This window comes from Rubrobacter calidifluminis (assembly GCF_028617075.1).
Taxonomy (GTDB): domain Bacteria; phylum Actinomycetota; class Rubrobacteria; order Rubrobacterales; family Rubrobacteraceae; genus Rubrobacter_E; species Rubrobacter_E calidifluminis.
This window is the reverse complement of sequence record NZ_JAQKGV010000005.1, coordinates 110,126-194,268: the sequence shown is the minus strand read 5'-3', so window position 1 is coordinate 194,268 and position 84,143 is coordinate 110,126. Positions and strand designations below refer to the sequence as shown.

At 66.2% G+C, this 84,143-nt stretch carries 80 protein-coding genes and 1 pseudogene (1 of these 81 cut by a window edge); 48 read left to right on the top strand and 33 right to left on the bottom strand.

Annotation, left to right across the window (positions count from 1 at the left end; all coding sequences use genetic code 11):
• The 3 genes from PJB24_RS06135 to PJB24_RS06125 all read left to right on the top strand — a co-directional run.
• Positions 1–802, top strand: an 802-nt coding sequence (locus PJB24_RS06135) for an ROK family protein (protein WP_273843801.1), incomplete at its 5' end; no start/stop codon positions are given.
• 2 nt (positions 803–804) lie between these two features.
• A complete protein-coding gene (locus tag PJB24_RS06130; protein WP_273843798.1) occupies positions 805–1,719 on the top strand; it encodes an ROK family protein in 915 nt (304 codons plus the stop codon).
• 130 nt (positions 1,720–1,849) lie between these two features.
• Entirely contained in the window at positions 1,850–3,106 is a 1,257-nt protein-coding gene (locus tag PJB24_RS06125; RefSeq protein ID WP_273843795.1) for a beta-ketoacyl-[acyl-carrier-protein] synthase family protein, read from the top strand.
• On the opposite strand, the gene PJB24_RS06120 is transcribed toward PJB24_RS06125, so the two are convergent.
• On the bottom strand, positions 3,103–3,666 hold the full coding sequence (locus PJB24_RS06120; RefSeq protein ID WP_273843792.1) for an NUDIX hydrolase: 564 nt from the start codon (positions 3,664–3,666) through the stop codon (positions 3,103–3,105). The two genes, PJB24_RS06125 and PJB24_RS06120, sit on opposite strands and share 4 nt — an antisense overlap.
• The gene (locus PJB24_RS06115; protein ID WP_273843790.1) at positions 3,656–4,024 is read right to left on the bottom strand and encodes a PleD family two-component system response regulator; all 369 of its coding nucleotides are present in this window, start codon (positions 4,022–4,024) and stop codon (positions 3,656–3,658) included. The genes PJB24_RS06120 and PJB24_RS06115 overlap by 11 nt, the downstream gene beginning before the upstream one ends.
• Before the next feature lie 74 nt (positions 4,025–4,098).
• Between PJB24_RS06115 and PJB24_RS06110 the strand changes: the two genes are divergently transcribed.
• Entirely contained in the window at positions 4,099–5,916 is a 1,818-nt protein-coding gene (locus PJB24_RS06110; RefSeq protein ID WP_273843788.1) for an ABC transporter ATP-binding protein, read from the top strand.
• Between the two features lie 109 nt (positions 5,917–6,025).
• Here the strand turns inward: PJB24_RS06110 and PJB24_RS06105 are convergent, their stop codons facing one another.
• Both PJB24_RS06105 and PJB24_RS06100 read right to left on the bottom strand, forming a co-directional pair.
• Positions 6,026–7,315, bottom strand: coding sequence for a hemolysin family protein (locus PJB24_RS06105; protein ID WP_273843820.1), 1,290 nt, complete (start codon positions 7,313–7,315; stop codon positions 6,026–6,028).
• A gap of 175 nt (positions 7,316–7,490) precedes the next feature.
• Positions 7,491–8,531, bottom strand: coding sequence for a D-2-hydroxyacid dehydrogenase (locus tag PJB24_RS06100; RefSeq protein WP_273843785.1), 1,041 nt, complete (start codon positions 8,529–8,531; stop codon positions 7,491–7,493).
• Between the two features lie 38 nt (positions 8,532–8,569).
• Between PJB24_RS06100 and PJB24_RS06095 the strand changes: the two genes are divergently transcribed.
• On the top strand, positions 8,570–9,220 hold the full coding sequence (locus tag PJB24_RS06095; RefSeq protein WP_273843783.1) for an NUDIX hydrolase: 651 nt from the start codon (positions 8,570–8,572) through the stop codon (positions 9,218–9,220).
• Here the strand turns inward: PJB24_RS06095 and PJB24_RS06090 are convergent.
• Positions 9,175–9,648: a hypothetical protein gene (locus PJB24_RS06090; RefSeq protein WP_273843781.1), complete on the bottom strand. Its 474-nt coding sequence runs from the start codon at positions 9,646–9,648 to the stop codon at positions 9,175–9,177. The two genes, PJB24_RS06095 and PJB24_RS06090, sit on opposite strands and share 46 nt — an antisense overlap.
• Positions 9,649–9,711: 63 nt before the next feature.
• Between PJB24_RS06090 and PJB24_RS06085 the strand changes: the two genes are divergently transcribed.
• Positions 9,712–11,439 (top strand): NAD+ synthase, encoded by a 1,728-nt coding sequence (locus PJB24_RS06085; protein WP_273843779.1) that lies wholly within the window; start codon positions 9,712–9,714, stop codon positions 11,437–11,439.
• Here the strand turns inward: PJB24_RS06085 and PJB24_RS06080 are convergent.
• The 5 genes from PJB24_RS06080 to PJB24_RS06060 form a co-directional block, all read right to left on the bottom strand.
• Positions 11,434–13,047 carry a putative ABC transporter permease subunit gene (locus tag PJB24_RS06080; protein ID WP_273843777.1) on the bottom strand — a complete coding sequence of 538 codons (1,614 nt, stop codon included), beginning with the start codon at positions 13,045–13,047 and terminating at the stop codon, positions 11,434–11,436. The two genes, PJB24_RS06085 and PJB24_RS06080, sit on opposite strands and share 6 nt — an antisense overlap.
• A gap of 5 nt (positions 13,048–13,052) precedes the next feature.
• Positions 13,053–13,814, bottom strand: a complete 762-nt coding sequence (locus PJB24_RS06075) for an ABC transporter ATP-binding protein (protein WP_273843776.1) — start codon at positions 13,812–13,814, stop codon at positions 13,053–13,055.
• A 40-nt stretch (positions 13,815–13,854) separates the two neighbouring features.
• On the bottom strand, positions 13,855–14,148 hold the full coding sequence (locus PJB24_RS06070) for a hypothetical protein (protein WP_273843774.1): 294 nt from the start codon (positions 14,146–14,148) through the stop codon (positions 13,855–13,857).
• Positions 14,149–15,577: 1,429 nt separating this feature from the next.
• Positions 15,578–16,186 carry a response regulator gene (locus PJB24_RS06065; RefSeq protein WP_273843770.1) on the bottom strand — a complete coding sequence of 203 codons (609 nt, stop codon included), beginning with the start codon at positions 16,184–16,186 and terminating at the stop codon, positions 15,578–15,580.
• Complete coding sequence (locus PJB24_RS06060) at positions 16,183–17,766, bottom strand: sensor histidine kinase (RefSeq protein ID WP_273843767.1); 1,584 nt, start codon at positions 17,764–17,766, stop codon at positions 16,183–16,185. The genes PJB24_RS06065 and PJB24_RS06060 overlap by 4 nt, the downstream gene beginning before the upstream one ends.
• Positions 17,767–18,015: 249 nt before the next feature.
• Here PJB24_RS06060 and PJB24_RS06055 point away from each other — a divergent pair, with 249 nt between their 5' ends.
• The 8 genes from PJB24_RS06055 to PJB24_RS06020 all read left to right on the top strand — a co-directional run bounded on the left by PJB24_RS06055 (position 18,016) and on the right by PJB24_RS06020 (position 27,459).
• Positions 18,016–18,747 carry a (Fe-S)-binding protein gene (locus tag PJB24_RS06055; protein ID WP_273843818.1) on the top strand — a complete coding sequence of 244 codons (732 nt, stop codon included), beginning with the start codon at positions 18,016–18,018 and terminating at the stop codon, positions 18,745–18,747.
• Positions 18,748–18,749: 2 nt separating this feature from the next.
• Positions 18,750–20,222, top strand: coding sequence for a LutB/LldF family L-lactate oxidation iron-sulfur protein (locus PJB24_RS06050; protein ID WP_273843764.1), 1,473 nt, complete (start codon positions 18,750–18,752; stop codon positions 20,220–20,222).
• Positions 20,198–20,857 (top strand): LutC/YkgG family protein, encoded by a 660-nt coding sequence (locus PJB24_RS06045; RefSeq protein WP_273843762.1) that lies wholly within the window; start codon positions 20,198–20,200, stop codon positions 20,855–20,857. The genes PJB24_RS06050 and PJB24_RS06045 overlap by 25 nt, the downstream gene beginning before the upstream one ends.
• A gap of 27 nt (positions 20,858–20,884) precedes the next feature.
• On the top strand, positions 20,885–22,132 hold the full coding sequence (locus tag PJB24_RS06040; RefSeq protein ID WP_273843760.1) for a molybdopterin molybdotransferase MoeA: 1,248 nt from the start codon (positions 20,885–20,887) through the stop codon (positions 22,130–22,132).
• A 5-nt stretch (positions 22,133–22,137) separates the two neighbouring features.
• A complete protein-coding gene (locus PJB24_RS06035) occupies positions 22,138–23,157 on the top strand; it encodes a helix-hairpin-helix domain-containing protein (protein WP_273843758.1) in 1,020 nt (339 codons plus the stop codon).
• A complete protein-coding gene (locus tag PJB24_RS06030) occupies positions 23,147–24,919 on the top strand; it encodes a DEDD exonuclease domain-containing protein (protein WP_273843756.1) in 1,773 nt (590 codons plus the stop codon). Before PJB24_RS06035 ends, PJB24_RS06030 begins: the two co-directional genes overlap by 11 nt.
• A gap of 88 nt (positions 24,920–25,007) precedes the next feature.
• Entirely contained in the window at positions 25,008–25,706 is a 699-nt protein-coding gene (locus PJB24_RS06025) for a response regulator transcription factor (RefSeq protein ID WP_273843755.1), read from the top strand.
• Positions 25,693–27,459, top strand: coding sequence for a sensor histidine kinase (locus tag PJB24_RS06020; RefSeq protein WP_273843753.1), 1,767 nt, complete (start codon positions 25,693–25,695; stop codon positions 27,457–27,459). The genes PJB24_RS06025 and PJB24_RS06020 overlap by 14 nt, the downstream gene beginning before the upstream one ends.
• A gap of 130 nt (positions 27,460–27,589) precedes the next feature.
• On the opposite strand, the gene PJB24_RS06015 is transcribed toward PJB24_RS06020, so the two are convergent.
• Together PJB24_RS06015 and PJB24_RS06010 are read right to left on the bottom strand one after the other, a co-directional pair.
• Positions 27,590–28,225: a site-2 protease family protein gene (locus PJB24_RS06015; protein ID WP_273843751.1), complete on the bottom strand. Its 636-nt coding sequence runs from the start codon at positions 28,223–28,225 to the stop codon at positions 27,590–27,592.
• A gap of 85 nt (positions 28,226–28,310) precedes the next feature.
• Positions 28,311–29,060, bottom strand: a complete 750-nt coding sequence (locus tag PJB24_RS06010; protein WP_273843750.1) for a hypothetical protein — start codon at positions 29,058–29,060, stop codon at positions 28,311–28,313.
• Positions 29,061–29,241: 181 nt separating this feature from the next.
• Here PJB24_RS06010 and PJB24_RS06005 point away from each other — a divergent pair, with 181 nt between their 5' ends.
• The 7 genes from PJB24_RS06005 to PJB24_RS05975 all read left to right on the top strand — a co-directional run bounded on the left by PJB24_RS06005 (position 29,242) and on the right by PJB24_RS05975 (position 37,064).
• The gene (locus tag PJB24_RS06005; protein ID WP_273843747.1) at positions 29,242–30,366 is read left to right on the top strand and encodes an AI-2E family transporter; all 1,125 of its coding nucleotides are present in this window, start codon (positions 29,242–29,244) and stop codon (positions 30,364–30,366) included.
• A gap of 7 nt (positions 30,367–30,373) precedes the next feature.
• The gene (locus tag PJB24_RS06000) at positions 30,374–31,000 is read left to right on the top strand and encodes a CDP-alcohol phosphatidyltransferase family protein (RefSeq protein ID WP_273843745.1); all 627 of its coding nucleotides are present in this window, start codon (positions 30,374–30,376) and stop codon (positions 30,998–31,000) included.
• Positions 31,001–31,118: 118 nt separating this feature from the next.
• On the top strand, positions 31,119–31,490 hold the full coding sequence (locus PJB24_RS05995; protein WP_273843743.1) for a hypothetical protein: 372 nt from the start codon (positions 31,119–31,121) through the stop codon (positions 31,488–31,490).
• 259 nt (positions 31,491–31,749) lie between these two features.
• A complete protein-coding gene (locus PJB24_RS05990; protein ID WP_273843741.1) occupies positions 31,750–33,549 on the top strand; it encodes a C40 family peptidase in 1,800 nt (599 codons plus the stop codon).
• A gap of 215 nt (positions 33,550–33,764) precedes the next feature.
• The gene (locus PJB24_RS05985) at positions 33,765–34,217 is read left to right on the top strand and encodes an ATP-binding protein (protein ID WP_273843739.1); all 453 of its coding nucleotides are present in this window, start codon (positions 33,765–33,767) and stop codon (positions 34,215–34,217) included.
• An 88-nt stretch (positions 34,218–34,305) separates the two neighbouring features.
• Positions 34,306–35,556: a glycosyltransferase gene (locus PJB24_RS05980; RefSeq protein WP_273843736.1), complete on the top strand. Its 1,251-nt coding sequence runs from the start codon at positions 34,306–34,308 to the stop codon at positions 35,554–35,556.
• Between the two features lie 38 nt (positions 35,557–35,594).
• Entirely contained in the window at positions 35,595–37,064 is a 1,470-nt protein-coding gene (locus PJB24_RS05975) for an alpha,alpha-trehalose-phosphate synthase (UDP-forming) (protein ID WP_273843734.1), read from the top strand.
• Here the strand turns inward: PJB24_RS05975 and PJB24_RS05970 are convergent.
• On the bottom strand, positions 37,061–37,525 hold the full coding sequence (locus tag PJB24_RS05970; protein WP_273843732.1) for an Asp23/Gls24 family envelope stress response protein: 465 nt from the start codon (positions 37,523–37,525) through the stop codon (positions 37,061–37,063). The two genes, PJB24_RS05975 and PJB24_RS05970, sit on opposite strands and share 4 nt — an antisense overlap.
• Before the next feature lie 150 nt (positions 37,526–37,675).
• A complete protein-coding gene (locus PJB24_RS05965) occupies positions 37,676–38,380 on the bottom strand; it encodes a hypothetical protein (protein ID WP_273843728.1) in 705 nt (234 codons plus the stop codon).
• 180 nt (positions 38,381–38,560) lie between these two features.
• Between PJB24_RS05965 and PJB24_RS05960 the strand changes: the two genes are divergently transcribed.
• The 8 genes from PJB24_RS05960 to PJB24_RS05925 all read left to right on the top strand — a co-directional run bounded on the left by PJB24_RS05960 (position 38,561) and on the right by PJB24_RS05925 (position 44,929).
• Positions 38,561–39,199: a hypothetical protein gene (locus PJB24_RS05960; RefSeq protein WP_273843726.1), complete on the top strand. Its 639-nt coding sequence runs from the start codon at positions 38,561–38,563 to the stop codon at positions 39,197–39,199.
• 18 nt (positions 39,200–39,217) lie between these two features.
• Positions 39,218–40,570 (top strand): cytochrome ubiquinol oxidase subunit I, encoded by a 1,353-nt coding sequence (locus PJB24_RS05955; protein WP_273843724.1) that lies wholly within the window; start codon positions 39,218–39,220, stop codon positions 40,568–40,570.
• Between the two features lie 47 nt (positions 40,571–40,617).
• The gene (locus PJB24_RS05950) at positions 40,618–41,328 is read left to right on the top strand and encodes a QcrA and Rieske domain-containing protein (protein WP_273843722.1); all 711 of its coding nucleotides are present in this window, start codon (positions 40,618–40,620) and stop codon (positions 41,326–41,328) included.
• A 22-nt stretch (positions 41,329–41,350) separates the two neighbouring features.
• Positions 41,351–42,118, top strand: a complete 768-nt coding sequence (locus PJB24_RS05945) for a cytochrome b (protein WP_273843720.1) — start codon at positions 41,351–41,353, stop codon at positions 42,116–42,118.
• A gap of 83 nt (positions 42,119–42,201) precedes the next feature.
• Positions 42,202–42,687: a cytochrome b family protein gene (locus tag PJB24_RS05940; RefSeq protein WP_273843718.1), complete on the top strand. Its 486-nt coding sequence runs from the start codon at positions 42,202–42,204 to the stop codon at positions 42,685–42,687.
• A 3-nt stretch (positions 42,688–42,690) separates the two neighbouring features.
• On the top strand, positions 42,691–44,058 hold the full coding sequence (locus tag PJB24_RS05935) for a cytochrome ubiquinol oxidase subunit I (protein WP_273843714.1): 1,368 nt from the start codon (positions 42,691–42,693) through the stop codon (positions 44,056–44,058).
• Complete coding sequence (locus tag PJB24_RS05930; RefSeq protein WP_273843711.1) at positions 44,021–44,173, top strand: hypothetical protein; 153 nt, start codon at positions 44,021–44,023, stop codon at positions 44,171–44,173. Before PJB24_RS05935 ends, PJB24_RS05930 begins: the two co-directional genes overlap by 38 nt.
• A 108-nt stretch (positions 44,174–44,281) precedes the next feature.
• The gene (locus PJB24_RS05925; protein ID WP_273843709.1) at positions 44,282–44,929 is read left to right on the top strand and encodes an LON peptidase substrate-binding domain-containing protein; all 648 of its coding nucleotides are present in this window, start codon (positions 44,282–44,284) and stop codon (positions 44,927–44,929) included.
• A gap of 12 nt (positions 44,930–44,941) precedes the next feature.
• Here PJB24_RS05925 and PJB24_RS05920 read toward each other — a convergent pair whose 3' ends face one another.
• The 6 genes from PJB24_RS05920 to PJB24_RS05895 form a co-directional block, all read right to left on the bottom strand.
• Positions 44,942–45,883 carry a mechanosensitive ion channel family protein gene (locus tag PJB24_RS05920; protein WP_273843708.1) on the bottom strand — a complete coding sequence of 314 codons (942 nt, stop codon included), beginning with the start codon at positions 45,881–45,883 and terminating at the stop codon, positions 44,942–44,944.
• Between the two features lie 3 nt (positions 45,884–45,886).
• On the bottom strand, positions 45,887–46,948 hold the full coding sequence (locus PJB24_RS05915; RefSeq protein WP_273843705.1) for a D-alanine--D-alanine ligase family protein: 1,062 nt from the start codon (positions 46,946–46,948) through the stop codon (positions 45,887–45,889).
• Positions 46,949–47,020: 72 nt separating this feature from the next.
• Entirely contained in the window at positions 47,021–47,575 is a 555-nt protein-coding gene (locus tag PJB24_RS05910) for an HDIG domain-containing metalloprotein (RefSeq protein ID WP_273843703.1), read from the bottom strand.
• A 56-nt stretch (positions 47,576–47,631) separates the two neighbouring features.
• The gene (locus tag PJB24_RS05905; protein ID WP_273843700.1) at positions 47,632–48,117 is read right to left on the bottom strand and encodes a hypothetical protein; all 486 of its coding nucleotides are present in this window, start codon (positions 48,115–48,117) and stop codon (positions 47,632–47,634) included.
• A gap of 78 nt (positions 48,118–48,195) precedes the next feature.
• Positions 48,196–48,897 carry a uracil-DNA glycosylase gene (locus PJB24_RS05900; protein WP_273843698.1) on the bottom strand — a complete coding sequence of 234 codons (702 nt, stop codon included), beginning with the start codon at positions 48,895–48,897 and terminating at the stop codon, positions 48,196–48,198.
• A complete protein-coding gene (locus PJB24_RS05895) occupies positions 48,866–50,074 on the bottom strand; it encodes a 2,3-bisphosphoglycerate-independent phosphoglycerate mutase (protein WP_273843695.1) in 1,209 nt (402 codons plus the stop codon). Before PJB24_RS05895 ends, PJB24_RS05900 begins: the two co-directional genes overlap by 32 nt.
• A 95-nt stretch (positions 50,075–50,169) precedes the next feature.
• On the opposite strand from PJB24_RS05895, the gene PJB24_RS05890 reads away from it, so the two are divergent.
• Positions 50,170–51,081 (top strand): MBL fold metallo-hydrolase, encoded by a 912-nt coding sequence (locus PJB24_RS05890; protein WP_273843692.1) that lies wholly within the window; start codon positions 50,170–50,172, stop codon positions 51,079–51,081.
• Between the two features lie 34 nt (positions 51,082–51,115).
• On the opposite strand, the gene PJB24_RS05885 is transcribed toward PJB24_RS05890, so the two are convergent.
• The 3 genes from PJB24_RS05885 to PJB24_RS05875 are packed head-to-tail and all read right to left on the bottom strand — an operon-like array spanning position 51,116 to position 54,116.
• Positions 51,116–52,531, bottom strand: coding sequence for an NAD(P)(+) transhydrogenase (Re/Si-specific) subunit beta (locus tag PJB24_RS05885; RefSeq protein ID WP_420541898.1), 1,416 nt, complete (start codon positions 52,529–52,531; stop codon positions 51,116–51,118).
• A complete protein-coding gene (locus tag PJB24_RS05880; protein WP_273843686.1) occupies positions 52,531–52,839 on the bottom strand; it encodes an NAD(P) transhydrogenase subunit alpha part 2 in 309 nt (102 codons plus the stop codon). The genes PJB24_RS05885 and PJB24_RS05880 overlap by 1 nt, the downstream gene beginning before the upstream one ends.
• Positions 52,839–54,116, bottom strand: a complete 1,278-nt coding sequence (locus PJB24_RS05875) for an NAD(P) transhydrogenase subunit alpha (RefSeq protein WP_273843683.1) — start codon at positions 54,114–54,116, stop codon at positions 52,839–52,841. The genes PJB24_RS05880 and PJB24_RS05875 overlap by 1 nt, the downstream gene beginning before the upstream one ends.
• A gap of 151 nt (positions 54,117–54,267) precedes the next feature.
• Here PJB24_RS05875 and PJB24_RS05870 point away from each other — a divergent pair, with 151 nt between their 5' ends.
• The 6 genes from PJB24_RS05870 to PJB24_RS05845 all read left to right on the top strand — a co-directional run bounded on the left by PJB24_RS05870 (position 54,268) and on the right by PJB24_RS05845 (position 60,527).
• Positions 54,268–54,840 carry a sortase gene (locus PJB24_RS05870; protein WP_273843681.1) on the top strand — a complete coding sequence of 191 codons (573 nt, stop codon included), beginning with the start codon at positions 54,268–54,270 and terminating at the stop codon, positions 54,838–54,840.
• A 22-nt stretch (positions 54,841–54,862) separates the two neighbouring features.
• Complete coding sequence (locus tag PJB24_RS05865) at positions 54,863–55,327, top strand: hypothetical protein (RefSeq protein ID WP_273843678.1); 465 nt, start codon at positions 54,863–54,865, stop codon at positions 55,325–55,327.
• Positions 55,328–55,444: 117 nt separating this feature from the next.
• Positions 55,445–56,347: a Ppx/GppA family phosphatase gene (locus tag PJB24_RS05860; RefSeq protein ID WP_273843676.1), complete on the top strand. Its 903-nt coding sequence runs from the start codon at positions 55,445–55,447 to the stop codon at positions 56,345–56,347.
• Positions 56,344–58,434: a polyphosphate kinase 1 gene (ppk1, locus tag PJB24_RS05855; RefSeq protein WP_273843674.1), complete on the top strand. Its 2,091-nt coding sequence runs from the start codon at positions 56,344–56,346 to the stop codon at positions 58,432–58,434. Before PJB24_RS05860 ends, ppk1 begins: the two co-directional genes overlap by 4 nt.
• 7 nt (positions 58,435–58,441) lie before the next feature.
• Positions 58,442–60,022: a CYTH and CHAD domain-containing protein gene (locus PJB24_RS05850; RefSeq protein WP_273843672.1), complete on the top strand. Its 1,581-nt coding sequence runs from the start codon at positions 58,442–58,444 to the stop codon at positions 60,020–60,022.
• Position 60,023: 1 nt separating this feature from the next.
• Entirely contained in the window at positions 60,024–60,527 is a 504-nt protein-coding gene (locus PJB24_RS05845; protein ID WP_273843668.1) for a SixA phosphatase family protein, read from the top strand.
• On the opposite strand, the gene PJB24_RS05840 is transcribed toward PJB24_RS05845, so the two are convergent.
• Positions 60,524–61,189: a 2'-5' RNA ligase family protein gene (locus PJB24_RS05840; protein ID WP_273843666.1), complete on the bottom strand. Its 666-nt coding sequence runs from the start codon at positions 61,187–61,189 to the stop codon at positions 60,524–60,526. The two genes, PJB24_RS05845 and PJB24_RS05840, sit on opposite strands and share 4 nt — an antisense overlap.
• A gap of 108 nt (positions 61,190–61,297) precedes the next feature.
• On the opposite strand from PJB24_RS05840, the gene PJB24_RS05835 reads away from it, so the two are divergent.
• Positions 61,298–61,741 carry an SRPBCC family protein gene (locus tag PJB24_RS05835; protein ID WP_273843664.1) on the top strand — a complete coding sequence of 148 codons (444 nt, stop codon included), beginning with the start codon at positions 61,298–61,300 and terminating at the stop codon, positions 61,739–61,741.
• Positions 61,742–61,745: 4 nt separating this feature from the next.
• On the opposite strand, the gene PJB24_RS05830 is transcribed toward PJB24_RS05835, so the two are convergent.
• Both PJB24_RS05830 and PJB24_RS05825 read right to left on the bottom strand, forming a co-directional pair.
• On the bottom strand, positions 61,746–63,359 hold the full coding sequence (locus PJB24_RS05830) for an L-lactate permease (protein WP_273843662.1): 1,614 nt from the start codon (positions 63,357–63,359) through the stop codon (positions 61,746–61,748).
• A 100-nt stretch (positions 63,360–63,459) separates the two neighbouring features.
• Positions 63,460–64,581: a baeRF10 domain-containing protein gene (locus tag PJB24_RS05825; protein WP_273843660.1), complete on the bottom strand. Its 1,122-nt coding sequence runs from the start codon at positions 64,579–64,581 to the stop codon at positions 63,460–63,462.
• Positions 64,582–64,759: 178 nt separating this feature from the next.
• Here PJB24_RS05825 and PJB24_RS05820 point away from each other — a divergent pair.
• Positions 64,760–65,020, top strand: a pseudogene (locus PJB24_RS05820) (glutathione S-transferase family protein); the annotation flags it as partial.
• Positions 64,997–65,311, top strand: a complete 315-nt coding sequence (locus PJB24_RS05815) for a glutathione S-transferase family protein (protein ID WP_273843815.1) — start codon at positions 64,997–64,999, stop codon at positions 65,309–65,311. The pseudogene PJB24_RS05820 and the gene PJB24_RS05815, both read left to right, overlap by 24 nt.
• A gap of 285 nt (positions 65,312–65,596) precedes the next feature.
• Here PJB24_RS05815 and solA read toward each other — a convergent pair whose 3' ends face one another.
• Together solA and PJB24_RS05805 are read right to left on the bottom strand one after the other, a co-directional pair.
• Positions 65,597–66,712, bottom strand: coding sequence for an N-methyl-L-tryptophan oxidase (gene solA, locus PJB24_RS05810; protein ID WP_273843658.1), 1,116 nt, complete (start codon positions 66,710–66,712; stop codon positions 65,597–65,599).
• Positions 66,709–68,313 (bottom strand): aldehyde dehydrogenase family protein, encoded by a 1,605-nt coding sequence (locus tag PJB24_RS05805; protein ID WP_273843657.1) that lies wholly within the window; start codon positions 68,311–68,313, stop codon positions 66,709–66,711. The genes solA and PJB24_RS05805 overlap by 4 nt, the downstream gene beginning before the upstream one ends.
• A gap of 232 nt (positions 68,314–68,545) precedes the next feature.
• Here PJB24_RS05805 and PJB24_RS05800 point away from each other — a divergent pair, with 232 nt between their 5' ends.
• From PJB24_RS05800 to PJB24_RS05785, 4 genes are all read left to right on the top strand, one after another.
• Complete coding sequence (locus PJB24_RS05800; RefSeq protein WP_420541897.1) at positions 68,546–69,922, top strand: amino acid permease; 1,377 nt, start codon at positions 68,546–68,548, stop codon at positions 69,920–69,922.
• Positions 69,923–69,939: 17 nt separating this feature from the next.
• Entirely contained in the window at positions 69,940–70,869 is a 930-nt protein-coding gene (locus tag PJB24_RS05795; protein WP_273843655.1) for a proline dehydrogenase family protein, read from the top strand.
• A gap of 15 nt (positions 70,870–70,884) precedes the next feature.
• A complete protein-coding gene (gene pruA, locus PJB24_RS05790) occupies positions 70,885–72,435 on the top strand; it encodes an L-glutamate gamma-semialdehyde dehydrogenase (protein ID WP_273843654.1) in 1,551 nt (516 codons plus the stop codon).
• Positions 72,436–72,518: 83 nt separating this feature from the next.
• Complete coding sequence (locus tag PJB24_RS05785; protein ID WP_273843652.1) at positions 72,519–73,127, top strand: GntR family transcriptional regulator; 609 nt, start codon at positions 72,519–72,521, stop codon at positions 73,125–73,127.
• Between the two features lies 1 nt (position 73,128).
• Here PJB24_RS05785 and PJB24_RS05780 read toward each other — a convergent pair whose 3' ends face one another.
• The 3 genes from PJB24_RS05780 to PJB24_RS05770 all read right to left on the bottom strand — a co-directional run bounded on the left by PJB24_RS05780 (position 73,129) and on the right by PJB24_RS05770 (position 74,697).
• Positions 73,129–73,650: a cyclic nucleotide-binding domain-containing protein gene (locus PJB24_RS05780; protein WP_273843651.1), complete on the bottom strand. Its 522-nt coding sequence runs from the start codon at positions 73,648–73,650 to the stop codon at positions 73,129–73,131.
• Between the two features lie 7 nt (positions 73,651–73,657).
• Positions 73,658–74,182: a cyclic nucleotide-binding domain-containing protein gene (locus tag PJB24_RS05775; protein ID WP_273843650.1), complete on the bottom strand. Its 525-nt coding sequence runs from the start codon at positions 74,180–74,182 to the stop codon at positions 73,658–73,660.
• Between the two features lie 116 nt (positions 74,183–74,298).
• Positions 74,299–74,697 carry a septal ring lytic transglycosylase RlpA family protein gene (locus PJB24_RS05770; protein ID WP_273843649.1) on the bottom strand — a complete coding sequence of 133 codons (399 nt, stop codon included), beginning with the start codon at positions 74,695–74,697 and terminating at the stop codon, positions 74,299–74,301.
• 206 nt (positions 74,698–74,903) lie between these two features.
• Here PJB24_RS05770 and PJB24_RS05765 point away from each other — a divergent pair, with 206 nt between their 5' ends.
• The 5 genes from PJB24_RS05765 to PJB24_RS05745 all read left to right on the top strand — a co-directional run bounded on the left by PJB24_RS05765 (position 74,904) and on the right by PJB24_RS05745 (position 82,631).
• A complete protein-coding gene (locus PJB24_RS05765) occupies positions 74,904–76,730 on the top strand; it encodes a S9 family peptidase (RefSeq protein WP_420541896.1) in 1,827 nt (608 codons plus the stop codon).
• Positions 76,731–77,600: a DMT family transporter gene (locus tag PJB24_RS05760; RefSeq protein WP_273843647.1), complete on the top strand. Its 870-nt coding sequence runs from the start codon at positions 76,731–76,733 to the stop codon at positions 77,598–77,600.
• Between the two features lie 68 nt (positions 77,601–77,668).
• Complete coding sequence (locus PJB24_RS05755; protein WP_273843646.1) at positions 77,669–80,227, top strand: glucosidase family protein; 2,559 nt, start codon at positions 77,669–77,671, stop codon at positions 80,225–80,227.
• A 36-nt stretch (positions 80,228–80,263) separates the two neighbouring features.
• The gene (locus PJB24_RS05750) at positions 80,264–81,616 is read left to right on the top strand and encodes a TrpB-like pyridoxal phosphate-dependent enzyme (RefSeq protein WP_273843645.1); all 1,353 of its coding nucleotides are present in this window, start codon (positions 80,264–80,266) and stop codon (positions 81,614–81,616) included.
• Between the two features lie 49 nt (positions 81,617–81,665).
• Positions 81,666–82,631: an aldo/keto reductase gene (locus PJB24_RS05745; RefSeq protein ID WP_273843644.1), complete on the top strand. Its 966-nt coding sequence runs from the start codon at positions 81,666–81,668 to the stop codon at positions 82,629–82,631.
• Here PJB24_RS05745 and PJB24_RS05740 read toward each other — a convergent pair.
• Together PJB24_RS05740 and PJB24_RS05735 are read right to left on the bottom strand one after the other, a co-directional pair.
• Positions 82,628–83,974 carry an FAD-dependent oxidoreductase gene (locus tag PJB24_RS05740; RefSeq protein WP_273843643.1) on the bottom strand — a complete coding sequence of 449 codons (1,347 nt, stop codon included), beginning with the start codon at positions 83,972–83,974 and terminating at the stop codon, positions 82,628–82,630. The genes PJB24_RS05745 and PJB24_RS05740 overlap by 4 nt on opposite strands.
• Positions 83,975–84,064: 90 nt before the next feature.
• Positions 84,065–84,143 carry the end of a superoxide dismutase gene (locus PJB24_RS05735; RefSeq protein ID WP_273843642.1) on the bottom strand. It continues 539 nt past the right edge of the window, so 79 of the gene's 618 nt are visible here — the last part of the coding sequence; its start codon lies beyond the right edge, outside the window — the gene reads right to left on this strand; its stop codon occupies positions 84,065–84,067.

Below are 84,143 nucleotides of genomic sequence, written 5' to 3'. Positions count from 1 at the left end.
CCTCCCAGCCTTCCATCCCCGGCGGGCCATAGACGACCCCCGCGGTGGGGTCGTCTATGGCCCGCCGGGGATGGAAGGCTGGGAGGAGGTTGCTCTCAGGGAGAAGATCGAGGCCGCCTGCGGCTATCCGGTCGTGCTCGACAACGACGCGGTCGCCTCGGCGGTGGGGGAGCGTTGGATCGGGGCGGCGCGGGGGGTGCGTGATTTCCTCTTCGTCTACGCCGGTTGGGGGATCTCGGCCGGGATCTTCGTCGACGGGCAGCTCTACCGCGGGAGGAGCGGGACCGCCGGTGAGATCGGTCACATCCCCCTCGATCCCGACGGCCCCGTCTGCGGGTGCGGGAACCGGGGCTGCCTCGTGCGCTACTGCTCGCCGCGGGAGATAACCGACCGCGTGCGCCGCAGGCTCGATGCCGGGGAGGGGAGCACCCTGCGCGAGATTCACGGACGGGATCCGGCCGCGCTCGACTACGAGGCCGTGCGGCGGGCCGCAGCCGCCGAGGATCGCCTCGCGCTCGAGGAGGTCGGGGAGTCCGCCAGGATGCTCGGCCGGGCGCTCGTGGGGCTCGCCAACACGCTGGATCCGGAGAAGGTCGTGCTCGGCGGCAGGGCTTTCGGTGGGGTCGGGGAGGTCTACCAGCGGGAGGCGGAGGAGGCGCTCGGACGGGTGCTCTACCCTGGACGGCGCCAGATAGGCGTGGAGGTCTCCGCTTCGGGGGAGGAGGCAGTCGCCCTCGGTGCGGCCGCGCTCGTGCTCCACGATTCATACGCCCCCCGCATGCAGGGCCTGGAGGGACTCTAGAGATGGCCGTCGCCGCCATAGACGTGGGAGGGACGAAGACCCGCGTGGAGATCTTCTCCGGTCGTGAGAAGCCGCTCGGCTCCACCACGTTCGAGACCCCGCGAGACGGGGACGTCGCCGGCAGGGTCGGGGAGGCCGTGCTCGCGCTCGCCGCGGGCGAGAGGATCGACGCGGCGGCCGCCGCCTCTCCCGGTCCGCTCGACCCGCGCGGCGGCGTGATCCTCAACCCGCCCAACCTCTCCAGGGAGTGGTGGGGGCTCGAGTTTGCTGGAAGGATGGAGGAGATCTTGGGGTGCCCCGCCACGCTCGAGAACGACGCCAACCTCGGTGCGCTGGGGGAGGCTGTGTACGGAGGTGGTCGGGGGTACGGTTCGGTGCTCTACATAACCGTCTCCACCGGTGTCGGGACCGGGCTCGTCGTGGACGGCGTGATCTTCGGTGGCTCGCGTGGGTTCGCCGCCGAGCTCGGGCACACCGTCATAACCGACGACGAGCGCGTCTGCGGCTGCGGGCGCCGGGGGTGCGTGGAGGCCGTCGCCTCCGGTACCGCCATAGCCCGGCGGGCGCTCGAGACCGGATGGGCTCCGCAGGACGGGGGAGAGGTCACCGCGCTCGCCGTCGCCACCGCGGCCGCCTCCGGCGACCGGCGGGCGCTCGCGGTGCTCTCCGAGGCCGCCGGATACCTCGGACGGGCGATAGTCAACTTCGTCTACGCCTACGACCCGGAGGTCGTCCTCCTCGGCGGCGGGGTGGCCCAGTCCGACCTGTTCATGCGCCTCGTCGGGGAGGCTGTGGATGCGGAGCCGATCATGCCCGCCTTTCGTGGCGTGCCGGTTGAGCGCGGAGCCCTCGGCGAGCGCAGCGTCGTCTGCGGAGCCCGGGTGCTCGCCGAGAGGCTCGCGAAGAGAAGGGCATGAGCCCCGGGCGGGGTGCTATGCTGTTGTAAGCGGCTTTGACTGGACGCCGCGGGGCGGCGTATCCTTGCCGGGTGATGTTCGCGAGAGATCGACTTCGTGGTGAGCGTATGCATCTTAAGGCTGGCACGAGATGGGTGATGGGCGGGTGAGGGTTGTGGTCACCGGCCTCGGGGCCGTCACGCCCTTCGGGGTCGGGGTCCGGACGTTCTGGGAGGCGATCCTCTCCGGACGCTCCGGGGTGGGCGAGATGGACGATCCGGTGCTCGCCCGCTGGTCCCCGGTCGCCGCGCAGGCCCGGGACTTCGACGCCACCGATCACCTTCCGAAGCGCCTGGTCCGCAACACGGACAGGGTCACCCAGATGGCGCTCGTGGCGGCGGAGGAGGCCCTCTCCGATGCGGGGTTGCTGGGGGATGTCCCCTTCTCCGGTCTCGACCGGGACCGGGTCGGAATCTCGATGGGGTCGGTCTTCGGCGGTGTCGTCTCGCTCGAGGCCGGGGCGGCACGTCTGGCGCGGGACCCCTCGGCCCGAGGGGAGCCGCGCCTGGTCTCCAAGGCCATCCCCAACGCACCCGCGGGGGCGTTGGCGATGCGCCACGGGCTGCGGGGTCCGGTGATGACCTACTCGACCGCCTGCGCCTCCTCGGCCAACTCCATCGGCGAGGCGCTCTACTGGCTCGGTGCGGGGGCGGCCGACGCGGTGATCGCGGGCGGGACGGAGTGCCTGTTCTCGCCGGCGATCCTCGCCGGTCTGGCTGCATCCAGCGCGATCGCGCTCAAAGGTCCGGAGGATCCCGGGGCCTGGTCGCGCCCGTTCGCCGCCGACCGCCGAGGGATGGTGATGGGGGAGGGAGCGGCCGTGCTCGTGCTGGAGCCGCTAGAGCGGGCGCTGGCGCGCGGGGTGCGGGTCTACGCCGAGCTCGCCGGTTACGGCACCTCCAACGACGCCTACCACGAGACCGCGCCAGACCCCTCGGGAGAAGGGGCGGTGCTCGCGATGGAGCGGGCGCTAAGCTCCTCGGGCCTCCCGGCGCGGGATGTAGGGTACGTCAACGCCCACGCCACCGCAACGCCGGCCGGGGATCTCGCCGAGTCGAAAGCCCTGAAGAAGGTCTTCGGGGAGTATCTGGAGATGCTCCCCGTCAGCTCCATAAAAGGGGCCGTCGGGCACATGCTCGGTGCGGCGGGCGCCATCGAGAGCCTCGCCACCGTTCTCGCCCTGCAAGAAGGCGTCCTCCCGCCCACCATAAACTGCGAGAACAGAGACCCGGAGGCCCCGCCGGACGTCGTGCCCCTGCGCTCCCGTGAGCAGCAGGTAGAAACGGCCATGAGCAACTCCTTCGGCTTCGGGGGGCAGAACGCGGCCCTGGTCTGGCGCCGCGCCTAGCGCGGAGAGCCTCCCCGCAGGCGTCTGAGGGCCAGGAGCGCCGCGGCGACGCCGCTGGAGCTGAAGATCTCACCCGAGAGCACCAGCCGCTCCACCTCGCCGATCGGCACGCTCTCCACCGTGAGGCGCTCGTGCTCGTCGAGGTTCAGGCCCTCGTTCACCCGCTCCACGCCGCGCGCCAGGAAGAGGTAAGCCCAGTTGTCCTTGAGCGAAGGCGAGGAGGAGACCCTTCCGAGGAGCCCCCACTCCCCCTCCCCGTAGCCCGTCTCCTCCAGCAGCTCGCGCCGGGCCGCGTCCTCGGGCGCCTCGCCCGGCTCGAGGAGCCCGGCCGGTAGCCCGAGCTCCTCCCGCCCGAGCGGCGGGCGGTACTGGCGCACCAGCAGAACGCGCTCCTCATCCGTCACCGGGAAGACGATCGCGGCGTCCGGACGCTCGATGACGTAGTAGGGGTCTTTGACGGCGCCGTCGGGCAGCCGCAGCCGGTCGGCGCGCAGCGCGAAGTACGGGGTCTCGAAGAGCCTCCTCGAGGAGAGGTTCTCCCAGCGATCTTCAGCAGCCATCTTCTCCGGAGAGGATCGCAGGCAGCTCCTCGGTGAACGCCCCGCGGGAGAAGATCCGGTCGCAGCCGGCCTCGCGGGCCGCCCGGATGAGGTCCGTCTCGACGTGCGGGACGAAGCCGATTGTCCTGATCTTCTGCGTAGCCTCGCCGGATTTCACCTCGCGCAGGAGCCGGACGGGCTCGTAGCGGGAGGAGGCGAGGTCGATGATCAGGAGGTCCGGCGGGCTCTCGCGCAGGGATTCGAGCAGCTTCCCGCCGCTCCTGGGGAAGGAGACCTCCACGCCGAGCTTGTCGGCGGTAGCCGAGATCTTGCTCCTGAACAGCAGATCCTCCACCGCCGCCACGACCTTTCCTGGCACCCGCGTTCCCTCCTTCGTAAGTTTTCGCCGACACCCGCGATTCTACCCTTCCGGCTTGCGGTATCTTATCTGGCGTGAAGAAGCTGTATTCCGAGGTTGTCTCCAGCCTGCAGGAGACCAGGCGCACGCTCGTGAGCTTCGTGCCCTTCCTGAGGCCGCGCCTCAGGGGGATGCTCCTCGCGCTCGTCCTCCTGCTGCTCGAGACGGGCTCGAGCCTCGCCCAGCCCTGGCCGCTCGCCCTCATCCTGGACTACGTCCTCGGCGGGAAGAGCCTGCCGGGGTACGTCCCCCGCTTCCTCGCCGGGAGCGGGATCCTGCTCGCCGCACTTGCTTTTCTCGCCGTGATCGTGAGCGGGGCGAGCCGGGGGATCTCCTCGCTGCGCTCCTACCTCCTGCAACGGCTCGGGCAGGAGACCGTCTTCGACCTCAGGAACGCGCTCTACCGCCGGGTGCACGAGCTCGGCCTCGACTACCACTCCGACAGGCGAACCGGCGACACCATAACCCGCGTGACCGGCGACGTGCGGGAGGTCAGGACCCTGCTCGTGGACTCAGTCGTCGAGATCGGCTCTTCTTTGCTGATCCTTTTCGGGATGCTCGTCGTGATGCTCCTGCTCGACTGGAAGCTCACGCTGCTCGCGCTGCTCGGCGCGCCCTTCCTCTTCCTCGCCGTCAGCCGCTACCGGAGCGCTCTGATAAGCCGGATGCGGACCGTGCGCACCAGGGAGGGCGCCATAGCCTCGGTCGCCCAGGAGGCCATAACCGGCATCCGGGCGGTCAAGATCTTCGGCCGCGAGCGCGAGGAGGTCTCCCGCTTCCGGCGCGAGAGCGAGGAGTCTTTGCGGGCGAGCGTCGAGAGCGCCGCGATACAGGCCCGCTTCGGGCTCATGCTCGGGCTCGTCGGGGGGCTCGGGGTCGCGCTCGTGGTGTATTTCGGGGCGCGGCAGGTCCTCGCCGGGGCGATCTCGGTCGGGGAGCTCACGGTCTTCGTCTCGTATCTGGGGCAGTTCCTCTCCCCGATGTGGTCTCTCAGCAGGCAGGCGAACCAGGTCGGTCAGTCGCTGGTCTCGGCCGAGCGGATCGTCGAACTTCTCGACGCCGAGCCGACCGTGCGGGACCTGCCGGGAGCCAGGCCCGCGCCCCCCATCGCCGGTCGGGTGACCTTCAAGGACGTCAGCTTCGCCTACGACCCGCAGGCCGGCTACGTCCTCGACGGGATGAGCTTCGACGTCGAGGCGGGCAGCCGGGTCGCACTCGTCGGCGTGAGCGGGGCGGGGAAGACCACCGTGACCTCGCTCATCGCCCGCCTCTACGACCCGCAGGCGGGGAGGATCCTGATCGACGGCCAGGACATCAAGAGCTTCACGCTGCGTTCTCTGCGCGAGGCGGTGACCTTCGTGCCCCAGGAGCCGATGCTCTTCCGCGCCACGGTCGCCGAGAACATCGCCTACGGCCGCCCCGACGCGAGCCGGGAGGAGATAGAGCGCGTCGCGGAGCTCGCCGGAGCCGCGGAGTTCATCCGGGCGCTGCCCGAGGGGTACGACACCCTCGTCTCCGAGCGCGGGGAGAGCCTCTCCGGGGGGCAGCGCCAGCGCATCTCCATCGCCCGGGCGATGCTGCGGGATTCACCCATCTTGATCCTGGACGAGCCCGAGGTCGGGCTCGACGCCGAGGTCGCAGGGGCGGTCGCCGAGAGCTGGCGACACCTCACCGCGGGGAGGACCACCTTCGTGATCTCGCACGAGCTCAGGCTCGCCCGGGAGGTGGACAGGATACTGGTGATAGACTCCGGGGATATCGTGGAGAGCGGGACCCACGAAGAACTTCTGGAGCGCGGCGGCCTCTACGCCCGGCTCTACGCGCTGCAGGAGCCGGGTGTTGCGCATCCCTGAGGTGCAGGAGGGAGGTGAGGAACCTTTGCGGGAGCTTCTCATCATCTCGATCGTGCTGACGCTCGTCGTGCTCGCGATCTACGTTTCTTTCGCGACGATGTAGGGTGAATCATTCCCCCTCTGGCGGGCTCCTCCTGCGCGCCAGGACCTGCGAGACGCGCGGGCCGTCGGTCTCGTCAACACGCAGGATGTAACCATCCGAGACCACCTCGTCGCCGACCTCGGGGGCTCGGCCGAGCTCCCCGAAGACCAGACCGCCGATCGTCTCGAAGTCCTCGCTCTCGAAGCTCGCGTCGAGCGCCTCGTTGGCGACCTCTAGCGGGACGCTGCCGTCTATGAGGAAGGAGCCGTCGGGGAGCTTGAGGACCTGCGGCTCCTCCTGGTCGAACTCGTCCCGGATCTCGCCGACTATCTCTTCCAGGATGTCCTCGATGGTGACGATCCCCTCGAAAGAACCCCACTCGTCGATGACCGCCGCGAGCTGCAGCTCCTCCCGCTGGAAGTCCTCCAGGATGTCGTCTATGCGCCGGTTCTCCGGGACGACGAGAACCTCCCGCATCAGGTCGCGGGCCGTGAGATCCGCATCCGCGCTGCCCGTCTGGTCGACCACCCGCAGCACGTCCTTGACGTGCACCGCGCCGATGACGCGGTCGGGGTCCTCCTGTTCGTAGACCGGGTAGCGGGTGTAGTGGCCGCGGGCCGCCACCGAGAGCAGCTCCCTGAAAGGCATCCCGTCCGGCAGCGCCACCACGTCGGGGCGGGGTACCATGATCTCGCGCGCCACCTTGTCGTTGAGCTCGAAGATCGCGCCGACCATCTCGCTCTCCTCCTGCTCGAGCATCCCGTGCCTCGCCGACTGCTGGACGAGCGCCCGGATCTCGGTCTCCGAAGGACTCTCCTCGCCTTCGGAGGCCGGCGGGATGCCGAGCGTGCGGGTGAGGGCGTTGGCCGCCCCGTTGAAGAGCACCACCAGGGGCAAGAACGCGTAGTAGAAGAGCCTCATCGGCAGCGCCGTGACGAGCGAGGTCCCCTCGGCCTTCTGGATCGCCACGGTCTTCGGGGCCAGCTCGCCGAGCACCACGACGAGCGCCGTGACTATGAGGAAGCTGATCACAGGTCCGGCGTAGAGAGCCGCCGATGCAGAGAGCCCCACCGCTACGAGGACCGGCTCGAGGAAGTACGCCACGGCGGGCTCCCCGATCACGCCGAGCCCGACGGAGCACAGCGTGATCCCGACCTGGCAGACCGCGAGGTAGGTGTCGAGACGGTCGGTGGCCTCCCCGACGAGCCGGGCGGTGAACCCGCCCTTATGCTCCATTTCGTCGACCTGGGTCGCTCTGAGACGTACGAGGGCGAACTCCGCGGCGACGAAAAGACCGTTCAGGGCGATGAGGAGCAGCGCGAAGAAGAGTTTCGCACCCTGGAGAGCTAGACCTTCCAGAGGGCCCTCCGGTGCGGGTGGGTTTTGCGGGTGCGCCTCCCCGGGGGAGGCGCGCCGGTACTCGATGTCTCGGCTGGGTCCATGACTCCTCGAACGAAATATAACATCCGGCGCGCCTCCCGCAAGAGGCCGCTCAGTAGAGCAGCCTCTTGTCCAGCTGGTTCTCGAGCGGCTCCCCCGCGAGGTAGCGGCGGAGGTTTTCGCAGAAGAGGTCCGTCTGGCGCCGGTCGGCTTCGGGGACGTTGTCCGTGGCGTGCGGGCTCACGATGACCTCGTCCATCTCCCACAGGGGGCTCCCGGCGGGGAGCGGCTCGGTCTCGAAGACATCGAGCGCCGCCCCCGAAAGGTGTCCCTCGCGCAGGGCCTCGACGAGCGCTCCCTCGTCCACCACCGACCCGCGCCCGACGTTGATGAAGTATGCCCCCCGCCGCATCGCCGAGATCGCACGCCGGTCTATCAGGCGGGTGGTCTCCGGTGTCGCGGGCAGCGTCACGGCGACGTAGTCGGCCCGGGAGAGGGCATCGTGCAGGTCTTCCGTCGCGTAGAGCTCGTCGGCGTATCCGCGGGCGGGGTCGTCCTCTCGCACCGTGCGCTTGACGCCGGTCGTATGCACCCCGAAGGGCCGGGCTCGCGAGGCGATGGCCCGGCCGATGTTCCCGAGGCCGACGATGCAGAGCGTCTTTCCCTCCAGCGTGTCCACGGGCTCCTCGTTCCACCTTTTGGCCGCCTTGTCCCTCTGGAGCCGGAAGAGGCGCTTGGCGTGGGCGAGCATCGCCAGGAGCGCGAACTCCGCCAGGTACGGGGAGTAGACCCCGCTTGCGGTCGTCACCACCACCTCGCTCTCGAGGAGCCCGGCCCTCTTCGCCACCTCCCCGGCGCCGGCCATGCTCCCCTGCACCCAGCGCAGGCGCGGGGCGAGCGCCGGCAGGTCCGGGATCGGAGCCCCCTTCTCGCGCGGGAAGTCGTAGAGGACCTCGGCCTCGGCGAGCATGCCGAGCAGCCGCTCCCTCTGCGCGGGGGAGGGGATCCAGTCGGCGGGGCCCACGTGGTCCCCGGGCCAGCGCGGGGGAGGGACCACCTCGGGATCGTAGAGGACCTCTATGGCGGGGTCGAGCTTCTCTATCCTCTGTACCTGATCCTGCGGGAGATAGCTCGCTATGGCCACCTTGACCATCGTGTCCGCTCCTTCTCGGGTGTGTATGCTTGGTCTCTGTGGATGAGAAGATAGATATTCTCGACGCCGCCGGCAACCCGACCGGGGAGGTCCTCTGGAAGAGCGAGGCCCATCGCCGCGGCCTCTGGCACCGCTGCTTCCACTGCTGGATCTCGGGTGAGGACGAAGAGGGCTCCTTCCTCCTCGTCCAGCGCCGGGCCCCGCAGAAGGATACCTTCCCGGGATACCTGGACGTCACCTGCGCCGGTCACCTCCGCAGCGGGGAGGGCGTGATCGAGGCGGGACTGAGGGAGCTCTCGGAGGAGCTCGGGGTGCGGGTGGCTCCGCGGGACCTCGTCCGGCTCGGCACCAGGAGGATAGAACAGGAGATCCCGGGCGGTATGGACCGCGAGCTGCACGAGGTCTTCCTGCTCCCGGAGGGCCTCCCTCCGCGGACGATGAGCCTGCAGCGCGAGGAGGTCTCGGCCGTCTACCGCCTCCCGCTCGACGGGATCGATCACCTCCTGGCCGGGGAGAGGGTGGGGGCGAGATTCTGGGGGCCAAATGGGAGCGGGAGGGAGACGGTCGCGCTCGAGGAGTTCGTCCCCAACGAGGATGGATACCTCGCCCGGGTGGTTCGCGCGGTGAGGGCCGCCCTCGGCGGCTACGCGGACCCCGGCGCCGTCTTCCGCGAAGAGACGGCCTGCTGAAGCGCCTCGTCCGCCTGCCCGGCGGCGAGCTCCGCGCGCCAGGCGGCGCTCCGCGCGTCGCGGAGCACGTAATCTTCGGGCGAGGAGCAGCCCAGAGCCCCGAGCGCTTTCGCCGAGCCGGACGCCAGGTGCACCGCGGCCGCCACCTGCGAGAGGTGTTCCTCGCCGATGTGCGGCAGCGCGCAGGCCGCGAGGGTGGCGAGGTCCGCGCAGCTTCCCGCGGCCTCTGCGAGGAGGTGGGGAGAAGGTGGGGGGGCGTTTTCTTCCAGCGCACGAAGCTCCCGCAGGATGTCCGCGGCCAGTTCTCCCGTCGTCCGCAGCCGCAGGCCATCCGAAGCGGCGCACGCCTCCCGGAGCATACGGGCCGCCCCGGCTGCGCCGGAGAGCGCGGCCGGGATCAGAGGAGAGCCGTGCTGCGAGAGCCCCATCAGCAGGCGATTCTAAACCAGAAGGGCGGCGCATGACCGCCGGGGACGCTATCATTACGGGGCATGAGGGTCGCTCTCGCCCAGATCAACACCACGGTAGGCGACGTTTGGGGCAACGTCGAGAAGGCGGCGTCCGCCCTGGAACGTGCGTTGGAGGATGGAGCCGACCTCGTCGCCTTCCCCGAGCTGACGATCACCGGGTATCCCCCCGAAGATCTGCTCCTGCGTCCGGACTTCATCCGGGCCAACCTGGAAGGGCTCGAAGAGTTTGCCGGACGGGTGCCCGAGGGCGTGATCGCGGCCGTGGGTTTCGTCGATCTCGCCGGAGACCTCTACAACTCCTGCGCCCTAGTCTCCGGCGGTGAGGTCCTCCACCGCTACCACAAGCACTACCTGCCAAACTACGGGGTCTTCGACGAGAACCGCTACTTCCGGGAGGGCGAGGGCGTCCCGGTCCTCAGCGTGGACGGATCGCTGGCCGGCGTGAACGTCTGCGAGGACATCTGGTACCCGGGGGGGCCGGCTCGTGAGCAGGCGCTCGCGGGGGCCAGCGTCCTCATCAACATCTCCGCCTCGCCCTACTCGCGGCGCAAGGGGCTCTTCCGGGAGCGGATGCTCGCCGTCAGGGCCTCTGACTACGGCTGCTACGTCTTCTTCTGCAACCTGGTCGGTGGTCAGGACGAGCTCGTCTTCGACGGCCACTCGGTGGCCATAGACCCGCAGGGGCGGCTTCTGGCCCGCGCCCGGCAGTTCGAGGAGGACCTGCTCGTGCTGGACATCCACCCGGAGGAGGCCCTGATCCACCGCCTCCACGACCCACGTCCGCGCAAGGAGAACCCGGGTGGATCGCCGGTCGTCGTCGAGGGGCCAAGCCTCATACAGAAAAAACCGCAGGAGGGAATCGAGCCCCGCGTCGAGGAGCTGTTGCCCGAGGAGGGCGAGGTTTTGGAGGCGCTGACGCTGGGCCTCAGGGACTACTTCCAGAAGAACGGTTTCTCGCGGGCCGTCCTCGGGCTCTCCGGCGGGGTGGACTCCTCGCTCTCGGCGGCCATCGCGGCCCGCGCCCTGGGACCGGAGAACGTGACCGGTGTGCTGCTGCCGAGCCGTTACACCTCCCAAGGGAGCAACACCGACGCGCTCGCGCTTGCCAAGAACCTCGGCATAGAAGTGCTCGAGATCCCGATAGAGCCCGCCTTCTCCGCGTACGGGGAGATGCTCGCCGACGCCTTCCGGGGGCTACCCGAGGATGTAACCGAGGAGAACCTGCAGTCGCGCATCCGGGGCAACGTCCTCATGGCGCTCTCGAACAAGTTCGGCTGGATCCTTCTTTCCACCGGCAACAAGAGCGAGATGAGCGTCGGATACTCCACCCTCTACGGCGACTCGGCCGGCGGCTTCGCGGTCATCAAGGACGTTCCCAAGACGCTCGTCTACCGCATCTGCCGCCACATCAACGAGACCGAGGGTCGTGAGGTGATCCCGAAGTCCGTCCTGACCAAAGAACCCTCCGCCGAGCTGCGCGAGGGCCAGAAGGACACCGACTCACTGCCACCCTACGAGGTTCTCGACCCGATCCTCGAGGCGTACATCGAGGAGGACAAGGGGGTGGGCGAGATAGTGGCCGAAGGCTACGACGAGGAGGACGTGCGCCGGGTGGTCCGGATGGTCGACGCCGCAGAGTACAAGCGCCGCCAGGCTCCCATCGGCATAAAGGTGACGAGCCGGGCCTTCGGACGCGATCGCAGGATGCCGATCACGAACCGCTACCGCGAGCGCCGCCCGAAGTTATAGCCGCCACTCGATCTCCTGCAGATGCCGCGTTCCGGATCTGAAGACGACGTACGCGACGGTGCAGGTGACCGCAACCCACAGCAGGGCGGCCGCGCACCAGGCGGCCGGTGGGGGTATCGTGAGCGAGAGCAGGTAGCCGGCTGCGAGACAGAGTGCTCCGAGCACGAGCAACCCGAAGACCCCTCCGCCCAGCGCCACCCTTCCCATCCCGGTGAGTGATTGCTGGGGGTTCTCCCAGTCGAAGCGGGGATAGAGCGCCCCGACGCCCGTGGCGTAGCATGAAAAGACGACCGCCGAGGCGATCCCGAAGATCAGGCCTACGGCCGCGAACCCCGGTCGTCCTGGACCGGAGAGTAGCCAGAGCGCCAGCTCCGTCACCGCGGCGAGCAGCGAGCCGACCAGAGCGCCGCTCACCCACTTGCCGAACAGAAACCTCTTCGCCGGTATGGGAGAGGAGAGGATGAGAGCGTAGGCTCGTCCTTCGAAGCCCACGTTCTGTATCTGGTTCCCCCAGAGTCCCGTGCTGGCTCCGGAGAGGGTCGCGGCCAGGAGATACGGTGCGAGGCCGAGGATTCCTGTTTTCTGGAAATCGTTCGTCAGGGCGTAGAAGAGCCCGAACGCCGGCGGGATCAGGAGGCTCGCGGAGATCCTGAGATCCCGACGCAGCGAGAGCAGGTCCTTCTTCACCACCGCCCCTACGTCTCGCGGAAGAAGGGGAAGCTCACTCCTCCCTTCTATGGCCCTTCTCCGACGCCGGCGAGCTCCGGCCGCGAATTCGGCGGCGCGGGAGACCCCCGAGGCGTAGTGGTGACCGGCGACGAACAGGCAGAGGAAGTACAGCGCGGCCGTCGCGGCGGCGAGCGGTACCAGACCTCCGAGAAGGGTGGTGGCACTCAGGGAGGCCGCCCCGGTGACGGCCGCGGCGGCCCAGCTTCCGGGCGGGATCGTGAGGAGCGGAAAGTCGAGCATCTTCTGCCCCGGATGGTCGCCGAAGAACAACACGCCGAGGAGCACGGCCACCCCGAGGATTATTCCTGTGGCGTAGAGGATCTCCCGGGCCCTGCCCGGGGAGACCAGCCTCATGAACGGCATCACCAAGAGCATCCCGATGGCGTTTGCAACGACCGCGAGCAGCGCGAGCACGAGGAGAAGGACGGGATAGAAGAGGATGGAGGCCCCGGTCGCCAGCCCGTAGGCCAGCGGGATCGGGAGCCCGAGTACACCCACGAGCAGTGAGCCACCGAGTGCGCTCTCCCAGAACTTGAGCGCGAAGACCGTCCGGGATTTGAAGGGCATCGCGAGCAGCGGCGTCAGATCCCGTGAGAGGTAGAGCACCTGCACCGAGCGCCCGAATCCCGCGAAGAGCGCGAACGCGCCCACACCGCCGAAGGTGCTCGCGAGCAGCACGAAGGACTCGTGGCGGCCGGCGACCGAACCCTGCAGGCTCCTGAAGAGCGTGAAGAACGAGCCGATCATCAGCAGGAAGATCAGGGGCAGCCCGATCACAACGAGGACGTAGCCGGCCATCCGCTGGTTGCCCCTCTCGTCGGAGGAGAACCTGAAGAGCGTCTTCATCTTGAGCCTGTAGAGCAGCCTCCACGTGCCCACCGGGCTCACTCCTCCAGGTAGTCTGCTATCTGGCGGCCCTCGCTGGAGCCGGTGAGCCTGAGGAAGACATCCTCCAGGGTGTCGTCCCGAGAAGATCGGGCGAGCGACCTGAGCTCCGTTACGGTCCCCGAGGCGATCATCCTGCCACGCTCTATTATCCCGACCTCGTCGCACAGTGCCTCGGCCATCTCGAGGATGTGCGTGGCCATGAAGACCGTGCCACCACGCGCCACGAACCTCCTCAGCACGTCTTTGATGAGCCGCGCGCTCGCCGGGTCGAGCCCCACCGTCGGCTCGTCCAGAAACAGTACCTCAGGCTCGTGCAACAGCGCCGCCGCGAGCGCCACCTTCTGTTTCATCCCGTGCGAGAAGCCACCCAGCAGCTCGTCGGCTTCCCCGGAGAGGCCGAACATCTCGAGCAGCTCCCGGGAGCGATCCCTGGCCTCTGCCTGCTCCACGCCGTAGACGTCGGCGACGAAACCCAAAAACTCCCGGGCGGTGAGCTTCTCGAAGAGCGCGGGTTCGTCGGGGACGTAGGCGATCCTGCGCTTGGCCTCGAGCGGGTCCCTGACCACGTCCACCCCTGCCACCGTGATCTCGCCGGAGGTGGGGCGCAGGAGGCCGCAAAGGAGCTTTATGGTCGTCGTCTTGCCCGCGCCGTTGGGGCCGAGGAAACCGTAGAGCGTGCCTCGCCTTACGTCCAGGTTCACGCCCCTAACGGCCTCTTTCCTGCCGTAGCGCTTGGTGAGCGCGTGGGTCTTTATCAAGCGAGTGCCATCCGGCTCGGCTTACCGTCCGGAGTCCATCTTATCGTCCCTGCCTCCGTCTCCGGAGAGCCGCCAGATTGCCCAGGTAGCCCAAAACGAGCGGAACCGTCCACCATAGCTGCCACCACCCGACGATCTGCAGGTTGCTCCAGTCTGTCGTGCCGATGGCCAGCCCCACCGCGCACCCCACGACCAGGTGGTATGAGAGCTCCATGGCCGTCAACGAGCCAGACCCACGACCATCCCTCCGGGAGATCGTACCGGACAAGAGCCTTACCGCGACGGTCATCACGGCGGCCACGGCCCAGCCCACCAGAAAGATCCTCATCTGCACGAGGCCTGTAGCAGCCCCGGTACTGTTCCACGCCAGCGCCACCAAACCCATTGTAATGGCTAATGCGAGAATCCCCCAGATGGTCATCCCCAAACGAGGCAAACCGGACGGCGAGCCTTGCGGTTCACTTTGGTCGCTCAACGATCCTTCGCCACCTTTCTGCCGATTGGTTTAGTATACCTCGCTTATGCCAGTCATCATGGCCCAACGCACACATATGCGCATCCGCGCTTGGTGCAACATTTATTTACGCTCAGACATACGGGACAGTATACTCCCACACAGCCTAAGCAAGTCCATGGGTTCGAGCAAGAGAGACCACAAGGTGCACAGCAATTAAAAGCGCATCTAAGACTCAAGCTTACACATTCGCATCTATAACAAGAGGGACATCTACTGTTCCGGCATCTGCTTGACTGCGTAGAAACATTAGGTTCCGCTCCAACTATGGGAGCCTGAGCAATATTGTCATCCTCTGCCGAGGCCAGAATCCAGGCGTACTCTTCGCTTACTCTTACGATTACCTTGGAGGATTGTTTGTATCTTTTGCCTTTTCTGCTGAGCTGATAAGAAACTATAAGTGCATCGCCTAAAAGATAGGAAAGGGCTAACAAAGAACCGCCCCCGACCAGCTCATGGCGAACCCCCTGAACAGTGCCGGTAGACAAGTATGGGGTATGTTTACCTTCAGCACTAGATCCTAGCTTCTCACTTAAACGACTCGCACTCGGATTTTCCCTTACTGCCTGGACGTTTAACAAGTGTTGCAAGTATTTTTCTCGAGATAGCTGATTCCAGGCCGATATGGCCTGTCTATGAGAGAGCTCCTTGGATGAAGCAAAGGAGAGTTCAGAAACCCAGTGCTCCTCTGCTTCTGCAGAAGCAGAGAACAAATTGGTACCTGACAGTACTGACATCGCAACGGTAGCACCGCCCACACCTTTGATAAACTGTCTACGGTTTATCCTCTCAGCAGCACTTTTGGGTCCTCTGACTTCGCTCAAAACCTGCATTACCCGCCACGTTGTGACAGGACCGAGCTTTCTGCTCAAGACCAACCCCATCCTCAGCCCGGTCCAGGCTTTGACCTGTCCGCCCCTGACCTCGATTAAGGTCGGAGCCCACGGAGCGTTCTCTCCGAGGGCCTGCTTGCGCCAGTGCTCGACCTGCGGGTCGTGGAGGCTTCTGACCTCGAGCCTGCCCCCTGCTGCCTCCTCGATGCTATGCGCCAGGTCGCTGCACGTCATACACCCGGCGTCGAAGCCCAGGATCAGGTGTCGCTCGAGAGTTTTCACCCTGGCCCTCCTCCTGCCGATCTTTCCGGTGCGCCGGCGTCAGCCTACCAGCTGCCCATCGCCGGCACACTGTCCTTTCGGGACAGTTTTTCGACGATCGGGGGACAGGTTGCGACCTGTCCTTTTGCGAGCGCCTAACTGCCGGTGAGGTGCCGGAAGAGCTCCCTGCGCGAGGAGAAGCCGAGCTTCTTGAGGATGTTCTTCACGTGAAACTTGGCCGTACGCTCGGAGATGTAGAGCTGCTCCGCGATCTGGGCGTTGGAGCAGCGCTCCAGCAAGAGGAGGAGAACTTCCTTCTCTTTGGGCGTCAGATGGGTGATGCCCGGGACATCCTGCAGGCCGGGATGGCCCTCCTCCCTTCCCTCCAGCCACAACCTTCCGCCGCGGTGGACCTCCCTCAAGGCTTCGAGGAGCTTCTCCGGTCCCTCGCTCTTGTGCAGATAGCCGTCGGCACCGGAGAGCCTGCAAAGGAGGATGTCTTCTTCTAAGTTGTAGGCGGAGTATACGAGGATGCGGGGTGGGTCTGGAAGTTCTTTAATCCTGCGGCAGATCTCAGCGCCTCTGGGCTCCCCTCCGAGGTGCAGGTCGAGCAGCACGACGTCGGGTTTGAGCTTTTGGTTGAGATGGAGGGCATCCCCGGCGCCTATGGCTTCTGCGATTACCTCTACATCGTCGGCGAGACCGAGGGCTGCCCGGATGCCCAGCCTCATGGTGGGGTGGTCTTCGACGAGGAGCACCCTCATCCAAGCTCGAACCTCACCTGTACGGTGGTGCCCCTGTTCGGGGAGGAGAAGATGTCCAGGGTGCCTCCCGCCTCCTCCGCCCGGTTCCTCATGAGCGAGAGCCCGACTCCCGGGGTTGGAGAGGTGGGATCGAAGCCCCTCCCGTCGTCGCGCACCCGGAGCAGCAGCACCCGGCCGACTTTCCTGGACTCCAGCCAGACGTTGGAGGCCCTGGAATGCTTCGCCGCGTTCCAGAGCGCTTCAGCGGCTATCCTGTAGGCGGCGGCGCGCCGGGTGGTGTCCAGCGTGCCGCAATCCGCGCGCAGGTCCTGGTGGGTGTGGACTCCGAAGTGGCTGCTTATGTCCCGCAGCGTCCTCTGCAGGAGGGCGTCGAGTTCCACCCCGGAGTTTTCGCAGCGGGCGTGCAGCTCCTCGATGGAGCTTTCGAGCAGGTGTCCGGACTCTCTGCAGGCGGAGAGCGCCTCTTCGAGGAGCCTCTTGGAGGTTCGTTGGTCCCTCGCTTTTCTGCAGGTCTCCAGCAGGAGCGTCGCCCCGTAGACGTTCTGTTTGAGCGAGTCGTGCAGCTCGCTCGAGATCCTTCTCTGCTCCCGACGTACGGCGTCTCTCTCGGCTTCGAGCCTGAGGGAGCGGTTTATGTAGGAGAGGGCGGAGATGCGCAGCGCGAGGTAGAGCATGAGCCCCACCCCCGTCCAGCTCACGTACGCCGGCACCGGCGGGTGCAGCGTCGCCCAGGCGAGCAAAAAGGCGTACTGCACGGCCGGGGAGAGCGGTCCCGCCCAGAACAGGAACACCCGCCAGGGGCTGATCCCCGTTCTCTGGCTGTCTTGGGGCTCCGAGGATGCTCTCAGAGCCGCCGCGAGGAACAGCACCAGCCCCAGGGTCCACAGCAGCTCCGGCCACCTGCCGGGCTCGTAGGGTTTGAAGGGTTCGAGCCCGGCCCAGGCGAGGTCTCCGGCCACCAGGGCCAGAAATCCCCCCGCGAGCCAGCCCGAAAAGCCTGGTTTGCTGCGGCTCGAGAGCAGCGTGAGGCAGAGGAAGAGCAACCCGGCGTCTATCGCCGGCCCCGAGAGGGTGTCTGCGATCTCCCCGGGGCTCTTCCCGTGGACCGGCGCTGCCGGAGCGAGCAAGAAGTACCATACCACCATGCCCGACGAGAACATCACGCTCAGGGCGTCGAGCGGGGCCAGAGGGGCTATGCCCCGGGTGTAGAGCCCGAGCAGGTAGAGGAGCGCCACGAAGAGGAGCAGGTAGGAGAGGGTGTACGAGAGATCCCTCGGGAGCGCGAGCCTTGCGCCGTCCGGACCCATCTGCCACAGCAGGTATCCGCAGAAGCTGGTGAGAAGACCGGCTGCGAACAGCGCCCAGAATCTTCTCTCCCTGCCTCCGTTCTGCCGCGCGGCCCACACCGCGCTGCCGAAGGCGAACGTGGCGGTCGACCAGTAGCAGAGATGGGTCGTCAGGGCGCGCGCCGGGGTGTCTTTCGCCAGCGCGGCGAACCCGAAGGCCGCGATGCACCACGACGAAACGACCAGGAGCGTGTACAGAGACGCCTTGTTTTTGAGGTGCGTTCCCGAGATCAACGCGATCCACCCCACCCCTTGCCGGCGTCCGGCGGGTTTTCGGCCGCCAGCTTCTTCGACATCGGATCTTACCCCCTGACGTCGTTTCTCCCGCATTATCTCCCGGTTGCATGGCGTGTTTCCAGCGGTCTCGGATCGCGGGGGCACCGGGCGGGACTCTGGAAGCCCTGAGGGTGCCTTCCGCGAAGCCCACCGCGGTAGAATGATCTCCGAAGGAAAGCGTGTGATCGGGGGTGCCTTTCGTTGAGGGTGGCGCTCTTTGTGCCGTGCTTCGTGGATCTCATCCGGCCGGAGGTCGGGGTCGCTACCGTGCGCGTCCTGCGCAGCCTGGGAGTCGAGGTCGTCTATCCGGAGGGTCAGACCTGCTGCGGGCAGCCGGCGTTCAACTCGGGATTCTTCGACGAGGCGCGCGGCGTGGCCCGGCGCTTCCTCGACGTCTTCGAGCGGGAGGACTTCGACTACGTCGTATGCCCGTCCGGGTCGTGCTCGACGATGGTCTCGCGCTACTACCCGCTCCTCTTCGAGGAGACGCCGGAGGAGCGAGGGCGCGCGGAGGCCCTGGGCGGCAGGGTCAGGGAGTTCTCGGACTTCCTGGCCAACGTGATTGGGATGGAGGATCCGGGAGCCTCGTACTCCGGTAGGGCCGTCTTCCACGCCGGCTGCCACCAGCGGCGCGAGCTCGGGGTGCTGGAAGAGCCGCGGCGGATACTGCGCGGCGTCTCCGGGCTCGAACTGCTCGACTGGGAGGACGAGGAGCTCTGCTGCGGGTTCGGGGGGACGTTCTCGGTGAAGATGCCCGAGGTCTCCGCGGCGATGGCGGACCAGAAGATCCGGGCTCTGGAGAAGAGCGGGGCGGATACTTTGATCTCCTGCGATCCGAGCTGCCTGTTGCACCTGGAGGGGCGGCTGCGGCGCACCGGGCACGACACACGGGTGCTGCACCTGGCGCAGGTTCTGGACCCGGGGCGGGGAGAGGTCTGAGGATGGCGGCGAAGGCGGGACGCCCGGGGGAGGGGCTCGAGAGCCGGGTCGAGGGCTTCAACGAGCGGGCGAGGGTGGCCGTGAAGGACGAGCGGCTGCGCTCGGCGGTGGCGGTGCACTCGAAGAACACGATCCGAAACCGCAACGCTGCCCTCTCCGCCCTGCCGGACGCACCCGAGCTGAGGGAGCGCGCCTACCGTATCAAACAGGAGACGATGGCCAACCTCGACCGCCATCTGGAACGGATGGCCTCCGCCGTCGAGAAGAGGGGCGGGAAGGTCTTCTTCGCGAACGACGGGGAGGAGGCCGTCCGGTATATCGGGGAACTGGCGAGGCGCCGCGGCGCGAAACTCATCACCAAATCCAAGAGCATGGCCACCGAGGAGATAGAGCTCAACCGCCGCCTCCAGGAGGAGTATCCCGAGCTCGGGCTCGAGATCGTCGAGACGGACCTGGGGGAGTGGATCGCGCAGCTCGCCGGCGAGCCGCCCTCGCACATCGTCGCCCCGATCCTGCACATGAGCCGCCACCGGGCCGCCGAGGTCCTCTCGGAGGAGGCGGGCCACCCCCTGCCGCCCAACGTGGAGGATCTCGTGTACTTCGCCCGCGAGCGGCTGCGGCAGAAATTCCTCTCGGCGGACATCGGGATAACCGGGGCCAACTTCGGCGTCGCCGAGACCGGGACCGTCGTCACCGCGACCAACGAGGGCAACGAGGGGCTGGTCGCGAGCGTCCCGTCGGTGCACGTGGCGGTGATGGGCATAGAGAAGGTCGTGCCGCGCCTCGAGGATCTCGCGGTCTTCCTCAGGCTCCTCGCCCGCAGCGCCACGGGCCAGAAGATGACCGTCTACACCGACTTCGTGAGCGGGCCGAAGGGTGAGGACGAGCCCGACGGGCCGGAGGAGTTCCACCTGGTGCTGCTCGACAACGGCCGCTCCAGCCTCCTCGGTGGGGAGTTCGAGGAGGCGCTCTACTGCATCCGCTGCGGGGCGTGCCTCAACGTCTGCCCGGTCTACCGTCAGACCGGGGGCCACGCCTACGGCTCGACCTACTCCGGGCCCATCGGGGCGGTGATAACACCACTTCTCAAGGGGGACGAGGAGGCGAAGGACCTCCCGCACGCCTCCAGCCTGTGCGGGGCGTGCTGGGAGGCGTGCCCGGTCGGCATCCCGCTGCACGAGCTTTTGCTCAGGCTGCGCCGCAGGCAGGCCGAAACGGGAATCTCCGGCAGAGCGCAGCGCCTCGCCTTCGACGCGTTCGAATTCGGGATGAGGCGTCCCGGACTCTACGGGATCGGGGCGAAAGCCGCGCGGGGCGTGCAGGGGCCGCTGCTCAGGGACGGGGTCGCCCGGTCCCTCCCCGGGCCCTTGAAGGGATGGGCGGAGTCCCGCGAGATCCCGCACCTGGCGGAGAAGAGCTTCCGCGAGCTCTGGCGGGAGGGGAGGATCTGGTGGCGAGGAGGGAAGAATTCCTAGAAGGGATACGGCACCGCACCCGCGCCGGGCGCTACCATCCGACCCGCGCTCCGGACGTGGCCTGGACACCACGCGCGGACGGGGGAAGAAAAGAGGGGCATGAAGACCCGGCGGAGCGCTTCGTCCGGGAGTTCGAAGCGGTCGGCGGGCACGCGGTGCGTGCATCCGGCATCGAGGAGGCGCGTGATTACGTGCTCGAGGTGCTGCGGGGGAGAGGTGCGCGGCGGGTCGTGCGGTGGGATGGGAAGTTTCTGGAAGGGCTGGGCCTCGAAGAGGCCGGGCTGGAGGTGGCCGTCTACCGGGGCGGTGCAGAACGGAGGTCCCTGGAGGAGGCGGACGCAGGAGTGACCGAGGCGAGGTGGGCGCTCGCCGAGACCGGGAGCCTGCTGCTCGAGAGCGGCGGGGGGAGGCTCGCCACGCTCCTTCCGCCGGTGCACGTGGTGCTCGTGCCGGAGGAGAGGCTGCTCGGCACGCTGGAGGAGGCTCTCGGGGAGTACGAAGGGGGGCGGATGCCCCCCGACCTCTGTTTCCACACCGGCCCCAGCCGCTCCGGGGACATCGAGATGACGCTCACCGTCGGCGTGCACGGTCCCGGGGAGGTGCACGCGGTGCTGGTGAGGCAGCCCGGGTCCTGAAGTTCGACATCGAAGGGAGAGGTCGTCGTGCAGACTTTCGACAGGCTCCTGGATTACGGAGAGGCCGTGGAGATCATCCTGAAGAACACCCCGCGGTCGTCTGCGGTAGGGGTGCCCCTGTCCGAGGCGCGGGGGCTCGTGCTCGCGGAGGATCTGGTGGCGAAGTTCGACTCTCCGCCTTTTGACAACTCGGCGGTGGACGGCTACGCCCTGAGGAGCCGTGACGCCGGGGCCGGGCGGGTGTTCCGGGTGGTGGACGAGGCCCCGGCGGGCCGCCCGTCGAAGAAAAAAGTCGGGGAGGGGGAGGCGATCAAGATCTTCACCGGCGGCGTCGTCCCCGAGGGGGCGGACGCGGTGGTGATGGTCGAGAACACGAGCGGCTGGGGCGAGGAGTTCGAGCTGAAGAAGCCGGCGCGTCCCGGGCAGAACGTACGCCGGAGCGGCGAGGACGTGCGTGCGGGCGAGGTGATCCTGCGCGCAGGGACCGAGATCGGAGCACCCGAGATAGCGCTCGCCGCGAGCCAGGGGTACGCGGAGCTTCCCGTATTCGGGAGGCCCCGGGTGGTCGTCCTCTCGACCGGGAGCGAGCTCGTCGAGCCGGGTGAGAGGGGGCTCGAGCCGGGGGAGATCTACGACTCCAACTCCTACGCGCTCGTCGCGCAGGCGCAGGAAGCGGGAGCGGTGGCACGCAGGCTGTATGCCGCCTCCGACGATGAGGGTACGCTGCGCTCTGCGGTCGAGGAGGCGCTCTCGGAGGCGGATGTGGTCCTGACCAGCGGCGGCGTGTCGGTGGGGGAGAAGGATCTGGTGAAGGCCGCGATGCGCGACCTCGGCGTCGAGCAGGTCTTCTGGGGGATAAACTTCAAGCCCGGGAAGCCGCTCTTCTTCGGTCGTCGGGAGGGGGTCAGGGTCTTCGGGCTTCCGGGCAACCCGGTGAGCGCGATGGTCTGCTTCGAGGTCTTCGTACGTCCGGCGCTGATGAAGATGGCCGGGCGCAGGGAGGATGCGAGGCGGCCGCGGATAAAGGTGTACTTCGACGAGATGGTGCACAACCGGGTGGGGAGGCTGCACGCGATACGGGTGCGGCTCTTGCGCACCGGGAGGGGCTGGCGCGCCGAGTCCGCCGGGGCGCAGGGCTCCGGGCTCGTCAGCTCGCTCACGAAGGCGGACGCGCTCGCCCTGATCGGTCCCGGGGCCGAGGTGCGGCCCGGGGAAGAGGTCGAGGCGATCGTGCTGCGGGAGGAGGTTCTGCTGGGGCAGGGTGCTAGAATGTAATCCCGATGCTGGGATCGGAACCAGAGGAGAAGATCTTCAGGCTGCGCCTGATGAAGGAGGTTGCGCCGGGCGTGCCGGTGCACTTCTCTTTCTACTCCCCTTCGGTCAAGGTACAGGTGATGCGCGACGCCGAGACGCTTGCCGGCGCCAACGGCCGCTACATCGGCGACGCGGTGACCATAGAGTTCGTCCCCGAGGACTACGCGGCGGTGGAGCGGGTGCGGGAGTTCGTCTGGCGCTGGGAGGAGTACAGCGAGTTCACGGCCGTGCGCAAGATCAACCACCTCCGCCGCGGCGTCTTCCCCGACAGCGTACAGGGGATGCTCGAGCGCGTGAGGGGGGTGGACCGGAGGGCCGCGGCGAAGGCTGCGGAGGCCATAGAGCCGGAAGGGCTGCGCCGGATGATAGACGAGAGCGACGTGAAAGCCCTGGCGCGGCTGCCCGGGATCGGTGAGAAGCGCGCCAGGGCGATCGTCACCTTCTACGAGAACGAGCGCAGCGGACGCGTCTTCCTGTACGCCGCGAACCGCAACGACCGCTTCCGGGGCAGGCCCGTGGTGACCGAGCTCGACCTCGAAGGAGATCTCGAGGAGCAGGTCTTCGAGCACGCGCTGCGGGCGCAGAGGCTCGGTGACCCGGACCCTTTGAGCCCGAACGAGCCGCCGGGGCACACCACCGTGCGGGACGCCAACCTGCTGCATCCCCTGCCGATGACGCCGGCGCTGATGGGGCGAAGCGTCTACCATCCCGAGCAGGTCGAGCTCTTCGCCAGGACCCTCAGGAGGATACTCATCGACGGTGAGAGGCTCGCCGGGGTGGATCAGCTCAGGATCCAGCGCGGCAAGATCTTCCACACCGAGATCCTGCCCGGGGTGGGTATGAAGACCCGGGACAGGGTGCTGGCGAGCGGGCTCCTCGACGATGAATATACTTACGAGAACCTGATGAGCATCCCCGGCATAACCGAGAGGCAGGCGAGAACCATAGCCGAGGCCGCCAAGAGAGCGGAGACGCGTGTCCTCTAACCTCTACGGCTTTCTCCGAAGCCGGGGGGCTGCATCACCCGAGGAGATAGCAAGGGAGTTTCTCGCCATCCCCGACGCCAACGGCGAGGCAAGGGGCCTCGTGGAGCGATTGGTGGCCGGAGATGGCCGGTTCGCGTGGGACGAGCAGGGGATGCTCGGGGTCGTGAACCTCGCTTCCCTCGAGCTGGACGAGGCCGAGTACGTGGTTTTCGACGTGGAGACGACGGGATCCTCGGCGCGCGAGGGTGGGATCACGGAGATAGGAGCGGTCAGGCTGCGGGGCGGGCGCAACGTCGAGGAGTTCGCCTCGCTCGCGAACCCCGGGCATTCCATAGATCCTTTCGTGGTCAGGCTCACCGGGATAACGGACGAGATGGTCCGTGGGGCCCCACCCGCCAGCGAGGTGGCCTCCCGCTTCGAGGGGTTCGCCGAAGGGGCCGTGCTGGTGGGGCACAACGTGCGCTTCGATTGCGCGTTCGTCGAGGCGGCGCTCGGGCGGGCGCTGCAGGCCCCCGCGCTCGACACCCTGAAACTCGCCCGTCTGCTCGTGCCCGGGCTGCGGCGGTACCGGCTCGCCTCGCTCGTCGAGTACTTCGGCATCGGGCCGAACCCCAACCACCGGGCGCTCGCCGATGCTTCGGCGACCGCCAGGGTCTTTCTGAGGCTTCTTCCGCTGCTCGATGAGATGGGGGTGACCACGGTGGGGGAGGCCGCATCTCTGCGGAGAGGGCGGAGGAGGAGCAAGCGGTACATCATCCCGCGGGATCTCCCGCATGCGCCGGGGGTCTACTACTTCGTGGACCGGCGGGGGGAGGTCCTCTACGTCGGGAAGGCCAAGGACCTCAGGAAGCGGGTCGGGAGCTACTTCAGCGGCGGGGACGGCCGACGCAAGGTGGCCCGCCTGGTCGAGGAGGCCGCCGGGGTGCGGTACCGGCGGACGGAGAGTGAGCTCGAGGCGCTGCTGCTCGAGGCGCGGGAGATCCGGCGCCTTCTGCCCCGTTACAACGCGGCCGGCCGTGTTGAGCGGGCGGGGTGGTACGTGAGGCTGGATCTCTCGCAGAGGTACCCGGTGCCGGAGAGGGTCGCCGCACCCGGCGGAGGAGAGGAGATCGTACTCGGTCCCTACGGCAGCGCCGGCATGGTGGATTGCTGCATCGAGGCCCTCGGCAGGATCTTTCCCCTGAGGCGGTGCCCGGGTGAGGGGGATGGTCCCTGCTTCTACGGGCAGATGGGACGCTGCGGGCCGTGTTCGGGGATGGACGAGCAAGAGTATCGCAGGGAGGTGGTCCAGGAGATCGCCGCGCTTTTGCGCGGCCGGGGCGGGGAGGAGAAGCTTGAGGCTCTCCGGCGGGAGCGTGACCGGCTCGCCGCCCGGCTCGAGTTCGAGGGCGCGGCCCGTCTGCGGGACCTCATCCTCGGAATCGAGAGGCTCAGGGCCACCCGGGCCGCGATAGGCGCGGAGGGCGTGTGCGCGGTGCTCTCTGCGGCCTCCGAGTCCGGCTGCGTGGAGGCTTTCACCTTCCGAAGCGGGAGGCTCGCCGGATACCGCACCTTCTGCCTTGGGGAGGAAGAGAAAGTCCGCCGTTTCGCCAGAGGAGTGCTCGGCGGCCGGTGGGTTGAGCCCGTCCGGGGTCCGGACGAGCTGCGGATCGTGGCAGGTTATCTCAGGAGGCGCGTCCCGCTGAAGGTGGTGCGCATCGAGAGGGAAGATGACCTCCTCGACGCCGTCCTGGAGATGCTCTCTGGCGCGTTCAGCGGTTAATGTATCCCCATTAGCATGCTAGAATCGAGGTGCAGGGCACGACGTGCAACCGGCTTGATCCCGTGGCGAGAGAAGAGGCACAGGGAGAGTGGTTCAGAGCGTACAGGGAGTCACCCGTAAGATCCTTCTGGTAGACGACGAGCCCTCCATCCAGAAGATGCTCACCCGCGCGCTCGAGCGCGAGGGTTTCGAGGTGCGCACCGCAGGCGACGGTGAAGAGGCACTCGAGGCCTTCCCGGCCTATCAGCCGCACCTGATCATCCTGGACATCATGCTGCCAAAGCTGGACGGCACCGAGGTGTGCCGCAGGATCCGGGCGCAGAGCGACGTGCCGATCATCATGCTCACCGCGAAGGACGACGAGATAGACCGGGTGGTAGGCCTGGAGCTCGGCGCTGATGACTACGTGACCAAGCCCTTCGCCGTGAGAGAGCTGGTGGCGAGGGTGCGGGCGATCATGCGCCGGGTCTCGGTGCCGGCGGGACAGCGCCAGGACGAGCTGAGCTACGATGGGTTGAAGATAAACATCCCCAGCCGCCGGGTGTCGGTCGAGGGCCGGGAAGTCGATCTCACTTACACCGAGTTCGAGCTCCTCGTCACGCTGGCCTCCAACCCCGGCAGGGTGTTCTCGCGCAGCGCCCTGCTGACCAGGGTCTGGGGGGACGAGTTCCGCGACGAACGTACGGTAGACGTGCACATCCGCCACCTGCGCGAGAAGATCGAACGCGACCCTCGCAACCCGGAGTTCATCCACACCGCGCGGGGCGTCGGGTATGTTTTTCGGTAGGAAACGAGCCCGGAAAAAGGAAGGTGCGCCGCGCCGCAAGGGTGCGGGCTGGCCGCGGGTAGGCATCCGGGCCTGGCTCACGGCACTCTTCGTGCTGGTCGCGGCGTTCGCGGGGGCGACGGCCTACGAGGTCGTCAAGCCCATACTGGCCGAGACGCTCTACCGGGCGAGTCAGGCGAACTTCCAGCAGGTCGGCGAGCAGTTCCAGCGCGAGATCCAGCGCAACCCACACTTCGATTACTCGCGCCTGCAGAACTTCGCGGCGAGCCACGACGTGCAGTGGGGTATCGTGCAGAACGGTAAACAGGTGGCGGGCAACCTCAGCGAAGGCTGGAATCCGACGACGGTCAGGGAGGCCATAAAGACCCGCCGCCCGCAGCAGAGCCCGCCGCACACGATCCAGCTCGGCGTGCGCAAGGGACAGGAAGTCTACACCTACGCGGTCCCGGCCCAGGGTAAGGACAAGGCCATCGTCTTCCTCAAGTTCTACGCGCAGAGCGACATACTAAACGCGGATGCGGCCCTCGGTAACATCCAGCGCCTGGCGATGATAGCCGGCATCCTGGCGCTGGTGATAACCGGGCTCGCGGGCTACATAGCGGCTGACATGATCGCCCGGCGGGTCACCCGGCTCGGGATCGCGGCCGACCGGCTGGCGGCGGGGAACTTCAGCGAACGGATAGAGACTACGCTCAAGGACGAGGTCGGAGATCTTGGGGCGACGTTCAACGCCATGGCATCTTCTCTGGAAGGTGCGTTCCGGCAGGTGGAGCAGGAGAAGGAGCGGAGCAAGGCCATCCTCGACGGGATGACCGACGCGGTCATCGGGGTGGACGCGGACCTCAACGCAACCTTCCTGAACCCACGGGCCCGGGAGCTCCTGGAGTCCTCCGGCCGGGAGTTCCACTCCCGACTGCAGGAGATACTCGCAGAGAGTCGGGAGAGAGGCCCGATAACCTCCGAGGTGGAGGCGAAGGGAAAGGTGATCGAGGTGCGCGCCGCGCCGCTGGACGACGGCGCGCTCGCGATCATGCGCGACATCACAGAGCAACGCCAGGTGGAGCGGGCCAAGGCAGAGTTCATAGCCAACGCCTCCCACGAGCTGAAGACGCCCATCTTCGCCCTCTCCGGCTACCTGGAGATGCTCGAGGACGAGGAGGACGAAGAGGTCAGGCAGGCCTTCCTCAAGGACATGCGCTCCCAGACCGAACGCCTGCAGAACCTGGCCCGTACGCTCCTGGACCTCAGCCGCATAGACTCCGGGGCCCTGACCTTCCGCACGGAGGAGGTTGATCTCGAGGAAATCCTCTACGAGCTGCGCCGGGACTTCTCCTATGCCGGACGCGAGATAAACGTGGAGGTGGAGGAGGGAATGCCCCCGGTGGAGACGGACCCCACCCAGCTCCACCGTACGCTCGCCATACTCGTGGACAACGCCATAAAGTACTCCGAAGGAAACTCTCCGGTCGAACTCGCGCTCAAACGTGAAGACGGGCACGCCGTCATCAGCGTCAAAGACTACGGCTGCGGCATCCCAGAATCCGAACAGCAACACATCTTCGACCGCTTCTACCGCGCCCAGGGCTCCTCCCGGGCCGACGGTACCGGCCTCGGCCTCGCCCTCGCCCGTGAGATCATCGACCATCTCGGCGGTGAGATCACAGTACGGAGCAGGCCGGAACAGGGAAGCACCTTCTCGGTCTCCTTGCCCATGCAGGACCGGGTCGAGAGTAAAGAGCGTAAAGTATCTTAACGCAATCTTAACTTGCCCCGAGTGTTATGATCGGCGCTCAGTGGGTAAAATACGGATGGGGCAGCTTCCCGGGCCGTAGATCCCCCCCTCCCTGCGGTGCCGGGGAGTGCCCCGTTTCTCTTCTCTCCTCTCAGTAGAACAAGGAAGGCAGGCCGAAGGCGTGTAGTATCGGCTGGCTGAAGCTGAGTATGTAGCTGAAGACTGAGAGCGAGGGCAGGAGCCAGGGCAGGAGAAAGAGGGCGAGCAGTATGAGGGGGCCGTACTGGTTCATGAAAGCCACGAAGCCGTCCAGCGAGCGAGGCAGGAAAGGGAAGACCACCCTGGACCCGTCCAGAGGGGGGATGGGGATGAGGTTGAAGACGAACAGGAGCGCATTGACGAACGCCACCGAGACGACTATGAGGGCTACGTAGCCGCCCTGAAGTTGGGGCAGGCGGAAGAGCAGGGCGCAGATCGCCACGATGAGCAGGTTCGAGAGGGGGCCGGCTGCGGCCACGGCGACCGGGCCGAGAATACCGCCGCGCATCTTGGACGGGGTGATGGGGGTGGGTCTGCCCCAGCCGAAACCCGCTATGAGCAACATGACGCTGCCTAGCGGGTCCAGATGTGAGACCGGGTTGAGCGTGACCCTCCCCTGGCGGTAGGCCGTGTCGTCTCCGAGCGCCATCGCACTCCAGGCGTGGGCCGCCTCGTGCAGCGTGATGCCCACGACGAAGCCCAGGAGTACCGCTATGGCGGCCGCGGGGTTCTGGGAGAAGAGGCTCACGAACATGGCCTCTAATGATACACGCAGGTCAGCTCAGGGGCGTCGCACGTTACGTCTCGAAGCCCTGGACTTTCCTGGCTTCCGGCTAGTCCAGCCTGTAGACCGAGACCGTCACGTGATCCCCAGGCCCTTTCGTGTAGGAGGAGAGCTGGTTTTTCATGACGGATGAGGAGTCTGCCACGGTACCCAGACGTGTCCTGCCGGCCTCGACCGGGCTGTCCACCCCGACGCCGTTTTTTATCCTCCCCAGCATTGCAACGGCGACCCGTTCCTGCGGAGAGCCGTCGGGCTGTATCTCTATGACGCTAGCCCCCTCCAGAAGTGGGTCGGGCCGCACGGCGGTTATGGTCCCGGAGACCGGAGCGTAGACCGGAGCTCCGGCCTTCGCCCCCACGTCGAGGGCGCCGGTCTCCGGACCCTGACGTCCCGCGGATGCCATCAGAAAGTAGCCCACCGGGCTGCCGGCCTCGCCCGAGAGGATGGTGATCAGCGGGTTGCCCGAGAGGTTCCGGCCGCGGGGGGAGAGTGGGACGAGCCCGTTACCGGCTGGATGGTATCCCAGACCCTCTATCTGCCGGGGGCGTATGGGTGTGGAGATATCGAGTCCGCCGGCCCGGGCGAGGATCAGGGTGGGAGAGGCTTCCTTCAGGGAGGCCGCCCTACCGTGCCCGGCCCCCAGAATCACCGCCGTCACAAGCGCCGCGACGAGCGCGAGAAGGCCGGCTGCCGTCATCCTGCGGCGCCAGAAGACCGAAGACTTCCGGTGGCGTTTCTTGCGCCGGGGTGGGTCCGCGGCTGTGCGCTCCTCCTCATACTTCTTCGGACGGGTGAGCACCCGAAGTTCGGGCCTTCCTTCAACAACACCTTCAACAACATGTTGTGTTCTGTGCATCCGCATCCTCCCCATGCTGGCGGCCGATTATACAGATGGGCCGCGGGGCTGTAAACTTGCTAGGCGGGGTTTCCCGAGGCAGGGTGCTCCCCGCGCTGCTGTCTTCCTGTATCCTGGAGAGCTGGTGTCGGAGAAGAAACTGCTTGTATCCCAATATCTGCAGTACGTACTGCTCGCTGCCGCGCTCGTGGTGCTGGTGGCCCTGGTGCGTCAGATAAGCGGGGTGCTCCTCACCTTTCTGATGGCTATGGTGCTCACCTACGCGCTAAACCCTCTCGTGCGTGGGATGGAGAGAAGGGGTATGCCGCGTCTGGTCTCGGTTCTGACGGTCTACCTGGCGCTGGTCTTCGCAGCAGCCGCCGCGCTGCTCGTGGTGATAGTGCCGGCCATAAGGCAGGTGCAGGCGCTCTTCGAGAACCCGCGGGTGATCGTCGAGCAGGCCACCTCGTTTCTGTCCTGGATCCGGCATCTGCCATATATCGGGGAGCGGGTGGCGCTGGTTGACCGGGACTCGGTGGTTCGCCTGGTAAGGGACAACCTGCCGCCCGCGGGGACGATCCTCAAAGGAGCGCTGGGGTTTATCGGGGGCGTGTTCGGGATCTTCGGTGCGGTGTTGAACCTGTTCCTGATGCTCATCGTGTCGATCTACCTGGCGCTTGATCGGGAGCGGGTGGTGGGGGCGGCCCTCGGGATGATTCCGGAGACAGTGCGAGAGCAGACGGTCGGGCTGTTCCACGCGGTTGAGGACTCTCTCGCCCGTTACCTGAGGGCGCAGATTCTGCTGTGCTTGTTGATGGGCACGATAGGGTGGGCCATAGTCTTTTTTACCGGCGGCGACTACGCGTTGCTCATAGGGGCTTGGGTGGGATTCACAGAGCTCATCCCCGTCCTCGGGGCTTTTCTGGGAGCGGTGCCGGCCGTCGTCCTCGCCCTGCTCGACGGGCCGATAAAGGCGCTCGTGGTCGCGCTGCTCTTCCTGCTCGCGCAGCAGCTCGAGGGTAATTTGCTGGTCCCGAAGATCATGGGCAGCTCGGTGGGGGTACACCCACTCTGGGTCATGTTCGCCATGCTATCCGCCACGGCGCTCTACGGTGTTGCCGGTGCTCTGTTCGCCGTGCCGGTGGTGGCCATAGTGGCCGCCACCGCGAGGTATCTTCGGGGTACACTGGTCTTCGAGCCATGGAGCATCGCCCCGGTCGTGCCTGTCTCGGGTGAGGCCGGAGAGAGCCTGGAAGAGAAGGAGAGGTAGATAACACGTGAGCCTGCCACGTCGTGAGCCGCGCCGGCCGGTGTCTTTCAAGGAATCCCTGCGCCAGTTTTTCCTGGGGCCTCTGATCCGCCTCCTCTCCTCGCTCCAGGTGCGTCCGGACACGCTCACCGTCGTGGGTTGGATACTCTCGCTGGTCGCCGCCCTGCTGTTCGGCGATGGGCGCACGAGGGTGGCGGGGGCGGTCATGCTGGCCGCAGGTCTGTTCGACGCGCTTGACGGTGCGGTTGCCCGGCAGTCCAACCGCAGCAGTCCCTTCGGGGCCTTCCTCGACTCGACGCTCGACCGCTTCTCGGAGTCGGCGGTCTTCGTCGGGATCATGTTCTTCTACGCGAGCTTCTCCCGGCCGGTGGAGGTCCTGCTGACGGGGCTGGCGATGACCTTCTCTCTGCTCACCTCGTACACCAGGGCCCGCGCCGAGGGCCTCGGGTACGAGTGCCAGGTCGGGCTGCTCGAGAGAGCGGGCAGGGTCGTGCTCCTCTCGGGCTGCGCCATCCTGGGCATCCTCAACGTCGGCGTGTGGGCCGTGGCGCTCGGCGCCCTCATAACCTCTTTCCAGCGGATACTCTACGTGCGCCGTGTCTCACTCGAAGAGAGAAAAGACCCCTCCGCCTGAAAGCGAAAGGGCGGATTACGAGGCCAAGCTCCTCGCGGAGAGCTCATGCCTGGATGAAATCGCCGACAGGCAGGGTCTCCTCCGGCTTTCGGGAGATCCCACGTCCGGAGTCCTCCTCGTGGTGGAGCCGAATGCCGGCCCCCGGGCCCTCAAGGCCCTCTCCCTGAGCCTCGATGCCGTCGGCCTGCGGGACGCCTCGGTGTGCTTCTTCTCCGGAGAGGCTCTCATCCTCTGCATACTCTCCCTCCAGCCCCGGATGCTCGTCGCCGTTGGCGACACGCCGGGACGCGAGATAGACTCGATCCACCACCCCCTCGCCCGTAATTCCTTCTCGGAGGCCATCCCGGGAACCTGCTTCCCCTGGACCCCATCTATCGCCGGTCTGGTCCTGCCCTCCATAACCGCCGCCCTTGAGGACCCCGACGCCAAACGCCGCTTCTGGAGCGCCTTTCGGCGGCTGCGCTATCTCCCGGATGCTCGCAAAGATTAAAAATTGTTAAAAAATGTATCAGGAGGGAAACAACATCATCTGGGGTAGAGGTATGGTCCGGGCAAGACAGGTTGCGTTTTGGCGTGTGTTTCGCAGGGACGGCGCGCGATCCGGGCGTTGCGGGGCCGGGCGGCGCTAATTTAAAGTTGTTACGCGGAGGGGGAACCTTTGGTTATCCCCTGAGGTCTGGTCACGGAGGGCCGGAGAAGCAGGTTGTAGATCAAGGGAGGGTGCCTGGATCATGCCTCGGAGGGGGAGCTTGGTTTTAGCGACGGTTCTGGCTGCGGCCGGTTTGTTCGCGGGAGTAAACCCTGCCTGGGCCTCTCCCGCCGGGTTGAAGGGGGAGCGGGCCGGTATAGATGCGGTGCAGCAGAGGCTCGATCAGCTTGGACGGAAGTCTGCGGCGGCGTACGAGGCCTACAACAATGCCCTGTACCGGCTCAACCGCCTGGATGTCAGGCTGGACAGGACCGACCGGTCGCTGAAGCGAGCGCGGAGGGAGCTCGAGTCCTCCCGTGAGGTCCTGAGGGAGCAGGCCGCCCGGGTCTACAGGAGTGGAAACGTTGGGTTTGTCGACGTGCTCGTCGGAACCCGCACCTTTTCGGAGTTCGCCTCCCGGCTGAACATGCTGGTCAACGCGTTTATCCAGCAACGGGAGAGCTACGAGAAGATGCGCGCGGCAGAGAAGGCGCTGGTCTCGAAAAAGACCGCGCTCGAGGAGCAACGTCGGCGGCAGAGCGCCGTCCTTAGGGAGGCCGAGGCGAGACGAGAGCAGGCTGAACGGCTGCGCAGGGAGACCGCTGCCTACCTCAACTCCCTCAACGCCCGTATCTCCCGGCAGATAGAGACGCGTCAGGAGCGCCAGGCGTCCCTCGCGCGGAAGCAGGCCGAAGCCGCCCGACGGACCCTGCGCCATGCCTCTCCGGCGCCCGTGGTCGCCGCCAGCCCGGTCCCCTTGAGCAGGGTGCGGGCCACCTCGGCCGGGGAGGCGGCGAAGGTGGAGAGGCAAAAGGCCGAAGAGGCGGCACGCCGGGCCGTGGTGCTGCAACGAGCCGCGCAGAAGGCTGCCGAGAAAAAGGTGGACGTGCGCAGGGTGATAGGGCGTACAGACGGTCCCGGTGCAGACTCCTCCCCACCGGGAGGCAGGCTGGGCGAGAGCCGTCTCGTGCAGGAGCGTGAGGCGGCCCGGGCGGTGCTCGAGGCGAGGCTCGCCGCCGTCCGGAAGGCGCGCATGGAGGCCCGGATTGCGGCGCGCAGGGCGGCCATCCAGCAGGCGGCGGCCGAGCGGGCAGCGGCCGAGCGGGCTGCAGCGGAGCGGGCCGCTGCCAGGCGTCGGGCCGCAGAAGAGGCTGTTGCGGAGGCGGCGGCGAAAGAGAGCAATTATGCAGCCTCCACCGCTCCGGTCTCCTCCGCGGCTTCCCCGGGCGAATCCTCCACGGCTTCCCCGGGCGAAGGTACGGCTTACACTTCCAGCGCGGACTCCTCCGGCAGGACTTCATCGCCTCCGCCAAGCCCGGATCCGGCGGCCCATACCTCTACGAGTCTCGCCTCTTCTCCTGTGACCTCGGGCGAAGCTTCCTCCCCGCCCCCGGGCTCGACGGTCTCTTCCTCCGGAGACGTGGCGTCGAGCGGGAGCGCTTCCCACGGGTCTTCCCAGTCCTCCGAAGCATACTCTTCGGCCCCGTCCGGGGGGCGGGCTGACTCCAGCTCCGGATATGCGGTCGTCCAGGAGGCCAGGACGTGGCTCGGGGTCCCCTACGTCTGGGGGGGAGCCTCGCGGCAGGGGGTGGACTGCTCGGGGCTCACGATGGAGGTCTACGCCCACTTCGGCATCTACCTGCCGCACTCTGCGGCCGGGCAGTACTCCTACGGCACGCCGGTCTCCAGCCCCGGTCCCGGAGACCTCGTCTTCATGAACTTCGACGGCGGAGGCGAGATAACCCACGTCGGTATAGTGGTCGGGGACGGGCAGATGATCGACGCTCCCTATCCGGGGACGGTGGTCCGGTATGATCCCATCTATTCCCAGTACACGGTGGGCTACCGGCACCTGCTCTAGAGCGGCACGCACCGGGTGGAAGGGGGGAGGGGTGTACTCCCCCCTTGTTTTGTGGGGTTTTGCTGGGGGTCCGGTTTCCGGGGAGGATATTTTCCCTCGCGGGCTGGTTAACTGTGGGGGGCAGATGGGTAAAGATACGCCAGCAAGCATAAAGTTCGCCGAACTTTTTACGGGAACGACCGTCACGACCGAGACACTGGAGGCTCGAAGAGCGGATGAACCGGGAGACCACGAGGTCCGAGAGCAGGGCCGGGAGGGGATTCTCTGAGCCCGTCTCGCTCAAGCTTCCGAGTCACCCGGAATATATCCTGCTCGCCCGGCTGGTCGTTGCGCGGATCGGTCAGCTCGCAGGGTTCGGCCCCGAGGACGTCTACGATCTCAAGCTGGCCGTCACCGAGGCGGCGACCAACGTCATCAGGCACGCTTCGGTCGACTCTTTCGAGATAGAGTATTTCGCCCGTCCGGGGTTCGTCGAGATTACGGTCATGGACGAGGGGGGAGGGTTCGACGTCGAGGATCTCACGCGTTCTCCGGATGGCGAGGGAGGGTTCGGGCTGGCGGTCATCCGCGGGCTCGTCGACGAGGTGATCCTCAACTCCACCCCCGAAGGGACGCGGCTGAAGATGATCCGACGCCTGCAGGAGGAGGGTGGCAGGAGGGACCGCTAGTTTACCCCGCGCTACTTGCTTATTGCGCAGGGAACAATAAACTACGCTGCGTGAGTCGGTTGCCATCTTCCGTCGCTGAGAGGGTACGGTGCTGCAGCGCGTAAACCCCGGGAACAAGGCGCTCGCGGACTACCGCAGCATAGTCCGCCGCGAGCTCTACGAGGAGATACAAGAGCTCCGCTTGCGGCTTGAGGGCCGGCGCGTGCTGCACATCAACGCGACCAGCTTCGGCGGCGGGGTCGCGGAGATCCTCTACACCCTCGTCCCGCTCACCCGCGACGCGGGGCTCGAGGTAGAGTGGGGAGTGATGTTTGGGGCCGAGCCCTTCTTCAACGTCACGAAGGGCTTCCACAACGCTCTGCAGGGGGCCGACTACGAGCTCTCCGTCGAGGATAGGGCGATATACGAGGAATACAACCGGCAGTCGGCGCGGGCGCTGGTGGAGGCCGGAGAGGAGTGGGACATAATCTTCGTGCACGATCCGCAGCCCCTCCTCATAAGGCACTTCTCACAGGGACTCTCCGAGCGGACTCGCTGGATCTGGCGCTGCCACATAGACTCCTCCACGCCCAACCGGGCCGTGCTCGATTACCTCTCGCCCTACATAAAGGATTACGACGCGCAGGTCTACACGATGCGGGATTACACCCCGCCGGACCTCGAGCTGCCGAACCTCGCGATCGTGCCACCGGCCATAGACCCGCTCTCCCCCAAGAACATGGCGCTCTCGGCCGACGACGCGAGCTACATCGTCAGTCAGTTCGGGGTGGATGCCGAGAGGCCGTTCCTGCTCCAGGTCTCGCGCTTCGATCCCTGGAAGGACCCTCTGGGCGTCATAGACGTCTACCGGCTGGTCAAGGAGGAGATCCCGGAGATACAGCTCGTTCTGGTCGGTTCGATGGCTCACGACGACCCCGAGGGGTGGGAGTACTGGTACAAGACGACGAGCTACGCCGCCGGAGACGAGGACATCTTCCTCTTCTCCAACCTCACCAACGTCGGGGCCATCGAGGTGAACGCCTTCCAGTCGCTGGCCGACGTCGTGATCCAGAAATCCATCCGGGAGGGGTTCGGCCTGGTCGTCACCGAGGCGCTCTGGAAGGGAAGGCCGGTGGTCGCGAGCCGGGTCGGGGGGATCCCGATGCAGCTCGAAGGGGGAGGGGGCATCCTCATAGACACCGTGCCGGAGGCCGCCGCCGCCTGCGTCAAGCTGTTGCGGGACCCGGAGTTCGCCTACACGATGGGCCGGAGGGGCAAGGAGCACGTGCGGGCGAACTTCCTGATACCGCGTCTGCTGCGCGACGATCTCCGGCTCTTCGCTAAACTACTGGGGGTGTAGAGAAGAGGGAGTCCCGGCAGCGCTTTCGAGGGGGTGAGATGCCCGGCGGTCGTTTCGTCATAGTGTCCAACAGGGGGCCATTCACGTTCTCCCGCGACGAGTCCGGCAAGAGGACGTATAGCAGAGGAGCGGGGGGGCTCGTGACCGCCCTCACCGCCGTGGCGCGTCGCAGCGAGGGCTCCGTCTGGCTCGCCTCGGCCACGACCCCGGAGGACGTCGAGGTGGCCCGCCGGGGAGAGGTGCTCGAGGTCGAGGAGCTGCGGGTGAGGCTCGTCGAGCACGACGAGGGCGCTTACGACATGATGTACAACCGGATAGCCAACCCGTTGCTCTGGTTCGTGCAGCATGGGCTCTACGATCTCCCCTACCATCCCCAGCTCGGGGAGGGGACCAGAGCCGCCTGGGAGGAGGGGTACCTGGCGGTGAACCGTAACTTCGCCGAAGCCGCCGCCGAGCTCGCGCGCCGCGAGAAGGCCGACGCCGTGCTGCTGCACGACTACCAGCTTTACATGACCCCTCTCTTCCTGCGCGAACGCCTCGGCGAAGATGGTTTCGTCTCCCTCTTCGTGCACATCCCGTGGCCCGGGCCCGAGGAGTGGCGCGTACTTCCCCGCTACATGAGAGAGGGGATTCTGGAGAGCCTGCTGCAGACGAACGTTCTGGCCTTCCACACCGCGCGCTACGCCCGCAACTTCCTGGATACGGTCGCAGACGTGCTCGGCGCCAGGGTGGACCGGGACGAGAGTATGGTGCTCCATGAGGACAGACGCGTGTGGGTGCGACACTATCCTATCTCCATAGACCCGGCGGAGTTCGAGGAGCTCTCGCGCAGCGAGGCCGTCCTCGAGCAGGAGGAGTTCGTGAAGAGGCTGCCCGGCAGGCTCGTTCTGCGGGTCGACAGAATGGATTTGTCGAAGAACATCGTGCGTGGATTTCTGGCCTACGGGCGCATGCTGGAGCGCCATCCCGAGATGCGCGGCGAAGTTACCTTCCTCGCCCTGCTCCAACCCTCCCGCGGTGGGGTGCCGGAGTACGCGGCCTACGCCAGGGCCATAGAGGAAAGTGCGGAGGAGGTCAACCGGAGGTGGGGTGGTGGAGGTTGGCGCCCCATAGAGCTCTCCATGCAGGATAACTTCCCTCGCTCGGTCGCCGCCTACAAGAACTACGACGTGCTGCTCGTCAACGCCGTGCGCGACGGGATGAACCTGGTCGCCAAGGAGGCGAGCGTGGCGAACCAGAAAGATGGTATCCTGATCCTGTCCGAGACCGCCGGGGCCCACGAGGAGCTCGGAGAGTACGCCCTTAGCGTCAACCCCTTCGATATCGACGAGCAGGCCGAGGCACTTTACCGGGCGCTGACCATGCCCGAGACGGAACGGCGTGAGAGGGCCCGCCTGTTGAGGCGGGCCGTCGAAAAGAACACCATCGAGGACTGGGTTACTGCACAGATGGGCGACATGCAGGCCTGCCTCCCTGAGGATGAGGCGGGCAGAGAGAGCCCGCCCTAGCCGCCCTGCTCCTCCCGCTGGGTCTCTCCGTTCTCCTCCTCCTGCGGGAAGAAGATGTTGCCAACAGTTATGTTGACTTCCGTGACCCTCAGGCCGACGAGGTTCTCGATGCGGTTTATGACGTTGCGGCGTACGGCCTCGGTGAGCTGCGGGATCGACTTGCCGTATTCGGTAGACATCACAAGGTCTATCGCAGCCTCCTCTTGACCGACCTCGACGGAGACCCCCTGCGTCTGACTCCCGCCGGTGATGCTGCCGATGAAGCCGCCGACGGCCTGTGAGGTGGCGCCACCCATCCGGATGCCATCCACCTCCTGTGCCGCGATGCCCGCGACCTTAGCCACGACGGTCTCGGATATGCTCGTCCCCCCGCGCTCGCCCTGCAGCGGGCTGGGGCGCGCCGCGTGGTCCGCCTGTTGGGCCGGACCCTGCGCCGTCCTCTTGGTTTCCTGCTCACTCACTGATGGCTCCTTTCTCTGCAGCCTGGCCGGTATTCCTGCGAGCGCCACCAGAGATCCCGGGTGGAACTCAAGAGACGCATCCCGGAATCTCCCGGGCGCGAGTACGCCTGTCAGGGGTTTCCTACCCCTATTGCGACTCTGGGAAACCGTTCAGTGCCGGACGAGCGGTGTGTTGCGACGCCAGAGCAGCCAGACCACCGAGAGGGCCCATACGGCGAAGATGATGGAGTAGGTGGGGAAGATCCTGCGGTAGTAGGCGGGTGTCTCGCCGGTCTCCACCACTGGGATGCTACGGTCGCGTGGTAGGTGGGCCTGCTCGAGCGCAGCCTGGGTCGTGCTCGGGAAGATGACGCTGCCCACCGTGGAGAGCTTGCCCTTCCAGACCCGCGTCCCGCGCTCGCTGACGTCCGGGACGCCCTGGGCCAGCGTCCCCGGTGCTCCTTTGCTGGTCTGGATCAGGAGGTGGTTGCCGGTCTCTTTGAGCCTGAAGTAGAAATAGGAGACCTCGTAGCGCGAAGAGACCGCTATCTTCGAAGCCGGGGTGCCATAGGTCTTGAAGTGGCTGCCGTAGTCCGGGGTGCCACGGACCGCCACGTAGTCGCCCGGGTGTACGTTTTGTGGCAGGTGCCCCGAGCGCAGCTCCCTGGCCGTCAGTACCTTCGGCTCCTTGTGCAGCCCGTAGATGAAGTTGGAGACGACGAGCGAGGCGGAGAGGGTGAGCACCAGCACGAAGAACAGCCGTGAGAGCAGCGAGTAGTTGCGTTTCATCCAGGGCCACAGCCCGCGTTTGCCAGGTCCCTTCCCTTCCGGGTGGCCCGTCTCGCCCCACCCGATGTCTTCTCTTCGAGTCTCCATCAGACACATTCTAAACGAGCCTGGCTTGGTAGGCGGGGGTACCAGGGAGGAGATCGCCAGGAGGTGTGAAAAATTTACTTCTCCGGTGTCCGTCGGGGGTGGTTCGCGAGGGGTGAGCAATGATAAGCTGGTTCCGCTAGAATCGCGCCACAAGCGGGGCTCGAAGTTGGAGGTATGAGTTTGGAGAAGGGGCAGGAGGCACCCAAGCCCGAACCCGAATACACGGTCGTGGGCGTCATAGATGATGGGGAGCCGCTCAACCGGGCCATCAAGGAGATAAGAGACCTTGGGGTGGAGCGCGACGACCTCACGGTAATCCTCAAGCGCAAGAACCCCGATGAGCCCGAACCTTTTCCTCCCGGCACCCGCTATATCGTGGTGCCCGACGACCGGCGGGGTCTGGAGGTGCCGATCGGGTTCTCGATAGTGTTCGTGCTGATCGGGATCTTCTTCGCCCTCATAACACCTCCCATAGGTGTCCCGGCTCTGGTCTTCTTCATCTCGCTCGCGGCTATACTCATCGCAGCCTCCTCCCTGCGTGTCGGTGTGGCCCCCATACTCACCGACATGGAACCTCCGCGCGAGGAGGCTGACATCTGGGGCGAGCAGTTCGAGTTGGGCAAGGTGCTCGTTTTCGCCAGCACCAAGCAGAGGCGTCTCATCCGGCCCATAAGGGAGGCGCTTCAGTCGGCAGGCGCCACCTACTACATAGTGGACCGCAGGCTCGAGCCGAGGGCGATACCGCAGGCTGTGATGCGACGGGCGGGTGAGCGGCGCCTGCGGAGTGAATCTGTTGCGGACCGCTCCGGGAGCGTTTAGAGAGGAAGGGTTGATCCTGTGGGTGCGTTGATCTTCTCGGGTTTGCACGCGACTCTCGCTCAGGTGGACGTCTATCAGGGGATAAAGTTCTCCCCCCGGGCCTTTACGGCGATCGTGATCCTCATACACATATTCTTCGCGGAGCTCTTCGTCGGCTTCGCGATAGCTTCGCCGGTTCTGCAGGCTTGGGGCGCCCGGACCGGAAGCGCGAGGATGGACAAGCTCGCCCACTCGATGATCCGGTTCAACGTACTCACGTTCAGCACTGGGGCGACCTTCGCGGTACTCTTCGTCGTGCTCCTGGTGGGGTTCTACCCGCAGGTCACGGCCTCGCTCTTCACGCATTTCTTCTACTTCTTTCCGGTGATCGCCATGATCGCGATGGTCGCCTCGCTTTGGGCGATGTACTCCTACTACTACAAGTGGGACCGCTACAGCGTCCTGAACAAGAGGCGGCACATCGCGCTCGGCTTCCTCTCCGGTTTTGCCATCTGGGTGTGGATGGTCATACTCAGCGGCGTGGACACGTTCATGGTTGACGGAGGAGGACCGAACGGCAGGCTCACGAGCGGCAACATCGCAAGCATAGGTTCGGCCTTCAAGGGGATATTCAACCCGATGCTCACGGAGATGGTCCTGCACCGCACCGTTGCGAACCTCTCCTGGCCGGCCTTTGCCCTGGCGGCCTGGGCTGCCTTCAGGTACATGCGCTCGAAGAGCGCAGAGGACAAAGCCTTCTACGACTGGGCCTCTTCGCTCGGGCTGACTTGGGGCGTGGGCTTTCTGCTGCTGCAGCCGTTCGTCGGTTTCGGGCTCGCCTACGCCATGAAGGGGGCTCAGCCGGCGAACCCGGTCAGCTCGCAGAACCCCGGCTCCTTCGACCGCCTGGTGGGGGAAGGGCCGCAGGCGGGTAGCTTCACCTCGCACCTGCTGTACTTCAACCTGATCCTGGTGGTGGCGCTCTTCGTGCTCTCGAACCTGGGGATGTACCTCGGGGCCGTGCGACATCCCGACCGGGGAGGACAGGTGGCCATAAGGGCATTCGGTCTCGTCGCCACGATAGCGGGCCTCTACTCGATCGCCCCGCCCGCGATGTTCCCGGTCTTCTGGGTGCGCTACATCGCGATGGCGGTGATGGCCGTGGCGACCTTCGGGGCGTTCGTCGCCTACGTGCGCGGCAGGTTGCGCTTCCGTTACGGTAGCCCCGGCGTCTGGTACCGGATCACGATAATGGCGCTCGGGGTGATCGCTGCGACCACGGCCCTGAGCATGGGCCTCATGAAGTCCAACTCCCGGGATCCATACACGGTATATAATCAGCCGGGGTATACGGTGAACGGGGGTCCGCCGCCGACCAACTTCGGCAGGTAGCCTGAAACGCATCGGAGCAGAGGGTACCGGAGAAAGGACGTCAGAGGTTGGCAGAGCTACAGAAAGATCCCATCACCCGCAGCGACTTCCTGGGCTTCGGAGCCATGGGTGTGGTAATCGGTGCGATACTAACCATACCGCCGGCTGCCTACCTGCTCCAGCCCGTCATTCAGGCAGACTTCGAGGGCAAGACCGATGTCTCCCAGAGGTGGATCAAGCTGGGGTCCATAGAGGAGATCCCGCACGATACCACCCCGAAGCTATACAAGGTTTCCTTCCCGATCTCCCAGATCTACGGCAGCGACAAGATCCAGAAGGAGAGCGGGGTCGGCAACACCCGCTGGGACGTGGAGAACGCCGTCTACGTCTCATGGAAAGCCCCGATAATCCAGAACGTACCTACGGGCGTGGGACCCGACAAGATAGGCAAGAGCCAGCCGCCGGGATTCGTCCTCCACGGGCTCAAAAAGCCACTCTCCCAGGAACAGATAAAGGAGGCCGAGCAGAAGCTCAACGTCATGAGCAGCTCCTGCGCCCACCTGGGCTGTCCGGTGCGCTGGATTAAGGACCAGCAGGCTTTTCTGTGCCCGTGCCACGGGGGGCTCTACGACATAAACGGTAACTGGATGGGCGGTCCACCGCCGCGGGGCCTCTACCACATGGAGCACAGGGTCGACCAGGATGGTGTGCTCTATGTGCGGCACAAGTACGTGAACGTCGGCGGCAAGAACGGCTTCCAGCGTCCGTTCGTGGCCTAGAGAGGAAGCGGGAGGAGCTTCGATGGGCAGGATAAGAACCCAGACTTCCGAACTCGGAAGGTCGCTGGTGGACTGGATGGAGGATCGCACCGGCATCGTAACGATGCTGGAGCACTTCCTGTACGAGCCGGTCCCGAAGAGGGGAGCGTGGCTCTACACGCTGGGGAGCGCGACCCTATTCCTCATAACGCTGCAGTTTCTCACCGGGATCCTGCTGCTGTTCTATTACGTGCCCACCACGGACCACGCCTGGAACTCGATCTACTACATAATGAACGACGTCTACTTCGGGAAGCTCATCCGTGGCATCCACTACTGGTCGGCAAACTTCCTGATGGCCGTCATCGGGCTTCACATGGCGCGCACGTTCTTCTCCGGCTCCTACAAGGCGCCGAGGGAGATGAACTGGGTGGTCGGTGTGGTCCTGCTGCTCCTCACCGTCGGGCTGGCGTTCACCGGTTACCTCCTCCGGTGGGACCAGGACGGCTTCTGGGCGTCGGTCGTCGGGATGAAGATCGGGTCCTACACGCCCTTCATCGGACCTTGGGTGATCCACTTCCTCCTTGGCGGGGACGTGGTGGGGCCGGCTACCCTCTCACGGTTCTTCGCCATCCACGTGTGGCTCTTGCCGGCTCTCCTGGCTCCCTTCATCGGAATACATCTCTTTCTCCTGCGGCGTCACGGTGAATTCGGCGCAGAGTTCGAGTACACAAACCGTCTGACCAAGCTGCGCGAGAACCGCCAGGCCGAGGAGTACAGCCGCTATGAGCTCGAAGAGGAGGAGGAGTGAGAGTTCTTACTTTACGGGTCGTCGTTTTGCCGCATAATGGCTGGTAGATCGGGTCGGAAGGCGAGAGGAGAGGGTTTTAGGCCATGGAAGTAGCGCCAGGAAAATCCAGGCCCGTAGAGGAAGAGGTAATAACCGAGGATAACGTCTACGATCGTCCGGACGAGACGATGGCGTTCTTCCCCGGGCAGGTGCTCCGGGATGGCTACGTCTCGACGGTGCTTCTGATCGCCATCTGTGTCCTCTCGTACGTTTCGCCGGCGCCGCTGACTCATCCGGCGAACCTGGCCACGCACACGTACGTGCCCCGGCCGGAGTGGTTCTTCTTCTTCTACGAGCAGATGCTGATGTTCTTCCCCGGATACGCCCTCATCTCGTTCGGGGCCGTCATCGTGCCGCTGCTGTTTGTCATACTGCTCTTCGCTCTGCCCTGGCTCGACCGGACGCCCAGCTACAGCCTGACCAGGCGCCCGTTCGCTATAGTGGTCGGATTCCTCATAATCGCGACGATAGTTCTGAACATGCTCCTCGGGATCAGCCGGGTCATGAACTTCCCCGGCGCAGGAGGTTGATAGATGCCGATAGGTGATCTCAACGTACCGGTAATCGGTAAGAACGTCGTTATTGGCGCGCTCGTGCAGACGCACGTGCTCATAGCGACGTTCATTCTCGGGTCGGCGCTCATTGCCCCCACCGCCGAGTACCTGGGCATGATCACCAAGCAGAAGCGCTACGAGCGCTTCGCACGCAACCTCGCCCGCTTCATCGTGCTGCTCTTCGCGTCGGGAGGGGCGCTCGCGATAGCGTTCGTGCTCGCGCTCATCACGCTCTTCCCGGTGTTCTTCTCCTATCTGCAGAACATCTTCTTCTGGGTGTTCATCTTCGAGGCGTTCCTGTTCCTCGGGGTCATAATCGTCATCTACGCCTGGTACAACACCTGGGACAAGCTCGCCTACCGCAAGACGGTCCACATAGTCTTCGGCATCGTGGCGGGCGGTATAGGGCTCATCCAGATGACGATGATCGACGTGGTGGCGTCCTACATGCTCACGCCTTCGGAGGCTCCGATACAGGACGTGGCGCGCACCTACCTCGACCCGACGTTCATCCCGCTCAACATGCACCGCTTCATCGGGAACTTCTCCTACGTCGGGTTTTTGATCGCCGGCTGGGCTGGCTGGCGCTATCTCAAGAGCACCAAACAGGAGGACCGGGAATACTACGACTGGATGGGTCACTGGGGCCTTCTGTGGGGCTTCGGCTTCATGTTGCTGCAGCCGGTGATCGGCTACGGTTATCTCAAGGCCATCCGCGAGGCTTCCCCGAAGGCCTTCGACGTGATGATGCTCGGCAACGAGGCCTGGCACTTCAACGTGCTGATGATCCTGCTCGCGATACTCGGGATAGCGTCGGTCTCGTACTTCGTGCATAAACTGCGCTTCGCGGTGAAGCCTATGGAGACGACCCGCAAGATCACGATAGGCGCCCTGGGCTTCACGGCGCTGTTCTCAATTCTGAACGTTATACCGTTCACCGGGAACATAGCGCCACAGGTGGGACTCGTCTTCGGCAACTCTCAGATACCGCTCGGGGCTATGTATCCGTGGAAGTTCATCGGCCTCATCGGTCTGATGCTCGTCGGACTCGTTGCGGTGGGGCTCTACCTGAAAGCCTCGGCGACCGGGTTCCACTGGGGCAGGGCGAGCCGGTGGAGCCAGTACATGCTGATCGTCTGCGCGGTCACCATAGTGCTGACGATGATAGACATGGGATCCACACGCGAGTCGGCCCGCCGGCTGGACAACAACCCCGGCTACCTGATCAACGGCTGTATCACGCTCGAGCAGAAGCTTACGCCCAAGACCTGCCCGGCGGGTAGCAGCCTCGTGAAGGGGGTGAAGAACAATGGAGGTAGCGCCGTTCCTGGCTCTTCTGGCAAGTAAGCCCACTGAACCCCTGACTGGGGGGCCGCTGAACCTGTTCATCGGATTCTTCCTGGTGCTGTGTATCTTCAGCGGGAGCCTGCTCTTCACCTACTGGATCAGCAAGAACGAGTAAGGATCGGGGTGGTTCGCGGGGGCCACACGCCTCGGCCGAGGCGTGTGGCCCCCGGCGTTTACCGAGTGGGGTAGAATCCCTTTCGACGAGACCGGAAAGGAGTGCGTGGTGGCTGAGGACATACCTCTTTTCCCGCTCAACGTCGTGCTCATGCCCGGAGCCCCGCTGCCGCTGCACATCTTCGAAGAGCGCTACAAGCAGATGATCGGGGAGTGTCTGGAGGAGGACAGAGAGTTCGGGATGGTGCTCTCCGACGAGTCCGGGACGCGCGAGGTGGGTTGCACCGCGCGGATCGTCGAGGTACTGGAGCGTTTCGAGGACGGGCGGATGAACATCCTCGTCGAGGGATCGCGGCGTTTCAGGCTCAACAACATCCTCACCGGGAAGCCCTACTACGTGGGGGAGATCGAGTATATCGAGGAAGAGCCGGAGAGGGACGAGGAGATCGAATCGCTCGCCCGCGAATGCGTCTCGCTGCTCGAGCGCGTCGTGAAAGCCGCCACGGGTGGATCGGTCGGGATAGAGATAGAGCCACCCTACCAGAACCTCTCCTTCGCCATCGCCGGGCGCATAGACTTCGAGGCCGAGGTACGCCAGCAGATCCTTGAGCTTCCCACCGAGAAAGAGCGGCTGGAGAGGCTTGAGGGACTACTGAGGCGTGCTGCCGAGAGGATGGAGCGTGAGCGCGAGAACCAGCAAAAGGCCGAGAGGAATGGCTACCTGCATAAGGACTGGGACCGTCCCTCCGGGAGGTAACGGAGGATGGCTTCAGGGCTGTCCGCTCCTGGGTATGAGGTGTCTTATCCGGCCCAGGCTCGCGCTGTCTACGTCGTAGACCAGTGGATCGGAGAGCAGGGCATCCTCGCCGGCCGCGGCCTTTATGCGCTCGACGAGCCCCTCTCGGACTATCCATTCCGTTGAGGGCAGCACGCCGGCGCGTATTCTCAGGCGTACCATGCCATCCCGATCCTCGCGGCTCACGAGGCGGGGTGGGATCACGTAGAGACCGGCGCTCTCACTGAGCGAGTCGAGCACCCTGGCGGCTGCCCCGGCGTCTCTGAGCAGGACTTCGACGATGAAGCGCTGCTGGCCCGAGACGTAGTTGGTGACGCCGAGGATTGAGCCGTTCGGGATGAAAACCTCTTCACCGGAGGGGGTCCTGAGCTTGGTGGTCCTCAGCCCGAACTCCTCGACCAGGCCCGAGATTTTCGTCGGCTCCAGCCGGACGAAGTCGCCCACACCATATTGCCCTTCGAAGAGGATGAAGAAGCCTGCGATTATGTCCCGGAGGAAACTCTGGGCCCCGAAGCCTATGATTGCAGCCAGCACCGAAGCCCCGGCGACTGCCGGGAGCGTCTGGCGCAGGAAGATGCTCAGGATGATGAGCGCGACGGTCCCGAAGACGCTGTAGCGCAGGATGTTGCGCGCGAGCGTGATGGCGGTATCCTGCCGCTTTATCCTCGCCAGGCCTGCCTCGTCCAGTGCTTCTTCCTCGCTGGGCCGCCCCAGCCGGAAGAGGCGTGGGATGAGCCCCGAGGCGAGCCTGTAGAAGAGGGCGGCGAGCACGATTAGCGCGACCGCCGAGATCACGTTCCCGACGAACTCGGAGCTCTTCAGGTAGTCGAGCAGATTCTCTGCCAGCCCTCCGGCCCCCTGGAGGCGGCGGGTGGCCGCGTCCCCGAGCGCGGTGGAGGTCTGGGCCTGGAACATACCTCAGGCGGAGGACTCGGGCGCTTCTCTTCCGTGGCGGTCGAGGGCCAGCCCTATGAGACGGTCGAGCAGGTGTTCGTACGGCAGGCCGCTCGCGGCCCACAGCCGGGCGTAGACGCTGGTGGGGGTGAAGCCGGGGATCGTGTTGATCTCGTTTATGAGCAGGCGGTCCGTGCCGCGCTCGAGGAAGAAGTCCACCCGGGCCATCCCGGCGGCGTCGATCGCCTCGAAGGCCGATCTGGCAACCCGACCCACCTCTTCTGACGTTCCACCGTTCACCGGGGCGGGGACGTGCAGCTCACTTTCCCCTTCGGTATATTTCGCCTCGTAGTCGTAGAATTCGTTGTCCTTGACCACTATCTCCCCGGGGACCGAGACCTCGGGGTTTTCGTTGCCGAGCACGGCGACCTCCACCTCCCGGGCGTCGACGGCCTCCTCGACGATCACCCGTCGGTCCAGGGAAGCGGCCTCTTCGACCGCCGGGGTCAGGGACTTTCTGTCACGGGCTTTGTTTATCCCGACGCTCGATCCCAGGTTCGACGGCTTGACGAAGCAGGGGTATCCCAGAGAACGTTCGATCTCGCGGGTTATCGTCTCGCGGTCCCGCGCCCACCGCTCGCGGGAGAACCCCAGCCAACGCACCTGCGGCAGCCCGTGGTAGGCGAAGACCTTCTTCATCGTGATCTTGTCCATCGCCACCGCGCTCGCGAGCACCCCGGAGCCCACGTACGGGATGCCGGCCATCTCCAGCAGCCCCTGCAGCCTGCCGTCCTCCCCGTAAGGGCCGTGCAGGACGGGAAAGACCACATCACCCTCCAGCGAGGACGGGAGCCGTGCAGGGGATGTCGCCGGGAGGCGGCCCGCGCGTGGGGTCTCCCCGTCTGCGGCGCGTCTCTCCTCCAGTTCCCGCATGGGATCCCCCCCGAGGAGCCAGCGTCCCTCGCGGGTTATCCCGACCGGCACCACCTCATGGCGGCCTTCGAGCCCCGCGATGACGGCCCGGGCCGAGGCGAGGGAGACCTCGTGCTCCCCGCTCCTTCCCCCGAAGATGACCATCACCCTCATCCTGTCCTCTTCCTCCCCTCCGTTTCCGGGGAACAGTATCCTAGCAGAGAGGTGCCGGGGAAGCCCCTCTCTTCAGGCGACGAGGTGCAGCTCGCCGTTTCTCTCCCGCAGGGCGGAGGCGACGAACTCTATGTGTTCGTTCAGGTCGACGCCGAGCTCCTCGGCTCCCCGGACTATGTCCTCGCGGTTGACGCTCGCCGCGAAGGACTTCTGCTTCATCTTCTTTCGCACGCTCTTCGCTCCGAGGCCTTCCAGGCCCTGTGGCCGCACCAGGGCGCAGGCCACGATGAACCCGGTGAGCTCGTCCACGGCGTAGAGGGTCTTCGCCATGAGCGTCTCGCGCGGGAAGTTCAGGTAGGTCGCGTGTCCCTTTATCGCGTCGATGACGTCCTGCGGGTAGCCGAGCCGCTCCAGCTCTCGCACCCCCGTCATGGGGTGTTCCTCCGGGGTGGGGTGCTTCTCGTAGTCCAGGTCGTGCAGAAGCCCGGTTATGCCCCACCTCTCCTCGTCTTCGCCGAATCTGCGGGCGTAGGCGCGCATGGCGGCCTCCACCGCGAGCATGTGCTTGCGCAGCGATTCGCTCTCGGTCCAGCGGCGGACGAGATTCCAGGCTTCCTCACGGTCCATGCTCATCCTCCTCCCTCTTCGAGCTGTGTGTACGGCCGCGTCGCCGCGGGCCGGATTCATCTTCCACCGGAGTAGGAGACGTGGATGGTCCCCTTGTGTGCGCTGGTCTGCTGTACGGAGCGGGTCGTGTTGCCCACGAGGAGCGTCACCCTCAGCGCGCCCTTGCCTCCCTGCTTCTGTATCTTGCAGGAGAGATCCTGGCCGTGCAGCCTGTAGCTGAAGAGTTTGGGGACGGTCCCGCTTATGACCGTCTCCTCTCCCCCTGCCTCGCAGAGCCCGGAGAACTTCACCCCCCGGTCACCCTCTATGCTCAGCGTGACCTTCCGGGCGGGAGCGGTGGTCCCGGACGTGGTATCTCCCCTCCTGATCGTGGCGGCGGGGGCGGAGGAAGTCCGGATCGTGACCTGCGCCGCGCTGCTCGCGGAGATCGTGGAGGTTCCCCCGGGCGCCCCGGGGACTTCTCCCGTGCTACGCTGGGAGCAGGCGGAAAGGAAGAACAGCGCCACGACCGCGACGAGGGCCACCCCACGGACGCCGACCACGCTATGCCATGCTTTCCCGAACACCCGGATAATTCTAGCAGCCGAGCGTGGCGGTGCGTTTTCCCCGGAACGGGGTGATCATCCCACCCCGGAGAGCTCCTTGCTTTGCCGCAGAACCTCGTCGAGCATCGCCGGGGTGAGGACGCCGGTGAAGGTGTTCTGCTGGGAGACGTGGTAGGAGCCGAGTAGCACGATGTCCCCGGCTTTGTGCTCGGCGCCGTGGGCGAATTTGGGCTTTGGGCGCACCGCGAAGAGGCGCAGCGCCACGTCCCAGGCGAAGGCTCCCAGGCATAGCAAGACCCTGGCCTCGGGCAAGAGCTCCAGCTCGCGCTCGAGGTAGGGCAGGCACGCGTCACGCTCTGCGGGGGTGGGTTTGTTCTGCGGCGGGGCGCAGCGGACGGCGGCGGAGATCCAGACCCCCTTCAACGTGAGCCCGTCTTTTCGGTGGGTGGAGGTTGGCTGGTTCGCCAGGTGCGCCCGGTGGAGCGCGGCGAACAGGAAGTCCCCCGAACGGTCGCCGGTGAAGATGCGGCCGGTACGGTTCGCGCCGTGGGCGGCGGGGGCGAGGCCCACGATCACGACCCGCGCCTGCGGGTCCCCGAAGCCGGGGACCGGACGCCCCCAGTACTCCTCGCCCCGGTAGGCGGCCTTCTTCTCGTGTGCCACCTGCTCTCGCCAGGCTACGAGCCTGGGGCAGCGACGGCAGGAGACGATCTCGCGCTCGAGCGCCGCCAGCTCCGCGGGGAGCTTACGCCCCGTAGCGCTGGAGCTTGAGGGCATGTCCCATCAGCAGGCCCATTATCTCCTCGGCCGGGAAGACCCCGAGCGAGCCGCCCGCGCACGCCCGCTCGCCGAAGGAGTCTGCAGTGGGCAGGGTGTAGGGGGAGTGGAGCAGGAACGGGACGCCGTGCCAGGAGTGGCTCTTGAGCTTGGCGGGGGTGCCGTGGTCGCCGGTCACCGCGAGCACGTCGGGCCCGAGGTCGAGGAGGCGTGGGATCTGGGCGTCGACTGCCTCGATGACGCGCGACTTCCTCTCGTGGTCGCCGTCCTCGCCGGCGGAATCGGTCGGCTTGACGTGGACGAAGAAGAAGTCGTGGTTTTCCCAGTTCTCCTCGAGCGCGGAGAACTCGTCGGCTATCTCGCTCCCGGTCTTAAGGAGCTGCATCCCGGCGAGCCGGGCCAGCCCCCTGTACATCGGGTAGACCGCGATAGCGCCCGCGTCGAGCCGGTAGGTTTCGTCGAAGGAGGGGAGGGCCGGATGCATCCCGAAGCCGCGCATCAGGACGGTGTTCGCCGGGTGGTCGTCCGCGAGGATCCCGTTCGCCTGCTCGATGAAAGCGCCCGCGATCCGGGCGCTCCTTTCTGCCTCCTTCGAGTCGTCGGTCGGCTTTACGGGGAGCGGCTCGAGGCCGGTGCGCTGCGGGTCGGAGTCCGAGAGCGCGTCCGAGAGGCCCTCGCCCCGGAAGATCACCACGGCCCGGTACTCCTTCTCGTGCAGGACGAAGGTCTCGACGCCCTCTATCTCGACGCCCGCGTTCAGCTTCTTCACCAGCTCCTCGCCCTTCTCGGAGGGGATGCGCCCGGCGCGCCGGTCGGAGATCTTGCCGGAGGAGTCTTTGGTCGCGAAGTTGAGCCGGGCGGCGAGGTCGCTCTCCTTGAGGTCGAAGCCGACGCCCAGAGCGCTCAGGACGCCGCGTCCGACCCGGTAGCGCAGCGGGTCGTACCCGAAGAGGCCCAGGTGTCCCGGGCCGCTGCCCGGGCTCACCCCGGCCGCGACCGGGCGCGAGAGACCGAGGTCCGAGGCGGCGGCGAGGGTGTCGAGGTTCGGGGTGTCCGCCGCCTCGAGCTCGGTCCTGCCGCCGGGCTCCATCGGGAGCCCCCCGAGCCCGTCCATGACGAGCAGCACGATCTTCGAGTCGGTCTTGACGGAGAGCTCGCGCATGAGGTTCAGGTCCATCTCAGAAGGTCCTCCTCTACTCCAAAGAAGCCACAGCGAGTCTACCAGAGAGCCCCTGTATAATCCGGGTCTGTGGCGACCTGCAGAGGGGGAAGATGAGAATAGAGACCATCGATTTGAACTTCCTCGGCACCGAGCACATCATAGCCTCGTATCTTCTGCGCGGCGAGGGCGCGGCGGCGCTGGTGGAGACCGGTCCCACCACCTGCCTCGAGGCGCTCGAGGGCGGGCTCAGGGAGCGTGGCGTCGCACCGGAGGAGGTGACCCAGGTCTTCCTCACCCACGTCCACCTCGACCACGCCGGGGCCGCCGGTCATCTGGCGGAGATGCTGCCCCGGGCGAGATTCTACGTGCACCGGGTGGGCTACCCGCACCTCGCAGACCCCACGAAGCTTCTGGCGAGCGCGACCCGCATCTACGGCGAGAGGATGGACGAGCTGTGGGGCGAGGTGCGTCCGGTGCCGGAGGAGAGGCTCGAGGCGCTGCCGGGCGAGGGGGAGGAGATAGAGCTCGACTGCGGCGGGGTGCTGGTCGCGCACGACACTCCGGGACACGCCTACCACCACCTGGCCTACCACGAGCCGGAGAGCGGGACGCTCTTCGCCGGGGACGTCGCCGGCATCCGGATGCCGGGACGCTCCTACATCCGCCCGCCCACGCCGCCGCCGGAGGTGGACGTCGAGGCCTGGAGGGAGAGCATCCAGAAGATCCGACGGATCTCCCCCGCGAGCCTCCGTCCGACGCACTTCGGCTGCTACGAGGACGTCGGGCGTCACCTGAACGAGCTGGAGCAGCGCCTGGAGGACTGGCTGCTCTTCGTCGAGGAAAGAATGGAGCGGGGAGCGGAGCGCGACGAGATCGTCGCCGCGCTCGAGAGCAAGGGTGATGAGGAGCTTCGCGCCGAGGAGATCGACCGGGAAGAGGGCGTTCACTACGACCTGGCGGGCAACTACCCGATGCTCGTCGACGGTCTGATGCGCTACGTGCGGAAACGCGGCAGAAGGTAGGATCACCTCGCCGGAACGGCGGGTCTGAAGGTCGCTACTGGCCGCTCTTTACGGCCGCGATGATATCCTGCAGGCCCTGCTTGGCGTCGGCGAAGAGCATCATCGTCTTCTCGGTGTCGTAGAAGAGCGGGTTGTCCACCCCGGCGAAGCCCGGGGAGAGGGAGCGTTTGACGAAGACGACGTGTCGGGCGGACTTCACGTCGAGGACGGGCATGCCGGAGATGGGGCTCTCCACCTCTGGGTCGCTCGCGGCGGGGTTCACGACGTCGTTGGCGCCGACGACGATGACGACGTCCGTCTCAGCGAACTCGTCGTTTATGTCCTCCATGTCGTAGAGCCGGTCGTAGGGGACGTCGGCCTCGGCGAGGAGCACGTTCATGTGTCCCGGCATCCTCCCGGCGACCGGGTGGATGGCGAACTTCACCTCCTTGCCGCGCTCCTCCAGCAGGCGGGCGAGATCTGCCATGGCCCCCTGCGCCTGGGCGACGGCGAGGCCGTAACCGGGGACCATGATCACCTTCTCCGCCTCGTAGTTCAGGAGCGCGGCCACGTCTTCGGGGCTCGCCGCGTTGACCGGGCGTTCCTCCCGCTCTCCGGACTTCTTCGCCGCCGCCCCCGAGACGCTGGCGAAGAGGATCTTGCCCAGCGGTCTTCCCAGGGAGCTACTCATCAGTCGGGTCAGGATGGTACCCGAGGAGCCGACGAGCGTCCCGCTTATGATGAGGACGTAGTTGCTCAGGACGAACCCGCTCATCGCCGCCGCGAGCCCGGTGAAGGCGTTCAGGAGCGAGATGACGATCGGCATGTCCGCCCCGCCTATCGGGACGACCAGGAGCACCCCGAGCCCGAGGGCGAGGAGGAACAGGACGGCGATCGAGGCGAAGGGGGAGAGGAACGGTAGTATCGCCCCGCCGGAGATCGCGTTCGCACCGCACAGCAGCGCGACGAGGAGGACCACGGCGTTCACGGTGCGCTGCAGCGGGAAGGAGACCGAGCCGGTGAGGAAGAGGTCCTGCAGCTTGGAGAATGCGATGACGCTCCCGGCGAAGCTCACGCAGCCGATCAGGATGCTCAGGACCGCGGTTATCGAGCCGACGAGCGTCTCCGGACGGGTGCCGAGCACATCGGTCTGGTAGAACTCGGAGAGCGCGATCAGGGCGGCCGCACCGCCGCCCACCCCGTTGAACGCGGCGACCATCTGAGGCATCGCGGTCATCTTGACCTTCTGGGCGCTTACGGCGCCTATCGCCCCGCCGATGACCATCCCGGCGAGGATCTCCGGAAGGCTCAGCGTCCCGGTGATGAAAAGCGTGGTGCCGAGCGCGATGAGCATCCCGAAGGCGGAGATCGAGTTGCCCGAGCGGGCGGTCTCGGCCGAGCGCAGCCGGCGGATACCGAAGATGAAGAGAACGGCGGCGAGCAGGTAGGCGAGGAAGGCGGGGGCGGCTATCACCGGCGGCGTCTCCTCCTCGCCGGTCGGGCGCGGAACATCTCGAGCATGCGGTTGGTGACCCAGTAGCCGCCCATCACGTTCATCGAGCCGAAGACGACCGCGATGAAGCCTATGACCTTCGTGAAGGTGTCGCCGGGGGCGGCGAGCGCGAGGATCGCCCCGACGAGCACGATCCCGTGGATGGCGTTCGTCGCGCTCATGAGCGGGGTGTGCAGCAGGCTGGGGACACGCGTGATCAGCTCGAAGCCCAGGAAGGCGGCGATGACGAAGACGGCGAACTCGGAGAGAAGGAGCGTGCTCGACACTAGCCCCGCCCCCTCTCCAGCGCCTCGCGGGTGGGCGCGTGGCTGATCTTCCCGGCGTGCGCGATGCAAGCGGAGGCGGTGATCTCGTCCTCGAAATCGAGCGAGAGCTCTCCCTCCGGGGCGAGGTGTTTTATCACGTTCTCCATGTTGCGCGAGTAGAGCTGGCTCGCGTGGATGGGCATCATGCCTGGGACGTTGACCGGACCCATGATCTTGACCAGCCGATGCTCGACGGTCTTGCCGGCCTCGGTGAGCTCGCAGTTGCCCCCGCTCTCGGCGGCGAGGTCGACGATCACGGATCCCGGCGCCATCTCCTCTGCCATCTCGCGCGTTATGAGGATCGGAGCCCTCCTCCCCGGTATCTGGGCCGTGGTTATGACGAGGTCCGTCGTGTGCAGCTCCCTGCGGATGAGCTCCCGGTCCTGCCGCTGCTTCTCTTCGGGCTGGAGCGTGGCGTAGCCGCCGGTCCTCTTCATCGACTCGGCCTCGGCGGAGGTCTTTCGCCCGTTCTTCTCCCGTTCTTCCGGGGGCTCGGCGAAGGAGTTGAAGCCCAGCGCGACCATGATCCTGGCAAGCCCCTTCGGCTCGTACTCCTCGTAGGGCTCCTCTTCCTCCTCCGGCTCCTCTCTCTCGGGCTCCAGAAAGCGGGCGCCCAGGGACTCCACCTGCTCCTTGACCTCCGGGCGGACGTCGAAACCGGTGACCTCGGCGCCGAGCCTGCCGGCTGTGGCTATCGCCTGCAGCCCGGCGACCCCGGCCCCGAGCACCAGGACCTTCGAGGCCCTCGTGGTCCCGGCGGCCGTGGTCATCATCGGCAGGTATTTGCCGAGCGCGTTCGCCCCGAGCAGCACGCTCTTGTAGCCCGCGATCGAACTCATCGAGGAGAGCGCATCCATCGACTGCGCCCGCGAGATGCGCGGGATGGCCTCGAGCGAGAAGACCGTCACGCCCCTTGCCGCGAGCCTCTCGACGAGCTCCGGGTACATCGGGCCGTTGAGGAAGCAGACGAGGAGCTGCCCCTCACGCATCAGCTCGGCCTCCTCCGGGGAGGGACGGAGCACCTTGATCACGGCGTCGGATTCGCCGTATACCTCCTCCCGGGCTTGCAGCACCCGCGCTCCAGCCTCCGCATAGGCGGAATCCGGATTGTACTCCCGGCCCGCACCCGTCTCGACCAGAACCTCGAACCCCAGGCGTGCAAGCCGCGCGACCGTCTCCGGTACGAGCCCGACCCTGTTCTCTCCCTCGGATCTCTCCCTCGGGACCCCCAGTTTCATGGGGAGCATTCTATCGTACCGTATGGTTCTTTACACCTTGGTCAGAGCTGGAAATGTAACCTGCGAGGAATCTTTCTGTAACCGGGCTGTTATCCATCTGGTGTATCCTTTTCACCGTCCGTTCCGGAAGGACGTTGCCGGAGGAGGGAAGATGAGGACCTACCGCAGAAGAAGGAGAGGGAGGGTGCTCTTCGGCAGCCTGCTCTCTCTGGTCATGATCCTGGCCGGGCTCACGATAATAAGCTATGCGATGTTTGGCAATCCGCTCTCGGCCTACGCGGCCCACGGTGCGCCGGACAACACCAGCATGCGGCTTACGGTGCCGGCGATGGCTCGGGTGCACGACGTGCCGGTCTACAACGGACCGACTACCGACGAGGAGGACCTGAACCGCGGGGCGCTGCACATCTCGAGCACCGGCTACCCCTGGCAGTCCGGGTCGAACACCTACATAGCCGGCCACCGGCTCGGGTACGCGGGAACGGGGAGTTTCCTCCTCTTCTACGATCTGAACAAGCTGCACAAGGGCGACGAGATCATCATCACCGACGCCAACGGCACCCGCTACACCTACCGCGTCTTCCGCAGGGTCGTCGTCTCGCCGGACAACCTTAGCATCATGCAGCCGGTCCCCGGCAAGACCGTGGTGAGCCTGCAGAGCTGCACGCTCCCGACCTACACCCACCGCCTCGTCGTGCAGGGCGAGCTCGTGAGCGTGAGCTGAGCGGGTCGCTCGGAGCCGTCGCGTGAGCGCGGTCTACTTCGCCGAGGAGCAGTGGGCGTGGCGGAACCGGCTTCTCCGGGTGGCCCTGGCATCGGGAGCGGCCTTCCACGTGCTGTGGTGGCGGGCCGGCGGCAGGAAGCGGGTCCTCGTGGAGGGACTCTCCTGCACTGCTGTCACCTCTCTGCTTGCCGCCGCGCGGCTCTCGGTGAGGGTGGGGCCTGAGGGTCTGGAGATCCGGTTCCGGCCTCTGTTGCGGCGCCGGATCCCCATCCGGGAGATAACCTCCTGGCAGGTAGTCAGGTACCGGCCGCTGGCCGATTATGGCGGGTGGGGTATCCGCTGGTGCCCCGGCGGCCGGGCGTACACCGTCTCGGGCGACAGGGGGGTCAGGATCACGCTCGAAGACGGACGGGAAGTGCTGGTGGGCTCACATCGTCCGGATGAGCTCGCCGACGCGATAGCCCGGGCCAAGGGAGTGGTTTTTTAGCAACTGCCGGACGCCGACTGCTTCATGGTAGGGGATGACTTCGAGCAGTCTGCCCATACCCTGCACCGGATGGGGGCGGTATGATAGGCACGGTGCTCACAACGGCGTGGAGGGGCCTTGAGCCGTCATTCGGTCATAGACGTTGGATCGAACACCATACACCTGCTGGTTGGGGAGGTGGAGGGTGGGCAGGTCATTCCGGTGGCAGGGGAGAAGATCTCCGCCCGGCTCGGCGATGGAGTGGCCAGGACCGGCCGCATCAAGCCGGAGCGGCTCTCCCTGGCGGCAGAGGTGATAGGCCTCTTCGCCCGGATGGCTGCGATGAACGGGGCGTCGGAATCGCTCATCCTTGCCACCAGCGCCGTCCGGGACGCTGAGAACGGCTACGAGCTCGGCGAGCGGGTACGTGAGCTGACCGGCTTGAAGATGCATCTCATCTCAGGGGAGGAGGAGGCGGAGCTGGGTTTCAGGGGGGCGGTCTCGGCGGCTGGAAACTCGCTGGAGGGGCCGGCGCTCGTCGTGGACCTCGGCGGGGGTTCCGCACAGCTCATATTCGGTGATGCCTGCCGCGGTCCGCTCATGGAGGTCTCGCTGCCGCTCGGTTCCAACCGCACCACGGAGTGCTTCGTGGGTGGTGATCCGGCCGGAAAAAAGGAACTGCGGGCTCTGGAGGAGCACGTCAGAGGGATGATGCCGGGGTGGAGCCTCGCGCCGCGGGTGACGGTCTTGGCCGTCGGAGGTTCGGCACGGGCGATCCTCAAGATAACCAGGGAGAGGCTGACGGTCGAACGGCTCAGGAATCTCGTGCAGGAGATCACGAAGGTTCCTTCGGCCGTGCTCGCGCGCGAGCACGGGCTCACGCCGGAGCGGGCGCGGGTGCTGCCGGCGGCGGTGACGACCTTCACGGCGATCCTGGAGCACTTCGGCAGGCCGGAGATGAGGGTCGTTCGCGGGGGTCTGAGGGAGGGTGCACTGCTCGCCCTTGCGGGGGATGTCAACCCGGAGGAGGTGAAGTCTTGACCGGGACGATGGGTGGAGAAGAGCGGAAGGTTAACCTCTCCGACCCTTCGCTTTACGTCAACCGGGAGCTCTCCTGGCTCTCTTTCAACGAGCGGGTGCTGGCGCAGGCGTGGGACGAACGGCATCCGCTCCTGGAGCGGGTGCGCTTCGTGGCGATCTCTGCGACGAATCTCGACGAGTTTTTCATGATCCGGGTCTCGGGGCTGCAGCAGCAGGTCGCTGCGGAACTGCCCAACCCGGTGCCGGACGGCATGACTCCGGAGGAGCAGCTCGCACGCATCCATGAGCACACCAGGAGTTTCATGGCCGAGCAGCGGGAGGTGCTCGAGAGGGTGCTCCTGCCGGCGCTGCGCAGGGAGGGGATAAACCTCGTTCCCTACGCCAGGCTGCGCAAGGCCGAGAAGCAGGAGCTCAAGGAGAGGTTCGTCAGGGACATCTTCCCGGTCCTGACACCGCTCGCGATAGATCCAGCACATCCTTTCCCGCACATCTCCAACCTCTCGCTTAATCTGCTGGTCGTGATCGAGGATGAAGGGCGACGGGTGATGGCCCGGCTGAAGGTGCCCACGACGATAGACCGCTTCATGCGGCTCTCCGGGGAGGAGTTGGTCCAGAACGGCAGGAGACCCGAGATCCGGCTCGTGCGTGTAGAGGAGGTCATAGCGGCGAACCTGGAGGAGCTTTTCCCCGGCAAGAAGGTGGCTGCCAGTTACGTCTTCCAGGTGACGCGCAACGCGGATTTCGTGATCGAGGAGGACGAGGCCGCGGACCTCCTGCAGGCCATAGAGGACGAGCTTGAAGGACGCTGGTTCGGCCAGAGCGTGCGGCTGGTCGTGACCGAGGAGATGCCAGAGGAGCTCAGGGAATGGCTTGCGATCAACCTGAGGATAGACCGCCAGTCGGTGTACGCGGTCCCGGAGCCGATAGGTCTGGGAGATTTTGACAAGCTCGTACACCTCGAACGCGCGGATCTGCTCTACCCGCCCATAGCTCCCCGGGTGCCCGACGCGATCCGCAGCGCCAGCTCCATCACCTCGGCGATCCGCCAGGGGGACATCCTGCTCTACCATCCTTACGACTCTTTCGCCCCGGTCGTGGAGTTCGTCCGGGCCGCGGCCGAGGACCCGAACGTGCTCGCGATAAAGCAGACCCTCTACCGGGTGGGAGCGAACTCGCCTATAGTGGAGGCGCTCGAGAGCGCGCGCGACGAGCAGACGCAGGTCGCCGTGCTGGTGGAGCTCAAGGCTCGCTTCGACGAGGAGCCCAACATAACCTGGGCCCGCCAGCTCGAGGCCCGGGGGGTCCACGTGGCCTACGGGCTTGTGGGTCTGAAGACTCACGCGAAGGTATGTCTGGTGGTCAGGAGGGAGGGACAGGGTCTCAGGCGCTACGTTCACCTCGGTACCGGCAACTACAACCCCTCGACCGCCAGGGTCTACACCGACTTCTCCTACTTCACCGACGATCCCGGGCTCTGCGAGGACGCCTCGGATCTCTTCAACTACCTCACCGGATACTCCTCGCAGCGGGAGTACAACACCCTGCTCGTGGCCCCGCTGACGCTGCGGGAAGGGATGATGCGGCTTGTGGAGGAGCAGATCGAACGCGCCAGGGGCGGCGGAGCGGCCCGCATCACCTGGAAGATGAACTCGCTCACCGACCCGCAGATCATCGAGGCCCTCTACCGGGCTTCGCAGGCCGGGGTGAGGGTCGATCTCATCGTACGTGGCATCTGCTGCCTGCGGCCGGGGATAGAGGGTGTGAGCGAGAACATCCGGGTGGTTTCCATAGTCGGGCGCTTCCTGGAGCACGCCCGGGTCTTCGCCTTCGGCGAGGGGGAGGACGAGAAGCTGCTGCTCGGCAGCGCGGATATGATGCAACGCAACCTCGACCGGCGCGTCGAGCAGGTCTTCCCGCTCAGGGAGGAGCGGCACCGCAGGCGCGTCAGGCGCATCCTGGACCTCCAGCTCTCCGATACGGCGAACGCCTGGGAGATGAGGCCCGATGGAACCTTCAAGCGCCTGCGCCCGGGGGAAGGAGAGGAACTGCTGGACAGCCAGGCGATCCTGCTATCGGACCCCGGCTGATCGCGTGATGGGTGACCATCGGGAGGTGGAGTGGCAGTTCGACGCCACCGGACTGGAGGCGGTGACCCGCTGGCTCGAGGAGTCTGGCTCGCGAGGGGCGCTGACGGTGGTTTCTGAAGGTGAGCGGGAGCTGACCGACACCTACTACGACACCGCTGGCTGGCGCATCTTCCGGGCCGGGTACGCGGTGCGCGTGCGCCGTTTCGGGGACGGTGGGGCCGAGGCGACGATGAAGGCCCTCACCCCCGGCGATGGATCCGGTCTCAGACGAAGGCGGGAGATCTCCGAACCGCTGGATGGCGGGCTGCGCAAGGGGGTGGGGCCGGTGGGCGAGCGGGTCGGGAACCTGGCGGGGCCGAGGGGGCTGAGACCCTTGTTCGAAGCCAGGACCCGGCGGCGCGTGTACGCCCTGCGTCGGGGGGATGTGCGGTTTGGTGAGGTGGTGCTAGACGAAACCCGGGTGATCTCGCCCGGCGGTGGGGTGGCCGCGGAGATGTCGCGGGTCGAAGTCGAGACCGAAGACGATGCCCTCCCCGTGATCGAACCCTTCGTGAGAGATCTCCGGGAAGGCTGCTGCCTCGAGCCCGCCATGGCTTCGAAGTTCCGGGTCGGTCTGTCCGCCGTGGGGCTGGAGGCTCCGGGACCGCCGGAGTTCGGGCCCCGGGTCTTCGGCATGGATTCGACCGCCGGTGAGGCTGCGTTCGCCGTGCTGCGGGTCCACTTTGCCAGGTTCCTCTCCCACGAGGGTGGAGTCCGGCTCGGGGAGGATCCGGAGGAGCTGCACGACATGCGGGTCGCGGGCAGGAGGGTGAGGGCGGCGATCAGGATCTTCGACAGGGCTCTGCCGGTGCGGTTGAGGGCGATGGAGGAGGACATCAGATGGATCCTGGACTTCCTTGGTGAGGTGCGCGATCTCGACGTGCAGCTGGAGAGACTCAAGGAGCTGTCTCCGGATGGCTTTCGGGAAGTGGAAGGGGCTATATCGGAGCTGCGCGGCGTGCTCGAAAGGCGCAGGGAGAAGGCTCGCTCCGAGCTGCTCCGCGCGCTCAACTCCCGGCGCTACGCCCGCTTCGTCGAGACCTTCGCTGATCTGCTGCGCGCCGGCCCCACGAGTTCGGTGGCGGCGCGCCGCCCGCTGCTGGAGGTAGCCCCGGAGATCTTGAAGGCGCTGTACCGTAGGGTGTGCAGGGCACAAGAGAGGCTCGGCGCCGGTCCTTCCGCCGGGGATCACCACCGGCTGCGCAGGCGTGTCCGGAGGCTGCGCTACGCGCTGGAGTTTTTCGTCCCGGTGTACGGCGGGCCCGCGAGGAAGTACTTGAGGCGGCTCAAGGAGGTGCAGGATGTGCTCGGGGAGCATCAGGACGCGGTGGTCTGCGCCCGGCAGATGCGGGGGATCCCCGCTTCGCGAGGCGGGGACCTCCTCCCGCAGACGCTCTTTGTCGCAGGGTACGTGGCCTGCTCCTGCGATCGTAGGGCAGGGGAACTGCGCGGCGCGCTCCCGGAGACCCTCGGACGCTTGGCGGGCGGGCGCTGGAAGCGGCTGGTGCGGAAGATGGAGAAGATGCAGCGGGCGGGAGGGGTAGGATAGCATGATGGACGTCTACCTCGTACGCCACGCCGTCGCCCACGGAAGGGACGCTTCCCGGTGGCCGGATGACTCAGGACGCCCCCTGACGCCCGGGGGACGCAGGAGGTTCGAGGCGGCGGCCGTGGGCCTCACGAGGCTGGTGTCCGGGGTCGGGCTCATGCTGAGCAGCCCGTTCGTGCGGGCTTGGCAGACGGCGGAGATCCTGGCGGAACACGGCTGGCCGACGCCGGAAGCGTGCCCGGAGCTCGAACCCGACCGTTCCCCAGAAGAGGTGCTCGGCGTCTTGAAGGAGCGGGAGGAGGTGGGATCGATGGTTCTTGTCGGACACCGGCCAAACATCCACGCGGTAGCCGGGTACCTGGTCTTCGGACGGGCGGAGCCCGCCCGGTTGAGGATAAAGAAGGGCGGAGCCCTGTTCGTGAGGTTCGAGGAGGGGCCAGAAGCCGGGAGGGGCGTGCTCGTCTGGCACCTGCCGCCGAAGGTGCTGCGCGCACTCGGGACCTAACGGGCGGCGAGCGGCACCCTGCCCGCGGACCTGAGTTCCGGACGCGCGGATCTGAGGTCGAGCAGGGTCAGCTCGACGTGGTCAACCCACACCTCACCGACGTACCAGTCCCGGAAGCCCCCGATGGCGTCTACGAGGCTCTCCGGCACGGGCGAACCCTCCGGGGCGTGGAAGTATGCCAGCGTGAGATGCGGCGGGCCCAGAGGGCGTTTCATCCCGCACTCCGTGCTCAGAAGTTCCTGCAACCGTTCCAGCCTGCCCCCGGAGTGTGTTTCGACGAATACCGCCGAGGGGAAGGCGTTGAGGTTGGAGAGCCGGACTATGAAGGGGGACGCCCCCGAGAGCGCGCTACGTGCCCTGTCCTCCAGCTCCCGGAGTTTCTCGTGAGAGATCTCGTCCCCGCTCCGGGGGGACGAGACCGGAAAGCCGAGCATGAGGAGCGTTATGTGCATGAGATCGTCCGGGTGCATGGAGACGAACGGGAAACACTGCAGTAACTCGCGTACCGGCTTCAGGCGATCGCACAGAGCGTTCGCGTCCACCCGCACGACGAAGGAGGCAGAGGTGGTGTGTCCGTGTCGCCAGGCAGGGTCCGTATGGCCGCCGAACTCCAGTTCTCCGGCCTGCCGGAAGTGCTGCCAGATCTCTTCGTAACCTCCCACACAGAGACTCTACCAGGATCCCGGGGTTCGGGAGACCTTCTTGCGGGTAATGGAGTATAAGATCCTGGACCGGTCATGGAAGATAGCTTCAAGAGGAGGTGCTCCCCAGTGGCGCACGTGAAGGCTACCGCCGAGAGGACGGTCTCCGCAGGACAGCAGAGGGTCTACGAGTTCATCTCGGACTTCCAGGAGAAGCGCCCCCACATACTCACCGAAAACTTCTCGGAATACGCCGTCGAGGAAGGGGGGAGGGGCGCCGGAACGGTGGTGCGCTACCGGCTGCGGGCCGGGCGCGAGCGACCGTTCCGGATGCGTGTAGAGGAACCGGACCCGGGGAGTACGCTGAGAGAGAGCGACGAGGGTTCCTCTTTCGTGACCACCTGGCGTCTCTCCTCGCAGGGTGAGGACAGGACCCGGGTCCGGGTCGTCGTGGAATGGGACGGGGCGCGGGGAGTGGCCGGCATCTTCGAGCGGATCTTCGCCCCGGCAGGGATAAGGCGCGTCTACGAGGGGGTGCTGGAGAGGCTGGATGAGGTCGTGAGGGAAGGGTAGCCCCTCACAGCCTCATCACGCCCGGCAGCACGAAGTAGTAGAAGAGCCCGACTACGATCAGATACCCCAGGAGTATGAGGGTCCAGCCCATGTTGTGCCGGATCACCTCGCCCTCGTTGCGGACGAAGCGGCTCGTGGAGACGCCCACGCTCGCAGTCTGCGGGGCGACGGGTTTTCCGACCTCGGCTCCGACCGAGCCGAGGGAAGGGGCGAGGAGGACAGGGAAGCCCAGGAGCTTTCCGGCCGTGGCCTGCACCGCGCCGAACATTGTATTCGTCGAGGTGTTCGAGCCAGAAAGCGCGACCCCGATCCAGCCGAGTATCGGGGCGAGGACTATGAACGCCGGCCCGATGCGCGAGAACCCGTAGGCCAGGGACGGCGCCATGCCGGAGTAGATGAACACGTAGGCGAGCCCGAAGATGAATATGCCCACCAGCAGGGCGCCCCACATCTGCGAGAAGGTGCGCGAGAAGACCTGTCTCAGGTCGGCGGCGCTGGGCCGGAGTACCGCGAGCATTATGATCCAGGAGACGAGTATCGCCGTGCCGCCTACGAACGGGGCGAAGTTGAATGCCGAGGAGACGGCTTCGTGCGTTATGGCGGATCTGGCCTGCACCTCGACGGAGAAGAGGCTTACTCCCGGAAGCGGCGACCAGGGACCGGTCCACAGCACGACGACCAGGAGCAGTATGATGAACGGTGCGAAAGTCCTCGCGAGCTCCCCACCGCTGAGGGCGGGGGCCCGGGAGGCCTCGCTGTAGGCGGCGTTCTCCTCGACCGGCGTCCCGCCGAATCCCAGCACCGTGCGGGGTCGCCAGACCTTGAGCAGGCCGAGAAGGGCGGCGAAGCAGACGATCGAGCCGATGATGTCCGGCAGGTAAGGACCGAGGTACTGCGAGGTGGGATACTGCCCGGCGATGTAGGCGAGCGAGCCCACGATCGCGAGCGGCCAGCCGTCCCTGAGGCCGCGTCTGCCGGTGACCAGGTAGATCAGGACCCACGGCGGCAGGAGAGCCAGGAGCGCGACGATCTTGCCGATCGAGGCGGAGAGCGCAAGAAGCGGCAGCCCGGTCACCGTAGAGAGCGCGATGATCGGCACCCCGAGGGCCCCGAAGGAGACCGGGGCGTTGTTTGCTATCGCGGCGACGCGTATGGCGTCGAGGTCACGGATCCCGAGCGTGATGAGAATGGGGGCGACGAGGGCCCAGGGGTACCCGAAGCCCACGAGCCCTTCCAGCAGGGCCCCGAACGCCCAGGCCAGGAGCAGCGTCTGCACCCGCACGTCGGCCGTGGCCTGCTGGATGAGCCATCCCTGCAGCTTCTCGAAGGAGCCGGTCACGACGAGGGTGTTGAAGATCACGACTCCCCAGAACGTGATCCAGTCGACGGACCAGACGCCCGTGGCGGCTCCGTAGGCGTAGGCGTGCAGCGCGCTGCCCACCGGCGCCTGCCAGACGACCACGGCGATTATGAACGTCACCACCGAGGCAATTATCACCGAGAGCCAGGCCGTAACCCTGAAGACGGCTAGCAGGAGCAACAGAACCACCAGCGGTACCAGCGCCAGAGCGACCGTGGCCCCGAGGTTGCCCGTAGGGTTGAGTATCTGCTGGAACACCCCCCATACCTCCCCTTGTCCCACCCAGAAACGTACGAACGTTTATGCAGGTAGCATAAAGGAGAGGCAAACCACGGTCAATCTCGCCGCCGGGGGACTCTCAGAAACGGGTGAGCCCGGCGATCCCCTCGAACTCCTCCCGCAGCAGGGTCGTATTCTGGTTCTCGCCGCGCAGAAGGTCTAGTTGGGCTCCCCGTTTTCGGCCGAGGGCCACGAGGGCGTCTCTCGTGGGCCGCATGCGGGTCTTCCGGCCGCAGAAGGGGCACTCCTCGCTGGTGATGTCCTGGATGGCGAGCGAGTCGTCGTCGCACCAGCGGACCTCACCCTCGATATCCCAGAGTGCGATCAGGTGATAGATCCTGTTCTGCTCCTGCAGGGCATCCAGCACCTCATCCAGGCCCCACACACCGTTTTCCCGGACTTCTTCGAGCAGTTCCTTGTCGTGCTCGAAGACGGCCTGTTTTCTGAGATCTTCGAGGAGTTCGATCAGCTCTCCTTCAGGGGCTCCGAGGTCTACGTGCCCCTCGGCGAGGATTCTGTCCTGAATCTCGCCGGGCATCGCCTCGCGGAAGCCCGAGCGTACCTCTTGAGGGCCGGCCAGGATCAAACGCCGCACCCCCTCGCGGAAGGTGACGTCTCGGGCGAGCTCGCCCATCTCCTTGTAGTAGCGGTGCGCCAGCTCCTGCTGCGTGCGACCCGCCGGGTCAGCGTCTCTCGAGCCGTGGCTCCTGGGGTAGGGTTCGCTGGGCCTTATATCCAGCTCCAGGAAGCCGTTGCCCTTCACGGACCGTTCCGCCTCCGGCGTGGCGAGTGGTGAGACTACAAAGAATCGGAACCTCTCCGCGTCGAGGACCACCGCGCCGTAAGGTTCGTACTCGTCGAGCGCGAGCACCAGCGGAGAGACGTCGGGCTCTCCCCAGCGGAAAGACTCTGGCAGGTCGACCTGCAGCCGGTAGACCTCGAAGGACCCGTCCGCGTCCCCGAAGATCGCGAGCGTCCTCGCTCGGGGGTGCGTCTTCTCCTCGAGGGAGGCCCCGATCCTCTCCCGCAACTCTTCAGGGGCGCCCAGGTCGTCCATGGCGTCTCTCAGCCGGACCAGGTAGGCCCTCCCCTGGTTCTCGGGGGCCTCGGCGTTCACGTTCAGGTAGGCGGAGAGGAGCGGCCCCCTCCTCTCGAGGAGGGAGTCTATTATCCGTGCGAGGTTTCTCCGGTTCCCGGCCAATTTCTCTCTCCTCCTGAAGTGGTACGAACAGCGATGGGAAGATTCCATTCCCACGGGCGGGTGGGGGTAAACTTGGGGCAGCCCGTATACTGGGGTGAACATTTCGAAGGCGATATTTCAGGAGGTGTAGAGGTTGGAGATCCGACTGTACAACACCCAGGCCTGACCCTACGCCCGGCGGACCAGGATGGTCCTGCACGAGAAGGGCGTGGATTTCGAGACGCGCGAGGTGGACCTCGCGAACAAGAGCAGGGAGTTTCTGGAGGCGAGCCCCACGGGGAAGGTTCCCGTGATCGTCGTGAACGGCGAGTCGCTCTACGAGTCCAACGTGATAAACCAGTACCTCGACGAAATCTTCCCAGATTCCCCGCTCATGCCCGGGGACCCGAAGGCGAGGGCGCAAGCCAGGATCTGGATGGCCTTCGCCGACGCGAAGTTCTTCCCGGCGGTCTTCCTGGCCGCCTCCGGACGACGGAGGGGCCTCCCGGAGGAGCGCATCGCGGAAGGGATGCGGAGGCTGAAGGATCATCTCTCGGAGCTGGAGGCGCGCCTGGAGGGACGGGAATATCTGGCGGGATCCTTCTCGCTGGCGGACATCGCCTATGCTGGTAACTTCGTCCGTCTGCGGGAGCTTGAGGAGAGCGGGGAGCTATCCCTGGAAGGATGGCCGCGGGTGTTCTCCTGGATCGGGCGTATTGAGGCGCGGGAGAATTACAGAAAGGCCCTCTGAGCTCGCAACCTGGAGAGGGTCTGGAGCGTATCAGGGGTGTTGGATAGGCCGGTTCCCCCTACCTGCCGCCTGGCCGGCCTATCTCCTTCTTTTCGTCCCGTACGCCTCAGTTGGCGAGGCGGGCGTCGCAGGATGCCAGTGGCGCATCTCCTCTCTTCTGCCCGACCTCTGCTTCCCCTACTCCTGGGAGCCTGCCCGTCAGCGTGACGTTGTCGTCCTGCATGCGTGCTCCTTCGTTCCGCCACAACATACACCGCCGGGGGACGAGGAGGGGGTGAAAAGGCGTCAGGCTTGAGGCTGGAGCCGGGCGGGGGAGAAGGGTTTTATGGGATGACCCGTCCTGCCTTCGGTCACCAGGTCGGCTACGACCTCCCCGATAACCCCGCAGAACTTGTAGCCGTGCCCGGAGAAACCGCAGGCGAGGATGATCCGTGGATGGCGCGGGTGGGGCCCCACCACGAAGTGAAGATCCGGGCTGTTGGTGTACATGCACACGGAGCTCTCTACGAGGGCTCCTGCGAGGGCGGGGGCGTACTTCCTCAGATATCCCTTTATCGCCTCCACGTCCTCTTCCTGCACCCGGCGGTCCAGCGTCTCCGGGGTTGTCCTTTTGCCTCCGTGATGCAGCGCCGCCTTGATCCTCTCCGGACCCTCCGGGATGCAGTAGAAGATGCGTCCGTCATCGGCCTCCCACATGATGACCGGCAGCCCGTCGCAGGAGGCCGAAAACCACACCATCACCTGCCGCTCGACATACAGCGAACCACCCAGCTCACCGAGAAGCTGTGGAGCCCAGGGTCCGGGGGCGAGCACGAGATGGGAGGCACCGTAGGAACCCCGGCTGGTTTCGACGAGCACGCCGCCATCCCTCTCTTCCCAGGAGAGGAGGCGTTCTTCGAAACGGAGCTCGGCTCCGAGGGATCCGGCGAGTTGCAGATGGGCCTTCACCCCCTCCTCGGGCACGATGAAGCCGGCCCGCTCCTCGTAGAGAGCTAACGTGTCGGGAGGGGGATCGAGAGACGGGAAGCGCCGTCGGATCTCCTGTGCGTCGAGCACTTCGTGGGGCAGGTCGTGCTCGGTGGCGCTGCGCAGGCTGCCGCGGAAGAGTTCGCTCTCCGAAGAACCGACCATCAGGGCCCCGGTCCGGGAGAGGAGCTTGCGCGCGCTCCTCTCCTCGAGCTCCTCCCACAGCTCCCATGCCCGCAGCAAGAGCGGCACGTACTCGGGGGATTCGTAATAGGCGAGGCGGATGATGCGCGAGCGACCGTGGCTCGAGCCCCGCTCGTGGGCCGGGGAGTATTGCTCGACGCCGAGCACGCGCAGCCCGCGCGATGCCAGGTGGAAGGCGACGGCGCTTCCCATCGCCCCCAGACCCACGACGATGACGTCTTGGGAGGTCAAACGCCATCCTCCTCAGGATCGAGGCGGAAATTCTCGTCCGCGGGGAGCTCGATGAGATCCATCTGTGCTTTCTGCAGCCTGCCGGAGTAGTCCCAGTTCATCGACTGCCAGCGGGTGAACTGGTCGAGCACCCAGATCCCGGAGAGGCGGCTGCCGTTGCCACTCTTGCCGTTGCCGCCGAAGGGCAGGTGCGCCTCGGCCCCGCTGGTCGAGTTGTTGATGCTGAGCATCCCCGCCGAGATGCGCTCGCGGAAACGCAGGGCCTCTCTGGCGTTCTCGGTGTAGATGGACGCCGACAGCCCGTAGCCGTGGCCGTTCGCGAGCTCCACTGCCTCGTCGAAGGTCGAGAACTTCGCGACCCCGACGATCGGGCCGAAGGTCTCCGTCCTGTAGAGCTCGTCCTCGGGAGTGATGCCGTCGACTATGGTCGGGTGGCAGTAGAGGCCCGCCTCCGGGTCGCCGACAAAGTTCTCGCGCGGGTTTTCCTTCGTGATCCTGCCGGTCCCGGTCGAGCCGTGCAGGCTGTGGTGGTCTCTCGTGAGCTCCAGCCAGCCCAGGAAACGCTCGTAGAAGCGCTCGCTGAGCATCGGGCCGTAGAGCACGTCCTGCATCGGATCCCCTATCCTGGCCTCCCCGACGGCCTCCGCAAGGCGCCTCAAGAACTCGTCGTGCACCGACTCGTGGACGATGGCTGTCCCGAGCGAGGTGCACCGCTGCCCGGCGGTACCGAAACCCGAGAAGAGCGCACCCTCGACGGCGAGGTCGAGCCGGGCGTCGGGCATGACGACGAGCGGGTTCTTCCCTCCGAGCTCGAGGCAGGGGGTCTGCAGGTGACGCCCGGCGAGCTCGCCGATCCTCCTGCCGACCTCCGTGGAGCCGGTGAAGCCGATCTTGTCGACGAGCCCCTCCTCGAGCGCCCGCTCGAGACCCTCGAAGGCGATCGCCCCCTCGGCCTGCACGACGTTGAGGACCCCGTCCGGCAGGCCGCCGTGGGTGAAGATCTCGTAGAAGGCGTCGGCGGTCGCCGGGGAGTACTCGGCGGGCTTCCAGACGACCGCGTTGCCGCACAGAAGCGCCGGGACGATGTACCAGGAGGGGACGGCGACCGGGAAGTTGCCGGCGGTGATGATCGCCGCGACCCCGACCGGCACCCGGAAGGTGAACAGCTGCTTGTCCGGCATCTCCGAGGGAACGGTCTGCCCGTAGAGCCGCCTGCCCTCGCTGGTGAAGAAGTCGCAGGTGTCTATTATCTCCTGCACCTCTCCGAGCGCCTCGGCGTAGGGCTTGCCGATCTCACGGGTCACCAGACGTGCCAGCGCCTCCTTGTTGGCCATCATAAGATCCCCGATCCGACGTATCACCCGCGAGCGCACCGGGACCGGCACCTCAGCCCACCCGCTCTGCGCCTCCCTCGCCGCCCGGCACGCCGCGACGAACGTGCCCGCTTCCCCGAGCGAAACCTCCGCGACCACCTCATCAAGATGCGCCGGGTTGGTAGAGCGCAGATGCCCGCCGGGCGATCCCTCGACCCTGCTTCCTCCAACCCGCGACGCTACCCGGCGAACCGGACGTGAGACCAGACCTCGCGTCTCTTCTCCCATTCCCTCTCCTCCGGCTTTCGCTAAACGATCTTTCACCCGCAGCACGTACCGATACAGCCGCACCGCTCTGGAATCAAGATGAAAGTATACTTTATACTGACTGTCCGGATAAGGGGCTGCAGCGGGAGGGTTACGACCGGGTTGGGTTCGAGAAAGGAGGAGTCTTTTGGCACAGAGCACGGGTACCAGAACGGGTCGGGAAGAGGCTCCCGAGCTGCGGAAGCAGCTCAGGATGCGGCACATGACGATGATCTCGCTTGGCGGGGTCATCGGGGCCGGGCTCTTCGTGGGCAGCGGGGCGGTCATAAGCACGGTGGGGCCGGCGGCGTTCATCTCCTATGCGATAGCGGGTTTGATCATCGTGATGGTGATGAGGATGCTCGGGGAGATGGCGGTCGCCTCGCCGCAGATAGGTTCGTTCGCGGAGTATGCCAGGATCTCTCTAGGGGACTGGGCAGGTTTTGCGGTCGGGTGGCTCTACTGGTATTTCTGGGTCATCGTACTCGCGGTGGAAGCGCAGGCGGGTGCTTTGATCATCCAGGGGCTCTTCGACCTCTCCTCGCAGTACCAGTGGCTGATCTCGCTGGTGCTGATGCTGCTTCTGACCGGCACCAACCTGTTCTCGGTCGGCTCCTACGGCGAGTTCGAGTTCTGGTTCGCCTCGATCAAGGTCGCCGCGATAATAGGGTTCATCGCGCTCGGGGCGCTGTATGTACTCGGGCTCTGGCCCGGGGCGGGTCTCGACTTTTCCAACCTGACGGCCCACGGAGGGTTCCTTCCCCACGGCGCGCTCGTGATGTTCGCCGGGGTTACTACCCTGATCTTCTCGTTCGTCGGCGCCGAGATAGTAACGCTGGCTGCGGCCGAGTCGCGGGAGCCCGAGCGCAGCGTGGCGCGGGCGACGAACTCGGTCATCTGGCGGGTCATGCTCTTCTACGTGCTCTCGATCTTCCTGATCGTGACCATAGTGCCGTGGAACGACCCGGCGCTCGAGCCCAGGGGACAGACCCGCGGGCCGTTCGTGGCGGCGCTCGAGCAGATCAACTTCCCCGGCGCCGCCACGATAATGAGCGTCGTCGTGCTGGTCGCGGTACTCTCCTGCCTGAACTCCGGCCTCTACACCTGCTCGAGGATGCTCAACGCCATCGCCCGGCGTGGGGACGCCCCGAAGGCTTTCCTGCGGGTCAACGGACGCGGCGTGCCGGTGTGGTCGATACTCATAAGCACGGCGGTCGGGTACCTCTCGGTCATCGCGGCCTTCTACGCTCCGAACGCCGTTTTCACATTCCTGCTCAACACCTCCGGGGCGGTCGCGCTCTTCGTTTACCTCCTCATCGCCATCTCCGAGCTCAGGCTCAGGCGGCGCATAGAGCGGGAGAATCCCGAGAGGCTCGCCATAAAGATGTGGCTCTACCCCTACCTGACCTGGCTCACCATAGGCGTCTTCGTCGTGGTCATCGTCGCCGTGGGCATCAACGCCGACACCCGCTCGCAACTCCTCCTGACCCTGCTCAGCATAGGTGTCGTGCTGGTCGCCTACGCGCTCACGTGGTATTTCGGTAAGAGAAACCGGGAGGCCGGCCCATCGCGAGCGCCGGTGGACCGCTAGAGAACGGGGGAGGTGAGGTGGGGCTCTTCGACAGGGTGATGGCCGGTGCGGTTCCGGTGATACCGCGTCCCATCGTGCGCAGGGTCTCAAGCCGCTACATCGCCGGGACCCGCCTGGAAGATGCCGTGGGCGTCATAAGGGCGCTCAACTCCGAGGGGTGCGTGGCGACGGTGGACGTGCTCGGCGAGAGCACGACCGACAAGGCCCAGGCCTCCGCCACGCTCGCGGAGTACAAACGCGTGGTCGACACCCTGGAGAGAAACGGCCTCGAGAGCGGCATCTCGGTCAAGCTCACCGCCCTCGGGCTCGCGCTCGACGAGGAGCTCTGCCGGGCGAACCTGGAAGAGCTCGTGGAGTACGCCGGAGAGCGGGGCCGCTTCGTGCGGGTGGACATGGAGGACTCGCCCTACACCGAGAAGACGATCCGGATGGTGCTCGACACCCACGCCCGGCATGAGAACGTGGGGGCCGTAATCCAGGCGTACATGCGGCGCAGCATAGACGACGTGCAGCGCCTGGTTGAGGCCGGCGTCTCGGTCCGGCTGTGCAAGGGCATCTACGACGAGCCGCGCGAGATCGCCTACAAGGACTACGACACCGTGCGTCAGAACTACGTGTTTTTGCTCGAGGAGCTGCTGCGCGGCGGCTGCTACGTCGGGGTGGCCACCCACGACGAGTACCTGGTCTGGCACGCGCTGCGCCTCGTCCACCAGCTCGGGGTTTCGAAGGACCGCTACGAGTTCCAGATGCTCCTCGGTGTGGACGAGGAGCTCAGGCGCATACTCGTCCGGGACGGTCACAAGGTGCGCGTCTACGTGCCCTACGGCGAGCAGTGGTACGAGTACTCCACCCGGCGCCTCAAGGAGAACCCGAAGATAGCGGGGTACGTCACGTTGGACGTACTTCAGAGTGTGGGCGGTGCATTGAAGAGGGCCGCCGGACACTGAGACAGGAGGAGAGACATGGGACTTCCGCCCTTCAGAAACGAGCCTTACCTCGACTGGAACGACCAGGAGAACGTAAAGAGGGTGCGCGCCGCGCTCGAGAAGGTGGGAGGAGAGCTCGGCAGGAGCTATCCTCTGATCATCGGGGGTAAGGAGGTAGAGACCGAGGGTGAGATCGTCTCGGTAAACCCCGCGCGACCGCAGCAGGTCGTGGGCCGCGTGGCCCGGGCGACCGAGCGGGAGGCCAGCCTAGCGCTCGATGCCGCGACGCGGGCCTTCTCGGACTGGAGCCGCACCGCTCCGGAGGCCAGGGCGCGCATCCTGCTGCGCGCCGCCGCCATCATGCGCCGCAGGAAGGCGGAGATGATCGCCTGGGAGGTCTACGAGGGCGGGAAGCCGTGGCCCGAGGCCGACGCCCAGGTCTCGGAGGCCATAGACTTCCTCGAGTACTACGCCCGCGAGATGCTGCGCCTGAAGGACGGGGCGGAGGTGCACTCGGTCGCTGGTGAAGAGAGCCGCTACTTCTACCAGCCGATGGGGGTGGGGGTCATCATCGCCCCGTGGAACTTCCCGACGGCGATCCTCACCGGGATGTCCTCGGCGGCCATCGTCACCGGCAACACCATCGTCATGAAGCCCTCCGAGTTCACCAGCGTGATCGGGGCGAAGGTCGCAGAGATCTTCTTCGAAGCCGGGCTGCCCGAGGGGGTGCTCAACTTCTGCGCCGGGTACGGCTCCGAGATAGGCGACTACCTGGTCTCCGACCCCAGGACCCGCTTCATCTCGTTCACCGGCTCGATGCGGACGGGCCTCAGGATCAACGAGCTCGCCGCGAAACCCAACGGGCAGAAGTGGATAAAGCGCGTGATCGCCGAGATGGGCGGCAAGGACGCGATGATAATCGACGACTCCGCCGACCTCGAGGCCGCGTCCTCGGACATCGTGAGGAGCGCCTACGGGTACGCGGGTCAGAAGTGCTCGGCCGCGAGCCGCGCCATAGTCCACGCCGACGTCTACGACGAGGTCCTGCGGAGGGTCGTCGAGAAGGCTCGGGCGCTCCGCGTCGGTGCTCCCGAGGGACCCGAGGTCTTCGTCGGGCCGCTGATCAGCGAGCCGCAGTTCGAGAAGGTCTCGGGCTACATCGAGGTCGGACGGGAGGAGGGCGAGCGGGTCCTGGGTGAGGACCCCGGCGACCCGAAGGACGGCTACTTCGTGACGCCGACGGTCTACGCCGGCGTGGACCCCAAAGCGAGGATAGCGCAGGAGGAGATCTTCGGCCCCGTCCTCGCGTTCATAAAGGCCCGCGACTTCGAGGACGCCCTGGCGATAGCCAACGACTCCCCCTACGGGCTCACCGGAGGCCTCTACTCGAACGACCGGGAGCACCTGGAGAGGGCCCGGCACGAGTTCCACGTCGGCAACCTCTACTTCAACCGGCACATCACCGGCGCCCTGGTCGGCGTGCAACCCTTCGGCGGCTTCGGGCTCTCGGGAACCGACTCGAAGGCCGGCGGCCCGGACTACCTGCAGCAGCACATGCTTCCCAAGACCGTCGTGGAGAGGTTCTAGAGCGCCGGGAGGGCGCCTGGAGAGGATGCACTCTGGAAGATCTCGCTGGAAGAGCGGGCAGGGGATACCGCACGGCGCAGGACATGGTCGCCGCCGGGCTGCGCGACGCCATACTCAGCGGCGTGCTTGCGGGTGGTACACCTTTGCGGCAGGAGGAGATCGCCCGCCGCTTCGGGGTCAGCAAGATTCCGGTGCGCGAGGCGCTCAGGCAGCTGGAGGGCGAGGGGCTCGTCTCCTTCTACCCGCACCGCGGCGCGGTCGTCTCCCGACTCTCGCGGCTCGAGGTCGAGGAGATAACCGAGATCCGGGAGATGCTCGAGCCCGTGGCGCTGGGGAAGGCCTTCCCCAGGCTGGGGGAGGAGGAGTTCGCCCGCGCGGAGGACATCCTGCGCCAGATAGACGAGGAAGAAGATCTCATCTCACGCTGGGGGGAGCTGAACTGGCGCTTTCACGCCACGCTCTTCGCCCCGGCCGGAAGGCCGCGGCTCATGGAGATCATCCGGATGCAGCACGTGGCCTTCGAGCGCTACATCAGGATGCACCTGGCTCTTTCGGACTACGAGAAGCCCCAGCGGGAGCACTACGAGCTGCTCGAACTCTGCCGACGGGGTGATGAGGAGGCCGCGCTCGCCCTCCTCGCCCGCCACGTCCGGGAGACCGGGGATCTGTTGCTGGAATCTATAAAAGAGTAGCTCAGGAGCCCCACTCCTGCATCATGGTGTCCCGGAAGATCTCCGGGCCCTGGGTTTCGCCGCCCTCCTCCAGCCTGGTCACGAGCTGCGCGATGGTATCGTCGGTCTTCGCCATGCGCTCGGCGAGAAGCCGCCCCAGCTCGTAGACTACCTTGAGGGCGGCGAGCGAGCCTTCCTCGACGAGCCCGACGAAGGCCTCGCGCGGGATCTCGTACCCTCGTGTCCTGGTTCGCGCCCGCACGAGAGCCGTGGACCGCACTCCTCCGGCGAGGAGCCCCACCTCACCCACCACGGTCGGGGCCTTGAGGACGGCGAGCTGGCGGGTGCTGCCCGGAAGGATCTTCTTGCGCACCTCGACGGTTCCGGAGGCGAGCACGTAGAGCGCCCGGCAAGGCTCCCCTTCTCGTATCAGGGTGCTTCCGGGCCCGAACTCGACCGGGCGCGCTATCCTCCGGATCTGTTCCAGCTCTCCCGGCTCGAGCCTCGTGAACGGCTCCAGTGTCTCCAGCAGGGTCTCACTCATTTGTCACTCACGCGGACCATTCGGTCATCAACCTGTCGCGGAACGCTTCGAGGTCCACGTCTCCTCCACCTTCGAGCTCGCGCGCCGTGTGCGCGACCTCTTCGTCTAGCCGTGACAGGCGCCGGGCCAGCGTGCGCGCAACTTCGTAGGAGAGCTTGTAGGCGGCCGGATTCCCGCCGGAGATCATCCGCCGGAACTTCGCGCGCGGTATCCTTATCGCCTCCACCTTCGTCCGGGCCCGTACGGTCGCGGTAGCCGCGTTCTCCGCCAGCAGTCCGACCTCCCCGACGACGGCCCGTTCCCTGCCAGCATCGATGCTCGCGAGCACCCTGGGCCTGCTCCCCGGCACCCGCTTGAGAACCTCCACCTCACCCGAGAGCAGAACGAAGAGGTTCTCGTGGGGCCTGCCCTCCTGGATCAGGACATCCCCCGCTGGATAGACCACCTCCTCGCAGACGCGTGCGAACTCCTCGAGCTCCTTGGGCTCGAGGGGACTAAAAAGTGGCGTCTTTTCGAGCTCTCGCAGGATCATCCCGGCACTAATCCTAATACATGGGAGGCCGACCTGGGTAATGGGACACAAAAATCGGGGCCTCCGGAGAGGCCCCGATCTCACCCGTGCCGTTCTCGCGGCGCTTCCAGATCGGCTTAGTAGTAGCCGTAGCCGTAGTAGTACGGGCTGTAGTAACCGCTGCCGCTGCCGACGATCGTCGCGTCAACGGTGCCTACGCCGTAGAGCCCGATGGCCTGGGCGGCGGCGTAGGAGAGGTCGAGCTGCCTGCCCGCCACGTACGGCCCCCGGTCGTTGACCGTGACCACCACGCACCCATCGTAGCAGACCCTGAGCTTGGTGCCGAACGGCAGGTACGGGGAGGCGGCGGTGTAGTCGTACATGTTGAACGGCTGACCGCTCGCCGTGAGCGCGCCCTGGAAGCCAGGGCCGTACCAGCTGGCCACCAGAGGCTCGGCCTGCGCGTCCTTCTGGACGAACGCTACCGATAGCGCCAGAACACCGGCAACAAACAGCATCTTGAGTAAAGACTTCAAGGAAGCCCCCTCCAGATTTGCCTTCACAACAACAACGGTGCGAGAGAATAACAGAAAGCCGCCCCCGCGCAAGCTGCCCCCGGGAGTGTTCGTGAAAAACCTCACAGTCATCTTGAAACTAAAATCTCCAAAGATGCATGTTGAGAGGATGTTATTCTGGAAACATTCGGTGCGAAAGCCGCGCTTTTGCTGCGGTTTTCATGAGGATGTATGCTTTGTGTCCGGCTACGGGCGTACTGGAGGAGGAAGTCGTGGCTGGAAAGTTTCCCGAATATTCGTTTTCGAGATATTTGAAGACAAGAAGTTCCTACGGTGCGTCCTGGGCGCCGGACGGGCGCTCGCTCTCTTTCCTGACCGAAGTCACGGGGGTGCCGCAGCTCTGGGAGGTCGGGGTCGAGGGCGGCTGGCCGGAGCAGCGGACGTTCTTCGAGGAACGGGTCGTGCGGGCTGAGTACTCGCCGGTGGACGGGCACATCGTGTTCGAGATGGACGCCGGGGGGAACGAGCGGATGCAGCTCTTCGTGCTCGAGGGTGGGGAGGAGAGGGATCTGACGCGGATGCCGCAGGCGATCCACAACTTCGGGGGGTTCTCTCCGGACGGGAGTTGCATCGCCTACACCGCGACCCGGCGCAACGGCACCGACTTCGACGTCTACGTGCAGCGCCTCGACGGGGAGCCGGAGATGGTCTGGGAGGTCTCCGGGTACCACGGAGTCGCCGGCTTCTCGCCCGATGGCGGGGTGCTCCTCGTCTCGCGACATCACTCCAACGTTGACGGCGACCTCTACCTGCTGGATCCCGGCGACGGCAAAGCGCGCCTTCTCACCCCGCACGAGGGCGAGGCCCGGTTCGTCTCGCCCGTCTTCTCGGCCGACGGTCGGTCCATATATCTGGCCACCGACCTCGGGGCGGAGTTTTTGAGGCTTGCCAGGTTGGATCTCGAGACGCTCGACCTCGAGTATCTCACCCCGGACGAGTGGGACGTGGAGGAGGTCGAGGTTGCGAGGGATGGCCGCTACGTCGCCGCGGTGCGCAACGTCGGGGGCTACTCGGAGCTCTTGCTGTTCGACGGGGAGGGCGAAAGGATGAAGGGCCCCGCCCTTCCCGGGGGTATCTTCGGGGGGCTCGCCTTCTCACCGGGCTCCGGCCACCTCGCCCTCACCCTCACCGGTCCGGACCGCACCCCCGACGTGTGGGTCGCCGAGCTCCCCGACGGCGAGGTGCGGCGCGTCACACGCTCATCCCTCGCCGGGATACCGCGCGGGAGCTTCGTTAGGCCCCGGCTCGTGCGCTACCCGACCTTCGACGGGCGTGAGATCCCGGCCTTCTTCTACGAGCCGAAAGAGGATGGAGTCCCGGTCGTCGTCAACGTCCACGGCGGCCCCGAGTCGCAGGCGCGCCCCGCCTTCGCGCCCGTGACCCAGTACTTCGTGCACCGCGGGTACGCGGTCTTCGCACCCAACGTCCGCGGCTCGACCGGCTACGGCAAATCCTACACCCGGCTCGACGACGTGGAGAGGCGGATGGATTCGGTCGCCGACCTCGCGCACGCTGCGTACTGGCTCAGGGAGAACGGTCACGAGAGGATAGCCGTGATGGGCGGCTCTTACGGCGGGTTCATGGTCCTCGCCGCGCTGACGGAATATCCGGAGCTTTGGGACGCAGGGGTGGACATCGTCGGGATCGCCAACCTCGTCACCTTTCTGGAGAACACCGGCAGCTACCGCCGGGCGCTCAGGGAGCGGGAGTACGGCTCCCTCGAGCGTGACCGCGACTTCCTGGAGTCCATAAGCCCCATACACAAGGCCGGCAGGATAAGAGCCCCGCTCATGGTGATCCACGGCAGGAACGATCCCCGCGTGCCGGTGGGGGAGGCCGAGCAGATAGCGGCGAGGGTGAAAGAGAACGGCGGGGTGGTCGAGTGCCTCCTCTACGAGGACGAGGGGCACGGGCTCGCCAAACTCAAGAACCGCCTCGACGCCTACCCCAGGATAGCCTCCTTTCTCGACCGTTACCTCATGGCTGATGGATAGATGACCATCCTCGCTCTGGTTCTCGTCGTCTGCTCGGGGCTCATTCACGCCACCTGGAACCTTCTGGCCAAGCGCTCCGGAGAGGACGGTGTGCCCTTCGTCTGGCTCTATAGCGTGCTTTCCACCCTAATCTACACCCCGGTAGCCGCCATCTTCGTGCTGCGCGGAGCAGGGGGCGACGTGGAAAAGATCGGAGCCCTGTTCATGATCGGAACCGGCATCCTGCACGCCGCCTACTTCCTCTGCCTGCAGAGAGGCTACGGGAGCGGGGACCTCTCGGTCGTCTACCCCCTCGCGCGCGGCACGGGACCCCTGCTCTCGAGCTTCGCCGCGACGATCGTCTTCGGAGAACGCCTCGGGCCCCTCGGCGTGGGCGGGGTCTTCGCGATAACGGCCGGTGTGTTCCTGCTGGCGCGTGAGCCGGGTGTAGGGAGAGGTGGAAAGAGCGGGCGTGCGGGCGTCGTCTACGGAATTCTCACCGGCATCCTCATCGCCGCCTACACTTTGTGGGACAAGTACGCCGTGAGCGACCTCGCGCTTGCCCCCCTGCTCTATTACTGGGCGTCCCTGTTCGTGGAGAGCGCCCTGCTCACCCCGCTCGCCCTGCGTGAGAGACAGGAGGTCGGTCGCACCTGGCGCGAGCACCGGGCGGAGGCCATCGGTGTGGCGGTCCTCTCCCCGCTCGCTTATCTCCTGGTGCTCACGGCGATGGTCTTCACGCCGGTCAGCAGGATCGCGCCGGTGCGGGAGGTTGGGATCCTCATCGGAACGGTGATGGGGGGGAGGCTCCTGTCCGAGGGAGGGGTGGAGAGGCGTCTTTTCGCCGCCGGGCTTATGGTCGGTGGGATAATCGTGCTCGCCTTCGGATGACGCTTGATCCCTTCCCCGGAGGGCTGTATGCTCCGGTGTGGGAAAGGAGTCGGGAAGAGGGGGCGAGGATGCGGGTGGCGGTTCGTCGCTGGTCTGTTGTGGTGATTTTGCTCTTTGCTCTCTGCTCCGCGCTTCCCGCTGCGGCCCGAACCACCCATCACACGAGCTCCCCCACGCTCTCGGTAGATAGCAGGCTCGAGGACCGGCGCTACGTCGTGGCCGGGGACAGGGCCTACGTCGTCGGTACCGAGGACGGGCTCTTCCCGGCGATGGGCTTCCACACCCGCGGTGAGATGGGCGGCATCTGGAGCCCCCCGATAAAGCTCCTCGACGGCATCTGGTTCGGCATCGACGGTCGCTGGCTCGGTCCCGCACGGGAGTTCACCAGCGGCTACGGCTACGTGAAGATGAGATTCCCCGGGCGTGACGGGCTCGGCATCACCCGCACCGACTTCGTACCCGACGGCCACCGGACGGCCCTCTTCGGGCTCAGGCTGAAGAACACGGGCTCTGCCCGCAGGGTGTCCATCGAGGTAGACGCCCACTCCGAGCTGATGAGCGCCTACCCCTGGGGTGAGACCAGACCCTCCCAGAAGACCTTCAACCTCCGCGATTCCGCCTCCTACCGGGATGGACGCCTCGTCTTCCGCGAGAAGGGGAGACCGCCGGCAAAGAACGCCGCCCCGCACGACTGGGCCGCCGTCGTGGGCTCCACGCTCAAGCCTACCGGACACGCAACCGGGCACAACTTCCGCGGGCCGCAAGACCCGCCGGTCGTCTGCCCGGCCTCCCCCGCGAGCGCTCCGGCCCGCTGCGACGACACCGCCTACGGCAGGGGCGCGGGCGGGGAGCTCCGCTACGAGGTGAAGCTTTCCGCGAACTCCACCAGGACCGTCTGGTTCGCCGTGACCGGCTCCCAGTCGGGGCCGAAAGAAGCGCTGCGGGTGCAGCGGCGGGTGCTCGCAGACCCGCAGGGCGAGCTGCGCGAGAAAGTCTCCCGACGTCTCGCGCTGGCCTCGCGGACGAGGGTCAGCATTCCCGGCGACCGGACGCTGCAGAAGAGCGTGGGCTGGAGCAAGCAGAACCTCGCCGACCTTACCCAGGAGGCCAGGAACCTCGAGGTTCGGCGCACCCACACCGGCCAGGAGTACCCGCCGCCCGCCGGGAGGGTCAAGAAGATACGATTTGTCGGCGCGGGGTTCCCGGACTACCCCTGGCTGTTCGCCACCGACGGCGAGTACACCGCCTTTCCGCTCGTCGCCGCCGGGCAGTTCTCCACCGCCGAGGATCATCTGCGGGCGCTCGAGGCGGTCAGCGAGATCGCCAACCGCGGCAGCGGCAAGGTGGTTCACGAGACCGTCACCGACGGGTCGGTCTACTTCGGGCTCAACTCCGACGACGGGGACATAGACGAGACCGCCAAGTTCCCAAGCGCGGTCGCCCTGGTGTGGCGCTGGACCGGGGGCAACCGCTTCCGCGACGAGATGTACCCGTTCGTCAGGAAGAACCTACGCTACATCTTCCGCCGGCAGGACAGGGACGGCGACCTCTGGCCCGAGGGGGCGGGCAACGTCGAGGCTTCGGGGCTCGGGCAGGAGAAGCTCGACGTCGCCGTCTACACCCTCCGTGGGCTCTACGACCTCGCCGACATGGCGAGGAGCAAGGGGGATGAGAAGACCGTCCGATGGGCGCTCGCAAAGGCGAGTTCGATGCGCAGCCGCTTCGAGAAGGCGTGGTGGATGGCGAACATCCCGCAGTACGCCGACTCGCTCAGGGACCCCGGCAACAAGAAACTCGAGCAGCGGTGGTGGATCGGGGTCACCCCGATGGAGGCCGAGCTCTACCCCGGTGGAAGACCACTGTACGGGCTCGCCACCCCGTCTCACGCCCGGAAGGCACTCGGGCTGCGCCAGGAGCACTGCTACACGGGCCGCTTCGGACTCTACGTCCAGGGCTACTCCGGTTGCGACCCGGCCCCGCCGCCCGCCACCCCGAACCGCCAGACCTTCACGCTCAACACCGCGATCATGGCCGTCGGCGAGGGGAACTATGGCAGGCTCGGAGAGCAGCGTCGCTACACCGACGACAACGCGGCCCTGCAGCTCATCCCCGACGAGCAGCCCGGCGCGATGCCCGAGATAGCCCCCTCCCCGGACTACGGGCGTTCCATCGACGAGCCTTTCAACGAGCGCGCGCAGGTCATGCAGGCGTGGGGCACCTACGGGACCATCTGGCCCGTCGTCCACCAGCAGCTCGGCGTGATCCCCGACATGGGAAGGGAACGCCTCGCGGTCATCCCGCAGCTCCCGCCCGGGCAGCACAGGATCTCCGGGAAGAACATAAAGCTGGGGCGCGGTTCGATCTCCGTTGCGGCCACCGCCGGAGGCGGGACCTACCGCACCGTCGTCAGGCCGCGTGTCCACCTCAAGCACCTCACGCTCGGTTACGTGGTCCCTCGGGGGAGGCGCGTCTTCCTCGTCACCCTGGACGGCAGGCCCATCTACTACCGGGTGTACCAGACCCACCGCGGCAGGGAGATCCTGGTCCGGGCCCGCACCAGCGGCCGGCAGGCTCTCGCGGTGCATACCCTCCCGCGCAGGTTTGACAGCCCCTCTGGGCACGGCTAAGCTCAGCCGGACCGGACGTACGACGGAGGTGGTGGGATGGAGCAGACGAAGTTTCTCCTCGACGAGCGGGAGCTGCCGGAGAGCTGGTACAACCTGGTCGCGGACCTGCCGTTCGCGCTGGATCCGCCGCTCGACCCTGCGACCCGGAAGCCGGTGGGGCCGGAGGCGCTCGCGGCGATCTTCCCGGAGGAGATAATCCGCCAGGAGGTCTCCACCGAGAGATACATCCCGATCCCGGAGGAGGTGCGTGAGATCTACAGCCTCTGGCGCCCGACGCCGATGTTCCGGGCGCGACGGCTCGAGCGGTATCTGGACACCCCGGCGCACATCTACTACAAGTACGAGGGGGTGAGCGCGCCCGGCAGCCACAAGCCGAACACCGCCGTCCCACAGGCCTATTACAACCGCGAGGCGGGCGTAAAACGCCTGACCACCGAGACCGGGGCGGGGCAGTGGGGCTCGTCTCTGGCCTTCGCCTGCCGGCTGATGGGGATGGAGTGCACCGTCTACATGGTGCGCGTCTCCTACGAGCAGAAACCCTACCGCCGCGTCATGATGCAGACCTACGGGGCGGAGGTGTACCCGAGCCCGAGCGAGAAGACCGGGGCCGGACGCCGGGTCCTGCAGGAGGACCCGCAGACAACCGGGTCTTTGGGAATCGCGATCTCCGAGGCCGTCGAGGATGCGGCGTCGAGCGAGGACGCCAACTACTCTTTGGGGAGCGTCCTGAACCACGTGCTTCTGCACCAGACGGTCAACGGCCAGGAGGCCATGAAGCAGATGGAGATGGCCGGGGAGTGGCCGGACGTCGTGATCGGGTGCGCGGGGGGCGGCTCGAACTTCGGCGGGTTCGCGTTCCCGTTCCTGCGCGAGAACCTGGTCAACGGCAAGAAGACCCGCTTCATCGCCGTCGAGCCCTCCTCCTGCCCGACGCTGACCAAGGGCAGATTCACCTACGACTTCGGGGATGAGGCGGGGATGACCCCGATGCTCAAGATGTACACCCTGGGCCACGACTTCGTCCCCGCCGGGATCCACGCCGGCGGGCTGCGCTACCACGGCGACTCTCCCATACTCAGCGCGCTGGTGCACGAGGGGCTCGTCGAGGCCCGTGCCTACCCGCAGAACCCGACGTTCGAGGCCGGGGTGACCTTCGCCCGGGTCGAGGGGATACTCCCCGCCCCGGAGGTCAACCACGCGATAAAGGCCGCCATAGACGAGGCGCTCGCGGCGAAAGAGGCGGGCGAGGAGCGGGTGATCGCGTTCAACCTCTGCGGACACGGGCACTTCGACCTCGGGGCGTACGAGCGCTATCTCGCCGGGGAACTCGTCGATCTGGAGTACTCCGAGGAGGAGATCGAGCAGGCCGTCGCGCGCATACCGGGCTGAGGAGTGTGCTATACCCTCTTTTGCCTGTTTCTTTTGACGGAGGGTTCTCATGCAGCAGGACGGCAAGGTCAGGCTCGGTTCGGAGATGGAGGTCGCCCCGCTCGGGGTCGGGGCGTGGGCGTGGGGCACACGCTACCTCTGGGGCTACGGCGGCAGCTACGGCAGGGAAGACGCCGAGGCGGCGCTCCGGGTGAGCCTGGAGAGTGGGGTCGATCTGGTGGACACCGCCGAGATCTACGGCAACGGGGCCTCCGAGCGGATCATCGGCGAGGTCCTGAGATCCGGGGAGCTGCCGCGCCGACCCGTCATCGCGACCAAGTTCGCCCCTCTTCCCCACCGGTTCGACCCGAGAGCGCTGCTCCGGGCGCTCGACGGGAGCCTGCGCCGGCTCGGGGTCGAGTCGGTCGACCTCTACCAGGTGCACTTCCCCTCGCCGCTGCTGAAGGTGGAGAGCCTGATGGACGCGCTGGCCGAGGCGGTCAAGGAGGGGAAGGCGCGGGCCGTAGGGGTCTCGAACTACGGTGCCTCGCAGATGCGCCGGGCGCACGAGCGGCTCGCGCATCATGGCGTCCCGCTCGCCTCCAACCAGGTGCGCTACAACCTGCTCGACCGCTCACCGGAGTACAACGGGGTGCTCGACGCCTGCCGGGAGCTGGGTGTGACGCTCATCGCCTACAGCCCGCTCGCGCAGGGGCTCCTGACCGGTAAGTACCGCCCCGGCGTCAGGCCCTCCGGGCTCGTGCGGCGCTTCGACCGGCGCTTCAGCCCCCGTGGGCTCGCACGGATAGAGCCCGTCGTCTCCGCACTGGAGCGCATCGCCGACCGGCACGGCAGAACCCCCGCGCAGGTCGCCCTCAACTGGCTCGTGACCCAACGCGACGTGCTCGCGATCCCCGGGGCCAAGAACGGCGAGCAGGCCCGGCAGAACGCGGGGGCTCTGGGCTGGTCGCTCTCCCCCGAGGAGGTTGGGGAGCTGGATCAGATCACGCGCACCGGCGCGGTAGCCGGGCGTTAGAGCCTGCCGGAGAGGACGCTCGCCGCCTGGATCACGGGGCTCAGCGCCGGGCCGAAGGGTGGCGCGTAGGCCAGGTCCAGGTTGACGAGATCCGCCACGCCCAGCCTCCCCCAGATCGCCGTCGCGCACACGTCGACGAGCCTGTCCGCACCCTCACCGGCGGCCTGCGCCCCGAGGAGGGTGCCGCCGTCGCCGTCGGCGACGAGTTTGAGCGTGACCTTTTTGGTGCCCGGGTAGTAGGCGGCGCGGCTCGTGGATTCTACCGTGGCGCATACCGTCGCGAAGCCCGCCTGCCGAGCCTCGCGCTCGGAGAGGCCGGTCTTCGCCACCGGTAGCTCGAAGACCCTGAAGATGCCGGTCGCGAGCGCGCCGGGGAACTCCAGCTCGTCCCGGCCCGTCGCCGCGTTTGTCCCGGCGACCCGGCCCATCTGATTCGCCGTATCCCCGAGCGGGACCCACGCCGGGAGCCCGCTCGCCAGGTTCGTCGTCTCGACGCAGTCCCCGGCAGCCCACACGTCGGGCAGGCTCGTCTTCATGTGGCGGTCCACCCGGATCGCGCCGGTCCGGCCGATCTTGGCCCCCGCCTCCTGCGCCAGGGTGACCTCGGGCTCTATCCCCGCACCGACGAGCGCGAGGTCGGCATCCAGGCATCTTCCGGCGAGCCTCACGCCCCGCAGGCGACCTGCTTCGCCGTAGAAACCCTCCGCCGCGCTGCCGGTGTTGACCTCGACGCCGTTTTTAGCGAGCTCCCGCTCGACCATCTCGGAGAACTCCGGGTCGTGGGTGGGGGCGACGTGCTCCGCCGACTGGACGAGCGTGACTTCAAGGCCGATCTTCCTGAAGTTCTCCGATGCCTCGAGGCCGATGTAGCCGCCGCCGACCACGACGGCCCTCTCCGGGGAGCGCTCTTTCAAGTGGCGCAGGATGCGGTCGGCGTCGGTCAGGAAGCGCAGCGTGAAGACCCCTTCGAGCTCCGTGCCCTCCACCGGGGGTACCACGGCCCGCGCCCCGGTCGCGACGATGAGCCGGTCGTAGGAGTCCTCGAAGGTCTCGCCCGAGCGCAGATCACGCACCAGGAGCCCTTTCGAGGCCGGGTCGATGCGCTCCACCCGGTGGCGTGTCCTGACCTCGATGTCCATCCGGGCAAACTCCTCCGGGGTGCGGGCGACGAGCCTTTCGCGCCCGGAGACGGTGCCCGAGAGGAAGTAAGGGAGCCCGCACTCGCTGATCGAGACCTCCGGCTCCTCCTGGTAGAGCGTTATCTCCAGCTCCGGGGCGACCCTGCGGGCCCGGGATGCCGCCTTCGTCCCGGCCGCGACCCCGCCGACGACTACGAGACGCATGGTGCTGCGTTCTCGCCGGAGACGAAGCCCCCGGCGGGAGCCGGGGGCTCTGGGGGAAGGCTCACCAGACGTTCTCGCCTGGGAGGCGGACTACTTTGCGGCCTGATAGCGGCGGTTCGCCTCGTCCCAGTTGACCACGTTCCACCAGGCGTCCACGTAGGCCGCGCGG

What these genes read in the sequence shown, in the direction of transcription:
- PJB24_RS06130 (WP_273843798.1), top strand. Translation starts at nt 805, where the DNA reads ATGGCCGTCGCCGCCATAGACGTGGGAGGGACGAAGACCCGCGTGGAG.
- PJB24_RS06125 (WP_273843795.1), top strand. Translation starts at nt 1,850, where the DNA reads ATGGGTGATGGGCGGGTGAGGGTTGTGGTCACCGGCCTCGGGGCCGTC.
- PJB24_RS06120 (WP_273843792.1), bottom strand. Translation starts at nt 3,666, where the DNA reads ATGGCTGCTGAAGATCGCTGGGAGAACCTCTCCTCGAGGAGGCTCTTC.
- PJB24_RS06100 (WP_273843785.1), bottom strand. Translation starts at nt 8,531, where the DNA reads ATGGTCAAGGTGGCCATAGCGAGCTATCTCCCGCAGGATCAGGTACAG.
- PJB24_RS06090 (WP_273843781.1), bottom strand. Translation starts at nt 9,648, where the DNA reads ATGGGGCTCTCGCAGCACGGCTCTCCTCTGATCCCGGCCGCGCTCTCC.
- PJB24_RS06085 (WP_273843779.1), top strand. Translation starts at nt 9,712, where the DNA reads ATGAGGGTCGCTCTCGCCCAGATCAACACCACGGTAGGCGACGTTTGG.
- PJB24_RS06065 (WP_273843770.1), bottom strand. Translation starts at nt 16,186, where the DNA reads ATGAGGGTGCTCCTCGTCGAAGACCACCCCACCATGAGGCTGGGCATC.
- PJB24_RS06050 (WP_273843764.1), top strand. Translation starts at nt 18,750, where the DNA reads ATGGCGGCGAAGGCGGGACGCCCGGGGGAGGGGCTCGAGAGCCGGGTC.
- PJB24_RS06035 (WP_273843758.1), top strand. Translation starts at nt 22,138, where the DNA reads ATGCTGGGATCGGAACCAGAGGAGAAGATCTTCAGGCTGCGCCTGATG.
- PJB24_RS06020 (WP_273843753.1), top strand. Translation starts at nt 25,693, where the DNA reads ATGTTTTTCGGTAGGAAACGAGCCCGGAAAAAGGAAGGTGCGCCGCGC.
- PJB24_RS05985 (WP_273843739.1), top strand. Translation starts at nt 33,765, where the DNA reads ATGAACCGGGAGACCACGAGGTCCGAGAGCAGGGCCGGGAGGGGATTC.
- PJB24_RS05975 (WP_273843734.1), top strand. Translation starts at nt 35,595, where the DNA reads ATGCCCGGCGGTCGTTTCGTCATAGTGTCCAACAGGGGGCCATTCACG.
- PJB24_RS05965 (WP_273843728.1), bottom strand. Translation starts at nt 38,380, where the DNA reads ATGGAGACTCGAAGAGAAGACATCGGGTGGGGCGAGACGGGCCACCCG.
- PJB24_RS05945 (WP_273843720.1), top strand. Translation starts at nt 41,351, where the DNA reads ATGGGCAGGATAAGAACCCAGACTTCCGAACTCGGAAGGTCGCTGGTG.
- PJB24_RS05940 (WP_273843718.1), top strand. Translation starts at nt 42,202, where the DNA reads ATGGAAGTAGCGCCAGGAAAATCCAGGCCCGTAGAGGAAGAGGTAATA.
- PJB24_RS05935 (WP_273843714.1), top strand. Translation starts at nt 42,691, where the DNA reads ATGCCGATAGGTGATCTCAACGTACCGGTAATCGGTAAGAACGTCGTT.
- PJB24_RS05930 (WP_273843711.1), top strand. Translation starts at nt 44,021, where the DNA reads ATGGAGGTAGCGCCGTTCCTGGCTCTTCTGGCAAGTAAGCCCACTGAA.
- PJB24_RS05920 (WP_273843708.1), bottom strand. Translation starts at nt 45,883, where the DNA reads ATGTTCCAGGCCCAGACCTCCACCGCGCTCGGGGACGCGGCCACCCGC.
- PJB24_RS05915 (WP_273843705.1), bottom strand. Translation starts at nt 46,948, where the DNA reads ATGAGGGTGATGGTCATCTTCGGGGGAAGGAGCGGGGAGCACGAGGTC.
- PJB24_RS05910 (WP_273843703.1), bottom strand. Translation starts at nt 47,575, where the DNA reads ATGGACCGTGAGGAAGCCTGGAATCTCGTCCGCCGCTGGACCGAGAGC.
- PJB24_RS05900 (WP_273843698.1), bottom strand. Translation starts at nt 48,897, where the DNA reads ATGCCCTCAAGCTCCAGCGCTACGGGGCGTAAGCTCCCCGCGGAGCTG.
- PJB24_RS05895 (WP_273843695.1), bottom strand. Translation starts at nt 50,074, where the DNA reads ATGGACCTGAACCTCATGCGCGAGCTCTCCGTCAAGACCGACTCGAAG.
- PJB24_RS05890 (WP_273843692.1), top strand. Translation starts at nt 50,170, where the DNA reads ATGAGAATAGAGACCATCGATTTGAACTTCCTCGGCACCGAGCACATC.
- PJB24_RS05875 (WP_273843683.1), bottom strand. Translation starts at nt 54,116, where the DNA reads ATGAAACTGGGGGTCCCGAGGGAGAGATCCGAGGGAGAGAACAGGGTC.
- PJB24_RS05870 (WP_273843681.1), top strand. Translation starts at nt 54,268, where the DNA reads ATGAGGACCTACCGCAGAAGAAGGAGAGGGAGGGTGCTCTTCGGCAGC.
- PJB24_RS05850 (WP_273843672.1), top strand. Translation starts at nt 58,442, where the DNA reads ATGGGTGACCATCGGGAGGTGGAGTGGCAGTTCGACGCCACCGGACTG.
- PJB24_RS05845 (WP_273843668.1), top strand. Translation starts at nt 60,024, where the DNA reads ATGATGGACGTCTACCTCGTACGCCACGCCGTCGCCCACGGAAGGGAC.
- PJB24_RS05815 (WP_273843815.1), top strand. Translation starts at nt 64,997, where the DNA reads ATGGCCTTCGCCGACGCGAAGTTCTTCCCGGCGGTCTTCCTGGCCGCC.
- PJB24_RS05805 (WP_273843657.1), bottom strand. Translation starts at nt 68,313, where the DNA reads ATGGGAGAAGAGACGCGAGGTCTGGTCTCACGTCCGGTTCGCCGGGTA.
- PJB24_RS05800 (WP_420541897.1), top strand. Translation starts at nt 68,546, where the DNA reads ATGCGGCACATGACGATGATCTCGCTTGGCGGGGTCATCGGGGCCGGG.
- pruA (WP_273843654.1), top strand. Translation starts at nt 70,885, where the DNA reads ATGGGACTTCCGCCCTTCAGAAACGAGCCTTACCTCGACTGGAACGAC.
- PJB24_RS05785 (WP_273843652.1), top strand. Translation starts at nt 72,519, where the DNA reads ATGGTCGCCGCCGGGCTGCGCGACGCCATACTCAGCGGCGTGCTTGCG.
- PJB24_RS05780 (WP_273843651.1), bottom strand. Translation starts at nt 73,650, where the DNA reads ATGAGTGAGACCCTGCTGGAGACACTGGAGCCGTTCACGAGGCTCGAG.
- PJB24_RS05775 (WP_273843650.1), bottom strand. Translation starts at nt 74,182, where the DNA reads ATGATCCTGCGAGAGCTCGAAAAGACGCCACTTTTTAGTCCCCTCGAG.
- PJB24_RS05765 (WP_420541896.1), top strand. Translation starts at nt 74,904, where the DNA reads ATGTATGCTTTGTGTCCGGCTACGGGCGTACTGGAGGAGGAAGTCGTG.
- PJB24_RS05760 (WP_273843647.1), top strand. Translation starts at nt 76,731, where the DNA reads ATGACCATCCTCGCTCTGGTTCTCGTCGTCTGCTCGGGGCTCATTCAC.
- PJB24_RS05755 (WP_273843646.1), top strand. Translation starts at nt 77,669, where the DNA reads ATGCGGGTGGCGGTTCGTCGCTGGTCTGTTGTGGTGATTTTGCTCTTT.
- PJB24_RS05750 (WP_273843645.1), top strand. Translation starts at nt 80,264, where the DNA reads ATGGAGCAGACGAAGTTTCTCCTCGACGAGCGGGAGCTGCCGGAGAGC.
- PJB24_RS05745 (WP_273843644.1), top strand. Translation starts at nt 81,666, where the DNA reads ATGCAGCAGGACGGCAAGGTCAGGCTCGGTTCGGAGATGGAGGTCGCC.
- PJB24_RS05740 (WP_273843643.1), bottom strand. Translation starts at nt 83,974, where the DNA reads ATGCGTCTCGTAGTCGTCGGCGGGGTCGCGGCCGGGACGAAGGCGGCA.